Here is a 114,865-nt window from a genome sequence, read left to right as displayed (position 1 = left end):
TATCTGGTCGCGAATCACCAGCTCACGCGCGGCACTGCCGTCAGCGCGGCTGATTTCAGAACGGAAACGGGCCGGCTCGATACGCTGCCGGCTCGCGCGCTGGTTGACGGCACGCATCTCGCAGAGGCGATTGCCCTGCGGGATATAGCGCCCGGTCAGCCGGTTACGGCTTCGATGCTGCGCCAGCCGTGGCGGGTTAAAACCGGCCAGTCGGTGATGGTCACGGCGAGCGGCGACGGCTTTAATGCCAGCAGCGAAGGCCGCGCGCTGAGCAATGCCGGCGTCGCGCAGACGGTGCGGGTACGTATGGGAAATGGTCAGGTGGTAAGCGGTCGCGTCGGCGAGGATGGGAATATTCTGATATCACTCTAAAGCGCTAAAGAACAGAGGTGTTCAGCCGATAGAGGTAACAGCTAAAATATAACCCTATGCCGATTCAGTGGGCGCATTCCACTGTACTTACAGGAGCCAAGCCATGAGCATCGACAAAACCCAACCGTTGAAACCGGTCAGCACGGTACAACCCCGCGACGCCAGCGACAACGCAGGCAGAGTCCGTCAGAACACCGCGCCGGCCGCCTCTGCTGTCAGTGAAAAGAGTGCTGAAGTCAGTCTGAGCTCGCTTCAGGCGCAGCTGAAGGAGCCCGGCAGTCGCGATATTAATACCGCTCGCGTTGAGCAGTTAAAAACCGCCATCCGCAATGGCGATCTGAAAATGGATACCGGCAAAATTGCGGATGCATTAATTGCCGATACCCGGAAATATTTAGAAGGCAACTGATCCCGATGGATAATCTGCTGACGACCCTGGATAAAATGCAGGATGTACTGGCTTCACTAACTCAGATCATTGAGGAGGAGCAGCAGCAGCTCGCAGCCGGGCAGGTTAACGGCAACCTGCTGCAGCGCATTACTGAAGATAAAGCCGCGCTGCTGACAACCTTAAATTATCTGGATGAGATGCGCCATAATACGGAGAAAACGCTCGGTATAGCGGCGCCCTATCGCGGTCAGCAGGATATCGCCCGGCGCTGGGCCACTATCGCGCGCGTCACGCAGCAGCTGCGCGACGCCAATCAGCATAACGGACTGCTATTGCAGCATCAGGTCGCGTTTACCCGCGATGCGCTGCAGGTGCTGAAGCCGCATCAGACCCAGGCATTTTATGGCCCGGACGGACGCGGACTGGGCCAGGCCACGCTGCGCAGCAAAGGCTGACGCCTTAGCCGCGACCAGGGCAGCCGGACTGCCCTGGCAATGCGCATTCAGGCGACGGTGCGGCGGGCAAAATCGCGCGGCCGGAACCCGAGCACGCCGAGCACCACAAAATAGGCTCCCCCGCCGACGGCACAGACCGCCGCCAGGCGCACCAGCCGCCAGCCCATCTCGCCCTGTTCCCATGCCGGCATCACCTGCAGCATGCCCAACAGCGCGGCGGCCATGACCGCGACCGCGATAAACAGGCGTAATAAAAAACTCATCCAGCCTGGCTGTGGCTGAAAAATATCCTGTTTGCGCAGCTGCCAGTAGAGCAGCGCAGCGTTGAGGCAGGCCGCCAGCCCAATCGACAGCGACAGCCCCGCGTGCTTCAGCGGACCGATAAACGCCAGATTCATCAGCTGCGTCATAATCAGCGTCACTATCGCTATCTTCACCGGCGTTTTAATATCCTGCCGCGAGTAGAATCCTGGCGCCAGCACCTTGACCACAATCAGCCCCATCAGGCCAACGGAATAGGCAATCAGCGCGCGCTGCGTCATTGCCGCATCAAACGCGGTAAATTTACCGTACTGAAACAGCGCCACCGTCAGCGGTCCGGCCAGAATGCCCAGCGCCACCGCGCAGGGCAGCGCCAGCAGAAAACAGAGGCGCAATCCCCAGTCCATCAGCCGTGAATACTCGGCCTGGTTGCCGCTGGAGAAGCTCTTCGCCAGCGACGGCAGCAGAATGGTCCCCAGCGCTACGCCCAGCACGCCGGAGGGGAACTCCATCAGGCGGTCAGCGTAGTACATCCAGGAGACGGAACCTGACACCAGAAAGGAGGCGAAAATAGTATTGATGATGAGCGAGATCTGGCTGACTGATACGCCGAGGATCGCCGGTCCCATCTGGCGCATCACGCGCCAGACGCCGGCATCGCGCAGATTAATGCGCGGCAGTACCAGCATACCTATCTTCTTCAGGTGCGGCAGCTGGTAGCCAAGCTGCAGCACGCCGCCCACCACCACCGCCCACGCCAGCGCCATAATCGGCGGATTAAAGTGCGGTGCGGCAAACAGCGCAAAGCCGAGCATGCTGATATTCAGCAGCGTGGGCGCAAACGCCGGAACCGAAAAGCGATTCCAGGTATTGAGGATCGCCCCCGCCAGCGACGCCAGCGAGATCAGCATAATATAGGGGAACGTCACCCGCAGCAGCGCGCTGGTAAGTGCAAATTTATCGGCGGTATCCGCAAAGCCGGGGGCTGTGATCATAATCACCCAGGGCGCGGCGAGCATGCCCAGTACCGTCACCACAGCCAGCGCCAGCGTCAGCAGGCCTGACACATACGCCACAAAAACCTGCGTCGCCTCTTCACCCTGCTTCGCTTTGTACTCCGCCAGAATCGGGACAAACGCCTGTGAGAACGCGCCCTCGGCAAAAATCCGGCGCAGCAGGTTGGGCAGCTTAAACGCTACAAAAAACGCATCCGTCGCCATCCCGGCGCCAAATACGCGCGCCACAATGGCATCGCGGGCAAAGCCCAGCACGCGGGAAAACAGGGTCATCGAACTGACCGCAGCCAGCGATTTTAGCAAATTCATAATGAAGGGTGCGTCCTGAAAAAGTCGGAAAAAGCGCCATGCAGCACGGGCATCCGCGATGCCCGGCGTTAGTCTACTGAGGTCGCGGCAAATGACCAGCATCGAGTGTTACAAGGCGTTATTCCCGCTCCACCTCGCGGATCAGTTTTTCTGTCAGACGCTGCGCCACCAGCGCCTGCTCGCCGCTGGTTTCAGGCATAGTCTGATTTTCCACGCAGCGGATAAAGTGATGCGCCGCGCCGGTAAAACCGCGCTGCGTCAGATGGCTTTGCCACGCAGGCGGCATCTCACGCAGCAGCCCGCGGCTGTTCTCCTGCTGCCAGTCGCGCATCTCCTCAATCTGGTAGTAGTCTCCGTCGCAGACCGCGGTGACCACCTCCCGCTGCGTGCCGGCGCGCCGGTGCATGCTGGTAGAGACCTGCAGCCCGCCGGCGCTGAAATGGTGCTCTGCGTAGAGCAGTGCGCCTTCATCTGTGGTCCGGATATGGCCATCACCCGGCTGCAGTTTGCCCCCCGCCAGCCACAGGGCGGTATCCACCACGTGCAGATAATCATCCAGCAGCGTAAAGCGCAGCCCCTGCGGCCCCACGCTATCCATGCGATGCTTTTCGATCCGCAGCGAGGCGGCGCGCGGCATTTCCTGCTTCAGCTGCTGATAGCGCGGGGCAAAGCGCCGGTTAAACGCTACCATGAGTTTGCGCTGGCGCTTTTCCGCCAGCGCGACCAGCGCTTCAGCCTGCTGCAGCGTCTCTGCCAGCGGCTTATCCACACAGACATCTTTTCCCGCCAGCAGCAGGGCCTGAACCACGTCAAAATGCGAGGCGGTGCTGCTGTGCACGAACACGGCGTCGCAGGCGGCAGCCAGGGCGTCAAGCCGGTCAAAACAGGCGATCCGATAACGAGCGCATACCGCCTCCGCCTTAACCTGATTGGGTGAAAATGCCCCCACCAGCTGCCAGCCTTCTGCCTGCGAGAGCACCGGCAGCCAGGCTTTCTGTGCAATTCCGCCTAAACCGGCAATACCAATTCGCAGCGTCATCTTAATGCTCCTGTGCCAGCAGCTGAGTCAGCTGTATCTGCAGTTCAGCCACCTGCTGCTCCAGCGCGGCAACCCGATAGCTGAGCTCCGCTTCACCAGCGGCGGGAGACGGCGAGCAGGCCGTCTCCTCTGCGGCCAGCAGGTGCCGGTAGCGACATTCGCGGCGGCCCGGCTCACGCGCCATTCTTGCCACCAGCGGTCCCTCCTGCCGGCTCATCAGCCCCTCCAGCGTCTGCTCGGCCTCACTGACATCGCTGAATTCATACAGCCTGCCGCTGCGGGTACGCAGCTCGCCTGGCGTTTGCGCCCCGCGCAGCAGCAGCAGGGTCATCACGGCGACTTCAGCGGCGCTGAGCTGCAGCTGACCAAACGCAGAGTTACAGAAGCGCTGCGCATATTTGCTGACCCGCTGGCTGGCACCGCTGGTAGCGGTGACCAGGTGTTTTTTAACCAGCTCATCCAGCTGCGCCTGCACCTCCTCTTCGCTGAGCGTCATAACCGGTTCACGGTTCGATTTCTGATTACAGGCGGCTACCACGCCGTTCAGCGACAGAGGGTAATATTCAGGCGTAGCGATCTGCTTTTCCAGCAGCGCACCCAGCACGCGTAGCGCCTGGGAAGAGAGCGCGATTTTCATGGATCCGTTTCCTTTTAAAATTGAGTGCGCTTGTCCGGCGTCCACGCATGCCAGGTCAGCGCCGTCAGTACGTGATCCTGCCAGCGGCCATCAATGAGCAGATAGTTTTTTGCATAGCCTTCCTGCTCGAAGCCGAGCCGTGCCAGCAGATCGCCGCTGCGCTGATTGTGCGGCATATAGTTAGCCATAATGCGGTGCATGCGCTGCTGTCGCTGCATATAGCGAATTGCCGATTGCAGCGCTTCAAACATCATGCCCTGCCCCTGCCACTTTTCGCCCAGCGAATAGCCGAGATAGCAGGCGTGAAAGGAGCCACGCAGAACATTGCTGAAATTTGCCACGCCGCGGATCTCACGCTCGTCGGGGTCCATCAGCACAAAGTAGAAAGCGGAGCCCTGCTTATGCAGATCGCCAATCAGGCCGAGCCGCGCCTGCCAGCCGGAGGGATAACAGTGGCTGTCATCGCGCACCGGCTCCCACGGCTTGAGGAACGCGCGGTTTTCCGCGTAATAGTCTGCCAGCCGCCAGGCGTCGCGTTCATGCACCAGACGCACCACCAGACGATCGGTCGTAAGCCGCACGCGCGGGCCTGCAGAGCGATAGCCAAACATCAAATCTCCTGAAATCCTTAGCGAAAGAGAGTGAAACGCCGCTGGCGTTTTCTTCACTATAACCGCCCCGCAGGCTGCGACACAACGTTGCTGAACAGGGGCAGGGTTTGCCCCTTCCACGGTTCTCTTCCATACTTCCGGCAGGATCGGAAAAAGGGTGAATCCCTCACCCGGAAAACCACAGGAGAAACGGGATGAAACTTTACATCTACGATCACTGCCCCTTCTGCGTCAAAGCGCGCATGATTTTTGGCTTAAAGAATCTGCCGGTAGAACTGGTGGTTATGCTCAATGATGACGAGACGACACCGGTAAAATTAATCGGCCAGAAAATGGCGCCGGTATTGCAAAAAGCGGATGGCAGCGCCATGCCGGAGAGCATGGATATTGTGCATTGGGTAGACAAACAGGATGGCGAACCGCTGCTGACCGGCAGAACCAATCCCGCTATCGCCGACTGGCTGCGCCACGTCAACGGCTATATTAATAAGCTTTTAATTCCGCGTATCGCCGATGCTGCTTTTGCTGAATTTGCCACCCCGGAAGCGCGACGCTATTTTCACGATAAAAAAGAGGCGAGCCTCGGTGATTTCGACGAGCTGCGTAAACACGCGCCTGGCCTGATCAAGAAGATCAGTGACGATCTGCGCCAGCTGGATCGCCTGATTGTGAAGCCCAACGCCGTTAACGGCGAGCTGTCAGAGGATGATATCAACCTCTTCCCGCTGCTGCGCTCGCTGACGCTGGTGTCCGGTATCGACTGGCCAAGCCGCGTCACTGATTACCGCGATAACATGGCGAAACAGACGCAGGTTAATCTGCTCTCTTCTATCGCCGCCTGAATGTTAAACCGGGAGGAACCCGTTCGCGGGTTTCTCATCTTATCTGATGACACCTCGCGCCGATTCAGGCAGGCTTAGCGCTGTTTGCCACACCGGAACGAGGATGCAATGAAAAAGAAATTTTATGGGATCGCGGCGCTGTTCGGCATGCTGCTGCTCAGCGGCTGCAATCAGCTGACGCAATACACCATCACGGAACAGGAAGTGAATCAGGCGCTGCAAAAGCGCAACAATTTTGAAAAAGAGATCGGCGTATCCGGCCTTATTAATGCGCATATCGTGCTCAGCGATCTCAGCAGCGAAATCGGACGTGAAGAACCTGACCGCGTCACCCTCTCCGGTAAAGCGAAAATTGATGTCACCTCACTGTTTGGCCCGCAGCAGGCTGAAATGCTGCTGAAAATGAAGGCGCAGCCGGTTTATAACGCGCAGGAAGGCGCCATCTACCTGCACAACCTGTCGATTGTTGATGCGCAGGTGGAGCCAGAAAAAATGGCGTCGATTGTGAAAACGCTGACCCCCTATCTCAATCAGTCCCTGCAGCACTATTTCAATGAACGGCCAGCCTATCTGCTGAGCGCTGACCGCAGTAAAGGCGAAGCGCTGGCGAAAAAACTGGCAAAAGGACTGGAAGTCAAACCGGGTCAGCTGGTGATCCCTTTCACCGACTGACACCGTCCCGTGCGGCCAGCGTTTTTCTGGCCGCACGGGTCATCACTTTCCGGTGATAAAAAGCCGTGCAAACGGTTGCCTGCCCGCTTAAGATATCGCCCCGGCCTGAATGCGCCATTCTGTTTTCACTTAAGCCGGAGCCTGACCATGACTTCTCAACCTCAGCACATCACCATTCGCCGCCCTGATGACTGGCATATCCACCTGCGCGACGGCGTGATGCTTGAAAGCGTACTGCCCTATACCAGCGCCGTGAATGGCCGGGCGATTGTCATGCCAAATCTGGTGCCGCCGGTCACCAGCGTGGCAGCGGCCCGCGAGTATCGCGCGCGCATTCTTGCCGCCCTGCCCGCTGCGCACAGCTTTACACCGTTGATGACCTGCTATCTGACCGATTCACTTGAACCCGATGAGATTGAAGCGGGATTTCGTACGGGCCTATTCACTGCTGCCAAGCTCTATCCGGCGCACGCTACCACTAATTCAAGTCACGGCGTAACGAACACGGCGTCGATTGCTGCGGTGCTGGATCGCATGCAGCAAATTGGTATGCCGATGCTGGTGCACGGTGAAGTCACTGATGCCCACATCGATATTTTTGATCGCGAAGCGCGCTTTATTGAGACCGTACTGCATCCGCTGCGCCAGCAGTTTCCCGGCCTGAAAGTGGTCATGGAGCACATCACCACAAAAGAGGCAGCTGACTATGTGGCTGACGGCAACGCACTGCTGGGTGCAACCATTACGCCGCAGCATTTGATGTTTAACCGTAACCATATGCTGGTGGGCGGGATCCGTCCTCATCTTTATTGCCTGCCTGTTCTGAAGCGCAACACACATCAGCAGGCGCTGCGTCAGCTGGTGGCCAGCGGCCATCCACGCGTTTTTCTTGGTACCGATACTGCGCCCCACCTGCGGCATGCCAAAGAAGCAGGCTGCGGCTGTGCGGGCGTCTTCAACGCCCCGACCTCTCTGCCTGCCTACCTTACCGTGTTTGAAGAGCTTAACGCCCTGCAGCACTTTGAAGCGTTCTGCTCAGAAAACGGCCCGAATTTTTACGGCCTGCCGCTTAACGAAGGAACGCTGACGCTGGTCCGTGAACCCTGGCAGGTGGCTGAAAGCGTCACCGCAGGCGACGATACGCTGGTGCCATTTCTTGCCGGCGAGACGCTGAACTGGCGCATCAAAGAATAAGCGATAACTGCTTGCCTTCGGCATTAAGATACTGTACAAATAACCAGTATATTAAACCGGAGGCGTCTATGCGTATTGATATTACCGTAGCGAAAAATCGCCCGCTGCCCGCAGGTGCACTCGATGCGCTTAGCGCGGAGCTTTCCCGTCGTATTGCGCACGATTTTCCTGAAGGCGAGCACCACGTCAATGTGCGCTATGCCACCGGCAATCAGCTCAGCGTGACCGGCGGCTGTAAAACTTCACGCGATCGTATTACCGATCTCCTGCAGGAAACCTGGGAAAGTGCCGACGACTGGTTTACTCACGATTAACCGCCAATGTGCCGTTTTTGCCGGGTTTCGCCCCGGCTTTTTTTGTTTCATTTCCCCTCGCCAGAAAAACAGCCGCCATCTAGACTCAGGTTTATCGATCCCCTATTCTTGCCTCGCCATGCTTACAGGAGGTGTTTGACAGATGATCACAGATAAACCCGAAGAGGCGATGACCTTTGGTGAACTGCTGGCGCTCATTGCCGAGCAGCAGCGCCGTTTAACCGTCCTGGAAACTGCCTTTACCAGCCTGACGCTTTCACTCGATGCGCCCGCAGTCCAGCTGCTTGCTCATAACCTGACGCAGGAAGCGCAGAACCAGCAGCACGATGCATCGCTGCAACAGCAATTTTTCCGTCTGGCGGAGACGCTCCGGCAGCGCACAGATCCGCTCTCTGCTGAAGCGCAGCCCTGATATTCCACGACTGAGTCCGGCATGTTACGCTGAAGTTTCTGTCGCTTTCGCCGATAAAACAGATGATGTTGTCGGGCCGGTTACGCATGTAGCGGGAAATCAACCCGTCATCCGCCGGCGCTTTTACAGCATTTTCTGGCGCATTTCGCACTTATATAGCCGCATTTCATTACTGTTTGCCTGTCTGACCGCTATTTCATGTTATAATTAGCTCGCTAGTGCATGTAGCAGCCGCATTGAACCTCAAGAAGCACTTCGTTTAACGAGTAATAAGGAGGTTATAATGGACAGTAATAAAGACGTCATTCAGACTCATCCCCTGATTGGATGGGACATCAGCACCGTTGACAGCTATGACGCCATGATGATACGCCTGCACTCGCTCTCCTCGCAGGATCAAAGAGAAGAAGAAGCTGACGTCGGTTTGACCTACTGGTTAACCACTGATGTTGCCAGACAGTTTATCTCTATACTGGAAGCTGGCATTGCTAAAATAGAATCTACTGAGCAAAACCTGCGCGATAGTCGCAAGCACTGATCGTTCCTGTTGCGCGAAAAAGGCACCCATCGGGTGCCTTTTTCATATCGCTCCCGCTTTTGATATGCTGTTGAAAAATTTCGCCGTTTTGCAGGAGTGTTCGTGTCATGGTTTACGATCTGATTATCGTGGGCAGTGGGTCAGTCGGGGCCGCTGCGGGTTTCTACGCTACGCAGGCTGGCTTATCGGTGCTAATGATCGACAGCGCGCATCCCCCGCATCAGCAGGGAACACATCACGGCGAGACCCGCCTGATTCGCCACGCCTATGGTGAAGGAGAGCGTTATGTGCCGCTGGTGCTGCGCGCCCAGTCACTGTGGGATGCGCTGGAACAGCAGAGCGGCGAGCGTATCATGCATCGCAGCGGCATTCTCAACCTGGCACCCGCTCATTCGCCATTCATTAAGAATGTTATTCACAGTGCGAAAACCTGGCAGCTGGATGTCCAGCTACTGCAGGCGGATGAGGTGCGACAACGCTGGCCGCAGTTTACCGTGCCGGATGGCTACATCGGCGTTTTTGAGCCGAAGTCGGGCTATCTGAAATGTGAAGAGGCGGTGCGCAGCTGGATAAAGCTGGCTGAACAGGCTGGCTGTGCACAGCTATTTAATTGCCCGGTCAGCGATATCAGCCGCGACGGCGAGCTGCAGCAGGTCACCACGCTGGATGGGATCTATCGCGCGCGTAAGCTGCTGGTCAGCGCCGGAACCTGGGTCAGTGAACTGATAGCCGATCTGCCGGTTACGCCAGTGCGTAAAGTATTTGCCTGGTATCAGGCCGACGGCCGCTACAGTGAAAACAATCACTTTCCCGGCTTTACCGTAGAGACACCAGACGGCAGTCACTTTTACGGCTTCCCGGCGGATAATAACGCCCTTAAAGTGGGCCGGCACGATGGGGGTCAGGTCATGCAGACACCGCAGGATCGCAAACCTTTTGGTGCTGTGGCCTCAGATGGCAGCGAAGCGTTTCGCTTTTTGCGGCAGTTCCTGCCCGGCGTTGGCGTCTGTTTACACGGCGAGGCGTGCAGTTATGACAATACCCCTGATGAAGATTTTATTATCGATACCCTGCCGGATGAACCCAACCGCTTAATCATTACCGGACTCAGCGGCCACGGCTTTAAATTTGCCAGCGTTCTGGGCGAGCTTGCCAGCGAATTTGCTCAGGATAAACCCTTCAGTTTCGATCTTACGCCCTTTTCTTTACGGCGCTTTTCCTGACACTCAGGCTGGCAGCACCGCGGCTGCCAGCCCTCCCATTTACATTTGTTTACGCCCGACACTCAATAATGACTCATCCAGTGTAGTAATTATATTTGTTAACTGAAAAACACCTGCATTCAGTCAATATTACTGAAGCAGTAGCGCATTGCTATTTTAAAATTTTGAAAACGATCCGCTTTTTTATAGAAAAGTAAGGCTCATTGCTTTTAGTTAACGAATTAAGGATGCTTGCAGCACTTATTTCATGGACAGGAATAAAGGCTATGTGGCGCAACACTGCAGATCGATTCGGCCTGCTCTCAATTATTATCCACTGGAGCATGGCGGTTGCCCTCTATGCGATGTTTGCCCTCGGATTATGGATGACAGGCCTGGGCTATTATGACAGCTGGTATCATACTGCACCGGATATTCATAAAAGCGTCGGAACAATACTGTTTATTCTGCTGCTGCTGCGGCTGCTCTGGCGCTGGCACTCCCCTGTACCCGCCCCGCTCGCCAGCTATTCTGCCACAGTGCGCCGTACCGCCCGGGGTGTGCATGCCCTGCTTTATCTGCTTTTCCTTTTGCTGCTGGTTAGCGGCTATCTGATTTCTACCGCTGACGATAAACCGGTCTCTGTATTTGGCTGGTTTAACCTGCCGGTAGTCGTTGCTGGCGGGCCGCAGCAGGCAGACCTGGCAGGCACGCTGCATTTATGGCTGGCCTGGAGCCTGGTTCTGCTTTCTGCGCTGCATGCGCTGGGAGCAGTTAAACATCATATTATCGATCGGGACGCGACGCTCAGGCGCATGCTCGGTTTACGCTCACGTTCACTCTCTCAAAAGGATGTATCATGATCAGAAAAACGCTTCTGGCCGTTAGTGCCGCCGCGCTGTTTGCCACCAGCCTTCACGCCAGCGCCGCAGAGTATAAAATCGATAAAGAGGGACAGCACGCATTTGTACAGTTTCGTATTCAGCACCTTGGCTATAGCTGGTTATATGGCACATTCAAAGATTTTGACGGCGGATTCACCTTTGACGACGCTAATCCGGCAGCCGATAAAGTGAATGTCACCATCAATACCGGAAGTCTGGATACCAATCATGCTGAGCGCGACAAACATCTGCGCAGCGCAGATTTTCTTAATACCAGCAAATATCCTCAGGCTACGTTCACCTCAACAGAGATTAAAAAAGAGGGAGAGCGTTATAAAGTCACCGGCAATCTGACGCTAAACGGCGTAACAAAACCGATTACGCTGGATGCACGCCTGATGGGTGAAGGTAAAGATCCGTGGGGCGGTTACCGGGCCGGGTTTGAAGCCAGCGGCGAGGTCGTTCTGAAAGAGTTTAATATCAGCAAGGATCTGGGCCCTGCTTCACAGAAGGCTGAGCTGATTATCTCTGTAGAGGGAGTACGTCAGTAAGCGGCAAGCCGCCTGAGATAACGTTCTCAGGCGGCATTCGTCATTATGACTTATCGGGCGCGGGAATGGTCATTGTCATATTCAGCAGACCACGCGATTTGTTAAATACCTTATTACCGTTTTCGCGTCCGGCACGACGTGCGCGCTGCTCTTCAGGCGACAGCTTTGCCTCTTCCATGCAGATTGGGCTACAGCAGTTCTGATATTTTTCAGCGCAGGCGGGACACTGAATAAACAGCAGATGGCAACCGTCGTTAACACAGTTAGTATGGCTGTCGCACGGCGTACCGCACTGATGGCAGCTGGAGAGAATATCATCGGAAATACGCTCGCCCATACGCTCATCAAAGACAAAATTTTTGCCTTTGAAACGCACCGGTAATCCCTGCTCGCGCGCGCGGCGCGTATATTCAATAATGCCGCCTTCAATGTGATAGACATCATCAAAGCCGTTATGCTTCATCCAGGCGCTCGCTTTTTCACAGCGAATACCGCCGGTGCAGTACATCACAATTTTTTTATCTTTCTTATCCTGCAGCATATCCACAGCCATCGGCAGCTGATCGCGGAAGGTATCTGCCGGCACTTCCAGCGCATTATCAAAGTGGCCCACTTCAAACTCATAGTGGTTACGCATATCGACAAATACGGCGTCAGGATCGTCCAGCATCGCATTAACGTCTGCTGCCTTCAGGTAGCTGCCCACATCGCTGGCGTCAAAACTGCCATCGTCGATGCCATCGGCAACAATACGATCGCGCACTTTCAGGCGCAGCACCCAGAATGATTTACCGTCATCATCCAGCGCAATATTCATGCGCAGATTATCCAGCGCCGGATCAAAAGCGTACAGCATCGCTTTCATCGCTTCATATTTCCCGGCCGGCACGCTGATCTGCGCGTTGATCCCTTCCCGGGCCACATAGACACGGCCAAATACGCTAAGCTGTGTCAGCGCAATATAGAGGCGATCGCGGAACGCTTTGGGATCGGCAATCTGGAAATATTTATAAAAAGAGACTGTCGTACGCGGCTCTGTTTCCGCCAGCATGCGATCTTTCAGCTCTTTATTGGAAACGAGGTTATGTAACACTGGCATGGTGAACACCTGTTAGCAATGAGAGAATTTCAGGGCGCACATGATACCTGAATTCACAGCTGTGCCTAGCCCCCGGACCGAATTGGCAGTCATACGCGCATGACGGTTTTCTGCGCTGTCCGTCTGTTAATCCGGCAAACACCAGCCTGACGGGCGTTGTGAACGCGGTGTGATTACAGTTAACGACAAAAAATGGCATAATTGCTTTAAATAACAGAAACCGGACTCTCTGGTACAGAACGCAGGATACTGATTCTTCCATGACCCAACTTCCGCAATTTACCCGTGAACTGCTTCATCCGCGCTACTGGCTCACCTGGCTGGGCATTGGATTTTTATACGTGCTGGTCTTACTTCCCTACCCGCTTCTGTATGCGTTTGGCTGCGGTCTGGGGCGTATTGCTATGCGTTTTATGAAACGCCGCACAGAGGTTGCGCGACGCAATCTGGAGCTCTGCTTTCCTGATATGCCCGTCAGCGACCGCGAGGCAATGGTTAAACATAACTTTGAATCAGTCGGAATGGGGCTGATTGAAACCGGTATGGCCTGGTTCTGGCCCGACTGGCGTATCCGTAAGTGGGTTAAGCCGGAAGGACTGGAGAATGTGACTCAGGCGCTGGCAGAAAAGCGCGGAATTCTGCTGATCGGTATGCATTTTCTGACGCTTGAGCTGGGCGCTCGCGTGTTCGGCATGTACAACCCGGGAATTGGTGTTTATCGCCCGAACGATAACAAACTGCTCGACTGGCTACAGACCTGGGGCCGGATGCGCTCAAATAAAAGTATGCTGGATCGCAAAGATCTCAAAGGCATGATTCGGGCACTGAAGAGTAATGACATCATCTGGTATGCGCCGGATCACGACTACGGCCCGCGCAGCAGCGTGTTTGCTCCTTTCTTTGCCGTTAAGGAAGCAGCCACCACGACCGGAACCCATATGCTGATCCGTCTGGCTAATCCCAGCGTGGTGCCTTTTCTGGCACGTCGTCTGCCGGACGGACGCGGTTACGAGCTGAAACTGATGCCGGATATTCGCCATCAGTTCTCACTGGAGAGTGAGCTTGATACGGCAACGGTGATGAACCGCGTTGTTGAAGAGACGGTGCTGCTCGCGCCTGAGCAATATATGTGGCTGCATCGTCGCTTTAAAACCCGTCCGGAAGGTCAGCCGTCGCGCTACTGATGCGGCGCGGCGTTCAGGCTATCAGTACAGAGACCGATAGCCTGAACCGCACCTGATATGTCCATCAGATCCAGCGTTATCTCTGGTTTTATCTGAAAAACATTAGCTCCGTTAACAATATTTGCCGCCGGATTTGCCTGCCGCAGCGCTTTACAGCAGGCAATCAGCCATCTGACATCGCCTTGCTGAACCAGACTTATCAATTAAAAGAGTGCAATCTGGCACTGATCATCTATAATTCCAGGCCTAATCCTATTTATTTTTTTCAAAATCGTTTGGCTTACTTATCAATGCAGAAAAATTGACTTATTTTACAATGCGTTGTCGATAAAACAGGCTGCTTATTCCATATTGTCATTTAAAAAATTTTTTTAATTACTTTATTGCGCTGGTTCACTCTGCTGATTCCGGTTAATTTCAGTTGCAACAGTTAACCAATTAACTGTTCTCAGAAAAATAAAAAAGATTACACACAGCAAATCTCATGCAGGACAAAATAATATGAACAAAGGTCATTATTATTACGTTACGATCGGTACCGATCAGGAAGGCTATCATCTGCTGCATCGTAAAGAGTGCAAACGGATGCCGCTTAAAGAAGATATGGTGTTTATTGGCACTCTCTACAACCTGAATCAGGCGCTGGCCACCGCGCGTATTAACTTCAAAAAAGTGAAACCGTGTATCAAATGCTGTATTCGCTACTCTGCACCGGTGATGCGCGAAACCGTCCGTCCGGTTCTGCACTTTCCGCAAAAAATGCTCTGATGCGTACGGGCGGGTAGTATTTTCACTACCTGCCCGTGCTGCCTGCGTTCTGCAAATTTTCGTCTATCCTTCTGTAAAATCCCCTTTTTACAGTCAAGGAGTCATCGATGGATCTGTTCAGCACCTTAGAAGAAGCAATCGAAGCCGCACGTGAAGAGTTTATGACCAGCCAGCAGGGCGTATCCGAAGAGGAGGCCAGCGTCAGTCAGTTTGGTCTGCAAAAATATGTCATGCAGGATGGCGACATTATGTGGCAGGCGGAGTTCTTTGCCAGTGAAGATGAACAGGGTGAATGCCTGCCGCTGCTTAGCGGTGAGGCGGCGCAGGCGGTATTTGACGGCGATTTCGACGAAATTGAGATGCGTCAGGAGTGGCAGTCTGAAAATACCCTGCACGAATGGGATGATGGCGAATTTCAGCTGGCACCACAGCGCGATCTTGAAGAGGGTGAAGTGGCCGCTGAAGAGTGGGAAGATGACAACACGGATTCAGATAATCTGGCGTAATCTTACTCATAAGGTCCATGCTGCGCGTCAACCGGCAGCAGCAGCGTGTCCACTATCAGCGACAGCGGCAGATCGAGGATGGTGACGATGCGCCACGGGCCGTCGCGGACATCCCACTGCACGCCGGGATAATAGTGGTTGCCGTGCCCCTGTCCGGGCACGGTACGGCTGATGATGCTGCCGCACCCGCTCAGCATTAATACACTGCCTGCCAGTATGACGGCCAGAACGCTTTTCACATCGCTTATCCTCACTGATTGACCTGCTACTATACCTGCCCTGTTTGGCTTTAGCACCGGCAATAAAAAAGCGGCATCGCTGCCGCTTTTACTATTTGACTGCTGCTCAGGCACGCGGTGGCAGTGCCTGCGGATTAAGCGTCAGCTTCTGATAACTCTCCAGCCACTGATGATACTTATCCGCATTCTCCCACAGGCGGGTATGCACGCGCGCCAGAACCACAGGATCGCTGATCAGCTGCAGGCGCTGTTCACGGTTCAGTTTTTCCGGTGCATCACTCAGCGCCTGATCCACATGCCGGTCGCGGGCGTGATCCAGCAGCGTGCTCTGTTTATGACGCGACGTAGCCAGCGCGGTCGCCAGCGCGTTAAACGCCGGGTTAAACAGCGCATGCATAAAGCCATGCTTCAGCGCCCGCTCTCGGTTGATCTGCAGATAGTGATCCGTATCCACCAGCTCTTTTGGCGGCTCATACTCTTCCGGGATCAGGAACAGTTTCGCCCGTCGGCTTTTCAGACCCACGGTCGCACGGCTCGACATCACCGATACAAACGGCGACAGGATCAGCGAGAAGACAATAGGTGCCAGCCACCACAGGAAGTTGAGATCCAGTACGCCCATGCCCACAGCCCAGACGATGCCAAGCAGCATCTGCGAACCGTGACGACGGAACGCTTCGCTCCACGGAGTGGCATCATCATCACGCTGCGGTGAATTCCACACCACCTCCCAGCCGAGGAAGGCGCTGACCACAAACACGGTGTGGAACAGCATGCGCACCGGCGCCAGCAGCACCGAGAACAGCATCTCCAGCATCAGCGAGATGAACAGACGCAGCGCGCCACCATAAGCTTTAGCCCCTTTACACCAAATCAGCACCACGCTCAGCAGCTTCGGCAGGAACAGCAGCACCAGCGTGGTGGAAAAGAGCGCAATAGCCAGATCGGGACGCCACTGCGGCCAGACCGGGAAGAGCTGACGCGGCTGCAGGAAGTAGGTCGGCTCCATCAGGGTATGGACCACCTGCAACGCCGTGGAAAGCGCAAGGAACATAAACCAGAGCGGCGCAGAGAGGTAGGACATAACGCCGGTCAGGAAGACGGCACGGTGCACCGGATGCATCCCTTTTACCAGGAACAGGCGGAAGTTCATCAGGTTACCGTGGCACCAGCGACGGTCGCGCTTCAGCTCATCCAGCAGGTTAGGCGGCAGCTCTTCATAAGAACCTGGCAGATCGTAAGCGATCCAGACTCCCCAGCCGGCGCGGCGCATCAGCGCGGCTTCAACAAAGTCGTGCGACAGAATTGAACCGGCAAATGAGCCTTCACCCGGCAGCGGCGCCAGCGCACAGTGCTCAATAAAGGGCTGTACGCGAATAATGGCGTTGTGTCCCCAGTAGTGCGACTCGCCCAGCTGCCAGAAGTGCAGCCCTGCGGTAAACAGCGGCCCGTAAACGCGGGTGGCAAACTGCTGGCAGCGCGCATAGAGCGTATCCATACCGGAGGCTTTTGGCGAAGACTGGATAATCCCGGCATTCGGGTTCGCTTCCATCATGCGTACCAGACCGGTCAGACACTCACCGCTCATCACGCTGTCAGCGTCCAGCACCACCATGTAGCTGTAGTTGCTGCCCCAGCGACGACAGAAGTCATCGATGTTACCGCTTTTACGCTTCACGCGGCGGCGGCGGCGGCGATAAAAAATCTTGCCCGCTCCGCCCACGTCGCGTACCAGCTCCATCCACGCTTTTTGCTCGGCAATCGCAATATCCGCATCGTAGCTGTCGCTGAGAATGTAGACATCAAAATGCTCACCATTCCCGGTACGCTTTACCGATTCCCAGGTCGCGCGCAGTCCGGCAAAAACACGCTCTACATCTTCGTTACAGATGGGCATGATCAGCGCGGTGCGATGCTCCGGATTCAGCGGCTCATCACCTGTGGTTGAGTAAGAGATACTGTATTTATCGCGTCCAATCAGCAGCTGCAGGAAACCCATCAGCGCCGTCCAGAAGCCCGCCGATACCCAGCAGAACAGAATGGCGAACAGGAACAGAATGCCGGTCTGCAGAATATAAGGCAGGATCAGCTTTACCGACTCGATCCAGTTCTGCTGAAACAGCCCGACAGGATCGAGCAGCGTCCAGCCCTGATACGGCAGAATGGTTTTCATATACCAGGTCGCTACCACGGTCTGCGCGATGGTCAGAATCAGCAGCGTATAGCGGCGCATTGAACCGACATGACGCCACTTATCCTCCGCGCGCTGCTCCTCCGCCGTTGCATAACGCGGATGCACTTTTTGCCCGCGCAGCGAGTTCCACGCGCGCGCCAGCGGATTGGTACGCCAGGCTTCCGGGAACATCAGCGAGCGTTTAACCGGCGGCATCGCTTTCAACGTTGTACGATCGAGATAATCTTTACTGAACTGCTGGCCATCCGCTACCGCATCCGGCCACGTCATCGCTATGCGTGATGAGACCGATTTCAGCGGTGCATCGTCAGGCCGATCGCTGGCTGCGTTATCCTGCCCCAGCACCGTATGGATAGCGTGGAAGGCGGGCGCATTTTGCAGCGATGTGCTGAGCCGCGCGCGACCTGCCGCATCAAGCGGCAGCGCCTCCACATAAGATTGAGGTAAAAAAGTCGATTTATTCATTGGCAGGTAACTGATAGCTCCAGGTTTCCGTCAATGTCTTGTCACCGCTTACCAGCGCGGCGCGCATTTCGGTTGATTGCTTGCTGTCTTTCACGCGCAGACGCAGCACCAGACGCCAGCCTTTGGTCACCGGATTGTAGCGTACGCTCTGCTCAACCACTTCAGCGTTATCGCCAACGCTGACCTGCGGTGCTACCTGCGTATCCTCCGGCAGCATGCTCATCGCTTTACCGGTGAAGTCGAGGGTAAAGGCGACAGAACCGTCAGGCTGGCGGACCAGATTAGACTGTTTCACATCACCTGCAGAACGCAGGGTATCTTTGACCCAGGCAACATCATCCTGATGCAGCTGATTCTCATCGCGGGTGAAGTGCAGACGATAGTTGAAACCCATCTCTTTGCCCGCGTCAGGCAGTTTTTCCGGCGTCCAGAAAGCGACGATGTTGTCATTGGTCTCATCCGCAGTCGGGATCTCAACCAGCTCAACGCGCCCTTTACCCCAGTCACCCTGCGGCTCAACCCAGGCGCTTGGACGCTTATCATAGCGATCGTCGAGATCCTGATAGTGGCTGAAGTCGCGTCCGCGCTGCAGCAGACCAAAACCTTTCGGGTTTTCAATCGTAAAGGTGCTGACTGCCAGATGGCGTGGATTGTTCAGCGGACGCCAGATCCATTCACCGTTACCGGCGTGGATCGAGAGGCCGTTGGAGTCGTGCAGCTCCTGACGGAAGTTGCTGACCGGCGAAGGCTGATTAGCACCAAACAGGAACATACTGGTCAGCGGTGCCACGCCCAGTTTACCTACGTTATCACGCAGATAGACTTTAGACTGCACATCCACTACCGAGGCTTTGCCTGGTTTCAGCACAAAACGGTAGGCTCCCGCAGCGCGAGGTGAATCAAGCAGCGCGTAAATAACCAGTTGCTTCGCCTGAGGTTTCGGACGTTCGATCCAGAACTCTTTAAAGCGCGGGAACTCTTCACCAGAGGGCAGCGCGGTGTCAATTGCCAGACCGCGCGCGGAAAGACCATAGACCTGGTCTTCCCCGATTACGCGGAAGTAGCTGGCACCAAGGAAGCTGCTGATCTCATCCTGCTTGCCTTTATTATTCAGCGGATAGAGCACTTTGAACCCGGCAAAGCCGAGATTTTTTACCGCATCAGCGTCATGTTTGACGTTGCCAAAATTGAAATAGGCCGGATCGTATTTAATTTCACGAACCGAGGAGGCGGTGACTTCATTGATCTTCACCGGTGTGTCGAAGTACATCCCCTGATGGTAAAACTCGAGCTTAAACGGCGTGCGCAGCTTGCCCCAGTATGCCTTGTCGTGGTTAAACTGGATCTGCTGATAATCCGCAAATTTCATTTCGCGAAATTGAGAGGGTAAATTACTTTTTGGCGCTTCAAAACCTTTGCCTGCCAGTGCTTTAGCCTGTTTTGCCACATCATCAATGTTAAACGCCCAGCTATTATTTGCGTACAGCGCCAGCAGTACTGCTGCGCTGGTCCAGCGCATCTTCACCAGCCCGCTATTATTTTTCACTTTATTTAGCACATCCCCCCCTTTCGTGTGCTCAGATCAAACCCACTCATCTTAATGGATTATTCGGTTTTCCGACAGCTTATGTAAAACATTGTCCCGCGCAGCGCCAAGCCTCCAGGGCACTTTTCGGAATATTAAACCCGGCGGTTTAAGAAACAGAATCAACTGATAGTATAGGCTGTTAACCGGCAACAGAATGTTCTGCTGCACGATCTGGTTTCAGGGTGAAACCAGCCTGTATAGGATGAACCGGAAGCTTATGAGCGCTGTAAAACCTGAACGCGAATATTTTCTCGACTCGATTCGAGCTTACCTGATGCTGCTGGGGGTGCCGTTTCACGTCTCGCTGATCTACTCGACACAGCGCTGGTCCGTAAACAGTCAGGACCCCTCGCTGTGGCTGACCATTTTTAACGACTTCATCCATGCATTTCGCATGCAGGTGTTTTTTGTTATTTCCGGCTATTTTTCTTACATGCTTTATCTGCGCTACCAGCCGGCACGCTGGCTCAAAGTCAGGCTGGAGCGCGTGGGCATTCCGCTGCTCGCCGCTATTCCGCTGATTACGCTGCCGCAGTTCTTTCTGCTGAAATATCTCACTCACAAGCTTGATGGCTGGGATCGCTTTTCAGCATACGACAAATACAATGCTCTGGCGTGGGATCTGATCTCGCACCTCTGGTTTCTGCTGGTCCTGGTGATCCTGACGGCGCTGGGTATGCTGACATTTCGCTGGCTGCGCAACCAGCACAGCACGCGTGACTATCAGCAGACCGGCTGGGGCAGCGTAACGCTGGCACTGCTGGGCTATGCGCTACTGTGGTGCCTGCTGCGTCGCACGCTGCTGCTGCTGACGCCGGGCATCATGATGGATGGACTCTTTACCATTGCGGTCATGCAGACGCTGACGTATCTGCCGTTCTTTATGCTGGGCGCGCTGAGCTGGAAACATCCGCCGCTGAAAGCGCTGTTTGTACGGTTTAATCCGCTGATCTGCTTTGGCACCGTGCCGGTCTTTATCGCCTATTACCTGAATCAGCGCTATGGCAACGGCGACGGCTGGCTCTATGAGACCGATATGCTGCTCTCAACGCTGATGGGCGTGTGCATGCTGAACGTCTGCTATAGCGTCGGGCACCGCCTGCTGAACAGCCACTCTCCGCGTATCGTTTATCTGGTGAACGCCTCGCTGTTTATCTATCTCGTCCATCATCCGCTCACTATCCTGTATGGGATATATGTGACGCCGCACATCAGTAATAACACGCTGGGTTTCTTTGCCGGGCTGATAACGGTATTTGCCGCAGCATTTGCGCTTTATGAGATCCACCTGCGTATTCCGCTGCTGCGCTTTCTGTTTTCCGGCAAGAAGGCTGCGCAGAAAGGGTGAGGCTGCATCGGCGGCGCGTTTCAGCGCGCCGCTACAACAGCCACTCTACCGGCAGCCGCCATACCAGCCGCACCAGCAGGCGCTGCAGCAGCGTTGACTGCGGTTCATGTTTATGTACCACTTCTGCGCCCTGCTCATCCTGTTCTATCCAGTTTACCCGGCCCCACTTATCCAGCCGCAGCGTCCAGGCACGATGCTGCATGCCGCGACTGAAGCGCTCATGCGTCTGGCGCGCCAGAGTTTCACTCTCAATGACCAGCCCCATTTCGGTGTTCAGCACCGCAGAGCGGGGATCAAAATTAAATGAACCTACAAAGACTTTGCGATTATCAACGGTAAACGTTTTTGCATGCAGGCTGGAGCCGGAGTTACCCGTCAGCCCGCGATCGTGCGGAGGATCGCCGGCGTGTGCCTGAGGTTTCAGTTCATATAGCGCAATACCGTGACGCAGCAACTTTTTTCGCCAGCGCGCATATCCGGCATGCACCACGGTGACATCATTGGCAGCCAGTGAGTTGGTCAGCACGGCGATACGCACGCCGCGCCGGCGCAGTGATAATAGCTGCGCCACCCCGGCGCGGGTCGGGACAAAATAGGCTGAGATAATATCGAACTGCTGCTGTGGCGTGCCAATGACCTCCAGCATCCGCTGCGGCAGCAGGCTGCTGCGTCTGGCTTTGCCCAGCCCTTTGCGCGGATCGTCGCTCAGCAGGCGCGCCTCAGCCCAGGTCATCGCCAGCGCGCCCTGCCCCAGCTGGCTGACGAAATCGGAGTGGTTAAGGCGCGCCAGATAACGCTGCACCGCCTCGCTCTGCTGCCACTCCGGCGGCAGGCGCACCGCTTCGCCCTCATCGCTGCGCACGTCCACTACGCTGCGCAACGGCGATACCGCCTGGCTATGCCAGTAGCGCTCGAAATCGGCTGTAACCTCATCGACAACCGGCCCGATGGCCAGCACGTCGAGATCGGTAAACAGGGGCTCATTGCCGGTACCAAAATATTCATCCCCGACGTTGCGCCCCCCCACCAGCGTTGCGGCGCCATCTACCGTCAGACTTTTATTATGCATCCGGCGATTGAGGCGCGCGAAGTCAGTCAGGTAGCCCAGCGCGCGCAGCGTGCGGAATGAAAACGGGTTAAACAGTCTGACCGAAATGTTCGGATGACGTTCCAGTTCCGCCAGCGTGTTATCCAGCCCCGGCGTATTGTTGTCATCCAGCAGTAAGCGCACCCTGATACCGCGGCCGGCAGCGTCCAGCAGCGCGCTGAACAGCAGACGTCCGGACATGTCGTTATGCCAGATGTAGTACTGCACATCGATAGTGTGCCGCGCCATGCTCATCAGCAGGTAGCGTGCAGCAAACGCGTCAAGCCCGTCGTTAAGCGGGTGGATGCCGCTCAGGCCGGGATGCTGTGCGCACTGCTGCGCCACGCTTTGCCGTAATTCATCGCCCGCGGCTAACTGGCCGGGCAGCGCTGCTGCTTCGCTCATACTGGATCCCTGAATACGTAATCACGCTTATTATTGGCATTGTCGCGGTGGCAGGCAACCTGCACGCCTGGCCGGCAGAGCCGGCTGCTAATTTAGTCTAGACTTAGCCCGTGGTTCTGCATCGGCCGATTACCCTGAGGAGTGAAATATGACCGCGTTACTGCCTCATTATCAACCCCGGCTTTTTCGCAGTTTTTTTCAGGGCAGCTTTCCCTGCTCTACCGCCTGTCGCAGCGGTGGCCGCCGGCTGGATATGGTTGTCAGTAGCGGACACGATATGCTGCTGGACAAAGATTACGCCGCGCTGGTGCGGGAAGGTTTGCTCACGGCGCGCGACGGTGCGCGCTGGCATCTGATTGAAGCGACGCCTGACCACTACGACTGGCGCTCCTTTCTGCCGATGATCCATGCGGCCGCACGCCACAATATGCAGATTATCTGGGAGCTGGCGCATTTTGGTTATCCGGCGCACCTTGATATCTGGAAACCGGCGTTCGTTGAGCACTTTGCCCGCTATGCACGCGCTATGGCACAGCTGATGCGCGATGAGGGCGTAGAGCAGCCGTTTTTTACTCCGATTAATCAAATCTCATTCTGGGCCTGGGCCGGGGCGGATGTCTCATGGCTCGATCCCTACGCCAGCGAACGCGGACGCGATCTGAAGCGCCAGCTGGTACGCGCCTCGCTGGCAGCGATGCATGCGATCCGCGATGTCTATCCTGAAGCACGCTTTGTGCTGACCGATCCGCTGGTGCAGATCGCTGCAGACCCGGATAAGCCAGAGAGTGCCGGGCATGCTGCCCGGCAGCATGAGATGCAGTTTGAAGCGTGGGACTGGCTGGCCGGGCGCGCTGAACCGGGGCTCGGTGGACAGGCGGACTTTCTCGATATTCTGGGCCTGAACTACTATCCCGACAACCACTGGTTCTGGTCAGGCGATACTCTGCCATCCGATCATCCGCAGCGTCAGCCCCTGCATCAGCTGCTGCTGGCGTGCTGGCAGCGTTATCAGCGTCCGCTGCTGCTGGCGGAAACGGGAGCTGAAGGCGATGCGCGCGCGCCCTGGCTGCGGTACGTCAGTGCGGAGGCGCGGCTGGCGCTGGCTCAGGGCGTTGCGCTGGAGGGGATTTCACTCTATCCGGTGGTGGAGTATCCCGCCTGGGCGGATGACCGCCGCTCCCCCGGCGCCCTGTTCGGGCTGGGCGATCCTAACGGTAATCGTACTCTGCATGAGGGACTGGCGCTGGAGCTGCGCGGTCAGCAGATCAAATGGCAACGTCAGGAGTGCTGAGTATGGCGGGAAGCTGGCGCACAGCTTTTGACGTCCTGCAGCGTGTCGGCAGGACGGCGCACATCGGTAAGCCAGGTCATGGCAACCAGAAAGATCACGCCAATCAGGCAGGCGCAGAGCAGGCCAATGATAGCGATCAGTTTATCGTCGCGAGCGTCCATTTAGCTCTCCTTGCAGGCGTTAATACTGCGTTGCAGGCGTTAGCTCATCCACAGAGTGAGCATCAGGACAAAGATTATAAGCGTTACCGAAGTGACCGCAAGAACCACGATAGCGAAGTGCGCATCATCAAGCGGTTGACGGTGAGACTCGTCGTTATCGTCAGGTGGGGCCGGCAAACTCATGAAAACTCAATAGCGTAAGCAGAATCAGGGCAAAATTGCGCGCTGAGTGTAATGGAAAGTGATAAATATTTCACGACTATTTCTGTGCGAAACAGATACCGCGCGTGATTTTATCACTTCCCTGCTACCGCCAGGATCCCGCTTCAGGCGGCGTGCCAGCCGCCACCCAGCGCCCGATAAAGATCGATTTGCGCCTGCAACAGATTATTTTTCACCGAGACAATATTAAGCTGCGTGCTGAAGAGCGTACGCTGTGCATCAAGCTCATCAAGATACGAAGCATAGCCATTCTGATAGCGATTGCGGGCAATGCGGTACGCTTCCGCTACAAACTGCTCCTGCTTTTGCAGCTCCGCCAGCTGCTCCTGATTGCGGCGAATCGCATCCAGCGCATCCTCTGTTTCCGAGAAGGCGTTACGCACCGTTTTTTCATAGCTGTAGAGCGCCTGATTGCGCGTCGCCATCTGCAGGTCAACCTGTGCCGTCAGCGCTTCGCGGTTAAGCAGCGGTGCGAGGATACTGCCCCCCAGACTCCAGAGACGAAACGGATTATCCAGTAACGTGTGCAGCTCGCTGCTCTGCAGCGTGCCGCTGGCGGTGAGGTTGAGTGAAGGCAGCAGTCTGGCGCGTGCGGACGCCAGAGAGGCATCTGCCGCCAGTAGCTCACGCTGCGCCTGAACAATGTCGGGACGCCGGTTCAGCAGCTGCGACGGCAGCAGCGCGGGCAGAGTGTGCGGCCGGATGTTGTCAAAGCGATGGCTGCGTGCGATATCACGCGGGTTCATGCCTGCCAGGACGCTTAATGCGTTCTCCTGCTGCGCGATCTGATGCTGCAGCTGCGGAATTTGCGCGCTGGCCGTCTGGTACTCTGACTCCGCCTGCATCCACTCCAGTCGCGACGTATAGCCGGTTTCAAACTGGCGCCGGGCAAGCTGGCGGGAGTTTTCGCGCGTTGCCAGCGTCGCCTGTGTCACGCGCAGCTGTTCATCCAGCGAGGCAAGCGTAACGTAGCCCGATGCTACTGAGCTGGCAACGGTAAGCTCAGCCGCCGCTGCCGCAGCGCGCTGCGCCTCCAGCGTCGCCTCCGCCGCGCGTATGCTGTTACTGCGGCTGCCCCAGAGGTCGACCTCATAATTAGCCTGCAGTAAGCCCTGAAACACGGCGCTTTCATAGGGCTGGCCGGTTGCCGCCGAGAGCGAACGCTGGCGGCTGGCAGCCACACCGGCAGAGAGCGCCGGAAAGTTATCGCCCTGCGCCGCGCGCACCTGCGCCCGGTACTGATCGACCCGCGCCCGGGCAAGAAGAATATCGCTGTTATATTTCAGTGCCTGACTGACCAGACGATTCAGATCGCTGTCGCCAAAGGTGCGCCACCACGCGGCTTCCGGCGGCGCCTGCGGCCCGGTCCGATCGCGCCACTGTTCCGGGATTGGCAGCGAAGCAGGCGCTTTTTCAACGTGGGTCGCACAGCCGCTGAGCAGCAGCAGCGCAAGTGATAAAGGTAACAGCGGCTTCACGGCGTCTCCTTCACCGGCTCTGCGGCAGTATCGATGCTCACCTCCACTGACATACCCGGACGCAGCAGCTGCTGATCTTGAGGATCAAGAGCGATCCGTACCGGAATGCGCTGCGCAATCTTCACAAAGTTTCCGGTGGCGTTGTCGGGGGAGATCGCACTGAACTCTGAGCCAGCCGCAGGGGAGATAAACTCTACCCTGCCGCTGAAGCGCCGGCCATTAAGCGCATCGACGCTAAACGTAACCGGTAAGCCCGGGCGAATATGCGCCAGCTGCGTCTCTTTAAAATTGGCAATCACCCACTTTTTATCCGGCACCACTGAAGTGAGACGCGTACCGGCAGTAACATAGGTGCCTTTACGCACGGAGAGCTGTCCCAGCTGGCCGCTGTCAGGCGCCACAATCCGGGTATTGGCAAGGTCAATATTCGCCAGCTCCAGCGCCGCGCGTGCGTTAGCCACGTCAGCTTCCAGCGAAGCACGGTTCACTACCACCGTTTGCAGATTCTGTTGCGCCACGGCAACCTGCGCTTCGGCCTGCCGCATCTGCGCCTGCGCCTGCGCATCCGCTGCACGCGACGCGTCACGCTCGCGCACTGAAAGCGACCCATCCGATGCCAGATTTTCCACCCGTTTCAGATCGAGCCCGCTTTTCTGCCTCTGTGCCCGGGCGTTCTCCAGCGCGGCTTTATTGCTGAGAATGGTCGCTTCAGCGCTTTTTCGCTGCTGCTGATTATTTTTCAGCGCCGCCACTTTCATCTCAAGCTGCGCCTGAGCCTGATGCACGCGCTGACGATAGATACGATCGTCAATGGTCATCAGCAGCTCGCCGCGCTTCACCGGCTGCAGATCCACAACCTCAACGCCGGTCAGATAGCCACTGACCTGCGGACTGATAAAGGTGACCTGGCCGCGCACATAGGCGTTTTCCGTGGTCTGCACGCTGCTGGTAAACGGCCAGAGCTGCCAGGCATAAAGAATTACCAGCACACCCACAATCACAATTCCCGCGCCAGCGGCGATGGAAAGCGTGCGGCGGCGATGCGCACGTTCGCGCTCAGCCACCTGCAGATCATCCTGTTGACTCATCTCTTCTCCGTTTAATTCGCTGAGGGCGCTGTCTGACGCGGCTCATCCTGATGATTTTTCGCCTGACGCCACGCAAGATAACGCTGACGCGACAGTCGCCATAATACCCATAGCAGCGTGCACATCGCCAGGGCTGCCGTGAGCAGATAAGTATCATTATACGCAAGGACATTCGCCTGCAACGTGGCGACTGTCTGTAGCTGGCTGCTGCTCTGGGCGCTCAGCAGTACGCTATCGGTCAGCTGGCTGCGAAACAGCGCGCGGTACTGATCCAGCCGTTCGGTTACGTTAGGATCGAGCTGCGAGAGTTTGTCGGCCAGCAGACTGGAGTGATACTTCTCCCGCCAGGTCTGAAATGTGCCGAGAATGGCGGAACCGATCAGCCCGCCCAGATTCTGGCTCATACCAAACAGCACCACGAAGCTGACCAGATTTTTCGGCTGCGTCACCACGCTGCCAATCCCCAGCAGCATCGCTGGCGCCAGGAAAAAGGCGCTGCTGAAGCCCAGCAGAAACTGGCTGAAATAGAGGTTATGTGCGCGCGTCAGCGGATTTGACTGCGCGTCCATCAGCGAGGCCACAATCATAATTGCCAGCGAGGTCACTATTGGCCAGTTAAGCTGGCCAGGCTTAATGGTCAGCGCACTGGCGATAATGCCGCAGATGACGCCGGCGATAATGGCCAGCGCCAGGCCATGCAGCTGATCGTTAAGCAGCCCCAGCTGCTGCAAAAAGCCGATCGCCCCGGTGTTCTGCTCAGCCAGCACAATACGGATCATGATCATGGCGATACCCAGCCGGACAATCATGCCGCTACTCAGCCAGCGGGTGTTGATCAGCGGATTGGTCCGGTTATGCTCCAGCACAACGGCGGAAACAATCAGCACCAGCGCCAGCGCCAGGCAAACGCCCAGCCACGGCGTGGTAAACCACCATTCAATGCGTCCCAGTGACAAAACACCGCACAGCAGCGCCATACCCGGTGCCAGCAGCAGAAACGTGACAAAATCGAGTTTTTCAAACGCTTTAATGCGGTCTCCCGGAGGCAGCCTGACCACCAGCACGCAGCCGAGCGCAATCAGCGCCAGCCCGAGCTCGAACAGATAAAGGCCACGCCACTCCTCCAGCTGCAGCAGCTCGGTAGAAAAGAGCCGCGCCAGCGGGATCGCCAGCTGGGAAGCCGTAATACCGATCACCAGCGCTTTCAGGCGGTGTTTTGCCGGCCACGCCTGTACCTGATAGTAGATCCCCAGCGAGCTGAGCGCGGCGGCCACCATTCCGTGCGCGGTGCGCACAATAATGGCTGAACTGAGATCGTTGGCAAACAGATGAAAAAACGCCACGATGACATACAGCACCAGGAACGCTTCGGTAAACAGCCGCAGGCCAAACTGCTGGCGAAACTTTACCAGCAGCAGGTTAATCGAAATGTTTCCCATCACATAAACCGCCGGCAGCCAGGCGATCTCATTGCTGTAAGCGGCAAACGTCCCCTGCAGATTTGTCAGGTTTGCCGTGACCAGCGCGTTGCTGAGCGCGCCGGTCAGCGTAATCAGCAAGCCAATCAGACCAAACGCAACGCGCTTGCCTGGCGAATGCAGCGGCGTCGAGGGGGAGCCTGGCAGCATCGGCTTTTCATGCGGCAGCCACTCCCGCTGCGCGTAGGGATTACGTCTGGCCATGCTCAGGCGCTACCCAGACGATCGAGCAGCTGCTGCAGCACCGTCTCCGTGACAGCCAGCGCAGCGGGATCGATATCAGCCAGCAGCTGACTGCGCAGATCGTCTGCCTGAGCTTTGACCTGGGTAAACGCCTGTTCTCCCTGCGTCGTCAGCACCAGCAGACGCTTACGCCGATCTTCCGGCGTTTGCAGACGAGCCAGCAGCTGCTGCTTTACAAGCCGATCCACCAGCGGCACCACGCTCGCATCCTCCAGACCCAGCTGCTGCGCCAGCGCTTTCTGCGTCAGCGGCTGACTGGCGGCGGCGACGCTGGCAATCGCCATCCAGCTGCTCATACTCAGGTCACTCTCTTTCAGCCGGCGATCGACCGCCAGACGCCATGCGTGAGCCGTCTGATGTAAAAGCCGGGAAAAGGGCTGCGGGTAGTTCGTCAAGATTAGCCACCTAATGGTTAGATACCTAACTAAAAGAAGGCGTAATTATAATTCACGCCGCTATAAAAGGGAAAAGGTTGTATCGATTTGAGTTAAAAACCTGTACACATCAGACCACATTCTGCAGTTATCCTCGCTAACAGACTAATATGGCACAAAATGCTTAGGAAATTAGTTGTACACAAACCCTATATTTGTATAACTTTAGCGCTATGAATCGGCTGACGATTCAGTAACGAATGATGCTTTTGCGTCGCCTCTGCAGGTGTTTTTGGATTTCCACCTGCAGAGGTTATTTTTTTACCCTGCTGCTCTCTCTCTTTCGCTGGCCTGAGCCATCAATGCCCGGTAACATTCGCACGCTACACATCCTGTTCTTCTGCTGCATCGCTGCCGCATACGCTTTATAACTTAAGAGTCCGCACACCTTATGAATTCACAAACCGATCGCAATAGTGCTGACGCGGGCGATTTAACGGTCGCCCGCGTTCTGCGTTCACCCGCCCTGCTTACCCGCGAATGCCTGGCCGGGGTGATCACCGCGCTGGCACTCATTCCTGAAGTTATCTCTTTCTCTGTTATTGCGGGTGTTGATCCCAAAGTCAGTCTGATCGCTTCGGTCGTGCTCTGTCTTACGCTCTCACTGCTGGGCGGCCGTCCGGCAATGGTGACCGCTGCTGCCGGTTCAGTGGCGCTGGTTATCGGCCCGATGGTTCATGCGCACGGCGTGGCCTATATTCTGCCTGCCGTGATTCTGGCTGGCGTTATTCAGATTGTGTTTGGCGTCACCGGCCTTTCGCGCATGATGCGTTATATCCCGCGTTCGGTGATGCTGGGCTTTGTCAACGCGCTGGGCGTACTGATTTTCTTTGCACAAGTGCCGCACGTCTGGGGTCACTCTGCGCTGGTCTGGGGTCTGTTTGCCGCCACGCTGGCCATTGTTCTGCTGCTGCCGCGCGTGCTGAAAAGTGTTCCCTCACCGCTGGTTGCCATTGTCGTGGTTACCGCCGTCGCTCTGCTGCTCGGTTATCGCGTACCCAGCGTAGGCGATGAAGGTCCGATGAGTGCCGGACTGCCCGGCTTTACTGAGCTGCTGGTGCCGCTGAACCTGCAGACGCTACAGATCGTCTGGCCGGCCGCGCTTTCCGTCGCATTTGTCGGCCTGATGGAGTCGCTGCTGACGGCAAAACTGGTGGACGATCTTACCGACACGCCGTCAGGAAAACGGCGCGAATCCTGGGCGCTGGGCATTGGCAATATTCTCGCCGGTTTTTACGGCGGCATTGCCGGCTGCGCCATGATTGGGCAGACAATTGTTAACGTCGAACTGGGCCGCGCACGCACCCGGGTTTCAACCGTAGCGGCTGCGCTGGTACTGCTGCTGCTGGTTACTGGTCTGAGCCATATCATGGCGCAGATCCCGATGGTGGTTCTGGCAGGCATTATGATGGTGGTGGCGGTAAAAACCGTTAACTGGCATAGCCTGCAGCCCGCAACGCTGAAACGGATGCCGTGGTCAGAAACGCTGGTGATGGTGGTAACTGTGGCGATCACCGTCTGGACCAGCAACCTGGCGATTGGCGTGCTGCTCGGCGTGATTCTGGCCATGATGCTGTTTGCCCGGCGTATCGCCCATGTTATCCATGCCGAGCGCACGCTCAGCCCGGAAGGCGATCGGGTTCACTACACCGTGCGCGGTCCGCTATTTTTCGCCAGCAGTAATGACCTGTTCGAGCACTTTGATTATGGCCACGATCCGAGTCAGGTCACTATCGATCTGACGCACGCCCAGATTTGGGACGCCTCCAGCGTCGCCGCGCTGGACGCTATCGAATACCGTTATCAGCGTCACGGTGCCACCGTTACCTTTACCGGCCTGGATAACCGCAGTAGCGATTTTCGCGATCGCCTGAGCGGTAATCTCGGCTAAGCAGCCTGTCGGCAGGGCGCCACTGAGCGCCCTGCCCGCATGCGCCGCGCCGTTTCTGTCCGCCCTTAGGTCTTAAATCTCCCGCTTCGCTTGCAAATCATCCCTCCAGCGGCTTTGCTTAACGGCGCAACGCGCTGAATGGCAGGCGTATAAAAGCAGTTTATTAAGGGGATAGTATGTCGTGGATTATGAAAGCAGGTCTGGTAGCGGTTACGCTTTTTTCACTGGCAGGCTGCATGCAGCACAGTGATGCCGTGGGTGCCGACGGCCGCCCGCACGCGCCAAGTAATCAGCCGGTGCCAGGCGCCAGCGAAGGCGAAGGCCCGGTCGGCCAGCCGCAGGGTTAATGCCCGCTACCCGGCTGTGCCGGGTAGTTATTGCCCGAACGGGATGTTAAAAGGCTCTCTTTGCTGACATTCCGCGTATGAAATCGGGGTTAGCTGTTAGCTTTACTCTTTGCCAACTTTGTCATAAGCAGACCGCGCCAGGGCTATTTTTTGCGGCTCTCTCTCCGTTCTTCTTCCCGCCACCGAAGGCAGATCCGGAAGTTCGGGAGCATGGTCAATATCAGCGAAGCGCTCTTCCATTACCTCCTGCGTTAATCGTCCTAATAACGTCTCTACCTCGCTCTTATCGGGTTGTGATATGCCTAATTTTTTCTCTATCAGGCCCGCTGCCTGCCTGAACAGGCGCTGCTCTTCTTCATCCAGTTTTTTCGTGGCCCGCTCCATAACAGTCAGGCGCTGCTTTAGCACCTCCTCAGTAAGATTATTCTGCAGAGCCAGGGTAAAAGCCGTAATAGCAGCGTCAGCTTCCACTCTTGACTGCTCTGCCGCACTGATCAATGGCCCCAGGTTAGCTATTGCCGGCACACTCATCTTACGCGCTGCAGCCGTTCCGGATTTGGCTGCCAGCGCTTGCAGCATGGCCTGCAGTTCCTTCCCCATCTCTTCTCTTTTACTCTGCCAGGCATCCATGCGGGCATGATAATCCCGGCTGATACGGGCATCGATTTCGCTTCCCTCATGGGCATGTCTGGCCCTGAGATCCTGCCCCCCGGCAACCATATTATCAATGTGGCGCCTGAAGGCGTCCCACGCCTTGCGGTCCGCTTCCTTTCGTTTTTTCTGTTCTTCTTTTGCTTTAAGTGCCAGCTTTTCTCTGTCCTGCTGAATATTTCTGTCGCGCCGGAGAAGATGCCCGGTCAGCCTCTGCTCTGCCTGCATAAAACCTTCATAGGTACTCAGCTGACTCAATTTACCTCTGATGCGCTCAGCTTGAGGCGATGGCGCCGCAGACGAGCCGGGCCTCCATGCGGTGCCGATGTCAGGCTCCCGCTCCAGCTCCGCAGATAATGCGCGCGCAGCTCGCTGAGCCTGCGCATCCTTTCCTGCCGTACTCAAAGTGCGGATCAATCCATCATTCCAGGGGTGCATATTTTGCTGACCACGATTTTCCAGCAGGTATTGCTTCAGCGGTTCGAGCAGTGAGGTTTGGGTAACTTCGCCTGTCGGGTTTTCTTCGCTTTTAAGGGCATCGTCTAGCGTGACAAAGTATTCCGTCGCCAGAGCCTGGCTGAACTCGCTGCTCATTTGCGGATAGCTGGCAGGGGAAATATCTTTATCTAAAATAGTCTCAAGCATCTCTTTACCCGGATGGCGCGCCACATCAGCCAGCGGCAGACCCATGTTAAGCAGGGCATTGAGTTCGCGCTGCCGATCCTGGTTCGGCATTCCGTGCTGATGTTTCAGCGTTGTCAGGGTTCTGATTGAGCGTAATTTCTTTATTTCAGGTGAGGCGATCTCAGAAGAGAGGTTATCCGGCGCTGAGGCGAGCTCAGCATCATGGCCCGGCAGTGCATCGGACCAGGCTTTTTTCAGCTGAGAAGCGGTGACCGCAAAACCAGCCTCTTTTAAATCCTTTAATACCTGTTCTTCACTGCTGCGGGAGGGTAATTCAGTTTCCTTTAGCCAGGCGCTCAGTGCTGAGCGCGTTACCGCACCACTGCTGCTGCTCGCCAGTGAGGCTAAGGGCGTCGGCCTGTCCGGCAAGACGGTTTCAGCGGTTTCAGCGGTTTCAGCGGATTTTTTGAAGGCTGACACATCGGGACAATGGTTACCGATAACCCTGAAGTTGCTTTCGTTAACATACTCAATGCCGTTTTACTGACCAGAATATGGGACGACCGTATATCAGAGGTGTCAACCAACCGGATTGGCGTATCCGGAAAAGTCTTTGCGATGATTTTTTTTAACTTTGAGCGGGTATTTAACTCTTTATCAACCACACCGATTTTATAAACAGAAAATGGTGAAGCGACAATAATCTCAACGGGTTTATTCGGGTTAAGCGCTTTTATTTCTTTCAGTACATCTTTAAGAGCCTTCTTGTCTGTGGCTATTGTTAAGTGCGTTCCTGCTAAAAAATTTTCATGTCTGAAAGTAATGGTAAGGCAGCTGCTGACTCCCGGATAGCAGATACGCTCGCGGGCTACACCGGTTTTATCTTCTCTGAGCACCACGGCTGCCGCAACAGGCTCCGGGGCACGGGTCGGAAGATGCGTAGTAACCGGCTGCGCCGCTTCACCTAAAGCCAGTTTATACGGGGGTAATTCGCCATATCGATAGCCGTGAGGTTTGCCAATATAAAAAAACTCACGCTCTCTGTTGTTGAGCTGATCGAGAGCAGAAAGCAGCGTTAGCTTGTCTATCTTTCCTGCTTTGAGCAATCGCCCGCCATGCTGCAGAATCAGTTGTGGTACGGAAATAAACTCGTTTTTATCCGCCTCACTATCAGCATCTACTTTGAGGAGGAGTTTCCCTTCTGCCATAAATTTTTTAGCTGTTTTCTCATGGCTACTGAAAGATAATACGGCTCCCTGGCTGCTGTGACCGGCGGTATGCTCAAACAGCTTTGCCAGATAATCATCAAAATTTTCCTCCTCATTTTCCTGCGTATTGCGGGTTATCCCCGCGCTCGTCACGGTATGAGGATCCGCATAATGGGCACGATACAGAAATCCATCTTTTATCGTGTAATCAGCGTCTCTTATTTTCTGTTCAGAATCAAAACAGACATCCCGCTTATTAAAAATATTGCTTAACAGCGTTTCCGACTGGTTTTTTTTTAGCGTCGCCGCCAGCGCCTGGTGCTCTATGACATAGGGATCGCTAAAGAATGAGTCCAGAGATACACAGCCCTCTGGTGCAGTGGCATCTGCCGGAGGCTGAGTAACAGGAACAGACTGCCTGGATGCTTTATTGATAGTAAACATAGTCATCTCCATATCTTTACTGGCTTCGCGCCGGGCTCCCTTCCGGCAGCAGCAATCACATTTTAAAGCGCAGACTCCTGGCGTGAAAACCCGCAAAAATAGGATTTATCAATAAGGTGTATGACTGGTTTGCCCGAAATCCGCGATGCGGCACAAAGTATAGATGCGGCTTTTCGAGAACAACTTTCATAAATCGACCATTAACTACGCTATGCAGCGTTGCCAGCACCTGTCCGGTGCTTTATCAATTCACTGCAGGAAAAATATGAATCATGTCACCTGCACAGGTTCTGTTTTGCAGTGAAAGATCAAAACGGCTGTCATCCAGGCATTATGATTTGGGATGGGTTATGCAGGCACGCACGGTGGGGCGTCAGGAATGAAAAACAGCAGACACAAAAAAACCGCCTGAAGGCGGTTACGACATGACTTATAGTGCTTTTTTAATTCGGTGTTTTGTATGGTGCCCGGGGCGGGACTTGAACCCGCACGACCATAAGCCGAGGGATTTTAAATCCCTTGTGTCTACCGATTTCACCACCCGGGCAGGGTGTAAACTGGAGGCGCGTCCCGGAGTCGAACCGAGGTAGACGGATTTGCAATCCGTTGCATGGCCACTCTGCCAACGCGCCTTTATTCTGATGTGCAACCGGTCAGTGACCCATTGCTGAAACTGGAGCGGGAAACGAGACTCGAACTCGCGACCCCGACCTTGGCAAGGTCGTGCTCTACCAACTGAGCTATTCCCGCATAACTGCTGCTTTACCGAACTTACTGTTTTTATTCAGCTTCTTGCAGCTGTGCTGCCGTTCGATGCGATGCATTCTACTTATCTCACGCAGTGAGTCAATAAAATTATTACCCACTGCGTCTGTTTGCTGCTTTTTGAATCGTATCGATCAGCTATCAAGCAGATCGCCGCGTGCTGCGCTCAGATACTGGAACATCGACCAGAATGTCAGCACTGCTGCGATATAGAGTGCGACCACGCCAGCGCCTACTACCGTAGCATCAGGACGCCATAGCAGTGCAACCAGTGAGAGCATCTGCGCCGTGGTTTTGACTTTACCAATCCAGGAGACGGCGACGCTGCTGCGCTTACCAATCTCCGCCATCCATTCACGCAGCGCAGAGATAATAATCTCGCGGGCGATCATGGTGGCAGCAGGCAGGGTTATCCACCACGCGTGAAAATATTCCGCAACCAGCACCAGCGCCATAGCGACCATGACTTTATCAGCCACCGGATCGAGAAATGCACCAAAGCGCGTGGTTTGTTTCCAGCGACGCGCCAGAAAGCCATCAAACCAGTCCGTTATGGCGGCAATAACAAAAATCAGCGCTGTCGCAAAAGGCGCCCAGTAAAACGGCAGGTAGAACGCCAGTACAAAAAAAGGAATCAAAAAAACGCGAAACAGGGTAAGACACGTTGGGATGTTATATTGCATATGCCAGTAACTGTCTGGTGTGTGTAGGGTTTAACGTATGTTCCTACATTGCCCCCCCTGTTTCAATGTTAGTGTTTCAGCGAGTGGTATATTTTTTCAGCCAGGGCAAAGGAGATACCGGGTACGCGGGCAATTTCATCCACGCTGGCGTTCATCAGCGGCTGCAGGCCTCCCATATACTTCAGCAGCTGCTGACGCCGTTTAGGTCCGATGCCTTCAATACTTTCCAGCGCGCTGGTGTTCTTCACTTTGGCGCGTTTTTTACGGTGGCCTGAAATTGCATGATTGTGAGCATCATCACGAATATGCTGAATGACATGCAGGGCTGGCGAATCCGGCGGCAGAGAAACGCCCTCACCTTCCGCTTCAAAAAACAGCGTCTCCAGCCCCGCCTTGCGATCGCTGCCTTTAGCGACACCCAGCAGAATCGGGTGCTGTTTATCCCAGCTGACATCCAGTTCCGCAAATACCTCTTTCGCCTGCGCCAGCTGACCCTTACCGCCATCAATCAAAATGACATCCGGAATTTTATCCTGCTCCAGCGCTTTGCCATAACGGCGGCGCAGTACCTGATTCATCGCCGCGTAATCATCCCCCGGCGTGATCCCCTCGATATTGTAACGCCGGTAATCAGAACGCAGCGGACCATCCTGATTAAACACTACGCAGGAGGCGATAGTCTGCTCACCCATGGTATGACTGATATCAAAACACTCCATGCGCTGAATGCTCTCAAGCTTCAGCCAGGAAGCCAGCGCGGCAAGCCGCTGCTGAACAGTGGAGTGCTGTGACAGCTTAGTGGTCAGCGCCGTTGCCGCGTTGGTGCGCGCCAGCTTGAGATAGCGTGCCCGATCGCCGCGCGGTTTGGTTTGTATATTGACTTTACGGCCGGCCAGCGTGCTGAGTGATTCAGCCAGCAGGTTGCGTTCTGCCAGGTTGAAATCCAGCAGGATCTCTCCAGGCAGAGTGCGCGCCTCGCTTCCCTGCAGATAAAACTGTCCGACAAAGGTCTGCACCACCTCCGTCAGCTCAGTGTCAGCCGGGACTTTGGGGAAATAGCTGCGGCTTCCCAGTACTTTTCCCTGGCGGATAAAGAGCACGTGCAGGCAGGCCATGCCCGCGTCATAGGCTACGCCCATGACATCAAGATCGTCACCCTGATTTGAGACAAACTGTTTTTCAGTAATGCGGCGTACGGCCTGAATCTGATCGCGCAGCCGCCCCGCCTCTTCAAAACGCAATCCCTGGCTTGCCGCCTCCATGTGCGCTACCAGCTGGTTGATGACCTGATCATCTTTACCGGCCAGAAACAGCCGCACATAGTCTGTCTGCCGGGCATACTCCTCTTCGCTGACCAGACCGGCTACGCACGGACCGAGGCAGCGCCCAATCTGATACTGTAAACAGGGGCGCGAGCGATTGCGGTAGACGCTGTTCTCACACTGGCGAATAGGAAAGACTTTCTGCAGCAGGCCCAGCGTCTCACGTACCGCATAGCCATTAGGAAAGGGGCCAAAATATTCACCTTTGGCATGCTTGGCACCGCGATGCATCGCCAGCCGGGGGTGCGTATCGCCGCTGAGAAAAATATAGGGGTACGATTTATCATCGCGCAGCAGCACGTTATAGCGTGGCTGGTAAAGCTTGATGTAGTTATGCTCCAGCAGCAGCGCTTCGGTCTCAGTATGCGTAACCGTAACGTCGATGTTACAGATATTACTGACCAGCACATCCGTTTTACGGCTGCCGGTCTGCGTACGAAAGTAGCTGCTGAGGCGTTTTTTGAGGTCTTTGGCTTTACCGACATAGATCACCGTACCGGCCGCGTCATACATTCGGTAGACGCCAGGCTGGCTGGTTACGGTGCTGAGAAAGGCTTTGGGATTAAAGAGTTCACTCACTACTTATTAATGGCTCCGCGTTGAACAGACCATGACGAATGGCCAGATGCGTTAACTCTACATCACCGCTGATGTTTAGCTTACTGAACATACGATAGCGGTAGCTGTTAACGGTTTTCGGGCTCAGGTTCAACTGTTCGGATATCTCCGTAACTTTTTGTCCCCGGGTAATCATCAGCATAATCTGCAATTCCCGTTCCGACAAACAACTGAAGGGCGATTCCGCTTTCTGCGGCTCGATTTGGCTCAACGCCATTTGCTGAGCAATATCTGAGGCGATATAGCGCTGTCCAGCGTGGACGGCGCGAATGGCGCTGACCACCTCCTGAGGCGCAGCGCCTTTGCTCAGATAGCCTGAGGCACCCGCCTGCATCACCCGGGCTGGCAGCGGATTTTCGGTGTGAATAGTCAGCATAATGATGCGAATATCAGGGTTGTAGCGCACAATTTTGCGCGTCGCTTCCAGTCCGCCGATGCCCGGCATGTTCATGTCCATCAGGACAACATTTACCGCATGCTGACGGCACCATTTTACTGCATCCTCTCCGCACGCCGCTTCGCCGGCAATGACCAGTCCTTTGATATCTTCCAGAATGCGACGAATACCGGCACGTACCAGTTCATGGTCATCAACAAGCAGCAGGCTGATCAACGGGAATACTCCGCAGGTTAGAAAAGTAATAAAAAAAGAGCGTAATCTTAGCGTTTTTTATGCGTATTGAACATCAGACATACAGGAACAACCTGCAACGCAATGATCTAAACCAAATAATTCAATCTTTTCAGAAAAAAATCCATTTCCTGCAAACTAAAAAGTTTTTTTATTTAACATTTCATTGAATAACAGCATGTTGTAATAAATCCGCCTGTTTTCTGTTTTTAAGTCAAAAAAGTGAGGGGCGAGCAAAACGGCCTGCTCTGCCCTGCTTCTGACTGGATCGAATAATGATTTTTCTGGTCTCTGAAAGAGAAAGCAAACCTATGATATACTCTCTGTTTTATGCACGGAAAGACAGAATCTGTGTAAATCGATACCACCAGGGAGTTGAAGATGAGTGATGAAGATTTCGTAACGTCGCGTGATACTCAGGCACTGGCTGACGAAGTTGCCTGCCTCAAAATGATGGTTACTCTGATTCTCAAAGGCATGGGACAGGCAGACGCCGGCAAAGTAATTATCAATATGGAACGCTATGTGCAGAATGCGCTGGCTGATAAGCCTCAGGCTGAAGTATTCAGCAATACCATCCGTCAGATTAAAACCGCCTACCGTCAGTAAGCGGCCAGCCCCGTGCGCCGCACGGGGTTTTAGTTATGCGCCTGCCAGTTAACGGAGACGCCCAGCGAAGGCAGCACCTCTTCCGGACTAAAGCGCCGCGTGCCGCGATATTTTTCTGCCAGTGCAGGCTGTTCAACCGGGATCCGGATAGCGAACAGATTATCTTCTGACTGGATCAATCCCGGCGTCAGCGGTTCATAGACCACATTATGCTGCGCAAACATCTTCTCCAGCATCGGTGTGGCTGAGCTAATCAGATACTCCATGCCGCTCAGCTCTGCCAGTTGCACCGAGTGCCACAGGATATTCAGCGGTAATTCCGCATCCACCTCCAGCCGGGCGGAGTAGCGCGACATCTCCCACACTTTATCCTGCGCAAACGGCAGAATGATACCTTCAGCGACTTCCGGTTCATGCCACGGCAGTAATCGCGCGCAGCCACAAATACCTTTACGTGCATTCCAGGCGATAAGCCAGGTCACGTCTGAACGGTCGTAGCGATCGTACTCCTGCCCCGGTGTGCTCAGCCGCGGAGGAATTGACCAGCCTTCGCCACGCGCAAATACGCTGTAACGATAGGTACCCAGTTCGGCTAGCAGTGAGGAAGGCATATCCTTTAGCTGTGTTTGAATTATTTTCATCATGCGCCTCTGACATCCCCATGTGTGCAATGATTTTTATCGTGCCAGCCTGGCTAAGTTTCCGGCGCAGGGTAGACAACTCAATACGGATAGGGAACTACCAGTATTAGTAGTTGCCTTTTGCTATATCAGACCTGTCGCTGCGGCATAACAAGCAATCTGCGTTTTATTTGAAACGTTAAAACGTTTTTGCATGTTTTTCTGATGAAAATTCACCGTATGTTCTGATATTGCCAAAATAAGCGAAATCTCTGCCGAGGTTTTTCCTTCAGCTGTCCATTTCAAAATTTCCAGCTCCCGCTCGCTAAACCCCTTGGCCAGCACCACCATTGAGCTATCTTTTAAGCGCTCAAGAACCTGTAAGCTCAGGGCCGCCAGAAAGTTTATCTGCACTTCAAGCTCAACGGTGCGGTGCCTGGAGCGTCCGGGCTGGCGTGATGCTATTGATAATATACCAATGGCACGATTTGATGCCATCGCTGAGCAAGAAAAGCCGCTCAGGAGTCCCGCCGCCTGTGCATCTGGCCAAAGATTAGCCGCCTCGCTGAAAATCTCAGCGCACCACTCAATCCCTTTCTCGGGCTTCTGGCAAAGTCGCAGTACCGGATCGACGGCATAGTAGTTATGCCGTTCATAATGCCGGATCCAGGATTCAGGGTAGGTGCTGAACAGGAAAAAACGCGGTCGGGTGAAGGGAACCGGCTGCTGCACTAAAAATGCAAAGAAGTCGAATCCCAGTGTGACGACTTGCTTTTGCAACAGTGCTTTTAATTGCACCACCTCCGTCAACGCCTGAAACGCGCTTTCTGTTTCGGCACGCCAGACAAAATAATTATCGGTAGTCATTATTATCCTGACGTATTTAACGCCTTTTATTAATCTGATGCTTGTCCGATTATATCTGTGAGACGTAATCTGAACGGAATGAATAAAAAGGTTCCTGCTGAAGATTGCGTTAACAGCGGGAAAGTTATCGGGTTGTTACCAGGCAGCAAGCGCAACCGTGGCCTGATTACCAGGTCTCTGGCGGGTAAAGATACGTGAAACCAGCATAGGATTTTTCTGATAAAGTTTCAATCTTACAGCCATTAAAATTAATTATTAGATGGATAAAAGTTTAGCATCGATTTTAAGTAAAATAATGATAAGCAGGGAGATTCACCTTCTATTAAAAGTGCTAAATGATTTAGTCATGGACGGTTTTTAATTCCACTTATAATTGAAGTGACATCTGGCGATCCGCACTCCTGAGCTGCCTGCATCAGCGCCACGCTGATGCCAGCGCCATGCGTGATGACACAACTTCCCGGCGGTGCGGCCTGCCGGTTTAGCATAAGCTGCTGTCAGCCGCTGAAATGGAAACATCGTAAGGCGGCTGACAAATATAATTCTTACAATATGATGATATCCGCTGCAGATTGGTCTGGAGAGTCTGAGACCGGCACCCGCGTTAATCTCCGATGAGTGAATAAATTCTTCAGGCATGTCTCATTATCAAAACAGACGGGCGTTATTTAATGCAGACTTATTTCAATATTAAAAATTAGTTGAGTAATGGTTCTCATTTGTCATTACGCCTGTCGCGTCTTTAACGAACTGGATCTAAAATAGCGTTGCCGCAAATTAACTATTAAGTCTGCCTGGCTTTAAAATTAACGGCCTGCTGTCTCAGCGGCAAAATCCGCCGCCGCGCATGCCCAGATGAAAGTGTGTGGTGTGAGCTGCATTGTAATCCGGCCCCAGTGCGTTTCCAAAGCTGGCACAGCCGTTGCGCCAGAGCGCATGCAAACCCGCCGCGCTGCTGGCGGGCTGCTGCCAGTTTCTGGCGACCCGTAACCAGCGACCATCGGCCAGCTGAAAAGCGGTGACATCCCACGCCTCTGCCGTAGCGTGTTCGCTGCGGCGTCCCTGCTGGCGATGATAGACGTTGCGGCAGGCGTAGCTGCCAACATGCTCAATACGGCGCAGCGGACTGGTGATACCCGCCTGCTGTAGTGCAGCATTACTGCGCGTGACATACATTGTACTTGCCACGGCCATCGGACAGCTGGCAAGAAAACTGCTGCTGAGCGTAACTGGTCCAAACTGGCTGATACGAACCGGCTGTTCAATGGTGCAGTCGCCCCGCACCGGAGGCGTCGTGCGAAAACTTACCCGCCCCTGCGCACTGGCGCGCTCCAGCACCGCCAGACAGGCGGCTGGATCGTGACGCAGTTTCTCCAGCTTGTAACGCGTTATCCAGCCTGGCGCATCCGTGACGTTAAGCGGAATAAACGGATTCCACTGCGCCGGAAGCTGCGATTTCAGCCAGGGCAAACTCCACCACCCCGCCAGAGCAATTATTCCTGTCGCAATGAGTGCGCGCACGATCTCTGCCTTATCACATTGTAAACCTGTGACTAAGTGTAGCTGGCCTGCCTCATCTGCCTGTTCTTCCGGGAAAAAATGCTGCTTATTTACGCAAAGTGACCAAAAGAGCAACCATGTAAATATTTGCTGACAGAGCAAAAAACGCAAAAGGTCACAAAGGTTAAAAAACAATTACCAGACCCGGTGGCCTTTCCTCTATCTTATGCGCTCTTGCCCTGTGCAAAGGCACGTATTTCAACAGCCATCAGAGCTGACACAACATCAAGACAGGAAAGCTATCTTTATGGTTGATCAATCCAAAGCAGCCCTCAGTGAGGCTGAACAGCCGGAAAAACTCCGGCGCAACCTGCATAACCGTCATATTCAGCTTATTGCGATTGGCGGCGCTATCGGAACCGGGCTCTTTATGGGGTCAGGCAAAACCATCAGCCTGGCGGGTCCGTCGATCGTTTTTGTTTATATGATCATCGGCTTCATGCTGTTTTTTGTTATGCGCGCGATGGGGGAGCTGCTGCTCTCTAATCTGGAATATAAATCATTTAGCGATTTCGCGGCCGATCTGCTCGGCCCGTGGGCGGGCTACTTCACCGGCTGGACCTACTGGTTCTGCTGGGTCGTCACCGGCATTGCGGATGTGGTCGCCATCAGCGCCTATTTTCAGCTCTGGTTCCCCGGATTCTCTATCTGGATGAGCGCGCTGCTGTGCGTCTTTGTCTTTCTGGCGCTTAATATCGCCACAGTCAAACTCTTTGGGGAAATGGAGTTCTGGTTTGCGATTATTAAAATTGTTGCCATCGTTGCCCTGATTATTACCGGCATTGTGCTGGTCAGCACGCACTACCCTTCACCCGGCGGCAGCACGGCATCGCTCAGCAATATCTGGCAGCATGGCGGGATGTTCCCGAAAGGACTGAGCGGCTTTTTCGCCGGCTTCCAGATCGCCGTGTTCGCTTTTGTCGGTATTGAGCTGGTAGGTACCGCCGCGGCAGAGACCAAAGATCCGCACAAGGTTCTGCCCCGCGCCATCAATGCCATACCGCTGCGCATTATTATGTTTTACGTGCTGGCACTGCTGGTGATCATGGCCGTTACGCCATGGAATCAGGTAATGCCGGATCGCAGCCCGTTTGTAGAGATGTTTGTGCTGATTGGCCTGCCCGCTGCTGCGAGCATCGTTAACTTTGTGGTACTGACCTCAGCGGCCTCGTCAGCCAACAGCGGCATTTTTTCTACCAGCCGCATGCTGTATGGCCTGGCAGAACAGGGCGTGGCGCATAAGGCGTTTGGTCGTCTCTCTGCACGCGCCGTACCCACCACCGGCCTGTTCTTCTCCTGTCTCTGCCTGCTGGGCGGCGTCGCGCTGATCTACCTGATCCCGGATGTGATGACGGTGTTTACCATGGTGACCACGGTATCCGCTATTCTGTTTATGTTTGTCTGGACCATCATTCTCTGCAGCTACCTGGCCTACCGTAAACAGCATCCGCAGCGTCACGCGTCGTCAACGTTCAAGATGCCGCTGGGCAAGATTATGTGCTGGGTCTGCATGGCATTTTTTGCTTTCGTGCTGGTGCTGCTGACGCTGCAGGAGGATACCCGTCAGGCGCTGATGGTTACGCCGCTGTGGTTTATGCTGCTCACCATGGGCTGGCTGCTGCGGCGCCGTAAAGCCTGATCCCCTTCTGTTTAAGGCCCGCTGCTGCGGGCCTTTTTCATTTATAACCGCTGCCGGAACTGATGCCAGGCACGCTGGAGTGACGGGCGTGCGGCCGCCTCACGCTGCGGCGCCGCTGCCGGCGCTGCCGGTCTGCCAAGATTAAAAGTAAAGGTGTAATCGGGCGCCTCACCCATACGCAAATCGCTGATCAGCGTATTGCCCGCCTGCTGACGCAGCGCGTAAAAACCGTGACTGAACCAGACGACGCGCTCCGCATGCCACTGCCCTTTGAAAGGGGTCAGCAGCGCCATCTGACGATCGTGCCACGCAATCTGTAACGGCCGCCGGGGTGAAAACAGTGACCAGTACGCTTCACCATAGCGATCGGGCGTAATAATGACCGTGCGCCAGACCAGCGTATTGAACGCCGTCGGCGTGACCAGCAGCCGCTGTGATACAACCTGTTGCTGCGCCAGCTGCTGTTCAATCTGCCGCGTGGCGACATCCTGTATCACCATGCTCCAGCCCAGATAAAGCGTGCTGATTAACAGGCCCAGGCGGGTCCAGCGCACGCCGGTGGCATCACGCCGCCATAGCGCTACGCCCAGTGCCACAAGCAGCGGCAGCGTATAGAGCGGATCGACAATAAACATACTGCCGATGGCAAACGGATAGTCAGTGAGCGGCAGCCCAAGCTGGGTACCGTACACGGTAGTGAGATCGAGCAGCGGATGGGTGATCAGCGCCAGCCAGAGCGCCAGGCACCAGCGGCGCCAGTGCGTTTTGCTGCGGGTAACCCCGGCGACCAGCCAGCCGGCCAGCGGCGCGAGCAGCGTCAGGATCAGCAGCGCATGGCTCTCGGTGCGATGCAGCGTCATATTGCGTATTGCGTCGCCGTGATCGACGAACACATCCAGATCCGGCAGCGTGCCGGCGACGGCCCCCGCCAGAGCCGCCTGCCATACCGGTACCCGGCGGTTCATGACGGCAACGGTAACTGCAGCGCCCAGCGCCAGTTGCGACAGCGAATCCATGCTTCTCCTCCATCAATCGTTAGCGCACGCGAATGCCTTCGATAATCATCCGCTCTACGTTCTGCAACGTCTGTGCAAAAAAGCCGGGATCCTGCAGCGTCTGCCCGGTGACCGCCTCAACCTGCGAGGCAAAGTCAGCATAGTGCTGCGTGGTGGCCCAGAGCATAAAAAAGAGATGCTGCGGCTGCACGGCAGCCAGCTGTCCGGCGCTGATCCACTGCTCAACAATCGCCGCCTTGCTCTCTACCAGCGCTTTTAAGTCGCCCGCCAGTTCACCACGCAGCAGCGGTGCCCCCTGAAGCATCTCCAGACAGAACAGCCGGGATGCCTGAGGATGATCGCGGGAGACCTCAAGCTTCAGGCGAATATAGTGGCGAATGGCCGTCAGGGGATCCTGGTCGGCGCGCAGCGCGCGCAGCGGTGCCAGCCAGACATCCAGAATCTCTTTCAGCACGGCGACATACAACACTTCCTTTGAAGGGTAATAGTAGAGCAGATTTGTTTTTGACACGTCGGCTCCCTCAGCCACGCGATCAAGACTGGTGCCATGAATACCGAACTGGGAAAACAGCGCCAGCGCCGCCTGCAGAATAGCGGCGCGTTTTGCTGTCGCCGCCTGCGAACGACGGCGCGGTTTTTTCTCATCGTTTTTCATACTGTTACCTCTCCCTGTCGTGAATTCACATCATAACACAGCTGGCAGATATGGCGGTCTGCACCTTTTTTGCCCGACGGCTGCCTGATCGCTGTGCATTTGTTTTGACCAAATGGTCTGAAAATCGCAGCGCCGTTCCGGCTGGTCGATCGGCGGTTTATATCTCAATGATAAATATCAAAATTATTTATGTGGCACGCGACTTGCAATCAGGAGAGAGAGCGCCGCCCGCAGGATGCGTGCAGGAAGCAGCGCAGCGCGTGAAACCGTCCTATCACTGCAAAGAGGTGACATATGAAAATTGGTGTCTTTGTTCCGATTGGCAATAACGGCTGGCTGATCTCCACGCATGCGCCGCAGTACATGCCTACCTTTGAACTCAATAAAGCGATTGTGCAGCGCGCTGAGCACTATCACTTCGATTTTGCGCTCTCGATGATCAAGCTGCGCGGCTTCGGCGGCAAAACGGAGTTCTGGGATCACAATATGGAGTCCTTTACGCTGATGGCTGGCCTGGCGGCAGTCACCTCGCGGATTGAGATCTACGCCACGGCTGCCACGCTGACGCTGCCACCCGCCATCGTGGCGCGTATGGCTGCGACCATCGACTCAATTTCTGGCGGACGCTTTGGCGTAAACCTCGTCACCGGCTGGCAGAAACCAGAGTATGAACAGATGGGGATCTGGCCGGGGGATGACTATTTTGCCAGTCGTTATCAATACCTGACTGAATATGTCACGGTGCTGCGCGATTTATGGGGAACCGGCCAGAGCGACTTCAAAGGTGATTTTTTCACGATGAACGACTGTCGCGTCAGTCCGCGGCCGCAGAAGCCAATGAAAGTGATCTGCGCCGGACAGAGTGATGCGGGCATGGCGTTTTCAGCTCAGCATGCCGACTATAACTTTTGCTTTGGTAAGGGCGTCAATACGCCAGCCGCTTTTGCACCGACCGCAGCCCGCATGAAGCTTGCTGCTGAGCAGGCGGGCCGCGATGTTGGCTCCTACGTTCTGTTTATGATCATCGCCGCCGAGAGCGACGAAGCGGCCCGCGCAAAATGGGAGCACTACAAAGCCGGCGCCGATGAAGAGGCGCTCGCGTGGCTTACTACTCAGAGCCAGCAGGATACCCGTTCAGGCAGCGATACTAACGTGCGTCAGATGGCTGACCCGACCTCCGCCGTTAACATCAATATGGGCACGTTAGTTGGCTCTTACGCCAGCGTGGCACGCATGCTGGATGAAGTGGCTCAGGTTGATGGTACGCACGGCGTGCTGCTGACCTTTGATGATTTCCTGGAGGGGATTGAAGCGTTCGGCCAGCGCATACAGCCGCTGATGCAGTGCCGTCGCAACGTGATCGCCGCGGCGCAGGAGGTAGCATAATGAAAACCGTCACCTGCGCGCACACCGGCACCACACCGCATATCACTCTGCCCGCGCGTCCGGAGGCGATCGCTCTGCCTCCGGCACAGAGCGCGCTGATTGTCGTCGATATGCAGAATGCCTACGCCACTAAAGGCGGCTATCTCGACCTGGCGGGATTTGATGTCTCTGCCACCGAGCCGGTTATCGCCAGAATTCATCAGGCGGTCACCGCGGCACGCGCCGCCGGCGTACAGATTATCTGGTTCCAGAACGGCTGGGACAGCGATTACACCGAGGCGGGCGATGCGGGCTCCCCCAATTTTCACAAATCCAATGCGCTGAAAACCATGCGCCGCCAGCCTGAGCTGCAGGGCACCCTGCTGGCGAAAGGCACCTGGGATTATGCGCTGGTGGATGCGCTGACGCCCGAACCGGGCGATATCGTGCTGCCAAAACCGCGCTACAGCGGCTTTTTCAATACCCCGCTCGACAGCATGCTGCGCAGCCGCGGGATCCGTCATCTGATTTTTACCGGCATCGCCACCAACGTCTGCGTCGAGTCCACGCTGCGTGACGGCTTCTTTCTGGAATATTTCGGCGTGGTACTGGCTGACGCCACGCATCAGGCCGGACCTGATTTTGCGCAGCAGGCCGCGCTGTTCAATATCGAAACGTTTTTCGGCTGGGTCAGCGATACACAGACGTTCTGCGAAGCCCTGCAGGGCCAGTAACTTTTCGCTATCAGGAGATCAGACTATGCCCAAACGCGTCATTATCCCGGCTGGCAGCAGTACGCCGATCGCCCCGTTCGTACCCGGAACGCTGGCTGACGGCGTGGTGTACGTTTCCGGCACCCTGCCGTTCGATGCGGACAACAACGTGGTTCACGTCGGCGATGCGGCCGCGCAAACCCGCCATGTGCTGGAGACCATCAAAAATGTCATTGAAACCGCTGGCGGCTGCATGGCAGATGTCACGTTCAACTCTATCTTTATCACCGACTGGCAGCACTACGCTGCCGTGAATCAGGTCTATGCCGACTATTTTCCCGGTGATAAGCCCGCGCGCTTCTGTATTCAGTGCGGTCTGGTAAAACCTGACGCGCTAGTTGAGATTGCGTCTGTAGCGCACATCGGACAGGCGGAGGCGTAATGAAGCTGGATATCCACGGGTTGACCACTGCCGATGCGCCCACGCTGGTACTTGTATCAGGTCTCGGTGGCGTTGCCGGATTCTGGCAGCCACAGCTGGCGGCGCTCAGCACCCGCTACCGCGTTGTCACCTGCGATCAGCGCGGCACCGGGCGCAGCGCCGCGCCGCTGCCTGAAGGCTACAGCCTGGCGATGATGGCAGCCGAGCTGGCGGAGGCGCTGGCACAGCATCAGATCGCGCGCTACAGCGTGGCGGGCCATGCGCTCGGGGGGCTGATTGGTTTGCAAATGGCGCTGGATCACCCCGATCGGGTTGAGCGCGTGGCGGTCATCAACGGCTGGCTGACGCTCAGCCCCCATACCGCGCGCTGTTTTAAGGTCAGAGAGGATCTGCTGCTGCAGGCGGGCACTGAAGCCTTTGTACGTGCTCAGCCGCTGTTTCTCTATCCCGCCGAATGGCTGGCGCAGCATCAGGCGCGTGCTGAGGCAGAAGAGAAGCATCACCAGCAGCACTTTCAGGGCGCAGAGAACCTGCTGCGTCGTCTGCACGCGCTGAAAACAGCAGATTTTCGTGCCTGCGCCGCACGCATTACCCAGCCGGTGCTGGCGATCTGCAGCCAGGATGATCTGCTGGTGCCGTGGAGCTGTTCAGCGCAGCTGGCGGCAGCGCTGCCGCAGGGCCAGCTGCTGACCATGCCGTGGGGTGGCCACGCCATGAGCGTGACCGATAGCGATAATTTTAACACGCTGCTGCTGCGCTGGCTGGCTGAGACCGCTCAGCCCGCCTGTCTGGCAGCGGGCTGAGATCAGGAGTCTGAACATGAGCCTACATGCCCTTCCGGATTTACCCGCAGTCGATCGCGACACCTTTCGCAACGCTATGGCGCAGCTGGGCGCAGCCGTTAATGTTATCACCACCGATGGCCCGGCAGGCGTGGCTGGCTTTACCGCCTCTGCCGTCTGCAGCGTGACCGACTCCCCGCCGACGCTGCTGGTCTGCCTGAACCGCTCCGCCTCAGCCTGGCCGGCGTTTCGCGATAACCGTGCACTCTGCGTCAATACCCTTTCGGCAGACCAGCACGCCCTCTCCACGCTGTTCGGGGGCAAAACCGCGATGGCGGATCGCTTTGCCGCTGCGCAGTGGCAGACGCTTGCCAGCGGCGCTCCGCTGCTGGAGGCCGCGCTGATCTCCTTTGACTGCGAGATAACACAGCGGGTCAGCGTCGGCACACACGATATTCTGTTCTGTACTGTGCTGGCTGTGGCCCAGGGCGAGGCGCGTCAGGGGCTCGCCTGGTTCGATCGCGGTTATCACACCTTCTCCCGGCAGGATGCCCGCTGATACCGCATAACGCGGCCTGTTCTACTCACTCTCAGGAGATGATCTATGGCGAGTACCTGGTTTCCACGCTGGCGCGTTAAGTCAGCTATGACCGAAGACGGATTGATCGCCCCGGACGAGACGCTGCCGCTCGGGCAGACGCTGGTGCTTGGGCTGCAGCATGCGGTCGCAATGTTTGGCGCAACGGTACTGATGCCGCTGCTGATGGGGCTGGATGCCAATCTCGCGGTGCTGCTCTCCGGGATCGGTACGCTGCTGTTCTTTTTTATTACCGGCGGACGCGTGCCGAGCTATCTCGGTTCCAGCGCCGCTTTTGTGGGCGTGGTGATTGCGGTCACCGGTTTCACCGGCCAGGGCATTAATACTCATCTCTCCGTGGCGCTGGGCGGCACTATCGCCTGCGGCGCGCTCTATACCCTGATTGGTCTGATTGTGATGAAAGCGGGTACCGGCTGGATTGAGCGCCTGATGCCGCCGGTCGTCACCGGTGCCGTCGTCATGGCGATTGGCCTGAACCTGGCGCCAATTGCGGTACACAGTGTTTCCGCCACCCTGTTTGACAGCTGGATGGCGGTGCTGACGGTGCTCTGTATCGGACTGGTGGCGGTCATGACGCGCGGGCTGGTACAGCGCCTGTTGATCCTGGTGGGGCTGATCGTGGCCTGGGCGTTCTATGCGCTGCTGACCAATGGCTTCGGCCTCGGCAAACCGGTGGATTTCAGCGGCGTGGCGCGCGCCGCCTGGTTTGGCGTACCGCACACCACCGCCCCCGTGTTCGACCTGCAGGCGATAGTGATGATCGCGCCGGTCGCAATTATTCTGGTTGCTGAAAACCTGGGGCATATTAAGGCCGTGGCAGCCATGACCGGGCGCAATCTCGATCCGTGGATGGGCCGGGCGTTTGTCGGCGACGGGCTGGCCACTATGCTCTCTGGCTCTGCCGGCGGCAGCGGCGTGACAACCTATGCCGAAAACATTGGCGTTATGGCGGTTACGCGCGTCTACTCTACGCTGGCGTTCGTCGCCGCGGCCCTGATCGCAATACTGCTGGGTTTTTCACCGAAATTTGGCGCACTCATCCATACCGTGCCAGCACCGGTCATAGGCGGCGCGTCTATCGTGGTGTTTGGCCTGATAGCGGTGGCAGGTGCCCGTATCTGGCTGCAGAATCAGGTCGATCTCGGGCAGAACGGTAACCTGATCATGGTCGCCACCACGCTGGTTCTGGGCGCCGGCGATTTTGCGCTTAAGATCGGCAGCTTCACGCTCGGCGGTATCGGCACCGCGACCTTTGGTGCCATTATCCTGAATGCCATTCTGCAGCACCGTAGCCGCGCGCCGGCCGGTTCAGCTGCACAGCCACACGGTTAAGGCTTCTGCGGTGCCTCAGCGGGCACCGCTTTCTTACGCCGCAGCCGCAGCTCACTGACAATCACGCCACAGACAATCAGCGCGCCGCCCAGCAGCGCGGCCGCAGGCAGTCGCTCCCCCGCAAGACGCCCGACAATCCCCGCCCAGACCGGCTCTCCGGCATAAATTACCGTAGCGCGTACTGGTGACACACTGCGCTGGGCCCAGTTCATCGTCACCTGAATCAGGGCGCTGGCGGCGCCCAGACCTGCAGCGCTCAGCACCAGCGGCAGAGAAAACGACGGCAGCGCTTCACCATTCGGGATCATAAAAAGAAAGGCGCAAGCAGAGGCAACCAGCAGCTGCACCAGCGTTACCCGCCGCACATCCACCTGTCCGGCATAGCGGCTAATCAGAATGATTTCGGCAGCAATCGCCAGCGTGCTCAGCAGGGTCGCGCTCTCCCCGGCGCTGAGGGCGATGCCGCTCTGCTGCGGCCCCGCCACCAGCACCAGGCCGCTGAACGCCAGCGCAATCCCCAGCCACGCCATAATGCCCGGCGGCCGGCGCAGCACCAGCCACTGCAGCAGCGGCACCACCGGAACATAGAGCGCTGTCAGAAAGGCAGACTGGCTGCTGGAGATGGTCTGCATCCCCCAGGTTTGCAGGCCATAGCCGCCCGCAATAGCCAGGCCAATCATGGTGCCTGCCCTGACCTCAAGCCAGGTCAGCGCGCGCAGATAGCGCCAGAAAAAACAGGCCAGCAGCAGTGACGCCGTGGCGAATCGCAGTCCGACAAAGAAAAACGGACCGGAGTAAGCCATGGCGCGGTGCACCACCAGAAACGTGCCGCCCCAGACCATGGTGATAAAAATCAGCACCAGCTCCTGACGGGTAATGCGCAGATAGGGACGTGCAGGTAACGCAGACATAGAACACCTGATAAGTAGCCAGGCGCCATTCTGGCGTAACCCGGCCTGCAGGCGCAACAGCCGGCCGGGATTATCTGCCCAGCATGCAGCAACGCGATTCGCGTTCAGAATTACGACTCATCTGAAAAAAGGCCATTTTAATATTAAAAATCAAAATTTTAATTTTTTAAACGCGCTGAATCTCAGCGGGCAGCAGCGCCATTTCCCGGCAGCCCGCGCATGCTCTTCTATACTCTTTTTACTTATCTTACCGGGAGGTTAGAACCACAATGGCAAAAGTTCTGGTGCTCTATTACTCAATGTATGGACATGTGGAAACCATGGCGCAGGCGGTTGCAGAAGGCGTGCAGCGCGTCAGCGGAGCCGAAGTGACTATTTTGCGCGTGCCGGAAAGTATGGATGCGGCGCGTTTTGCTGAGGTTGGCGGCAAGGTCGATCAGCAGGCAGCTGAGGCAACGCCGGACGATCTGACGCAGTATGATGCCATTATCGTCGGCACTCCGACCCGCTTTGGCAACATGTCAGGCCAGATGCGCAACTTCTGGGACCGTACCGGCGGGCTGTGGGCCTCGGGCGCACTGCACGGAAAACTGGCCAGCGTGTTTACTTCCACCGGTACCGGCGGGGGTCAGGAACTGACGATAACGTCAGTATGGACTACGCTTGCTCATCACGGCATGGTCATTATTCCGATCGGCTACGGCACCAAAGAGATGTTTGATATCTCACAGGTGCGCGGCGGAACGCCTTATGGTGCATCGACGCTGGCAGGCGGCGATGGTTCACGCCAGCCTACGCCTGAAGAGCTGCAAATTGCCCGCTATCAGGGTGAACATGTCGCCACTCTGGCGGTAAAACTCAAAGGATAAATTCAACAGGAGATCATTATGTCTACAGACCAGTCCAGAGCACATCGCGTCGGCGAATGGGCGAAAATTCGTCAGACGTCCCCGGAAATTGCAGAAGCGATCTTTGAAGTTGCCAATTACGATGAAAAACTGGCAGAGCAGATCTGGGAGCAGCAGGGCAATGATGATGTGCTGATGCGCGCTTTTGATAAAACCGATCAGGATGTTCTGACCTGGGACAACGTCCCTGTCGAGCGCAAAAACGTGTGAGAACCGGCGGGCATAGCCCGCCTTTTTTTATGGTAACACCAACAGGGGGACGCGATGACGGCTTACCAGAGCATCAATCCGGCAAATAATCAGCTGCTGAAAAACTGGGAGGCGCATGATGACGCCCGGGTGCAACAGGCGCTTGAAACCGCAGATGCGCTCTACCACTCAGCCTGGAGCAAAGGTGACATCCAGCCACGCCTCCGGGTGCTGAGCCGCCTGGCCGATCTCATGGAGCAGCGCAAAGAGGAGCTGGCCACCATAGCGAGTCGCGAAATGGGCAAGCTGATTGGTCAGAGCCGGGGTGAAGTCAGCGTCTGCATCAGCATTGCACGTTATTACGCTGAGCATGCCGCTGCTTTTCTGCAGCCTCAGCCCTATGCCAGTGAAATCGGGGAAGCCTGGGTGGAGTATCATCCGATTGGCGTTATCGTTGCGGTTGAGCCATGGAACTTCCCGTATTATCAGCTGATGCGTGTTCTGGCACCTAATCTGGCGCTGGGTAATCCGGTACTGGCAAAACATGCCAATATTGTGCCGCACTGCGCGGATATCTTTGAGCAGCTGGTACGTGAAGCGGGTGCACCAGAAGGTGCCTGGAGTAACCTGTTTATCTCCAATGAGCAGGTGGCGGATCTTATCGCTGACGATCGCGTTCAGGGCGTGGCGCTGACCGGCTCTGAACGTGCCGGCAGCGCGGTTGCACAGCAGGCGGGCAAACATCTGAAAAAATCCACCCTTGAACTGGGCGGCAATGACGTCTTTATTGTTCTGGACGATGCTGACCTGGATGAAGCGGTACGCCAGGGCGTGCAGGCACGTCTGAGCAACTGCGGACAGGTCTGCACCGCTGCCAAACGGTTTATTGTGCATGCGCAGATCGCCGGGGCGTTCACGAGCAAATTCAGCGCCGCGCTGCAGTCCGCTGTGCCGGGCGATCCGCTGGATGAGAAAACCACGCTCGGACCGCTCTCTTCCCTTGATGCGCGCGATCGGCTGGCGCGACAGGTTGAAGAGGCGGTAGAGCATGGCGCAGAACTGCGTTTTGGCGGGCGCATTATTGAAGGCGTCGGATGCTATTATCAGCCCACTCTGCTGACCGGCCTGACGCCCGATAATCCCGCTTATTATCAGGAGTTTTTTGGCCCGGTTGCGCAGCTCTATATCGCAGAGAGTGATGAGGCTGCCGTGGCGCTGGCGAACGATTCGCACTATGGCCTTGGCGGCTCCATCTGGACGCGGGATATTGCGCGCGCGCGCCGGCTGGCGTCACAGATTGAGACCGGTATGGTGTTTATCAATTCACAGAGTGATACTGCAGCTGAGCTGCCCTTTGGCGGGGTAAAACGCTCCGGTTACGGACGTGAACTTTCCGATCTCGGTCTGAAAGAGTTTGCCAATCAGAAACTGGTGGTTATTGCCGGCTGACGACCCAAAAAAACCCCGCCAGAGCGGGGTTTTTTATAGCCTGCTGCCGGTTAACCTGCAGTAGCAGGTTACTGAGCTGGCTTCGCTTCAGCGGCGGATTTGCCGGCTGCCGCCTCCGGCTGTGCGTTTTGCGCTGCAGCCGCATCAGCTTTCGCTTTGTCTTCTGCTGCTTTGTCCGCTTTCGCCTTATCAGCAGCTGCTTTATCTGCGGCTGCTTTGTCCGCTTTCGCTTTATCCGCAGCGGCTTTATCTGCGGCTGCTTTGTCCACTTTCGCCTTATCCGCAGCGGCTTTATCTGCAGCTGCTTTGTCCGCTTTCGCCTTATCCGCAGCCGCCTGTTCAGCTTTAGCGTTATCGTCAGCCGGTTTCTCTGCGGCAGCGGCGTCCGGCGCATTGTCTGCAGCCTGCTGCGGCTTCGCTTCCTGCGCGGCCGCAGGCTGCATAGGCGTCCCCTGCAGTGCGCTGTTCAGCGCCGCAGAGAACTGATCCCAGCTGCAATAGCCGTTGGCATCAGTATCACAGCCGGCAAGCTGCAGCGTGACACGTTTTGGTGGGTTTTTGAGGCTCAGCACATCTGCGTTACGCAGCTGATCGGCTGTCTGATAGACATACTCTATTTTCAGCAGATCTTTGTTATTTTTGCCATCGTGCCAGCGTTCAAATACAACCTGTCCGCCGATAGGGGTTTTCTCGTCGTTGCCCGGCAGAGTGTAAGGCTTCACCTGCAGTGCGCTGAGCAGCGAGGCGATATTTGAATCGTGCCCTACCATCAGCGTCACTTTAGGTGCGCTGGCCTTATCTTCATCAACCAGCTGGCTGCGGATGTAATCCACCAGCGGTGCAGCAACTTCACGTGCAACCTCTGGCGAGCTGAAGAGCGCATCCTGATAACCGTTTTTAACTGACGCCAGCTCTTTCCACTGCTCAGGCGTTTTAATCTGCCCCCAGGCAACCTGCTCGGCCGGGAAACCTTCGTAATATTGCAGCGTGAACGCATCAACAAGGGAATTACCGATTTTCAGCGGGCCGCTGACGCCTGGCTCTTTGCCGTTATCTGCGCTGAAAGTGTTATCACCGCTGTCCAGCGTGCACTGCTTTTTACCATTGCAGGCAGGCGACGATTTATAATCAACAATCTTTTCCAGGCGCTGCAGCGCAGGCTTCAGGGCCAGCTTCTCATTCTCTGCCGTCATCGCCGCCAGCGCTTTTTTGTTAAACGCTTCGCTGTCATCGGTAATCACCGGATTAAAGATGGGATCCATCGTTCCCATGGCATCCTGATGCGTTACCGCAACGTCACAGCCAGGAAAGGCACCAGCAGCAAAAAACTGTGCGGTCGCAACGGTGCGCTGCAGGCTATTTGCATAAATGAAAACATCGCTGGTGTCCGGACAATTGCCGCCAGCCAGCAGCCCCTGCTGCGTCAGCCACTGACGGGTGTATTTACCCATGTAGACTTCCAGCACGCCACCTTTGGTGGTGAGTTCACCGCCCGGCACATCCCATTGCGGCCAGCTCTTTTTAGTGGATTGCTCCAGTGCGCTACCGTTTGTCGCCAGCGGCGCACGCAGATTGTGACGGCTCAGCATCAGCACCTGCTGAAGCTGCATATCCCCTTCTGCTGCGGTCGCTGACAGGCTTACCGGAAGCGCCGCAACAACTGACAACGCGCAAAGACTCAGTTTTTTGATCATTGTGCCCATTCCATAATTCATCAGTGAAACACTCTGGCATTCAAACGATTAGCCCGCCAAAGAGCGAATTACTGCACAGTGTAACTCAGCTTGATGGCGAAAATCGCCCGCTGTTTATAAAAACTGTGAATGGACTATAGCAGTAAACGTCAGGGCTGGAGCAGCAGGAAGGTTCGGGAAGGGAAAGCGTAAAATGCAAAAAGCCCGCATCGCTGCGGGCTTCTTTAAATTTGGCGGAGGAAGAGAGATTCGAACTCTCGGATGGTTTCCCATCGGCGGTTTTCAAGACCGCTGCCTTAAGCCACTCGGCCATCCCTCCGGATACAGGTTGTACTTTATCTGCAGAGATAAAGTGGCGGAGGAGGAGAGATTCGAACTCTCGGATGGTTTCCCATCGGCGGTTTTCAAGACCGCTGCCTTAAGCCACTCGGCCACCCCTCCGCAATGAGGCGCACTATAAACATCCCCCAGGATGATGTAAAGCGGTGAATGAATCGTTCGGCTGAAAAACAGCCAGATTTGTTTTTTTCGCCGTCAAAAACAGCATTCTGCTCACTGAAACAGCAATTTATCGCGTAAAGATGGGTAAAACGCCTTTGCTGTTCCGATCCCGCTGCGTATTCTCAGCGCATGTAAGGTGTCCTCTCTCTTTAAGGAGTAAATGATGGACAAAATTATCAGCTCATCACAGCAACAATCTCTGATCGGCACTCACAAAGTCCTGCGTAATACCTATTTTCTGCTCGGCCTGACGCTGGCGTTTTCTGCAGTGACCGCCACGCTGAGCACGGTCTATGCACTCCCCTCACCCGGCTTGATCCTGATGCTGGTAGGTTTTTATGGTTTGATGTTTCTGACCTACCGTCTGGCAAATAGTCCGGCCGGAATAGCAGCAGCGTTCGCTTTCACCGGCTTCCTCGGCTACTGCCTGGGGCCTATCCTCAGCTCGTTTCTGAGCGCGGGCATGGGCGATGTTATTGCCATGGCGCTGGGCGGCACGGCACTGGTCTTCTTCTGCTGTTCAGCCTATGTACTGACTACCCGCCGCGACATGTCATTCCTTGGCGGTATGATGATGGCAGGCTTTGTCGTTCTTCTGGTTGCGGTCGTAGCCAATCTGTTCCTGCAGCTGCCGGCCCTGCATCTGGCTATTAGCGCGCTTTTCATTCTCTTCTCTGCAGGGGCCATTCTGTGGGAGACCAGTAACATTATTCATGGTGGCGAGACCAACTATATCCGCGCGACCGTTGGACTCTACGTCTCTCTCTATAACATCTTTGTCAGCCTGCTGAGCCTGCTGGGTTTCGCTAACCGCGACTAACGCTGCAGCGCACAAAAAGCAAACCCCGCTCCGGCGGGGTTTTTGCTTTTTCAGGCGGCGGGAATTTACAATACGCGCAGATAACAGATGAGGAAAACGCGTGATTGTTAACGGCAGTGAGATTGTAACGGATGCAGAAGGTTATCTGACTAACCACGCAGACTGGTGTGAAGAGGTAGCGCTGGCGATCGCCGGGCAGGAAAACATTGAGATGAGCGAGGCTCACTGGGAGGTCGTCCACTTTGTACGCGACTTCTACCGGGAATTTAACACCTCGCCTGCAGTACGCATGCTGGTAAAGGCGATGGCGAAAAAGTATGGCGAGGAAAAAGGCAACAGCCGCTATCTGTTCCGCCTCTTTCCGGACGGCCCGGCAAAGCAGGCGACAAAAATTGCCGGCCTGCCTAAACCGGCGAAGTGTCTCTGATCAGCCAGTGGTAAAGCTGGCCGGTCGTTCGGCCGGCTCACAGGACCCGGTCACGACGTTGTCCACCCGCGCACTGCGCGGCCCGCCTGCCTGAAGCCAGCTGATTAGCGTTTCGACCTGCTGTTCCGGACCGCAGGCCAGCACTTCGACGCTGCCATCGGACTGATTGCGGGCGTAACCGGTCAGGCCCAGCGCTTTCGCCTGCTGCTGGGTGTGATAACGAAAGCCCACGCCCTGTACCATGCCATATACCCGGATTGTGCAGCTGCGTTCAGCCATAGTACCTTTCCCCTATTCCGCGTTGCAATTTGGTGCCATCCGCCGGAAAATAGCGCCTCATTTTTTCAGGTAAGCATAGCAAACTATGACCGTTCGATTGATTCTCACCAGGGGACGTGAAAAATCCCTGCTCCGCCGTCATCCCTGGGTCTTTTCCGGCGCCGTAGCGCGCATGGAAGGCAAAGCGCAGTCTGGCGAAACTATTGATATCTGCGACAGCTCTGGCAAATGGCTGGCACGTGCCGCTTATTCACCGGAGTCGCAAATTCGCGCACGCGTATGGAGCTGGCAACAGGATGAATCAATCGATATCGCCTTCTTTGTTCGCCGTTTAGAGCAGGCGCAAGAGTGGCGTGACTGGCTGGCGACCCGAGACGGACTCGACAGCTATCGCCTGATCGCCGGCGAATCAGATGGTATGCCCGGCGTAACCATCGATCGCTTTGGTCATTTTCTGGTACTGCAGCTTCTGTCGGCAGGAGCAGAATATCAGCGGCCTGCCATTGTCTCGGCGCTGCAGCAGTGCTATCCGGAGTGCGCTATCTACGATCGCTCCGACGTCGCCGTGCGTAAGAAAGAGGGGCTGCCGCTGGCACAGGGCCCGGTGAGCGGCGAACTGCCGCCTGCCCTGCTGCCTATTACCGAACACGGTATGAAACTGCTGGTAGATATTCAGGGCGGCCACAAGACCGGCTACTATCTTGATCAGCGCGACAGTCGTTATGCCACCCGTCGCTATGCGCAGGACGCGCGCGTGCTTAACTGCTTCTCTTATACCGGCGGATTCGCCGTTTCGGCACTGCTCGGCGGCTGTCGCGAAGTGCTGAGCGTGGATACCTCACAGGATGCGCTGGACGTAGCAAAACAGAACGTTGAGCTAAACGGGCTCGATGTGTCGCGGGCACAGTTCCTGCGGGATGACGTTTTTAAACTGCTGCGCCGCTATCGTGATGCAGGCGAAAAGTTTGATCTGATTATTATGGATCCGCCTAAATTCGTTGAGAACAAAAACCAGCTGATGGGCGCCTGCCGTGGCTATAAAGATATCAATATGCTGGCGATGCAGCTGCTTAATCCAGGCGGTATCCTGCTGACGTTCTCCTGCTCCGGCCTGATGGCTACAGATTTATTTCAGAAGATTGTGGCCGATGCGGCGCTGGATGCCGGACGTGATGTACAATTTATAGAGCAGTTCCGTCAGGCGGCCGATCACCCGGTAATAGCCAGTTATCCGGAAGGTCTCTATCTGAAAGGTTTTGCCTGCCGCGTACTGTGACTTGAAAACCCGATTCCTGCCCCCATATCTGGTGGCAGGTAAAGTTTTGGGAGGTCGCAATGATTGCCAGTAAATTTGGAATTGGACAGCAGGTCCGGCATCGTCTTTCTGGCGTGCTGGGTGTCATCGTCGATGTTGACCCTGAGTATTCGCTGGATGAGCCGGAACTGGATGAAGTTGGTGCAATGGAAACGCTGCGTGCCGCCCCTTGGTATCATGTGGTGATGGAAGATGAAGAGGGCGAACAGGTTCATACCTACGTTGCAGAAGTGCAGCTGGCAGGTGAAACGCTGTTCGAGCATCCAGAGCAGCCCTCTATGGATGAGCTGGCCGCTTCTATCCGGCAGCAGTTGCAGGCACCCAGCCTGCGACATTAATTATATCGGCGACGCAGGTCGCCGTTTTATCATCTGATTCAGGCTGGCGTAATATTCAGCCGCGGGATCTCAATCTTCGGACAGCGATCCATTATCACCGTCAGGCCAGCATCACTTGCCAGCACTGCCGCCTGCTCATTGATAACGCCGAGCTGCAGCCACAGCGTTTTCGCGCCAATGGCAATAGCGTCCTGAGCTACTTCCCATGCCGCCTCAGCATTACGGAATACATCTACCATATCGACTTTACCGGGGATCTCTGCCAGTGAAGCGTAGGCGGTCTGCCCCATCAGCTGCTGCCCGGCCAGTTTAGGGCTCACCGGAATCACCTCATATCCCTGATCCAGTAAATAACGCATCACGCCATAGCTGGGACGAGCAGGTTTGTCGCTGGCTCCCACCAGTGCGATACGACGGGTATTCATCAGCACATCACGTATCGTTTGATCGTTCATTCATTTCCCCCTTCTCTTTATTGCCAGAGTGTAGCTGCCCTTTCCGCGCGCGGCGCAAGCTGCAAAGATGAAATGTTTGCGCCAGGGCACGAATAAATATGTTTAAATGTAAATTTAGTGCCATAATGAAATACTTTGCTACACATCACTGATTACCCGCCATATTTCGGGAGTAGAAATGAAGCTGTCACCGGCTGTTACAGGCATTATTGCGCTGCTTGTCACAGCATCCTGCCCCGCCATTACGCTTAAACTCGATCCGCAGATTGATTTGCTGGTGCTGGACGGGCGGAAAATTGCCGGCTCACTATTAAAAGGCGCAGACAGCCTTGAGCTGGAACAGGGGCAGCATCAGTTTCTGTTTCGCGTTGAGAAACCCTGTCCCGACGCAACCCATTTCCAGTCAGTACCGATGATCGTCACGTTTACCGCGGAAGCACACTCTGTGGCCATCCACCTGCCCTCGCTGAACAGCCGGCGTGAACGCAGCACGTTTAATAAACTCCTGAACTTCAGGCTGATTGATGAGCGGGGCACAGAAATTGCCAGCCTGCGCGATCGTCTGCCGCAGAGCGGCAGCGGTGACATGATGCAGGCGATGATGGCTTACAACCGCGCAGCACAGACGGCATCCGTACTGCGCTTTGCTGCTCCTTCGGCGGCAGCCGTAAGCGAAAACCCCGATTTTGCCTGGCAGGATGCCAGCGATTTGCCCTCAATACAGCGCTGGTTTAAACGCTTTGATGCAGCAACCCGGCAAAAGCTACTGAGCTGGATGAAAACGTTACGCACCAGCTAGCGCCTCGCTTTTCCTGGCGCTGTCAGGCTCAGGCTTTACGCGCTACCGGTACACCCAGCTCACGCAGCTGTTCAACAAAGCGCGACGGACAGGCTTTATTAAACAGCAGCCACACCTGTTCACGTGCCCGCGTCATAGCCACATAAGCGAGGCGCCGCTCTTCCGCATCGGGAAAATCTTCCACGGGTGGCAGCAGCCCCTCCTCCAGCACCGACTCACGCGCCGGAGCCGGAAAGCCATCGGCTCCCTGATGGAGGCCGGTCAGAATAACGTACTCCGCCTGCTGACCTTTACTGGCATGGATTGTCATAAACTCCAGCTGTAATCCAGGCCAGCGCGTTTTTGCCCGGTCCAGCAGCGCCGGACGCAGATGATGATAGCGCGCCAGCAGCAAAATCCTCTCTTCCGATTTCGCAAATCCGCTGAGTTTATCCAGCAGCCCCTCCAGCTGATCGTCCGGCAGCAGCGTTACCGCTTTTTTACTTCCTTTGTTCAGACTGGTAAGCGTTTTTTTNACTCCAGCTGTAATCCAGGCCAGCGCGTTTTTTTTTTGTCCAGCAGCGCCGGACGCAGATGATGATAGCGCGCCAGCAGCAAAATCCTCTCTTCCGATTTCGCAAATCCGCTGAGTTTATCCAGCAGCCCCTCCAGCTGATCGTCCGGCAGCAGCGTTACCGCTTTTTTACTTCCTTTGTTCAGACTGGTAAGCGTTTTTTTCAGCTGGTGCGGATTTTGCTGGATAAAACTATTGGCAATGTCAGCAATTCGGGCATTAAAGCGATAGGTGGTATCCAGCACGCAGCTGTCGCCGTCGCCAAAATAGTGGTGAAAAGCGGTAGTCAGATTGAGCTTAGCGCCGCTGAAGCGGTAGATTGCCTGCCAGTCATCGCCTGCAGCAAACAGGCTGGTATGAGCATTTTGCGCGCGCAACGCCTTTAAAAGTGCGGCACGCTGCGGCGAGACATCCTGAAACTCATCGACCAGAATATGCTTCCAGGGACTGATAAAACGTCTTTTTTCCAGCACCTCTGTCGCCTGCTGGATCAGGCCGGCAAAATCAACGGCACCCTCCGCTTTAAGCGCACTTTTCCAGGCTTTCAGCAGCGGCGCCATCAGTTTTATCCGCTTACTGAAGCTATCGCGCCACGCTTCCGGAACGGCCGCGATCGTTTCCGCCTGATTACCGCTCTGCATCCGCAGCAGGCCCAGCCACTGCTCAAGACGCGGCACCAGCCGCTGCGCAATGGCGCTGTCCTGCCAGAATGCGCCGTCCGGCAACGTCCACGCCAGCTCCTCCTCCAGCCACTGACGCCAGCCGCTGGCCTGCGCCTTTTTAGCCGCACACTGCTCGCGCCAGCTCTCCAGCAGCAGCTGGCGACGGGCAGCGCTGTCACTCTCCAGCTGGCTGATAACCGGCGGCTTGCGCCCACTCTCGCGAATAATATGCAGCGCCAGCGCATGAAAAGTACGCGCCTGCAACGCCTTTACATTGAGTTGCGTGTCCAGGCGTTGATTTATCTCTTCTGCAGCCTCCCGGCCGAATGCCAGCAGCAGTATCTGGTCAGGATGAGCCAGTCGCCGCTGCAGCAGCCAGCCGGCACGGGCCACCAGCACGGCGGTTTTACCACTGCCTGCACCCGCCAGGACCAGCAATGTCTCTTCACCATTGACCACCGCTTCTGCCTGCGCACGATTAAGCGGTGAGTGCTCAACCGTAGCGAAAAAATCCGGATTGGCCTGAATCACCTGTTCGCTCCAGCGGCGATTACGCTGGCGAATTGTGGCTTCGCCCTGCTCCAGCCACTGCCGGCAGCGATGCCAGCGTTCACGACAGTTATCCAGCGCCTCCAGGCGCGCCAGCGGCAGCGGCAGTGCCTTAATTGTCTCGTTAACCCGGGTAAGGATAGCGGCCAGCTCACTTCGCTTCAGCCAGCGATCCTCTGCGGTCAGCTGCGAAATATGCAGCAGCAGCTCATCCAGCACGCCCGCACTGATATGGCTCATTTCAGCGCTCCACTGCTGCCAGGCGTGCTGCAGATAGTGATAAAAACGCTGCGTCTCCTGCCACTCTGTACCATGCAGCCGCACCACCTGATTCTCCGCCAGCAGAAACTCCAGTTCGCCCCATACCAGGCCGCGTTTGCAGCTGATATCCAGCAGCTGATTAAACGGAATAAGGTATTCATGACGATCGCCGCTGACTTCAACACCGGCAGTCAGCAAACGCACCCGGTTGTAAGGATGCTGCGCCAGACGTTTACCCATTGCTGTTGCTTTCAGTTCCATGTCCGCATCATCAGGTGAAATTCAGTTATTGCGCAGTTTACCTGTCAGACACTTGGCGCTCCAGCCTTAAAACAGGCTAAACTTGGCGTCACATATTGCGGATTGCAAAAGGAAAAACGCGTTATGCGCACCGTACTTAATATTCTGAATTTTATCCTTGGCGGCTTTCTCACTACGCTTGGCTGGCTCTTTGCCACGCTGGTCAGCATCGTACTGATTTTTACGCTGCCGCTGACGCGCTCCTGCTGGGAAATCACAAAACTTTCGCTGGTCCCGTTCGGCAATGAAGCGGTTCACGTTGATGTACTGCGTCCTGACAGCAAAAGTGCGTTTCTTAACGCTGGCGGTACATTTTTGAACATCTTCTGGCTTATTTTCTTTGGCTGGTGGCTCTGCGTAATGCATATCTCAACCGGAATTATGCAGTGTCTGAGCATTATCGGTATTCCCACCGGGCTGGCGCACTTTAAGCTGGCTGCGATTTCACTCTGGCCGGTTGGCCGTCGGGTGGTCAGCGTGGAAGAGGCGCAGGCAGCGCGTGAAGCTAACGCGCGCCGTCGCTACTGAGGATTCGGTTTATGTCCGACGCTATGCCCGCCTGGCGCCGCTATCTGTTTAACAGCAGCCTGCGCTATCTGCTGCGTATTTTTCTGGCGCTGTCGGGCTGCGCCGCGTTTCCCTGGTGGCTGCAGCAGGTAGAGTGGACTATTCCGCTTACGCTGGGCGTGGTCGCTGCTGCGCTGGCCGATCTTGACGATCGCTGGACAGGCCGTCTGCGCAATCTGATCATCACCCTGTGCTGCTTCTGTATCGCGTCGGTCTCTGTTGAGCTGCTTTTCCCCAGCCCCTGGGCGTTCGCTGCCGGCCTGGCGCTCTCAAGCTGGGGGTTTATCCTGCTGGGCGCGCTTGGCCAGCGTTATGCGACTATCGCGTTTGGTGCCCTGCTGATTGCGGTATATACCATGCTGGGTATCGGGCTCTTTCCAGAATGGTGGATGCAGCCCGCGCTGCTGCTGGCGGGGGCGCTCTGGTACAACCTGCTGACCTTTATTGGGCACCTGATGTTTCCGGTGCGGCCCGTTCAGGAGCAGCTGGCGGCCAGCTTTTCCCAGCTGGCGCGTTATCTTGAGGCGAAAGCCAACCTGTTTGACCCGGATGGTGGTGAGCAGGATGATGCCGCTCTGATTGCCACCGCAATGGCTAACAGCCAGTTAGTCGCGCAGCTGAATCAGACTAAAAATACCATTCAGAGCCGGCTGCGCGGCGATCGGGGTTCGCGCAGTACCCGCCGCAGCCTGCATTACTATTTTGTGGCGCAGGATATTCATGAGCGCGCCAGCTCTTCGCACATACAGTATCATCAGCTACGAAATAACTGGCGTTACAATGAGATCCTGTTCCGTTTTCAGCGTCTGCTGAATATGCAGGCGCAGGCGTGTCGCCAGCTGGCTGAAACGATCGTACTGCGCCAGCGCTGGCATCACAGCAGCCATTTCGAGCGGGCTTTTGCACGCCTTGAGACGGCCCTTGAGCGACTGCAGCAAAGCGACCCCGATGCCGGACATACTGCCCCGCTCTACTGGTTATCGCGTAATCTGCGTGCCATTGATGCGCAACTTGCTTCGCTTGCTTCAGAACAGCAGCTGTTTGAGATGCCGTTGCAGAGTGAGCACCATCTTTCGCGTGACACGCTGCGTGGCTGGTCCGATATACGTCTGCGTCTGAGCCGTCACCTTACGCCCGCCTCTCCGCTGTTTCGTCACGCCATCCGAATGTCGCTAGTGCTCTGTATAGGTTATGCCTTTATTCAGATTACCGGGCTGCAGCGCGGTTACTGGATACTGCTTACCAGCCTGTTTGTCTGTCAGCCCAACTATAACGCCACGCGTCGCCGGCTGGCGCTGCGTATCGGGGGGACGCTGGCAGGGGTGGCAATCGGGCTGCCGGTGCTGTGGCTGGTGCCCTCGGTAGAGGGGCAGCTGCTGCTGATCGTCCTCAGCGGCGTGCTGTTTTTTGCTTTCCGTCAGATTCAGTATGCGCAGGCCACGCTGTTTATTACCCTGCTAGTACTGCTCTGCTTCAATTTGCTGGGTGAAGGCTTTGACGTGGCCCTGCCGCGTATTGTTGATACGCTTCTGGGATGCGGACTCGCCTGGCTGGCGGTGGCGTTTGTCTGGCCTGACTGGCGTTTTCGCAAGCTCACCACCATAGCCGATCGCGCGCTGAATGCTAACTGCCGCTATCTGGATGCCATCATGGAACAGTATCATCAGGGCAAAGATAACCGGCTGGCTTACCGGGTCGCACGCCGGGATGCGCACAACGCTGACGCCGAACTCGCCTCTGTGGTATCGAATATAAATAGTGAGCGCCGGGCAGAGCAGACGCTGCGGGAGCACGCCTTCAGACTGCTCTGTCTTAATCACTCGTTTCTGAGCTATATCTCAGCGCTGGGCGCACATCGCACCCGCTTAACACCGGGGAAACTGCTCACGCTGCTTGATGACGCCGTCTGTTTTGTTGAGGATGTTTTACAGATTGAGTGCGTGACGAACGAACGGGTAGCCGCGATGCAACATACGCTTCAGCAGCGCATCGGCGAACTGAAAACCAGCTCTGAAGCCCAGGCACCGTTGATTTTGCAGCAGCTCGATTTACTGATCACACTGCTGCCTGAGATCGCCCGCCTGCGCCGCGCTCTGGCGCAGGCCTGAAACAGTAACAGCGGCTCTCGGGTTTACCGGCGTAGCCGCTCCTGATACCAGCTGCTCAGCGCCTCTTTTACGTCAGCCGGAAGCGCCGCCTGATGATGGCCAGAGATCGCCCCTTCAAGTGCCAGCAGCGTTTTCAACCCGACATGCTTGTTGACGCTGCGCAGCTTAAGCCAGCTCTGTCGTGACCCCATTTCCTGCAGCGATTCCACCGAACTGATCCCCGCTTTATGCAGCATCAGCTCCATACGCAAACTGAGATTAGGAAGATCTTTGAGCCGCAGCGAAATATGTTTTACTGCGGCATCAGCCTGTGCCGCCTGCAGGGAGCTGGCTGACAAACGGATCAGCTGCCCCCTGTCCTGCCATAGCTGCTGATCAACTTTGAAGTAGCTCAGGGTGACAGGGATGCCGCGCTTACGGTAAACCAGCGGCTCCAGCGGCCGCTGAACGGTATAAAGCCGCAGCGCCTCACTGGCGCGCAGGTAGAGCGTGTCATTATCGATATAGGCGAACACCACGCGCTCAATGGCCAGAGCATAGCCGCCAAACTGCGTACGCGACTCTATATCTCCCAGAACCGACAGGGCGTCGATCGATTGTTCTACTACCTCATTTTTTCGCTTTATCATGTCCCTTTTCCTCATTCCTTGTGCAGGGTATTTCCTATAAAACAGTGACTATTCATTCAGTTAGAAGATAAAAAAAACGATTTACTGATTCAATGAATAAAACGCCTTTGGTGCCATCTTCTGCCAGTTTTGAGAGACATTTTCAGAAAATGAAGTTGATCTCTGTTAATTTAAACAGTACTGTACATTCATCCAGTTCACTACTGAGCGAGTATATTATGCGCACGCATTTCTCTGGCCCTGTTGATCGTTCCTCCTGGTTAGCGCCTTCCACTGCAGTTCAGCCGTCAATGGGCGGTATAACGGAATTACGCTACAGTGAGCATCCTGGCATGATGCAATTGCTTCTGCTTCCGGTGCTCAAACAGCTGAGCGAACAGTCACGCTGGCAGCTTTGGCTGACGCCGACGCACAAAGTGAGCCGCCGCTGGATCCAGCAGGCTGGTCTGCCGCTTGAGAAAAGTATGCATATTACTGAATCAGATCGGCTCAGTACGGTTGAGAATATGGTGAAAGCGCTGCGTACCGGAAATTACAGCGTAGTGCTGGCGTGGATACCGGAGCTGCATGAAACTGAGCGTCAGATGCTGCAGCAGGCAGCAGAAGAAGGCGAAGCTTTGGGTCTGATTATGCGACCGGAAGAAGCTGATATCATTTCTGCCAGACAACCCGGAAGCACAAAAATTCCCTCGGATTTGTTTCATTAAGTAAAAAGTGAGATTTATCTCAGCTTTTTTTTCCGGCCTGTTGCCGCTAAGCTACTGATAATGTTCCCGCCAGTCAGGACAAGGGCTTAGCTGCAATTCTCTATTTACAGAACGAAAATTTTGCCCCGTCAATTGTTAAAATGTGTGTATTTACACCTGTTTTTTTACCTGCTCACCTCACATCATACTTGTAAGTTTTCAATCTCGTTGTAGACTTTAGCTCGCCAGGGTGCTCAATAACCTCCGTTTTTTCGGTAGAGTCATAAGCGAGCGTTCAGACCCGGCGAAGGATTACAACCAAGAGCAACCTTTTTGCTCATTGCCTATTTGGATGATAACGAGGCGCAAAATGAAAAAGACAGCTATCGCAATTGCAGTGGCACTGGCTGGCTTCGCTACCGTAGCGCAGGCCGCTCCTAAAGATGACACCTGGTACACCGGTGCTAAACTGGGCTGGTCTCAGTATCACGATACTGGTTACTACGGTAACGGTTACGCGAACAACGACGGTCCAACTCACGAATCTCAGCTGGGCGCAGGTGCTTTCCTGGGCTATCAGGCGAACCCATACCTGGGCTTCGAGCTGGGCTATGACTGGCTGGGCCGTATGCCTAACAAAGGCGACAACATCAACGGCGCATTCAAAGCGCAGGGCGTTCAGCTGGCAGCTAAACTGAGCTACCCAATTGCTGATGACCTTGACGTGTACACCCGTCTGGGTGGCATGGTATGGCGTGCAGATTCTACCCAGAACAACACTCTGACCGGCGAACGCCGCAGCGACCACGACACCGGCGTTTCTCCGCTGGCTGCAGTGGGTGTTGAATACGCAGTGACCAAAAACTGGGCAACCCGTCTGGATTACCAGTGGGTTAACAACATTGGTGATGCAGGTACCGTTGGCGCGCGTCCAGACAACGGCATGCTGAGCGTAGGCGTTGCATACCGCTTCGGTCAGGATGAAGCTGCTGCACCAATCGCTGCACCAGCTCCGGCACCAGCTCCGGTTGTTGAAACCAAGCGTTTCACTCTGAAATCTGACGTGCTGTTCACCTTTAACAAATCTACCCTGAAGCCAGAAGGCCAGCAGGCTCTGGATCAGCTGTACAGCCAGCTGAGCTCAATGGATCCTAAAGATGGTTCCGTTGTGGTTCTGGGCTTTACCGACCGCATCGGTTCAGACCAGTACAACCAGAAACTGTCTGAGAAACGTGCTCAGTCTGTTGTCGACTACCTGGTATCTAAAGGTATTCCGGCTAACAAAATCTCTGCACGTGGCATGGGCGAATCCAACCCGGTTACTGGCAACACCTGTGACAGCGTGAAAGGCCGTAATGCCCTGATCGACTGCCTGGGTCCAGACCGTCGCGTTGAGATCGACGTGAAAGGCATCAAAGACGTTGTAACTCAGCCACAGGCTTAAGTTATCGCGTAAAAAAAACCCCGCTCCGGCGGGGTTTTTTGTTTCTGCTGCCTGCTTACTTTTTGTTCTCTTCACTGCCTAAGATGGCCTGCAGATCCTGCTTTAACGTAGACATCTGGCTGGCATATTTCTCTTTCCGTTCGGCGTCTTCAATCAGCTGTACAATTGTTTCAGAGAGCGTGCAGTGGCGGCGCTGCGCCAGACCCGCCAGCCGTTGCCACACCAGATACTCTAAATCGATCGATTTTTTACGCGTATGCTGGTGTTCAGCATTAAAGTGACGCTTGCGGCGGGCACGTATGGTTTGCTTCAGGCGATTTTCCAGACCGGGATGAATATGCTGCGCAATCCACTGGTTCACCTCAACCGGCGTATTTTCCAGCGCAAGCAGCGCGTCAACCGCAGCCTGTGCCGCGCTGAGTTCCAGATAGCGGGTGATCAGCTCCCCCTCCCGATGTTTTTTCACCAGGTATTTCCATTTCCATCCACTTTCCAGATTTTCAAGCTGCTGGTATTTCATCGGAATCCCACCGTGACCACGTAACAATCTAAGAATAACAGCTTTTTTACTCGATGCAGCAACGAAAAACATGTCGCTTCTGTCACACCCACTACCGGAACTCGCCGTGATAAACCCGGTTGTATCCTGTATAATCACGCTTTTCCTAAATCAGACTAATGCGAATATTTTGACCAGCAACCAACTTACGTGGCAAGCCCTGCAGCCAGATAGCACCCCCTGGCAGACCCTTTTTTCAACGGTTTCACTGAAAGATAGCGATAGCCTTGCCGCGGTTCAGCCGCGTTTGCTGAATGCGCTGGCGCATTTACACCATCAGTCTGCGGGTTTTCCGCTGCTGCTGTTACGCAGCCAGGAAAATAGCGACTATCTCGCCTGGATTGCCGAAGCCGCACGGCGTTTTCAGCCTGATGCCGGGCAGCTCTATGGCGGTGACTATCATGTGATGGGCGACACCGTTACGCTGCTGCCGCCTTCAGACATCAACCGTCCTTTTACCAGCAGCGGCGGCGTATTTTATGCTGACTGGATCGAAGCAGAGCAGCTGTTTGGCTGCGTGCGCAAGTATAAAGATCGCGTGATGCCGGAGCCCGGGCTGCTGCATCGCGCCAACGGCGGTACGCTGATCCTGTCTATTAATACGCTGCTGGCACAGCCCCTGCTCTGGCTGCGTCTGCGCCGGTGTATTGAACTGCAGCGGTTTGAGTGGTATTCGCAGGATGAGCGACAGCCCCTGCCGGTGACAATTCCGGCTCTGCCGCTCAGCGTCCGGCTGGTTCTGTGCGGCGATCGCGATGCGCTGGCCAGTTTTCAGGAGCTGGATGCCGAAGTGCACGAAATGGCGCTCTACAGTGAGTTTGAAGAGAACCTGCAGATTGCTGATGAGAGCGATATGCTCAACTGGTGTCAGTGGGTTCTGACGCAGGCAGCACGGGCAGATCTTAATGCTCCGGAGGCTGATTTCTGGCCACCGCTGCTGACGGAAGCGGTACGTTTTTCCGGCGATCAGGATACGCTGCCGCTCTGTCCGCGCTGGCTGAGGCGACAGCTGCATGAGGCCGCCCTGCACGGCGACATCATTAATGGTGAAGCGCTGACGGAGGCACTTGAAGCGCGCCAGTGGCGGGAAAACTACCTGACTGAACGCATGCGCGATGAGATCCTGCTAAATCAGATCATGATTGAAACAGACGGCGAGGTTATCGGACAGATCAATGGCCTGTCGGTTATTGAGTTTCCGGGGCACCCGCGCGCCTGGGGTGAGCCGTCGCGTATTACCTGCGTGGTGCATCCGGGCGATGGCGAACTCAACGACGTGGAGCGTAAAGCTGAGCTGGGCGGTAACATCCATGCCAAAGGCATGATGATTATGCAGGCCTACCTGATTGCTGAGCTGGAGCTCGATCAGCCACTGCCCTTCTCTGCTTCGATGGTGTTTGAACAATCTTACTCTGAGGTAGATGGTGACAGCGCCTCGCTGGCAGAGCTGTGCGCGTTGATCAGCGCGCTGGCCAATCAGCCGCTGAGCCAGCAGATTGCGGTGACCGGCTCTGTTGATCAGTTTGGCAATGTGCAGCCGGTCGGTGGCCTCAATGAAAAAATCGAAGGATTTTTTCATGTCTGCCAGGCGCGTGAGCTGACCGGTAAACAGGGCGTTATTCTGCCTGCCTCTAACGTGCGTCATCTCAGTCTTAGTCAGGAGATCGTTGACGCGGTGAAAGCAGGAGAGTTCCATCTCTGGGCGATTGACCGTATTGATGAAGCCCTGCCGCTGCTGACCGGCGTGGCGTGGCAGAGTGAGAGCGGTGAATCGCTGCTGACTATGATTCAGACCCGCATTACGCAGTTTAACCAGCAGGAATCTGCACCCCGTCCATGGCCATTACGCTGGCTCAACTGGTTTAACCACAAATAGGGGCATTGCCCGGCGTACAACTGTTCGCTAATATTCGGGCTTCACTAAAAGAAGGCATATTGAGAACATGGTAGATAAACGCGAATCCTATAGCAAAGAAGACCTGGTTGCCTCAGGTCGCGGCGAACTGTTCGGCGAAAATGGGCCACCGCTGCCCTCTGACAACATGTTGATGATGGACCGTGTGGTCAAAATGACCGAAGATGGCGGTAACTTCGACAAAGGTTTTGTTGAAGCTGAACTGGATATTCGTCCCGATCTCTGGTTCTTCGATTGCCATTTCAAAGGCGATCCGGTTATGCCTGGCTGTCTGGGCCTGGATGCCATGTGGCAGCTGGTTGGTTTCTATCTCGGCTGGTTAGGCGCGGAAGGCAAAGGCCGTGCGCTGGGCGTGGGCGAAGTGAAGTTTACCGGTCAGGTGCTGCCAACAGCGAAAAAAGTGACCTATAAAATTCACTTCAAGCGCGTAATCAACCGCAAGCTGGTGATGGGTGTTGCAGATGGTGAAGTCTTTGTTGACGGTAATCTGATCTACACCGCTACCGATCTGAAAGTCGGTCTGTTTAAAGATACCTCTGCATTCTGATCCTGCTTAACAAAACCTCCGCCGCGGCGGAGGTTTTCCCTTTGCTGACATCCGGCAGGGCTACGCCACCGCCGACCTGTCCTCCATGGCCTGACGCCAGCCTCCCAGCCAGTGAGACCGCGCATCGATCAGTTGATAGGGGCACAGCTCCTTAGAGCGGCCAGTAATGCCGGCCTGATAACCGCGTGAATGTGCACGTTCTAAACGGTCTCTCTTCTGTCTCTTCATACCGCGTTTCCCTCATTTCAGGTCTGGTGGAATCTGGTGGAAAGAAAGAGTGGCGAATTAATGTTCAGCCACAGTAAAGTTCTAACCCCAATGCGCAGAAAAAGCAATGCGCAAAATTCACGCCAGCGTCACGGGTTTGCCGTTAAAATGACATAAAGAAATGTCAAAGCAGTGTCTATGTTTCTGATTAGGCAAAAAAAAGCCCCCGATCTCCGGCGCAGCGTTGCTACGAAGAATCAGGGACTTAGCAATGATCTAAACCAATTCCTAATTTAGCGAAGCCACACTGTTCGCGATCTGCTGTGCGGTCTGCTGCCAGCCTGCGGCCAGCGTGCGGACCAGTGCATCATAACCATCCTCATTTTGCGGCAACGTCAGACTAAAGCTGCGCTTGATTAACCGATCCTGATGCTGCAGCAGCCATTCGCCGCTCACCACAACCCGACCGTCGTAACGTCCCTGAAAACCACTTACGCTGACGTTAAGCGTATCGTAGCCCTCTCCATGCGGTGACGCGGCGACCACGCGGTCCGGCAGCGCCTGACTCAGATTAGCAATCAGCGTCTGCTGCAGCTGCTGATCGAGCGGGCTGGCCCAGAGATTATTGGTGGCAATAACATATTTGACATCGCTGGTCTGATAAACCAGTCCGTTGCCTGCCAGATAGTCAGGCACGTTCACATGTTCTACCCACAGCATCGGCTGGCTGCTGCCCGCGCTGCTGGCGACGCGTACCGTACTGCTGCCTGCCGGCAGCTGATAGTAGGTGGTGTCGATGGTTGTGCTGCACCCTGCCAGCAGCAACATAGCTCCTGCGATGATGGCTTTTTTCACTGTTTCGCCCTCTTTGGCTGCGGATCCTGGCCTGGCTTCGCTTCAAATACCAGGGCATTGCTTTTCGCGTTCAGCGTTTTCAGCACCGGCTGCAGCTCACGCAACACCTGATCAAGCCGCTGCATATCTCCCACCAGTTTGTTGTACGCTGGCGATCCCGGCTGCAGCCCTTTCATGCTGCGGTTGAGTTCGCGCAGCGTCTGCTGCATATCAGCAGGCAATGTTTTCATTGCCGGACTGCCGGTGAGCTGGTTGAGATTGTTCAGCGTACTCTGCAGCTGACGCAGCGTGCGCTGACTCTCTTTCAGTGTGCCGGTCGCCTCATTAATCATCGGATTAAGCGGCAGCGCGTTGATCTTATCCAGCGCCGCCATCAGCTTCTGCTGGATCTGGCTAAGACCACCGCTGACGGTCGGGATCACCTCCAGGCCTGCCACGCTGTTCGGTCCTTTATAGGCCGGCGCTTTATCGTAGAAATCGAGATCGACAAACAGCGCGCCGGAGAGCAGGTTGCCGGTTTTCAGCGTGCCGCGCAGGCCACGTTTCTTCCCATCCTGCAGATGCTGCTCCAGATTAAAATCACTGCCCAGTCGTGCGGTAAAGCGATCGGGTTCAATGCGGATCAGCACCGGCACGCGATAATCTGTGTTCAGCGCCTGGTCCATACCCGGGATCATATAAGGCACCTGGGCGACGGTTCCAAGGCGAATACCGCGGAACTCAACCGGTGCACCCACCTGCAGGCCGCGAATCGAATCACTGAAGAACATCAGGAAATCAGTGTGTCGGGTATAGAGTGAATCCTGAATGCTGCGCTGATCGTCATAAAGATGATAATCCGCTTTGTTCTGTGCGACCTCACCCAGATCCCAGCCATCCGGTACGTCAAAACTGACACCGCCGCTAAACAGCGTAGTCAGAGAGCCCATCTCCACGCGCATCCCCGAAGCAGACATATCAACGGCAATGCCGCTGTCTTTCCAGAAACGCACATTCGTGGTCACCAGCCGGTCATAAGGCGCAGTGATAAACAGCTGGTAGGTCATCATACGTTTGTCAGTATCAAAGGTGCTGGTTTCCACCGTGCCGACGCGGTAACCGCGGAACAGCACCGGATCGCCCGGATTGAGCTGACCCGCTTTGTTACTGTCGAGCACTATGCGGATCCCTTTCGCATCCGGTGGTGCCAGCGGCGGTGAGTCGAGCAGCTGATAATGTTCCGGCTGTTCGCCTTTCGCACCGGGCTGCAGCTCGATATAGGCGCCTGAAAGCAGTGTGCCAAGACCGGTGATCCCTTCGCGTCCGACCTGCGGTTTAACCACCCAGAACACGCTGTCTTTATAAAGCAGCTTCTCCATGCCGGCGTTCAGACGGGCTGTGATCTCGACATGATGCAAATCGTCGGTCAGCACCGCACTCTCTACGGTGCCCACGTCCACGCTGCGGCTTTTGATGGTGGTTTTACCCGCCACGATGCCTTCGGCGTTTTCGGTGATCAGCGTCACCAGCGGCCCCTGATGGCTGAAGTGATAAAAAAGGATCCACCCGCCGATTAATAGCGTAACGATGGGTACGATCCAGACTGGCGACCAGCGTTTGATCTGATCGACCTTAGCAGTCCCGTGATTGTTGTCCGTCAAGACGCGGCTCCTTACGTTCAGTTTCCTGTTGGCGATCCCAAATCAGACGCGGATCGAATGTAATAGCGGCAAACATGGTTAATATCACCACCAGGGCAAAGAGCAGCGCTCCCGGTGCGGGATAAACGTTCATCAGCTGTCCCATACGCACCAGCGCAGAGAGCACGGCAATAACAAACACATCGATCATCGACCAGCGGCCAACAAACTCCACCACTTCGTAAACCAGATTCATTTTTTCGCCATCCCGCTGACCGCGCCCGCTGGCGTGCCAGCAGAGCCAGCCAATAGCGACCATTTTCAGCGAAGGCACCATAATACTGGCGATAAAAATCACCAGTGCAACGGGCCAGGAACCATCGCTCATCAGCAGGATAACGCCGCCCATGATCGTAGAGGGATACTGTGAACCCAGCGTCTCAGTGACCATGATCGGCATAATATTGGACGGGATATAGAGCATAACGGAGGTCAGCAGCAGCGCCAGCGTCCACTGCAGGCTATGCCTGCGGCGCGGTGCTGCGGCTACCCCGCAGCGATCGCAGCGCGGCTGCGTCGCCGGCAAAATAGCCGTACAGCAGGGGCAGCTGCGCAGTCCCTGCTGCAGACCACTTTTTCCCGCCTGAGGCGTAAACGGCAGCGCGGGCAGCGCGTCGATTTGTTGCCAGACCCAGCGCCGATCCACACACTGGAACGCGCGCAGCTGCAGCAGGCAGAACAGGCACCAGGGCCAGAAGCTGCTGCCTAAACCGATCTCGCCATACGCCATCAGCTTGACGAAGCTCACCAGCACGCCGGCCATAAAGATCTCTGCCATGCCCCAGCTGCGCAGCTGAAAAAGAATACGCGCCAGTCCCCGCCGCAGCGGATGCGGCAGAGCAATCTGGTTTACCAGCAGCAAAATCGTCACCATGCAGAAAGCCGGGATACCCTGCACAAACAGCAGAAACAGGGAAGCCAGGCTGCGGTAATCCTCCCGCACCATGACGCGCGGGATCTCCGGCAGCGTAATGCGGCTGGAGAGGCCGGCGACGTGCATATCGATAAACGGAAACAGGTTGGCCAGCACCAGCATAAACAGCGCCGCCAGCGCATAGCCGGTAGGACGTCTGCGCGGTTCATGCCAGTTCGCCAGCAGCTGCGTGTGGCAGCGCGGGCAGCGGGCACGGCTGCCCGCCGGCACAGCGGGCAGCCTGACGGTTAAATCACACTGTGGACAGAGCATCCACTGCTGCGCCTGTGGCGACGTTGCGCACATGCCCTTTTCCTCTGTGTTATGCGCCGTTTTTCAGCGCTTCCAGCTCTTCCCAGCGGGCAAAGGCGGTTTCCAGCTCCTGCTCCGTCTGCGCCAGCGTATCCAGCACCGGCTGCGTTTTTTCATGCGGCTGACTGAAGAAATCGGGATGGCTCATCTGCGCCTGCAGCTCACCAATCCGCGCTTCCAGCTGCTCCAGCTTTTGCGGCAGCTGTTCCAGTTCACGCGTCAGGTTATAGCTTAGCTTGCCTGCGCTGCGTTTGACGGTTTCATTTTTTTCAGCCGTTTTCACCGGTGCGGAAACCGGCGGGGCAACGCGTGTCTGTTTGTACGCCGCGCGCTGCTGCTGCGCATCATGATAGCCACCCACAAATGCACCCACTTCGCCGTTGCCTTCAAAAATCCAGCATTCGGTAACGGTGTTATCCACAAACTGGCGATCGTGGCTGACCAGCAGTACGGTGCCCTGATATCCGTCGACCAGCTCTTCCAGCAGCTCCAGCGTTTCAACGTCCAGATCGTTGGTCGGTTCATCGAGGATCAGCAGGTTGCTCGGCTTCAGGAACAGCCGCGCCAGCAGCAGGCGATTGCGCTCTCCGCCCGACAGCGCGCGTACCGGCGTCATGGCGCGTTTCGGATGGAACAGAAAGTCCTGCAGATAACCCAGTACGTGACGGGGTTTACCGTTGACCATCACCTCCTGTTTGCCTTCTGCGAGGTTATCCATTACGGTCCGATCCGGATCGAGTTCAGCGCGATGCTGATCGAAATAGGCAATTTCAAGCTTAGTGCCGCAGTGCACCCGTCCGCTGTCCGCTTTCAGCTGCCCCAGCATCAGGCGCAGCAGCGTGGTTTTTCCGCAGCCGTTAGGACCAATCAGCGCAATTTTATCGCCGCGCTGGACCTGGGCTGAAAAGTCTTTAACCAGCGTTTTGCCTTCCACGCCGTAGTTTACGTGCTCCAGCTCAAAGACAATTTTTCCGGAGCGGGCCGCTTCGCCGACCTGCATGTTGGCTTTGCCCATTACGTCACGACGCTCGGAACGTTCGCGACGCAGCGCTTTCAGTGCCCGCACGCGGCCTTCATTGCGGGTACGACGCGCCTTGATCCCCTGACGGATCCACACCTCTTCCTGCGCCAGCTTGCGGTCAAATTCAGCATTCTGCATCTCTTCAACCCGCAGCGCCTCCTCTTTACCCACCAGGAACTGATCGTAATCTCCCGGCCAGGAGACCAGCTTGCCGCGATCGAGATCGACAATGCGCGTTGCCATATTGCGGATAAACGAGCGGTCATGCGAAATAAACACGATGCTGCCGGTAAAGGTTTTCAGGAACGTTTCCAGCCAGTCGATGGTTTCAATATCGAGGTGGTTAGTAGGCTCATCCAGCATCAGCACGCGTGGGTTACTGACCAGCGCCCGGCCCAGGGCCGCTTTACGCAGCCAGCCGCCGGAGAGCGAAGAGAGTTCTGTATCAGCCTGCAGGCCAATCTGCTGCAGAACATCGTTGATACGGCTGTCGAGCTGCCAGAGATTCTGGTGATCGAGAATCGTCTGCAGCCGCCCCATTTCATTGAGGTTTTTCTCGCTTGGATCCTCCATCACTTTGTGCGAAATGGCGTGATAGGCTTTAAGATGCTCCGCCTGTTCCGCCACGCCCTCAGCGACAAAGTCATACACCGAACCGGTAATGTTACGCGGCGGATCCTGCTGCAGGCGCGAAACGATCAGGTCCTGCTCATAGATGATACGCCCATCATCCAGCGGCTGTTCACCGTTGATGATTTTCATTAATGTGGATTTACCGGCACCGTTACGGCCCACCAGACAGACGCGTTCGCCCTCTTCGATGTGCAGTTCGGTATTATCCAGCAGCGGTGCGTCGCTGAATGAGAGGTAGGCACCATGGATACTGATCAACGACATATAAATTATTCCTTACCGGCGTGGCTGACCAGCCAGCAGTTGTGAATTTGACGATTACGGGCAAAGTCCTGTGACAGGGTTTTTTGCGTGATCTCCTGCGCCTGCAGGCCGAGCCGTTGCAGGCCCTCCAGATCCATTTTGAAGCCGCGCTTGTTGTTGGAGAACATAATGGTGCCGCCGCGACGCAGCATGCGCTTCAGGTTTTGCAGCAGCATCAGATGATCGCGCTGCACATCAAAATCCGCCTCCATACGTTTAGAGTTGGAGAAGGTCGGCGGATCGATAAAAATCAGGTCAAACTGCTCGTCGCTTTCACGCAGCCAGCTCAGGCAGTCGGCGTGCAGCAGGCGATGCTGACGGCCGGTCAGACCATTAATGCGCAGGTTGCGCTCCGCCCACTCAAGGTAGGTGCGCGACATATCAACAGTAGTGGTGGATTTTGCCCCGCCCAGCCCGGCGTGCACGCTGGCGCTGCCGGTGTAAGAGAACAGGTTCAGGAAGTCTTTACCTTTACTCATCTGGCCGAGCATCTGCCGCGCGATACGGTGATCGAGGAACAGGCCGGTATCAAGGTAGTCAGTAAGATTAACCAGCAGCCGGGCGTTGAACTCCTGTACTTCAAAGAATTCGCCCTTTTCTCCCAGTTTTTGATACTGATTTTTGCCCTTTTGCCGCTCGCGGGTTTTCAGCACCAGCCTGTTAGCCGGGATCTCCAGCACGCTGAGCGTGGCGCTGATGACATCAAACAGCCGCTGGCGCGCTTTGGCCGCGTCGATGGTTTTGGGTGGCGCGTACTCCTGCACCACCACCCAGTCGGCGTAGCGATCCACGGCGACATTATACTCCGGCAGATCGGCATCATAGAGGCGATAACACTCAATGCCCGACTGACGCGCCCACTTTTCCAGTTTCTTCAAATTCTTGCGCAGGCGGTTTGCAAAATCTTCTGCAATCTGCGCGCTGCCAGCCGCACCGGACGCCGCCAGCTGATAATTTTTCTGCACGCACTCCAGCGGGCCATTTTTCGCTTTAAACTGGCGCTCCGCGCGCAGCTGCAGGCAGCTCAGCAGATCGGGTGAGGCGCTGAACAGCGACAGATTCCAGCCGCCAAACTGCTGCTTCATAATGCGGCCCAGCTGGCTGTGCAGCGCAATCAGCGCCGGCTCGCTCTCCAGGCGCTCACCATAAGGCGGGTTGCTCAGCACCGTTCCGGTCACGCTTTTATCGTCAAGCGGATTGCTCAGCTTCAGCACATCCTGCTGCGCGAAGGTGAAGAGCTCGAAAACGCCGGCGCGACGCGCGTTAGCGCGCGCCCACTCCAGCACGCGGCCATCATTATCATAACCAAAGAAGCGTGCCTGGGTGGCCGCGGTGCCGGCGCGCGCGCGCTGCAGCGCTTCGCTGCGCAGCTCCTGCCACAGCGCTGCGTTATGCTGCTTCCAGCGGCTAAAGCCCCAGTGGCTGCGCAGCAGACCCGGCGCGCGATCGCAGGCAATTAAGGCCGCCTCAATCAGCAGCGTACCGGAACCGCACATCGGATCCAGCAGCGGCGTTTCCGGCTGCCAGCCAGAACGCATAACAATGGCAGCCGCCAGATTCTCTTTCAGCGGCGCCTGACCGGTCTGCTGACGATAGCCGCGCTGATGCAGCGCGGTGCCGCTGAGATCCAGTGCGATGCTGACGCGATCTTTATTCAGCCAGGCGTTAATGCGAATACCAGGCTGCTCGCGATCCACGCTGGGGCGCGGCAGATCCTGACGCGTAAAGCAGTCAACGATCGCATCTTTGATACGCAGCGCGCCAAACTGGCTGTTGCGGATGACGTCGTTGGTGCCGCTGAAATGGATGGCAAAGGTGGTTTCGCTGTCAAACAGCTCAGCCCAGGGGATACTCTGCGCGCCGACATAGAGATCGAGGTCACTCCAGACACCGAATTCTCCCAGCGGCAGCAAAATACGTGAAGCCAGACGGCTCCACAGCAGGCTTTGGTACATTACGCGATCGTCGGCACGGAAGTGGACGCCGCCCTGCACCACCTGCAAATCCTGCGCGCCCAGCGCGTCCAGCTCAGTTTTCAACAGCTCTTCGAGCCCACGCGCCGTACTGGCAAACAGAGAATTCATATCGTCACTTATACTCTTGCTAAAATTGCTGCGCATTATAGCGAATCAGCGTCCTATGTCATAAAGTTAGCTTCTTTTTGTCTGCAAGGAGCGATGATGATTACCTTATCCCGTCTTTATATTCACCCGGTCAAATCGATGCGCGGCCTGCAGCAGTCGCATGCACAGGTACTGCAGAGCGGTCTGGCGTTTGATCGCATCTTTATGATCACCGAGCCAGACGGGACATTCATCACCGCCCGGCAGTTTCCGCAGCTGGTGCGTTTTACGCCGGTTGTGCTGCCGGATGGCCTGCTGATTAACGCGCCGGACGGTCAGCAGGCGCTGATCCGCTACGCCGACTTTGCGGCAGAAGAGAGCGAAACCGTTGTCTGGGGCAACACCTTTACTGCCCGCATCGCGCCGGAAGCGATTAACCGCTGGCTGAGCGACTATTTTCCGCGCCCGGTACAGCTGCGCTGGACAGGTGAGACGCCGACGCGACGCGTAAAGCGTTTTGACGCCGTACCGCTCGGCTTTGCCGACGGCTATCCGTTTCTGCTGATCAATATGGCGTCAATGCAGGATCTGCAGCAGCGCTGCCCGGCTGGCGTACGCGTGGAGCAGTTTCGCCCTAACCTGGTGGTCAGCGGTGCCCCCGCCTGGGATGAAGATAGCTGGAAGCGGCTGCAAATCGGTGACGTTGAGTTTGTCGTGCCGAAACCGTGCAGCCGCTGCATATTTACCACTATCGGAACGGAAAACGGAGAGAAACATCCGGCGGGGGAGCCGCTGACTACGTTGCAGGGCTTTCGCAACGCGCAGGATGGCAGCGGTGATATCGATTTTGGCCTCAATCTGATAGCCCTGAACAGCGGGCTGATCCGCAGCGGCGACAGCGTGACGATTCTGGAACGCCATACCCCACGCGTCTATGGTGCCGGCAAGACTGAAACTCCACTGACAGCAGAGACAGGCGCGCCTGCCAGCGTCACCATTACCTGTCAGGGCCGGCGTTTTGAGGGAGATAATCAGCAGGTATTACTGGAGCAGCTGGAGATGGCCGGGTTTCGTATTCCCTACTCCTGCCGGGCCGGGCTGTGCGGCAGCTGTAAAGTTACGCTGGTTGGCGGCACCGTCAGGCCGTTAAAGCAGAGCGCCGTACGCGCTGACGGCACTATTCTGAGCTGCAGCTGTATTCCGGCCAGTGACATTGAGCTGGGTTGACTGCTCCCCGCCCTAAAGGGCGAGGATTCCCACTTCAACGCAACCTACCTAAGCCGCATTACGCGGCTTTAGGGTTTACAGTCGCTCCGTGGGCTAACGCGGTCAGCCCGGCCGCTTTTATATGTTACCGCGCTTATATCNAGCCGCATTACGCGGCTTTAGGGTTTACAGTCGCTCCGTGGGCTAACGCGGTCAGCCCGGCCGCTTTTATATGTTACCGCGCTTATATCCCCGCCCGATTGGGCGGGGGTTTACGGAGCATAATGCTAAACCGCGCGCGCGTACCAGGTCGCCAGCTGCAGCGGCTGCAGGCGATCGTTCATGATTTTGATCGCGTCGCCAAGCTGCATGCTTTTTCCCGCCATGCTCAGCGCCGGCTGCGCCACCAGACAGAGCGCCGCGTTTTCACTGCTTTCTACCACCAGCAGCTGTGCCTGCTCACCGCTCTCAGCCAGCGTAGCCGTGACCATATCGCCTGCGACCGGCTGCCAGCTATGTTTATGGCTGATGAAGTGCCAGCTTTTTGGCATCAGCGGCTTGAGGAAGCGGCTTGCCACCAGCGCATTCAGGATCAGCTCGGCACGCTGATGAGCGGATAATTCGCTCTCACGACAGCGGTCGTCGAAACTAAAATAGAGTGCGGCGTCATCGACGCAAAATCCGCTGCTGTTAAAAGCGTCGGGCGTCAGCATTTTGCGGGAGAAGCGGGAGCGGAAGAGTGTGCCATCAGCCAAATCAAGCATCATACGGTCATGCTCGGCGTCATAATACCAGCGCCAGTTGTCATCGGGTTTGATTTTCATGATGTGCCTTGTGGGATTCTGCTGCGCTAAATGGCGCCTAAAAAATAAAATATCGCTTTAAGCAAAAAGCTGAAAAATAGAACAACAGGGGAAAATATAAACGAGCCAGAGGGAGAAATAAACCCCCTGGCCGGGGAAAGTGAGATATGTCTTAGAGGTGGGTCACGATATCTTTAATTAAAGCTGGTCCCTGATAAATAAATCCGGAGTATATCTGCACCAGCGTGGCGCCCGCGGCAATTTTTTCCCGTGCGGCGATGAGGGAATCTATTCCACCAGCGCCAATAACAGGTAAGCGCCCCTGCAGCTCCTGCGCCAGCCGGCGGATCACCTCTGTGCTGCGCGCCTGAACCGGGCGTCCGCTCAGGCCGCCCGCTTCATCTGCATATTTAAGTCCGCTAACCAGCGTACGATCCAGCGTGGTATTGGTTGCAATCACACCATCAATCTGGTGGCGCACCAGGCTGTCAGCGACCTGGATTAATTCCTCCTCAGACAGATCCGGCGCAATCTTTACGGCCACCGGGACATATTTAAGGTGTCGCTGCTGTAGTTCCTGCTGTTTTAATTTAATCGCCGCCAGCAAATCGTCCAACGCATCGCCATATTGCAGCGTACGCAGGCCAGGCGTGTTAGGTGAAGAGATATTTATCGCAATATAACCCGCATGGGCGTAGACCTTCTCCATGCAGATCAGGTAATCCTCTTTCCCCTGCTCAACCGGGGTATCTTTATTCTTACCAATATTGATCCCCAGCACGCCTTTAAATCGCGCTTTTTTGACGTTCTCTACCAGATGATCAACTCCGTGGTTATTAAATCCCATGCGGTTAATGATGCCGCCCGCCTCAACCAGACGGAACATACGCGGTTTATCATTTCCCGGCTGCGCGCGCGGCGTTACCGTCCCGACTTCAATAAAACCAAACCCCATCGCGCCAAACGCATCAATGCACTCCGCGTTTTTATCCAGCCCGGCCGCCAGACCCAGCGCGTTGGGAAATGTCAGGCCCATACAGCTTACCGGACGCGCCGGCAGCGACTGCCGAATCAGCCCCTCCAGCGGCGTACCGCTGATAAAACGCAGCTGCTGGAAAGTGAGTTCATGCGCGCGCTCGGGATCGAGTTTAAACAGGGCGGGCCGGACGATGGGATATAACATGCACTCTCCTGAATGGCAGTAAAGGAAGAAACAGCGGGTGCACGGGAAGACGTGCGCCAGAATGGTAAGGTGCTCTGGCGCAAAAGTAAATTAGTGACGAACCTCAGAACAGGATCGCGATCAACGGCGGGATGAATAACGACTCAGGCGATTACGGCACGCCTGCAGACCGTGATAGAGCGGCGGGCAATACCAGAGCAGTTTCAGCCGGGTATTATGCCGTAATACGCGCCGCACCAGGCTGTTTACCCGCGGCTGCCACTCGGCAGGTACTTTAATGCGGTGTTTACGGATCTGTGCCAGGCAGCCATGCATAATGGTCTGATAGTAGTCGTCCAGTAATGCCTCATCCTGCGGCAGCTGATGCTCTCGCAAAAACGCTTCGCTACTGTCGCGGGCGATAAAGTAATTTTTTATCCAGGAGAAGTCGCGGGTGCTTTGCGACAGCGAACTCTGCATAAAGCGCTTGTAGTAGTAGCTCTCGCCGGTGCAGTAGAAGCTGTGTGCCTGCATATAGAGTGCGAACATAAAGGGCGCATCTTCATGATTCTGAATCGGCAGGAAACTCAGCCCCAGCCGCTCAATCAGCTGCCGGGAAATGATGCTGCTCCAGATCACCCGGTGCGCCGACTGATGCTGGATCAGCGTGCGCAGGCTGTCGCTGCCGCCGGAGAAAAGGCCGCTGACGTGACGCTGATGAATCGTCTGATAGTGGCGCTGCGGTTCCGGGACGTCGAAAAACATTTTTGCGCCGAAGCAGAACAGCTCAAGTCCGGTATGCTGCGCCTGCGCGCGCCGGAAATCGGCAAAGAGAGTGGCGGAGATAAAGTCATCGGCATCCATAAAATAGAGGAAATCGCCGGTGGCGACCGCCAGCCCTTTCATCCGCGCTGCGCTGACGCCGCCGCGGTTGCCGCTCAGCAAAGTGACCTGCGGATGCGCCGCAGCGAACGCCGTAAGCCAGCTTACGCTCTCATCCGTTGAGCCGTCGTCAATAATAATGATCTCATCTGCCGGCGACGTCTGCTGCAGCAGCGACTGCATCGTCTCCGGCAGCCACGGGGCGCAGTTCCAGTTCGGAATAATGACCGAGATAGTCGGGACGGGGCGCGACGTCATACTTATCCTCTTTCTTCAGCATTAACAACGGGGGTACGGCGCAGGCGCTTCAGCACCAGGCTATGCAGCAGACAGCAGACACCGAGATTTACGGCACCAATCAATGCCAGCCAGAGCAGATTAATCCAGCGATTCTGATTCCACTCAATAGGCAGCAGCGTGCTCAGGCCGGCAATCAGGCCCGATACTGCCCAGATTAGCGCCACGTCGCGCGTCAGCCAGCTGAAGTGAATACCCGGCGCAAAACGACGGTGTACCAGCCATGCCCAGCCAACCAGATAGAAAATGTTCTGCGCCAGCCACAGCCAGCCGGTTCCCAGCGCGCCGTAGTGAATCGCACACCAGATGTTAAGCGGCACCAGCAGAATGGCAAACAGGGTAAAGCCCTGCATATGGAGTTTAAGGTTGCCATTCACGTACTGCAGGTGATAGAGCAAGCCACAGATCGCCTGAATTCCGCTGCCTAAGGCGTAAAGCGTCAGGACAAAAGCCATCTCATCGACGATCTGCGTTTTTTGCGTCCATGCCCAGAGCAGCGGACCCGAATAGCAGGCGATGGTGATACTGAGCGGTGCCATAAAAATAGCGACCGCCTGCGTGGTGTAACGGTAGAGACGCAGAGATTCCGCATCGCCCTGCTGCCGGGTTTTCATACCGGTCATGCGTGGCACAATCGCCTGCATAATCGGGCTGCTAAGCAGCAGGATACCGGTCGCCGCCGTTGCCACGACGGTAAACGACCCATACTCGCTCAGCGGCAGAGTTTTAGACAGCACCAGACGGTCAATCTGCGAGATAAACGTCCAGATTGCGCTGGAGAACGCGGCGCTCAGCGCAAAGCGAATAAAAGGCCTCAGCACCTCTTTCAGATCGCTGCGCTTCTCTTTGCGCGCGGCGCGCGGGATAAGCTGATACGCCTTCCAGATGCAGCAGCCCGCCTCAGCGATGGAGACCAGCAGCTGCCAGATAAAGAATGTCAGCACGGCGTTGGCGAAGAGCTGGATCACCAGTACCGCACCAAAGGTGCGCAGCGTGGTAATAGTCAGGTTAACGCCATTCAGCCAGACCTGATGTTCAAAGCCGATGATCACGCTGCGATAGGGACTGGTACGCCAGCGAATGGCCGCGGTGATCACCATAATTGCCACGGCGATAACCACATCGCCGGCCGGCAGATGACGCGCATCCAGCCAGTGTGTCGCTATCCAGGGCGTTGCCAGCCAGCCCAGCACCACCAGCACCAGCGTTGAAAACAGGAAAAAGCGCGTCAGGGTGGTAAACAGCGCCGGAAACCAGACAAATTCCGCCTGATTAGCGCGATAGCGCGCCGCTTCACGCATCAGCGTGGTGGAGACGCCCGCATCCAGCAGCTGCAGCCAGGTCAGTAATATAGAAAAGAAGCCAACCAGGCCATACGCCTCCATCCCCAGATTCTGAATATAGAGCGGCACCACTAAAATACCTGACAGCGTCAGGTAGATCTGCCCGACATAGTTGGCAATCGCATTACGTTTGATAGACATAAAAGTAAGGGGGTCTGGGTATTTTTCTCAATGTCTTCAAGCGTGACACAAAAATGTGACAGCGCCCACAGGAGTAATTCTTAAAAACCACCTGGCATTCACGCCGCAGCTTTTTCTTAATTTCATCAATAAAAAACAGCTATCGGGCCATTTTATCCGCTGCCGCTCTTTGAGCCCGACTGGCAGCGCAGGCAGTAGCGTTTCGCAGGCAACAGATCAACAGCGGGATCCGTTTGCCGTTTTAAAGCTTTTGATTGCCGGATAAATCATTTACCCCTTTTCGGGCGCTCTGGCAGGATTAAGACAATCAGTTCTCAATTACACACTATCGATAACTTTTTGTTATAAGGAGCAGGTATGCGGATCCTAACGCTGGCGGGCAGTCCCCGTTTTCCTTCACGTTCGACGGCGCTGCTGACGCTCTGCCAGCGCCAGCTGGAAGCCCGGGGCGCCGAGGTTATTGCGTGGAATATCCATAATTTTCCACCGGAAGATTTGATCCATGCCCGTTTCGACTCGCCTGCCCTGAATGCGTTTAAAGCTGACATCGCCAGCGTGACCGGCGTCATCATTTCTACTCCTGTCTATAAAGCGTCGTTTGCAGGTGCGCTAAAAACTGTCCTGGATCTGCTGCCGGAACGGGCGCTGGAAGAGAAAGTCGTACTGCCGCTGGCAAGTGGCGGCAGCGTGGCACATATGCTGGCGCTCGATTACGGGCTTAAACCGGTACTGAGCGCGCTGAAAGCGCAGGAGGTGTTACAGGGAGTATTTGCGCAGGATCTGCAGATTACGCATTACGACCGCCAGCCGGAATTTGCCAGCGATCTCACTTCCCGTATTGATGATGCGCTGGAGAACTTCTGGCTCGCGCTGCAACGCCGTCATCTGCCATTTGCCCGGGCTGTCTGAGGAGAGACTATCGTGAAACGGCTTATAACAGCTCTGCTGCTTCCGGCGCTGGCTGCCCTGTTTACCCTGACGGCCAGCGCAGCGGACGCACCTTCTCAGATCCGTATCGGCTATCAGAAAGGCTCGGTCAGCATGGTGCTGGCAAAATCGCACCGGCTGCTGGAGCAGCGTTTTCCGGCGATGGCAATTAAGTGGATTGAGTTTCCTGCCGGCCCGCAGATGCTGGAGGCGCTTAACATCGGCAGTATCGATTTAGGCAGCACCGGAGATATTCCTCCGCTCTTTGCGCAGGCCGCCGGCGCCGACCTGCTTTATGTCGGATCGGAACCCGCGAAGCCTAAAGCAGAAGTGATCCTGGTGCCGCAGAACAGCCCCATCCACAGCGTGGCCGATCTGAAAGGCCGCAAAGTTGCCTTTCAGAAAGGCTCCAGCTCGCACAATCTGCTGCTGCGCGCGCTGCAGCAGGCGGGTCTGAGCTTCACTGATATTCAGCCGGTCTATCTGACGCCAGCCGATGCCCGCGCGGCGTTTCAACAGGGTAACGTTGACGCCTGGGCGATCTGGGATCCTTATTACTCAGCCGCTCTGCAGCAGGGCAATGTGCGCGTCCTCACTGACGGCAGCACGCTGAACCTGACCGGCTCTTTCTATCTGGCGACCCGACAGTTTGCTGAAGCCAGTCCCGACACCCTCAGCCAGGTGCTGGCCACCTTCAGTGAGGCGGATGCGCTGACGCAGAGCCAGCGGGCACAGAGTATCGACCTGCTGGCGCAGGCGATGGGCCTGCCAAAACCGGTTCTGGCGAGCTATCTCGATCATCGTCCGCCCACCACGATTACCCCCGTCAGTGCACGCACCGCCGCCGCGCAGCAGCACACTGCCGATCTGTTTTACGCCAGCCATCTGTTGCCGGTAAAACTCACCATCGCTGACCGCATATGGCAACCCCGGGCGGCCCATTAATAAGGAATAACGCAATGAGCATATCTGTTTTCTGGTTTCTTCCCACGCACGGCGATGGTCACTATCTGGGAACCGCCGAAGGCGCCCGTCCGGTGGATCACGGTTATCTGCAGCAGATAGCACAGGCCGCTGACCGGCTGGGCTTTGGCGGCGTGCTGATCCCGACCGGACGCTCCTGCGAAGATGCCTGGCTGGTCGCTGCCTCGCTGATCCCGGTTACGCAGCGCCTGCGCTTTCTGGTGGCACTGCGTCCCGGCGTGATCTCGCCGACCCAGGCAGCGCGTCAGGCGGCAACGCTGGATCGCCTCTCTAACGGTCGTGCGCTGTTTAACCTGGTGACCGGTGGCGATCCGGAAGAGCTGGCGGGCGATGGCGTCTTTCTCGACCATCGCGAGCGCTATGCAGAGTCGGCGGAATTTACCCGCATCTGGCGACGTGTTTCTGAAGGCGAAACGGTGGACTATGAGGGCAAACACGTCAAAGTGCGCGGTGCGCGCCTGATGTTCCGTTCGGTACAGCAGCCGCGTCCGCCACTCTGGTTCGGCGGCTCTTCTGATGCCGCGCAGGATCTGGCTGCTGAACAGGTTGACGTCTATCTCACCTGGGGAGAGCCGCCCGCACTGGTCAAAGAGAAGATTGAGCAGGTGCGCGCCAAAGCCGCAGCGCAGGGGCGCACGGTGCGCTTCGGTATTCGTCTGCACGTGATTGTGCGCGAGACGAACGAAGAGGCGTGGCAGGCAGCGGATCGGCTTATTTCACATCTGGATGACGCCACGATTGCCAAAGCACAGGCGGCGTTCGCGCGCACGGATTCGGTCGGACAGCAGCGGATGGCTGCCCTGCACGGCGGCCAGCGCGATAAGCTGGAGATCAGTCCGAACCTCTGGGCTGGGGTTGGCCTGGTACGCGGCGGAGCCGGCACTGCGCTGGTCGGCGATGGGCCAACTGTCGCAGAACGCATGCGCGAATATCAGGCGCTGGGCATTGAAACCTTTATCCTTTCTGGCTATCCGCATCTGGAAGAAGCGTACCGCGTCGGCGAGCTGCTGTTTCCCCATCTTGACCTGGCCGTGCCGGAAGTGCCAAAACCGCGCGTCGTGCAGGCGCATGGCGAAGCCGTGGCCAATGATTTTACGCCGCAGAAAGTTGCGCAAAGCTAAGGAGTCACCATGTCTGAGCAGATAAAAACGCTGCGCAATGCGCTGCTGCCCTGGCTGCTGCCGGTGGGAATAGTGGCGATATGGCAGCTCTCTTCGTCGCAGGGCTGGCTCTCCACGCGTATTTTACCGGCGCCGGAGAAAATTGTGACCGCCTTCTGGCAGCTGACCGCCAGCGGTGAACTGTGGCAGCACCTGGCTATCAGCAGCTGGCGCGCGCTAATCGGTTTTGCCATCGGCGGCACGATCGGGCTGGCGCTCGGACTCATCACCGGTACATCGCGCACCGGTGAGCGTCTGCTGGATACCTCGCTACAAATGCTGCGCAACGTGCCGCATCTGGCGCTGATCCCGCTGGTGATCCTCTGGTTTGGCATTGATGAATCGGCCAAAATTTTTTTGGTCGCACTCGGGACGCTGTTTCCGATCTACCTCAATACCTATCACGGGATCCGTAATATCGATCGCGGGCTGATAGAGATGGCGCGCAGCTATGGCCTCTCCGGCTGGTCGCTGTTTGCGCAGGTTATCCTGCCTGGCGCCCTGCCCGGCATCATGGTCGGGGTGCGCTTTGCGCTGGGTCTGATGTGGCTGACGCTGATTGTGGCTGAAACCATCTCGGCCAACTCCGGTATCGGCTATCTGGCGATGAACGCGCGCGAATTTTTGCAAACTGACGTGGTCGTGGTGGCCATTATTCTTTATGCCCTGCTGGGCAAACTGGCAGACGTGGCGGCGCAGCTGCTGGAGCGTATCTGGCTGCGCTGGCATCCGGCCTGGCAACTGAAGGAGAGCAACGCATGAGCAATGCCGTACAGAATCCGGCGCGCCTGATCAGCGGCACGCCGGTCGCCATCAGTAACCTCTCTAAGCACTATGGCAATCGTACTATTCTTGACCAGGTCAGCCTGCATATTCCGGCCGGGCAGTTTGTTGCCGTGGTCGGGCGCAGCGGCTGCGGTAAAAGCACTCTGCTGCGGCTGCTGGCCGGACTGGAAGTCGCCAGCCAGGGTGAGCTGCTGGCGGGTAACGCGCCGCTGGCCGCAGCGCGCGACGATACGCGACTGATGTTCCAGGATGCGCGTCTGCTGCCGTGGAAAAAAGTGATCGATAACGTCGGACTCGGCTTACGCGGTCGCGAATGGCGCAGCGCCGCGCTGGAGGCACTGAGGGCCGTAGGCCTTGCCGATCGCGCAAATGAGTGGCCTGCTGCCCTCTCGGGTGGACAGAAGCAGCGCGTGGCGCTGGCGCGGGCGCTGATCCACCGTCCTGGCTTACTGCTGCTGGATGAGCCGCTGGGTGCGCTGGATGCCTTAACCCGCATTGAGATGCAGGGGCTGATTGAATCACTCTGGCAGCAGCACAATTTTACGGTGCTGCTGGTGACGCATGATGTCAGCGAGGCGGTGGCGCTGGCCGATCGGGTGTTACTGATTGAAGAGGGTAAAATCGGGCTCGATCTGCTGGTCGATTTGCCGCGTCCGCGCCGCAAAGGCTCGGCGCGGCTGGCAGAGCTGGAAGCGAGCGTACTTGATCGGGTGATGACGCGCAGCGCCGCTGAGCAGCCGCTGCGCTTTGCCCGGCAGCGTTAACTGCCCTGCCCGCTGGCGGGTCTGTCCGCCAGCGGGCTGTGCATCAGTGATGCAGCAGGTCATCCACCACCTGCGCTTTACTCAGCTGGTAAGGAAAGAACGTGGGCCAGTTTTCCAGTTCATCAAACAGCGCAGCCTGCGAGACATTACCCGTAAAAATGTGAAAGTGGGATGACTTACGCGGGCTGATAATGTGATCGCTGAACTGCACAAAGTGCGGCGCTTTACTGGCTTTATCGGTACATTCAAACAGATAGCGCACCCCTCTTTTACCGGAAACGTAGTTGAGCACCTTGTAACCTTTATAGGCATATTTACAGCTGCTGACCGCGCCTTTTTCGGTAAATTCCATCACGTCATTTTCAATGCCGATGTCAGTGATATCACTGGCATAGCCGGTGAGATAGTACTGTTTAATGTCGCTGAACGAGCGCGTTTTATCCGCTGCCGCTTTTTTGTGAAACACCGGATCCAGTGAGCCATCTTTGGCATAGGGATAAATGGACTGCCATACCCCATCCCAGTCGGAAAGCGGCCGATCTTTGACATCGCCATCGGCAAAGATGCCGCTGGCGGCACGCACCTCTTTTTCACTCAGTGGAGCACCGTGCGAATGACCGCCGTGTGCAAACGCTGCTGAACTGCAGGCCAGCCCCAGAAATAGTGTCCAGTACGCTACTTTCATCTTGAAATACTCACGTCTTGTTTTATTGATGTTATAACGTAACATATAAATCAGCGTGACGCACCCTCCTGAATTATGACCAAAGCGGTGATTTAAGAGAAGGTTTGTCGCGCCATACTGTAGTGCCCGCATGGCTGTAAAAGAACAGCCGCAACCGGTGACGGTTGCGGCTGCGGCTGCGGAGGTTTATGCGTTCAGCGCTTTGGTGATTTTCTCATAGAGATCGCCGGAAAGATTGTCCAGCCCCTTTAGCTGCTGCAGTGCCTGACGCATTAACGCCTGACGTCCTGCATCATAGCGCTTCAGGCGGATCAGGGGTTCAATCATGCGCGCGGCCACCTGCGGGTTACGCGTGTTGAGATCGGTCAGCATCTCAACCAGGAACTGATAACCGCTGCCATCCTGCGCGTGAAACGCCGCCGGGTTCCCCGCCGCGAATGCGCCAATCAGCGCCCGGATGCGGTTGGGATTACCCATGGTGAAGGAGCGATGGTTCAGCAGCGCGCGCACGTTGCGTAACACTTCTGGCGCCGGGCTGGTCGCCTGCAGCATAAACCATTTATCCATGACCAGACCGTCCTGATGCCAGCGCTCATCCCAGGCGGCCAGCAGCGCGTCGCGGCACGGCAGCTGCGCCATCACCGCTGCCGAGAGCGCCGCCAGCGCATCAGTCATATTCGTGGCGTGCGCATACTGCGCCTGAACCAGACGATTGGCCTGCATCGTATCCCCCAGAGCCAGATAGCTCAGGCAGACATTCTTCAGCGCGCGCCGGCCAATTTCCGCATGATCAACGCGATATTCACTGCTCTGGCTGGCCAGATAGAGCGCATAGCACTCGTCGTTCAGCTCGTTTGCCAGCGTGCGCATCAGCGCATGGCGTACGGCGGCAATCGCCTGTGGATCGATGATGTCGAACAGCTCTGCTATCTCATTTTCTGATGGCAGAGTCAGGATCAGCGCCATCAGCGCCGGATCGCCCTGCTCATCCAGCAGCACCGCCCGGAAAGCGTCAGCGACGTGCAGAGGCAGCGACAGCGGCTGGCCCTGCTGGTAGCGCGCGACGTTAAGGCGAATATAGGTTGCGAGCAGACTCTGCGCCGCATCCCAGCGGGAAAACGCATTGCTCGCGTGACGCATCAGGAAGGTGAGCTGTGCGTCGCTCCACTTATAATCGAGTTTTACCGGTGCAGAGAATTCACGCAGCAGTGACGGCACCGGCTGAAAATAGACGTTATCAAAGACAAACGTCTGGAACGCCTGCGTCACGTTCAGCACGTGATGTACCGGCTGGCCGTTATGCTGCAGCGGGATCACTTTGCCTTCGTTATCGTAGAGTTCGATATCCAGCGGAATGTGCAGCGGCAGCTTCTCCTGACCATCTGCGGTTGGCGGCGTATGCTGAGTCACGTGCAGGGTATACTGCTCCAGCTCCGGATTGTAGTCATCGCGCACGCTCACGACCGGCGTACCTGACTGGCTGTACCAGCGACGGAACTGGGTTAAATCAACGCCAGAGGCGTCTTCCATCGCCTGGACAAAATCGTCGCAGGTTGCCGCACTGCCGTCGTGACGTTCGAAGTAGCACTGCATGCCCAGCTGGAACTTCTCTTCACCCAGCAGCGTGTGCATCATGCGGATCACTTCCGATCCCTTCTCATACACCGTCAGGGTATAGAAGTTATTCATCTCTATAACCTGATCCGGCCGGATCGGGTGCGCCATCGGGCTGGCATCTTCGGCAAACTGCGCACCGCGCATCACCCGCACGTTATCAATACGGTTCACCGCACGGGAGCCGAGATCGGAGCTGAACTCCTGATCGCGGAACACCGTCAGCCCCTCTTTCAGGCTGAGCTGGAACCAGTCGCGACAGGTGACGCGGTTACCGGTCCAGTTATGAAAATACTCATGGCCGATCACCGCCTCAATGCCGAGATAATCTTTATCCGTCGCGGTTTCCGCTTTTGCCAGCACATATTTGGAGTTAAAGACGTTAAGGCCTTTGTTCTCCATCGCGCCCATATTGAAGAAATCCACGGCGACAATCATAAAGATATCGAGGTCATATTCGAGACCAAAACGCTCTTCATCCCATTTCATACTGGCTTTCAGCGAGGTCATTGCCCAGTCGGCACGATCGAGATTGCCGCGGTCAACAAAGATTTCCAGCGCGACGTCGCGTCCTGAACGGGTGGTAAAACTGTCGCGCAGCACATCAAAATCACCCGCCACCAGCGCAAACAGATAGCAGGGTTTCGGGAACGGATCCTGCCACGTCACCCAGTGACGCCCGTCATCCAGCTCGCCGCTCTTTAGCTTGTTACCGTTGGAGAGCAGATACGGATAGCGCACCGGGTCGGCCCGGAGCGTGGTGGTAAAGCGCGCCAGAACGTCGGGACGATCCAGATACCAGGTAATGTGCCGGAAACCCTCCGCCTCACACTGGGTGCAGAGCGCCTCTCCCGACTGATACAGCCCTTCCAGCGCGCTGTTTTTAGCCGGATGGATCAGATTTACAATGCGCAGCGTGAAGTTGTCAGGCAGCTGGCTGAGGATCAGCGCCCTCGCCTCTTCGCGATAGTGCGGCCAGGGCGCACCATCTACCGTCAGCTCAACCAGCGTTAACGCTTCACCATCAAGATGCAGATCGGCGTCTGCTGCGCCGAGACGTTTCACCTGGCTGATGGCCGTTACGCGTGTTTCTGTTGCATCCAGATCAAACGTCAGGTCGATATCCGTAATGGTGTAATCAGGCGCCCGGTAGTCGTGGCGATATTTAATGTGCGGCTGTTGCGTCATATATCCTTCTCGCATCGTTGTTATGTTGAGGCCATCCTGTTGCGGTGGCGCAAATATCTCAAAGTCTAAGCGGCCTGACGGCGAGTTGCCATGCGCAATGCGCGCGGGCGCAGAAAAGGCTACAATTCAGTAACAATGGCACAATTGACCCTCGACCCGCCACCTGCAAATGTGGTGTGATCGCAGAGATTACTGTTTTATACTCCTGCGTCTTTAGGATTTTGTTAAACACCGGGCTCTGCTCCGCGGAAGAGGATGCTGAAACGCACCATGACTGGACACGCTTCCCCGATTTTGACCACGCTGCTTGATACCGATGCGTACAAGCTTCATATGCAGCAGGCCGTATATCATCGTTACTACGATGTCCCGGTTACCGCAGAATTTCGCTGTCGCAGCGATGAACAGCTTGGCCGATATGCCAGCGAGATTCGCGCGCAAATTGATACTCTGCAAAATCTGACCCTGAGCGATGATGAGTTTGCCTGGCTCAGTAACCTGCCTTTTTTTCAGCACGACTATCTGACCTGGCTACGCGCCTTTCGCTTTAATCCGGCGCAGGTTGAGGTACGGGACGAGCGGGGCCAGCTGCGCATCCAGATCCGCGGCCCGTGGCGTGAGGTCATTCTGTGGGAAGTACCGCTGCTGGCGCTGATCAGTGAAGTGGTACATCGCCACCGCACGCCGCAGATCGCCGCAGAGCAGGCGGTCGCGCATCTGCAGCAAAAGCTTTCAGCCTTCCAGATGCAGGTTGCCGATCTTGATATGTCGCGCTTTCAGCTGATGGATTTCGGCACGCGCCGCCGCTACTCACAGGAGGTGCAGGAAGCGATTGTCAGTACGCTGAAAGCAGAGTTTCCGTGGCTGGTGGGCACCAGTAATTACGATCTGGCGCGTCGTCTGCAGCTGACGCCGGTCGGTACCCAGGCCCATGAGTGGTTTCAGGCGCATCAGCAGATCAGCCCGGTGCTGGCCAACAGCCAGCGTGCGGCGCTGCAGTCGTGGCTGGATGAGTATGATAATCAGCTGGGCATTGCGCTCACGGACTGCATCACCATGGACGCCTTTTTGCGCGATTTTGGTCCCGGCTTTGCCCATCGCTATCAGGGACTGCGCCACGACTCCGGCGATCCGGTTGAGTGGGGCGAGAAAGCCGTTGCGCACTATGAGCGGCTCGGTATCGATCCGCGCAGCAAAACGCTGGTGTTCTCAGACAATCTCAACCTGGATAAAGCGCTGGCGCTCTATCGTCACTTTGGTCAGCGTGCCAACGTGGTGTTTGGTATCGGCACGCGCCTGACCTGCGACATTCCGGGCGTAACGCCGCTTAACATCGTGATCAAACTGGTCAGCTGCAATGGCAAACCGGTCGCTAAACTCTCTGACAGCCCGGGTAAAACCATTTGTCAGGATAAAGCCTTCGTGCGCGCGCTGCGCAAAGCATTTGACCTGCCGCTGGTCAAACGCGCCAGCTGACCTGCCCCGGGCAGGGTTCACTCCCCTGCCCGTCGCCATTAAAATCACTCACTTCCCGCAATTTTGCTTGTTTCCTGATGGCTCACAAGTAACATAGCAACACCCCTGAACGTGGGAGAATTGGCTGTTTCTGCCAGCACCATACGTCACCTGTGACGATAGCCGGGTGCGGCGGGACACCTGTTATTTCATCTATATATAGAGAGATTTTTATGAGCGTAGTGCCTGTAGCGGATGTACTGCACGGCCGGGTCGCGGTTGACAGTGAAGTCACCGTACGCGGCTGGGTGCGTACCCGAAGAGATTCCAAAGCCGGTCTTTCCTTTATCGCCGTTTATGACGGCTCCTGCTTTAATCCCGTTCAGGCTGTCGTCAATAATTCTCTGAATAATTATCAGGATGAAGTGCTGCGTCTGACCACAGGCTGCTCGGTCATTGTTACCGGCACCGTGGTGGAATCACCGGGCCAGGGTCAGGCATTTGAGCTGCAGGCCACCCGTGTTGAAGTGACCGGCTGGGTTGACGATCCTGACACTTACCCGATGGCTGCCAAACGTCACAGCATCGAGTATCTGCGCGAAGTGGCTCACCTGCGCCCGCGTACTAACCTGGTTGGCGCCGTCGCGCGCGTGCGTCATACCCTGGCGCAGGCGCTGCATCGCTTTTTCCATGAAAACGGTTATTTCTGGGTTTCCACACCGCTGATCACCGCATCTGATACGGAAGGTGCAGGCGAAATGTTCCGCGTATCGACGCTGGATATGGAAAACCTGCCGCGCGATCCGCAGGGCAAAGTGGATTATGACAAAGATTTCTTCGGTAAAGAGGCGTTCCTGACCGTATCGGGTCAGCTGAATGCTGAAACGTATGCCTGTGCGTTGTCAAAAGTCTACACCTTTGGCCCGACGTTCCGCGCGGAAAACTCCAACACCAGCCGCCACCTGGCGGAATTCTGGATGCTGGAGCCGGAAGTGGCCTTTGCCACGCTGGATGACGCCGCAGCGCTGGCTGAAGCGATGCTGAAATATGTCTTCAAAGCTGTACTAAATGAACGTGCCGATGACATGGCGTTCTTTGCCGAGCGCGTGGATAAAGATGCCGTTGCGCGTCTTGAGCGTTTTGTTACCACCGATTTTGCGCAGGTAGACTATACCGACGCAGTTGACATATTGCTGAAGAGCGGCCAGAGCTTTGAAAACCCGGTTGCATGGGGTGTGGATCTCTCTTCTGAACATGAGCGCTATCTGGCCGAGAAACACTTCAAGGCGCCGGTGGTGGTGAAGAACTACCCGAAAGATATTAAAGCGTTCTACATGCGTATGAATGATGACGGTAAAACCGTAGCGGCAATGGACGTGCTGGCGCCGGGTATTGGCGAAATTATTGGTGGATCGCAGCGTGAAGAGCGGCTGGATGTGCTGGATGCCCGTCTGGCAGAGATGGGGCTGAACAAAGAGGATTACTGGTGGTATCGCGACCTGCGTCGTTACGGCACCGTACCGCACGCCGGCTTTGGTTTAGGGTTTGAACGTTTGATCGCCTATGTCACTGGCGTACAAAATGTAAGGGACGTTATCCCCTTCCCGCGTACTCCGCGCAACGCGAATTTCTGATTTGCGCAATTAAATATAAGAAATTCATATATATACCGAGGTCGGCACTGCCGGCCTTTTTTTATTTTTGTAAATCTTGAGATATCTCACAAAGTTCCGTAATTATTACAAATTGTCACACAATTTTTCTTTTTGATACTCAATTAGGAGATTTGAATCATTTTCGGGCTAGAAATAGCAACTGCGGAGTGAAAAGATGCGTGCAGACATATGAGACACCAAACTTCTTTCAGGGTTCCTGTAAAGTTTTCCTGACGGCAGTGGCAGGTGTCCAGATAACTCCAATGAGGGTAATAAATAATGATGAAGCGCAACATTCTTGCAGTGGTTATCCCTGCTCTGTTAGCTGCCGGTGCAGCAAATGCAGCAGAAATCTATAACAAAGATGGCAACAAACTGGACCTCTACGGAAAAGTTGACGCACGCCACACATTCTCTGACGACGCTGGCAACGACGGCGACGCCTCTTATGTGCGCTTTGGTTTCAAGGGTGAAACGCAGATTACCGACCAGCTGACCGGTTACGGCCAGTGGGAATACAACATCCAGGCAAACGTTGCTGAATCTCAGGGTACTGAAGGTTCCAAAACCCGTCTGGGCTTTGCCGGTCTGAAATTTGGCGACTACGGCTCATTCGACTACGGTCGTAACTACGGCGTAGGCTACGATCCACTGGCGTGGACCGACGTTCTGCCAGTATTCGGCGGCGACTCTGGCCGTTCTGACAACTTTATGCTGGGTCGTTCTAACGGTCTGGCGACCTACCGCAACAGCAACTTCTTTGGTCTGGTTGATGGCCTGGCGTTCGCGGCTCAGTATCAGGGCAAAAACGAAGAGTCCACAAACGGTCGTGGAGCAGATCGCGCAAACGGCGACGGCTGGGGTACTTCTTTAACCTATACCTCTGAGATCGGCGTAGGTGTTTCTGCGGCATACTCCTCTTCTGACCGTACCAACGGCCAGCAGGGCGCTTTCTATGGCAACGGCAGCGAGAAAGCTGACGCCTGGTCAACCGCGCTGAAATATGATGCGAACAACGTATACCTGGCTGCGATGTACGGTGAGAGCCGTAACTCAACCTGGATTACAACTAACGCTGATACTCCTGCAGAACTCAACGGTGCAGTAAACAAAGAGCAGAAGTTTGAAGTTGTAGCTCAGTACCAGTTCGACTTCGGTCTGCGCCCATCCCTGGCTTACGTCCAGTCTAAAGGCAAGGACATCGAGACCTGGGGCGATCAGGACCTGTATAAGTACGTTTCAGTGGGTACTTACTACTACTTCAACAAAAACATGTCTACCTATGTTGACTACCAGATCAACCTGATGGATGAAAATGACTTTACCCGCGCTGCTGGCATCACTACCGATGATACCGTTGGCGTAGGCCTGGTTTACCAGTTCTGATTCTGCGAATCAGCACGGTTTAACCACATAAAACGGAGCCTGATGGCTCCGTTTTTCTTTTCAGTGATCCACCTCGCAATTAGCAGCGCTTATATCCGCCAGCGGCACAATTCTTTTTGAGATGGGCGGTTGGCAAGCCCCGCGTCTGACGTTAACCTGATAGCTCATTTCGCTAAAGTTCACCCAAACGGAACTGACTCATGTTTGAATCTATCTCTGCCGCACCTGCCGACCCTATTCTGGGGCTGGCCGATCTGTTTCGCGCTGATGACCGTCCGCATAAAATTAATCTGGGCATTGGCGTATACAAAGATGAAACCGGAAAAACGCCGGTGCTGACCAGCGTGAAAAAAGCTGAGCAGTATCTGCTGGAAAATGAGACGACTAAAAACTACCTGAGCATTGACGGCCTGCCCGATTTTGCCCGCTGCACTCAGGTGCTGCTGTTTGGCAACGACAGCCCGCTTATTGCCGCAGGCCGCGCCTGCACGGCGCAGACGCCAGGTGGCACCGGCGCCCTGCGCGTGGCGGCGGATTTTCTCGCCACGCAGACCAGCGTTAAACGCGTCTGGGTGAGCAATCCAAGCTGGCCAAACCATAAAAACGTGTTTAACGCTGCCGGCCTTGAGGTGTGTGAATATCAGTACTACGACGCCGCAAACCACACGCTCGATTTCGACGGCATGCTGGCGGCGCTGCAGCAGGCGCAGGCGGGCGACGTGGTGCTGTTCCACGGCTGCTGCCATAATCCGACCGGCATCGATCCGACGCGCGAGCAGTGGCAACAGCTCGCAGCGCTGTCGCAGGAAAAGGGCTGGCTGCCGCTGTTTGACTTCGCCTATCAGGGTTTTGCACGCGGTCTGGATGAAGATGCTGAAGGCCTGCGCATTTTTGCCGCAGCCCATCAGGAGCTGCTGGTTGCCAGCTCCTACTCTAAGAACTTTGGCCTCTATAACGAGCGCGTCGGCGCCCTGACGCTGGTAGCGGCCAGCAGCGACGCGGCTAAAACCGCGTTCAGCCAGGTGAAATACAGCATCCGTGCCAACTACTCCAATCCGCCGTCGCACGGCGCTGCCGTTGTCGCCACTATCCTCAGCAATGAGGCGCTGCGGACTATCTGGGTACAGGAGCTGACCGATATGCGTCAGCGTATTCAGCGCATGCGTCAGCTGTTTGTGAATACGCTGGCAGAAAAAGGCGCGCGTCAGGATTTCAGCTTCATCATTAAACAGAACGGCATGTTCTCATTCAGCGGCCTGACTAAAGATCAGGTTGTGCGTCTGCGTGACGAATTTGGCGTATATGCGGTGAACTCAGGTCGCGTTAACGTGGCAGGCATGACGCCGGATAATATGTCGGCGCTGTGTGAAGCGATAGTCGCCGTACTTTAAGCGAAATGCGTGAACAGGCGGCGGGTGAAGCTCTCACCCGCCGCTTTTTTTTATGGCTACTGCAGGAAAGGATTGGTCAGCCGTTCACGTCCCAGCGTGGATACCGGCCCGTGCCCGGGTACAAATGCAATGTCGTCGCCCAGCGGCAGCAGTTTGGTTTTGATGGCACTGATCAGATCGCTGTGGCTGCCCTGCGGGAAGTCGGTGCGCCCGACGCCGCCGCTGAAGATCACGTCTCCTGAGATAAGCAGCTTTCCGGCGCGGTCAAAAAAGACAATGTGCCCCGGGGTATGACCCGGACAGTGCAGCACCTCCAGCGCCACGTTGCCCAGCTCCACCACATCACCCTCTTCCAGCCAGCGATCCGGCGTCAGCGGTGCACACTCCGGCAGGCCAAACATCCGGCTCTGCGTGGGCAGATTATCGAGCCAGACCTTATCCAGCTGATGCGGGCCGGTTACCGGTATCTGAAAATGGGCCGCCAGCTCAGCCGCCGCGCCGGCATGGTCGAGGTGGCCGTGCGTCAGCAAAATCTGCGACGGCTTCAGGCCGCGCTCCGCCAGCGCCGCTTTGATGGTCTCCGCATCGCCGCCGGGATCGACCAGGGCGGCAATCGCCGTCTCTTCATCCCAGATAGCTGAGCAGTTTTGCGAAAAGGCGGTAACCGGAATAATGTGATAATTCATAACGCTCCATGACCGGCACACGCAGCGCTGCCGGCGTCAGGACCAGTGCCTTGCAGGCCCGGTATCTATGTGTACGAAGTTGCTGCGTGGATAATATCCTACACCACCCGCGCGCATAGATAACGCCGCTTTACGCACATTGCTCAGGGCAATGCCCTCAATATGGAAATCCATCGCCTGGCCTTTGGTATGGTAGCTATGCTTCGCCACGCCAGGGCCCGATTCGCGCAGCATATTGTTGGTCGACAGCGTGCGATAGCCTGAGATGAGCTGCACCGGTTTGCGGGTATCCAGCAGCGCCTGCAGGCGGTAGAGCTGATCGAACAGATGGGGATCGATACTTTTCACTTTATTCGCGCGATAGTCGCGGAAAAAGTGGTTAAGACGCGCCAGCTCGTCGCGGTCGTAGCTTTTACCGTTGAAAAACTCGGTTTTAAGGGTTTCACCGGTATGCATGTTGCTGAGCGTCAGAATACGCGGACGAGAGGTCGACACAGAGGCCAGCGCTGAGCCGGGGAGCAGGGAGAGGCCTGCTGCTGCGCCGCCAAGCAGCAGTAAGCGGCGGCGCTGAGAATCGATATTAGCCATGAAACGAGGTTACCTGAATAAAACACATTGAATGTGTAAAAAGTACACAAGGCCGCACAGTAACGGCAGCATGGATATCAGTCAACCCGGAATCTGTCTCAGAATGTGCAAAACCCGACCAGAAGCAAATTTCTGGCCGGGTTTAAGAGGCGTTTCGCTTATCAACAATCTGGCGAAAATCAGCACGCTACAGCAGGAGCTGCCCTGCCCGCGCCAGCACTTGGCTACCGGAACGCGCCGTATTATCATAATTGTAAATATCTGTACGATATTGCGCCTGTCCGTCATCGCTGACCCAGGCGGTCAGATAGTACAGGTTGACCGGAATACGATGCCGAATCGGCACATAGCGCGTGTCACCCTGCTTCAGCGTGCTGGAAATACGGCTATCATTCCAGCCAGCGTCCTGCAGCAGCAGGTTAGCCAGATCGGAGGCTTTATTTACGCGTACGCAGCCGGAGCTGAGCGCACGAATATCGCGCTGAAACAGGCCGTGGTTTGGCGTATCGTGCAGATAGATGGCGTCTGAACTGGGCATATTAAACTTATAGCGTCCCAGTGAATTGGTAGCGCCCGGTGCCTGACGGATGCGATACGGGAAGCTGGCAGCTGAAACCATCTGCCAGTTGATCATCGTCGGGTCGATCACTTCAGCGTCAGCGCTCCAGCCCGACAGCAGCGTATAGCCGTGCCGGTAGAGATAACCGGGATCCTGCTTCACCTTTGGCACAATATCCTGACGCACCAGCGTGGTCGGCACGTTCCACGGCGGATTGAGCACCACGTTGTTGAGCGCGCTGCGCATCAGCGGCGTTTTGCGATCGGGCCGTCCAACAATAACCCGCGATGAGAGCACCGTACTGCCGTTGTTATAGTAGGTCAGCGAATAGTTGGGAATATTCACCATTATTCCGTTATGCATATCATCCGGCAGCAGCCGCAGACGCTGAATGTTCAGCGCCAGCAGCGAGGCGCGCATCTGCGGTGAGACATTGAGCCACTCGCGGGTGCGCGGGCCAATTGCGCCGTCATCTGCCAGTCCCTGCCAGTGCTGAAAGCGCTTCACGCCCTCAACCAGCGCAGTGTCATAGATATTGCTGGCTGCAGAAGGTGACCCGGCCAGGATATTTCCTGCCGGCTGCGGCGTCGGAGCCGGGAGATCGGTGACGCTGGTGGCGGAGGGGCTCACTGCTACCGGCTGGCTTTCAGCGATCGGCACGGCACCTGCCGGCACCGCATCTTCATCCGGTGCTGGCGTAGTAGTGTGGTCAGATGCGGTCAGCATACCGGTGCGCTGAAGGATTTCCCGCAGCGCCGGCACATCATCGCTAACCTGCCCCGGACGCAGCGTCGCTTTGTCACGCAGCTGCGGCCAGGGACGATTATCTGTAAGCAGCGTTTTCAGCGCCGCATGCATCGGCTGATACTGCGGATGCTGCGGCTGCAGAGAGATCACAAACGCGCGGCTGCCGCCAGCGTTGACCGCATTCTGCCACTGATTGATCGCTGACAGCGACGGCATGGTAAGCCGGTAGGGCACGTTACTGTAAAGCCAGGTTTCACCCTGCGCCGGTACGCCCGCCACAAACTGCAGATAACCCAGCATGGCATCGCTCAGCACCACGTCACGCGCAAAGCCTTTAATGTCCGGATCGGTCAGCCGCTCAACCCAGCGGCTGAACTGCGGCTGCACGCCTGAAAGCGCGACCTCAGCCAGCTGCTGCTGAAACGCCTGTACCGCATCGCGGTCCTGCCAGAGTGGCGCCATTCCGCGCGCTGCATAGAGACCCGCCAGGCCCGGCAGGTAAAAAGGGCGATCGCTGGCGCTGAACGCCTGCAGGATCTGCTGCTGGCTGGCCGCCACTGACGTGGTGCCGTGCCCGCCGGCTGTCATGCTGGCGGTTTGTGCAGCCTGCCCTGCGGCCAGCGGCAAGCCTGCCAGCACAACGCTAAACACCAGCGCCATGCGATTAAATCTGAACGTTTTACTCAGCAACATCCCTGCCCCCTTGTTACCTGAGACGCAGCCTGCCCTGTGCGCTGCGTACAACCTGACTTTCATGATGAGTATATAAAGAAAAAACGGCATTCGCCTCTCAGGGCCAATGCCGTTTACAGATTAACGCTGGTTGCGCGGTTTAACCAGACAGGCGCTTAGCTATTTTGCGTTTCCAGCCCCAGCTCGCTTTGCGCCGTTTTTACCGGTGCCGGATCGGCGGAAAAACCACGCAGGCCCACTACGTGCACATGCTCCGTATTGTTAAATACTTTACGAACCAGTTTATAGGTGGTGCCTTTTTCCGGACTGATATTTTCCGGCGCGGCGATCACCAGCTGCATCTCCAGACGCTCACAGAGTTCAAACAGCGTCGCGATTGAGCGGGCATCCAGACGCGCCGCTTCATCGAGGAACAGCAGACGGCACGGCGAGATATCTTTGCCGCGCAGACGACGCGACTCCTCTTCCCAGCTCTGCACAACCATCACCAGAATTGACATCCCGGTACCGATCGCCTCGCCGGTTGAGAGCGCCCCGCTTTCCGCGCGCAGCCAGCCGTCGGAACCGCGGTTTACTTCAACTTCCATCTCCAGATAGTTGCGGTAATCCAGCAGCTCCTCACCGATGGTCTGCGGCGTACGCTGGCCCATATCAATCTGCGGATTGAGACGCTGATAGAGTTTGGCCAGCGCTTCCGAGAATGTCAGCCGGTTACTGGTAAAGAGATCCTGATGCTGCTCGTGCTCTTCGGAGAGCGTATCCAGCAGCGTAGCGTGCGTCTCACGCACGTTGACGTTAAGCCGCACGCTCTTCACCTGACCAAAACTCACCGTCTGCAGCCCCTGGTTCAGCTGCCGGATGCGGTTCTGTTCGCGCTGAATAGTCTTGCGAATAATATTGGCCGCACTGCGTGAGCTGATCGCCAGCGTCTGCTCACGCGCCGTCAGCTCTTCGGTCAGACGGTTCAGCTCAATCTCCATCTGCTCAATCGCCTCGACCGGATCGTCAGTGCGGATAATATCCTGACGGATACGTTCGCGCAGATGCTGATAAACGGCGATAAAGAACTGAATTTTACGCTCCGGACGTCTGGGATCTTCCGACATGCGCAGAACGTCACGCAGATGTTCATTATCCGCGACCGCAAGACGCAGCGCGCCAAGGGCTTTATCGGACATTGAGCGCAGCTCGTCACCGCTCATATAGGCCAGCTCGCGCCGGTGCAGACGTCGCTCCACGCCGTTGTCTTTCACCAGACGCAGTACCGAGCACCAGCCCGCTTTGGCACTGACCACCTGCTCACGCAGGACGCGATAATCGCGCTCCAGCTTACGCAGCTTTTTCTGCAGGCTGTCCATTTCTGCTTCACAGAACGTCAGCTGTTTCTCCAGCTGGTTACGCCGCGCCCGGTTATGGCTGAGCGCGGTATAGAGTTCATCGCGCCGGATACGCGCCCGCTCTTCCGCGCTGGCATCGGCGTGAACGCCGATATCCTGCATCTCCTGCTGCAGCTCTTTCAGCATGTCGCGTTTGGCATCGTGCGAACTGCGCAGCGAGGCCAGCACCTGCGAGTACTGCGTCAGCTGCGCCTGATGTTCACGCAGGCGTTCGCGGGCGCGGCTGCGCTCGCCTTCAGCCTGTTCCAGGCGCTGCCGCAGCTTATCAGAGAGATCGCTGTTGCCGGTCAGCATCCCGGCTGAATCGGCATAGCTGAAGTGGGCGCGGCGCTGCACCACTTCCGTCAGCGCAAACGCCTGCTGGCGCGCGCTGAGCTGCTGCGCCTGCGCCTGCTGGTAGTCACGCTGCAGCTGATCGTGCTGCTGCGGATCGTTCTGCAGCACCGCCACCAGCGACTCCAGCTTGCTGAGTTTGCTGCCGTGCTGGTGCAGGAAGCGCGCCGCCTCCTGCGCCTCTTCCACCCGCTCACGGATCTCTTCGCAGCGATCCGGCAGGGTGTCATCCAGCAGCAGGTTGACGCGCGGCAGCAGGCGGTTAAGCTGGGCGACGCCGTCGCGCGCCTGTTCAAACTGCGCACGCTGCTGCTGGTTATTACTCTCATGCTGCGCCAGTCCGCGCTCCAGCTCACTGCGCCGGCCGTTAAGCTGACGGATTTGCGCTTCCGGATCCTCATCAAACGCCACCGCCAGATGGCTGCCGATAAAGCGGCTGAAAGACTGATGCAGACGCTGCGTTTTCTGTACGTCAAATGAGAGCGTCGCGTAGCGTTCTGCCAGCCTGTCGCGTTCAATGCCCAGCAGCTCAAGCTGGTTTTCACGTGCGGCGCGGCCAAACAGCGGCACCTTAGGAAAACGCGAATAGCGCCACTGACGCTCGGCGACTTTGACCACGACAGCTTTATCCAGCTCATCTACGCTGAAGACGCTGTCATCAAAGGATTGCGGATCGCCCTCGATCAGATAGAGATCTTCCGGGCACTCTTCCAGCCCTTCGAGCTGTTCGCGTATCAGCGACAGATCCGGCACCACGATGGCGTGGCGGGAAGGCCCGTAGAGCGCGGAAAAATAGGGGGCATCGTCCAGCGTAACATCGTCATAAATTTCGGAGAGCAGCACGCCGCCAAAGCGTTCTGCCAGCTGCGTGAGGCGTGCATCTTCCGCGCCGCCTGGCTGGCTGAGGCGTTCAATCTGCTGCTCAACGTCGCGTTTACGCGCCGCAATTTCATCGCGCTCTACGGTGGTTTCACGCTCGCGCTCCAGCAGCTGCTGCATAAAGGCGGTCACCTGCTGACTGCTGCTCAGCTGCTCACCGGTCTGTTCGCTAAGCTGCGTCAGGATCTCCTGAGCGGCCAGCCAGTGCGGTGCGCGTGCCGTCAGCGTTGCGATACGTTCGCGCAGCTGCTCCAGCTCCTGACGCATCTGCATGCGCTGTTCACCGGCATCGGCAACGGTGGCGCTGAGCTGCTCAATCTGCGCTTCCAGCTCGCGCTGCAGCCCTTCCAGCGCGTCTGCTTCATAGTGCTGGCCCTGACGTTTGCAGAACTCTGCCAGCAGGCGTTCAGCCTCATGCTGCTCGCGCAGGCGACCTTCTGATTCGTTAAGACGCAGCCGCAGTGACGCCAGCTGATCGGCATAGTGACGCTGATTTGCGGCGTCGCGCAGCAGCTGGCGGCCCACCTGCCAGGCGTCCTGACGGCTGACCTCACCGGCAATGCTGGTCACCAGCGCCAGCGCCTGCTCAAACTGGCTGTGTGCGGCTTCCGCCATACTCAGTTTCTGCTCCAGCCGCAGCAGCTGGCCGGTCGCCTCTTCGTTGCGTGCCTGGAACGTCTCCAGCCAGTCAGCGGCGTTATCAATCGTCAGGTCCGGCAGCTGGCAGCGCGTACGGGCTTTCTCCAGCGCCTGCAGCGCCTGCTGATACTGAATAGAGCGCGTCTGCTGCACATCCAGCGCCTGCTGGAAATCGGCCAGCTGACTTTTCAGCTCATCCACTTCAATTTCAGCGGCTTCGGCGCGCGCCTCATTCTCTTCCTGGATCTCACGCGCTTCAGCTACGACCTCATTCTGCTCTTCCAGCCGGTAGCTCAGCTCTTCGAGATCGGCGTCATAACGCGCGATTTTCTCCTGCTGGCGCATTGCGGTCTGCACCAGATTAAGATGATCGCTGGCCGCCTGATAATCGATTTCCAGATCGCTTTCAGCGGCGCTGTGCTCAGCCAGCTCACGCGCCATTTCCACGTGACGATACTGCTCCGACACCAGCTGGTTGCGGCTGCTGAACAGCTCATTGCGCAGCTGCAGCGCCCCATCCAGATGTACGCGCCGTTCGTTTGCATGACGCATATAGTCAGCTGAGACGTAGCTGGTCGCCTCAGAGATCAGATGTTTGAACAGATCGCGATCGGACTGCGTCACGCGAATCGCTTCCAGCGTCATGCGGTTCTCACGCAGTGCTGCTTCCATATCCTGAAACGCTTTACGCACGCCGCCGTTTTCCGGCAGCAGATAGTCACGCAGCGAACGGGTGATGGCGCTGGAGATACCGCCGTAGAGGGACGCCTCAATCAGCCGGTAGAATTTACTGCGATCGCTGGCTGAACGCAGGCGACGCGGCACCACGCCGAGTTCAAACAGCATGGCGTGATAATCAGTAATGGAGCTGTACTGGCGGAACTGCACGCCTTCCTGCGCTTCAACGCGATCTTTAACCTCTGTCAGCGGCAGCACACGCGCCTGACGGCTGTTAAGGATCTCGGTCAGCATGTCCGTGGGCAGCGCATCCGCGGGCAGGCCATGAATACTGAAGGGTTTGATATCCACTTTTTTATCGCGCCCGGCCACCTGCTGCAGACGCACCCCGACCACAACGCGCTGATGGCGTGAGTTGACGACATCGAGCACTGAATAGCAGACGCCAGCGCGCAGTTTACCGTGCAGACCTTTGTCGCGGGAACCTGACGTGGCGCCTGCTTCCGTTGTGTTACGGAAGTGCAGCAGGGTTAAATCGGGGATCATCGCCGTAACAAACGCGGCCATGGTGGTGGATTTACCGGCACCGTTACCGCCTGAAAGCGTGGTCACCAGTTCATCGAGATCAAAGGTGCGGGCAAAAAAGCCATTCCAGTTGATCAGTGTCAGCGAACGAAACTTACCGCGTTCAATCATACCTGCTTCTCCTCCGCGTTATCAGTCGCATCACCGCTCTCTGAATGTTCACTCTCCTGCTCCGCCTCATCGGCTGTTGCAGAAACGGCAGCCTCTTCGGGTGTCATCGCTTCACCCACGCGGATCAGGCGCAGCTGCGCCTCACGCGCATCGTCACCGCTGCGTACGTCAGCACCAAAGCGAAAGACTGATTCCATAATGCGAAATTTGCTGCTGTCGTTACCCATAAACCACACCATTCCCAGGCGGCGCAGACGGCTCAGTGAGGCGCGCATCTTCTCCTGCAGGCGGGTGCGATCGAGATCGGAACCGGTTGAGCGCTGATTAACCAGCTTAAGCAGCTTGTGTTCATCCGCCAGCGACAGCAGCTCATCATAGAGCTCCTGCTGGGTAAAAATACCCTCGTTTGCCAGACGCTCCGGGCTCAGATAGAGGTAACAGAGAATTTTGCCTACCATCATATCCAGCTCAGAGAGCACCGAGCGTGGGATCAGCGTGGTTGAGCGCGGCCGCAGGTAGAAAAAGCCTTCTGGCGCGCGGATCAGCTCCACGTTATAGCGAGCATAAAACTCTTCAAGATAGGTTTGGTAGTCCATCAGAAAAGCGTGATTATCCAGCTCTTCGATACCGATATGCCGGCCTGCGCGCAGCTGACTGTCGAGCGCCGGAAAAAGGGGATTGGCCAGCGCCAGTGCCAGTTTAACCGGCATCACTTGTTCAATATTTGTCGATGACATGCGCCTGCACCTTGGCTCCGTAATCATTAATGGTCTGCCATTCTGCTGGCAAACCGGCTAAATCTGCTTCAGCAACGCCCAGCCGCACCGCCTGATCGATCACGATACGCGCCAGATCGAAATGGCGCGCGCGCGGATATTGCGCAAGATATTCGCGCATGACGGTGGCAAGATGCAGCGGTTTTTGCTCGCGACGATATACAGCCAGCGCCTCTTCAATCATGGCGGCCAGCTGCTCGCGGATCTCGTTAAACTCTTCATACTCCATTTCCGGCGGAAGCTCGCCCATGACCTCATCGTTACGCAGCGTCATCTCTTCATCGCGCATATCGAGCAGGCGGTCAGCGCTGGCGTAAGTCAGCATCCACGGCTGATCAAAATAGTTCTGTACCGACTGACGCAGTCGCTGTGCAAAGACCCGATTTTTATCCATATCAATCGCGGTACGGATAAACTTATGTACGTGACGGTCATAGCCGATCCACAGGTCAATCGCCTGCTGACCCCAGCTGATAATGCGATCGAGTTTGTTCTGCAGGTCATAAACCAGTTTGTCGACAAAACCGAGATCGGGACTGCTCAGCGTGGCATCCTGGATGCGCAGCAGGTTAGCCTGCAGCTTATCGCCCGCCGCTTCCAGCGTATCCTGCAGTTCACGCAGCGTGCCGGAGGTCTCAGAGAGCAGCAGTTCACAGCTGGAGATCGCGGCGCGCCAGTCTTTATTGAGCAGCGCGGCGATATCATTTTTTACCGTCTGCTGCTGCTCATCCATCAGGCGCTGCGTCATATCGATGCTGTCAAAAATCTCGGCAACCGAATATTTCAGCGGAGCAAATACGTTGCGGTGCCAGTGAAACTCATCGCCATCTTCTTCAGCGGCGTCAGCAGCGCGCTTCAGCTCCTGACCCACAATTGAGAGCTGCATTGAGAGACGCAGCGTAGAGAATTCGCGCTGGCGGATATAGTAGTCGGTGATGCCAATTCCCAGCGGCGTCAGGCGATAGATAGCGTGCCCTTCAGACACCTCGCTGGTAAACCGGTTAAGCAGTCGCTGCCGTACCAGGTCGTTAATCGCATTGTTCGCACGCACCTGGACGGTTTCATGCGTCTGTTCAAACGCTTTGCTGACGTGACGAAAGGCGTCAGTCAGCTCACCTTCACTCATTTCACCGTCCATGCGCTCACCGTTAAGGGTGGCGATGGCCAGCAAAAAGGCCAGACGTTCTACCGGCAGCGCAAGCGAGAAATCGTTTTTGCGTGCCCAGGCCACCAGTTCTGGCACCGTCTGGGAAAAATCGCTCATAGTTGATCCTTTTACCTGGGTTTGCGCGCCGTCACATGGATATAACGCCCTAAGCTTAAAAAGGGCTCCTGACGACAGTAGCGCCGCTCCATTTCAATAATCTCTTCCACGCTCTTACCTGCACCGGGCTGCGGTTTCATGTAATCACTGAACACGCGAACACCGGTGCGCTGCTCAATCACAAAACCGCACTGCGTCAGCCATTGATAGACGTCCTGCGGCTCGCGCGGAAAATCGGGCGACAGGGTACGCTTTTTGCGTTTGGTCATATTGGCGCGCAGGTAGCCGAAATTACCCAGCGTAAGCGTGCGAAACGTCAGCCCGTGCGCGTTGTAAAACATCAGCGACAGCACACCGCCTGGTTTCAGCGTCTGCCACAGCGCCTGCAGCACGGCCAGCGGATCGGCCACCCACTCCAGCACCGCGTGAAACAATACCAGATCGACTGGCGTATCCAAATGCTCGCCTACCTGCTGAGCGCTGACTTGCCGGAACCGCATATTGTGGCTGACGCCGGTTTCCCGTGCGTGGTCCGCCGCCAGTTTCAGCATTTCAGCGGAGAGATCGCAGAGCGTGACCTGATGCCCGCGGGCAGCGAGTCCGCTGGAGATTTGACCCACGCCGCCGCCAGCATCCAGCACAGCGAGCGGTCCGGCAGGCAGTGACGGCAGCAGCGCCTCCAGCTCATCCCACAGAATGGCCTGACGCACCAGCCCTTTGCGGGTGCCGTAAATGTTTTGCGAGAATTTATCCGCCAGATCGTCGAAATTACGATCCTGCATGGTGTGCGCTCCGGTTTGCGGCAGTTAACTTGTGCTATTTTGTCACAGGCTCACCAGGAATGAACCTTTCACGCTGCAGTAACTGTCTGGCTGCTGTTTTTTCAGACAAAAGGAGTAAAAAAGGATGTTATTTGCCTTAAAAAAAGTCACTGGCGGTTTGCTTCTGCCTTTGCCGCTGCTGTTACTGCTGATGGCAGCCGGACTTTTGCTGCTCTGGCTGACGCGCTGGCAAAAAAGCGCCAAAGTTTTACTCTCCGTCAGCTGGCTGCTGCTGCTGTTGCTGAGTCTGCAGCCGGTGGCCGATCGCCTGCTGCTGCCGCTGGAAAACCGCTACCCGACGTGGAACGGTACGACGCCGGTGGCCTGGATTGTGGTGCTGGGCGGCGGTTATACCTGGAACCCGGACTGGGCGCCCGGCTCTAACCTGATTGGTAACAGCCTGCCGCGCGTGACGGAGGGCGTAAGGCAGTGGCGACGCAACCCGCAGGCCAAAATGATTTTTACCGGTGCGGCGGCAGGCCAGAATCCGCGCAGCAACGCCGCGGTTGCCGCCGACGTCGCGATGAGCCTTGGCGTACCGCATAGCGCCATCATTACGCTTGATTCGCCGAAAGATACCGCTGAAGAGGCGCAGGCGGTAAAACAGATGACGGGCAGCAGCGCATTTCTGCTGGTCACCTCCGCCAATCATCTGCCGCGTGCGATGGCTTTTTTTCACCACGCCGGACTGGCACCGATCCCCGCGCCCGCCAATCAGATGGCGATCGTCTCGCCGCTTAACGGCTGGGAGCGTGCGCTGCCCTCGCCACTCTGGCTGAGCCACAGTGAACGGGCTATTTATGAGACGCTGGGACAGATCTGGCAGCATTTGCGCGGTCAGTCGGGCAGCCGTGACGACGCTGCGCCCTGATGCCAGAAAGCTAAAGTGTCAGACAGAGCCAGCGGCGTTGCGCCTGCTGGCCTGACAGAGAGAGTTAACGCTGCATCGCCGCGCGTACGCGCGCCAGATCTTCTGGTGTATCCACGCCCACGCTCGGGATAGTTGTGGCAACGGCCACATGAATTTTTTCGCCATACCAGAGCACGCGCAGCTGCTCCAGTAGCTCAATCTGCTCCAGCGCACAGGGCTGCCAGGCGACGTAGCGGCGAATAAAGCCGGCGCGGTAGGCATAAATACCGATATGCCTCAGCAGCGTATCTCCCGCCTGCTCACGCGACTGCGCATAGCGCTCGCGATCCCAGGGAATGGTGGCCCGTGAGAAATAGAGCGCGTAGCCCTGCCGGTCGGTTACCACTTTAACCGCATTCGGATTAAACGCCTCATCGGCATCAGCGATTGGCACCGCCAGCGTGGCCATGCCAGCCTCTGCCGCGGCGAGATTCTCCGCCACCTGACGCACAATGCCGGCCGGGATCATCGGCTCATCGCCCTGCACATTGACAATGATAGTGTCATCGTCAAAGTTGCAGGCTTCAATGACTTCAGCCAGCCGTTCGGTGCCGGACTGATGATCGGCGCGCGTCATACAGACTTCACCGCCGGCCGCAGTCACTGCCGCAGCGACTTCGGGGTGATCGGTTGCAACGATTACGCGATCGGCTCCCGACTCCCGCGCACGCTCCATGACGTGCACGACCATGGGCTTACCGTGGATATCGACCAGCGGTTTACCCGGCAGACGCGTCGAAGCGTAGCGCGCCGGAATGATAGCAACAAAACTCATGGATGGATCTCTTCAGCCGTCAGCGTTCGCGCCTCGGTTTCCAGCAGCACCGGAATGCCATCCCGGACCGGGAATGCCAGTCCGTCAGGCTTGCAGATAAGCTCCTGCTGCGCCTTGTTGAAGTAGAGTTTTCCGTTACAAACCGGACAGGCCACAATCTCAAGTAAACGGTGATCCATACTTTTCTCCTTTCAGGATCGGGGTCAGTTAGTCAGCATACCATAGCGGTTGCCAGACTCTATTACGCGCCGCGGGCCAGCCGGGTGATATCGTCGAGCAGCGGTGCCACTGCCGCACCAGAAAGCTGCGCCTCTACCGGCAGATACCACCAGTTGTCGCGCGCAAACTTGCGGCACTTCACCGCATCTTTCTCCGTCATCAGCAGACATTGTCCGCTCAGCGTCAGGCCGGCAAGCTCCGGCTCGCTGTAAGCGTGATGATCGGCAAACGCGATTTCTGCTACCGTTTTAATGCCCTGCTGCTGCAGCGTGGCGAAAAAGCGCGGCGGATGACCAATGCCGGCCATCGCCACGATATCTGGCAGCGCACTGAGCGCAGCGGTTTCGCCCGATAGCAGGTTAACCGCCCGACCCGGCTGCAGCGTCATGGCAATTTCCGGACTGATGGCATTGCCACCATTAACGATCACCGCATCCACCTGCTGCAGCCGGTGCGCACGCTCCCGCATAGGCCCGGCGGGTAACCACCAGCCGTTGCCAAAGCGGCGCACGCCATCCACCACCACAATTTCGCGATCGCGCTGCAGCGCGTAGTGCTGCAGGCCATCATCCGTGATGATGATGTCCAGCGAATGCGCCGCCAGCAGCGCTTCGATAGCCTGACGGCGCCGGGGCGCCACGGCAACCGGTACGCCGGTGCGTTGCGCAATCAGCACAGGTTCATCCCCTGCCTCGGCCGTTGAGGTTTCCCCGGTCACCAGTAGCGGATAGTGTGCCGCTTTCCCCCCGTAGCCGCGTGACACTACGCCCGGACGCAGCCCGCGCGCCTGCAGCGCTTCTGTCAGCCAGATCACCACCGGCGTCTTACCGTTACCGCCTGCCGTCAGGTTACCGACCACCACCACCGGACAGGGTGCCCGCCAGCTCTGCTGCCAGCCACGCTGATAGCTCAGGCGAATCAGCCAGGTAATGGCACCATAAAGCAGGCTGAGCGGCCATAGCAGCAGCCACAGCGGTGAGCGCCCGCTCCAGATGCGCTCAATCATTGACCGAACTGTAACTTATGCAGCTGTGCATAAGCCCCTTTCTCCGCCAGCAGCAGCTCATGCGTACCGCGTTCAACAATACGACCATCCTCGACCACCACGATCTCATCTGCTTTTTCAATGGTAGAGAGGCGGTGTGCGATCACCAGCGAGGTCCGGTTTTTCTGCAGCTCATCCAGCGCCGACTGAATGGCGCGCTCTGACTCCGTATCCAGCGCAGATGTCGCCTCATCCAGAATCAGAATCGGGCAGTCGCGCAGCAGCGCGCGCGCAATCGCAATACGCTGGCGCTGGCCACCAGAGAGCAGTACGCCGTTTTCACCGATGATCGTATCCAGGCCTTTATCCATTTTGTTAATGAAATCCATAGCGTGCGCCATGGTAGCGGCCTGTTCAATCTGTGCCCGGCTATAGTCACCGTTACGCGCATAAGCAATGTTATTGGCGATGGTGTCGTTAAACAGATGCACATTCTGTGATACCAGCGCTACCTGATTACGTAATGAGCGCAGGGTGTATTCACGCAGATCGTGTCCATCCAGCCGAATTTCGCCGGAATCGATATCATAAAAACGCGTCAGCAGGCTGGCCATGGTCGATTTACCCGAGCCGGAGCGGCCGACAAGCGCAACCGTTTTACCCGCCGGCAGCGTCAGGTTAATATCGCGCAGCGCCGGGATCTCACGCCCCGGATAGGTAAAGGTCACGTTGCGAAACTCAACGTCGCCCTTAGCACGCTCAATCGTGCGCGTGCCGTTATCCACTTCCTGCTCGCTGTCGAGGATAGAGAACAGCGTCTGGCAGGCTGCCATACCGCGCTGGAACTGGGCGTTAACGTTGGTCAGCGATTTCAGCGGGCGCATCAGGGCAATCATGGAAGAGAAGACCACGGTAATGGTACCGGCGGTCAGCGTTTCCATCACGCTGGGGAAGCTGGCGGCATAGAGTACAAACGCCAGCGCCAGTGAGGCGATAAGCTGGATCACCGGATCGGAGATGGATGAGGCAGAAACCAGTTTCATCCCCTGCTGACGCATTTTATTGCTGACCTGAGAGAAACGTTCCGCTTCCACTTCCTGACCGCCAAAAATCAGCACTTCTTTGTGCCCTTTCAGCATCTGTTCTGCGCTGGTGGTGACCTGTCCCATGGTGTTCTGCATGTTTCGGCTGATGTTGCGAAAGCGCTTTGAAACGGTACGGATTGCGAACGAGACCAGCGGTGCCAGCAGGATCAAAATCAGTGAGAGCTGCCAGCTGTAGTAGAACATCATGATAAACAGGCCGATAATCGAGGCGCCCTCGCGCACTACGGTTACCAGGGCACTGGATGAGGAGGAGGCCACCTGTTCTGAGTCATAGGTAATACGTGACAGTAGCGTGCCGGTAGACTGCTGATCAAAGAACGCCACCGGCATTCCCATCATGTGTCCGAACAGACGGCGACGCATGTTCATCACCACATTACCTGAAACCCAGGAGATGCAGTAGCTGGAGATATAGCTGGTGACGCCACGTATCAGCATCAGGCCCATGACAGCCAGCGGCATCCACAGCAGAACAGATTTATCCGCTTTACCGAAACCATCATCCAGTAAAGGTTTCAACAGGGAGAGCATTAGGGTGTCGCCTGCCGCATTGAGCACCAGTGCCACGGCGGAGACGATAAGGCCAGCCTTGTGCGGCGCAATCATTGGCCAGAGCCGGCGGAATGTCTGCCAGGTTGAGAGATCTTTGTCTTGATGCATTATTTATTCACGCTGTTTGAAATAGCCGCTCATTCTACCTGGAATCATCTTTTACGCCAAACCACTGATGATACCAGCGCGGCTTTATTTGCTCGCGCAGCCCCTGCATCTGCCAGCGGCCCTGGCTGATGCGAATGCGAACCTGCCCCGAGCGTGCGGTATCTGCCCAGCGATAGCCCTGCTCGCGGTAACGCTTTACCACTGCGCGGGCGGGCATACGCCAGGCGTTATAGCGCGCCACAGAAGCCACCGCCGCTTCGCCTGCTATATGCCGGAGAAACAGGGGCGTAGAGGAGGTCCGGCTGCCGTGGTGCGGCACCTGAAGCAGTGTAGCCTGCAACTGACCCTTTTCCAGCGCGGCCAGCTTGCGTTCCCCCGCCTGTTCCAGATCGCCTGTCAGCAGCAAACTGACCT

106 protein-coding genes, 5 tRNA genes and 2 pseudogenes (2 of these 113 only partly in view) are annotated in these 114,865 nt (G+C 56.4%); 52 read left to right on the top strand and 61 right to left on the bottom strand.

Annotated elements, in window-relative coordinates; all coding sequences use genetic code 11:
- The 3 genes from flgA to flgN all read left to right on the top strand — a co-directional run.
- Positions 1-372, top strand: partial view of a flagellar basal body P-ring formation chaperone FlgA gene (flgA, locus tag F3I15_RS07620; RefSeq protein ID WP_150017324.1) — the 3' portion only. 288 nt of this gene lie to the left of the window's left edge; the window shows 372 of its 660 coding nt (coding positions 289-660); its start codon lies beyond the left edge, outside the window; its stop codon occupies positions 370-372.
- 103 nt (positions 373-475) lie between these two features.
- Complete coding sequence (gene flgM, locus F3I15_RS07615; protein ID WP_150017323.1) at positions 476-781, top strand: flagellar biosynthesis anti-sigma factor FlgM; 306 nt, start codon at positions 476-478, stop codon at positions 779-781.
- A 5-nt stretch (positions 782-786) separates the two neighbouring features.
- Positions 787-1,218, top strand: coding sequence for a flagellar export chaperone FlgN (flgN, locus tag F3I15_RS07610; RefSeq protein ID WP_108569241.1), 432 nt, complete (start codon positions 787-789; stop codon positions 1,216-1,218).
- 47 nt (positions 1,219-1,265) lie between these two features.
- Here the strand turns inward: flgN and murJ are convergent, their stop codons facing one another.
- The 4 genes from murJ to rimJ form a co-directional block, all read right to left on the bottom strand.
- Positions 1,266-2,804, bottom strand: a complete 1,539-nt coding sequence (gene murJ, locus F3I15_RS07605) for a murein biosynthesis integral membrane protein MurJ (RefSeq protein WP_150017322.1) — start codon at positions 2,802-2,804, stop codon at positions 1,266-1,268.
- Positions 2,805-2,922: 118 nt separating this feature from the next.
- A complete protein-coding gene (locus F3I15_RS07600; RefSeq protein ID WP_150017321.1) occupies positions 2,923-3,843 on the bottom strand; it encodes a Gfo/Idh/MocA family protein in 921 nt (306 codons plus the stop codon).
- A gap of 1 nt (position 3,844) precedes the next feature.
- On the bottom strand, positions 3,845-4,480 hold the full coding sequence (locus tag F3I15_RS07595; RefSeq protein ID WP_150017320.1) for a YceH family protein: 636 nt from the start codon (positions 4,478-4,480) through the stop codon (positions 3,845-3,847).
- A gap of 14 nt (positions 4,481-4,494) precedes the next feature.
- On the bottom strand, positions 4,495-5,091 hold the full coding sequence (gene rimJ, locus F3I15_RS07590) for a ribosomal protein S5-alanine N-acetyltransferase (RefSeq protein ID WP_150017319.1): 597 nt from the start codon (positions 5,089-5,091) through the stop codon (positions 4,495-4,497).
- A gap of 194 nt (positions 5,092-5,285) precedes the next feature.
- Between rimJ and grxB the strand changes: the two genes are divergently transcribed.
- From grxB to F3I15_RS07545, 9 genes are all read left to right on the top strand, one after another.
- On the top strand, positions 5,286-5,933 hold the full coding sequence (grxB, locus tag F3I15_RS07585; protein ID WP_150017318.1) for a glutaredoxin 2: 648 nt from the start codon (positions 5,286-5,288) through the stop codon (positions 5,931-5,933).
- A 108-nt stretch (positions 5,934-6,041) separates the two neighbouring features.
- Positions 6,042-6,605 carry a lipoprotein gene (locus tag F3I15_RS07580; protein WP_108569235.1) on the top strand — a complete coding sequence of 188 codons (564 nt, stop codon included), beginning with the start codon at positions 6,042-6,044 and terminating at the stop codon, positions 6,603-6,605.
- Positions 6,606-6,752: 147 nt separating this feature from the next.
- The gene (pyrC, locus tag F3I15_RS07575; RefSeq protein ID WP_150017317.1) at positions 6,753-7,799 is read left to right on the top strand and encodes a dihydroorotase; all 1,047 of its coding nucleotides are present in this window, start codon (positions 6,753-6,755) and stop codon (positions 7,797-7,799) included.
- Between the two features lie 68 nt (positions 7,800-7,867).
- Complete coding sequence (dinI, locus tag F3I15_RS07570) at positions 7,868-8,113, top strand: DNA damage-inducible protein I (protein ID WP_039383767.1); 246 nt, start codon at positions 7,868-7,870, stop codon at positions 8,111-8,113.
- 142 nt (positions 8,114-8,255) lie between these two features.
- Entirely contained in the window at positions 8,256-8,525 is a 270-nt protein-coding gene (locus F3I15_RS07565; protein WP_039383765.1) for a hypothetical protein, read from the top strand.
- A gap of 283 nt (positions 8,526-8,808) precedes the next feature.
- Entirely contained in the window at positions 8,809-9,063 is a 255-nt protein-coding gene (gene bssS / locus F3I15_RS07560; protein WP_150017316.1) for a biofilm formation regulator BssS, read from the top strand.
- Positions 9,064-9,170: 107 nt separating this feature from the next.
- Positions 9,171-10,286: an N-methyl-L-tryptophan oxidase gene (solA, locus tag F3I15_RS07555; RefSeq protein ID WP_150017315.1), complete on the top strand. Its 1,116-nt coding sequence runs from the start codon at positions 9,171-9,173 to the stop codon at positions 10,284-10,286.
- A 266-nt stretch (positions 10,287-10,552) separates the two neighbouring features.
- A complete protein-coding gene (locus tag F3I15_RS07550) occupies positions 10,553-11,128 on the top strand; it encodes a cytochrome b (RefSeq protein WP_150017314.1) in 576 nt (191 codons plus the stop codon).
- Positions 11,125-11,700, top strand: coding sequence for a YceI family protein (locus tag F3I15_RS07545; protein WP_150017313.1), 576 nt, complete (start codon positions 11,125-11,127; stop codon positions 11,698-11,700). The genes F3I15_RS07550 and F3I15_RS07545 overlap by 4 nt, the downstream gene beginning before the upstream one ends.
- A 43-nt stretch (positions 11,701-11,743) precedes the next feature.
- Here the strand turns inward: F3I15_RS07545 and F3I15_RS07540 are convergent, their stop codons facing one another.
- Positions 11,744-12,799: a rhodanese-related sulfurtransferase gene (locus F3I15_RS07540; protein ID WP_150017312.1), complete on the bottom strand. Its 1,056-nt coding sequence runs from the start codon at positions 12,797-12,799 to the stop codon at positions 11,744-11,746.
- 260 nt (positions 12,800-13,059) lie between these two features.
- On the opposite strand from F3I15_RS07540, the gene F3I15_RS07535 reads away from it, so the two are divergent.
- The 3 genes from F3I15_RS07535 (at position 13,060) to F3I15_RS07525 (ending at position 15,257) form a co-directional block, all read left to right on the top strand.
- The gene (locus F3I15_RS07535; protein ID WP_150017311.1) at positions 13,060-13,983 is read left to right on the top strand and encodes a Kdo(2)-lipid IV(A) acyltransferase; all 924 of its coding nucleotides are present in this window, start codon (positions 13,060-13,062) and stop codon (positions 13,981-13,983) included.
- A 501-nt stretch (positions 13,984-14,484) separates the two neighbouring features.
- Positions 14,485-14,751 carry a hypothetical protein gene (locus tag F3I15_RS07530; protein ID WP_065649626.1) on the top strand — a complete coding sequence of 89 codons (267 nt, stop codon included), beginning with the start codon at positions 14,485-14,487 and terminating at the stop codon, positions 14,749-14,751.
- Between the two features lie 107 nt (positions 14,752-14,858).
- Positions 14,859-15,257: a MysB family protein gene (locus F3I15_RS07525; protein WP_150017310.1), complete on the top strand. Its 399-nt coding sequence runs from the start codon at positions 14,859-14,861 to the stop codon at positions 15,255-15,257.
- A gap of 2 nt (positions 15,258-15,259) precedes the next feature.
- Here the strand turns inward: F3I15_RS07525 and F3I15_RS07520 are convergent, their stop codons facing one another.
- The 3 genes from F3I15_RS07520 to F3I15_RS07510 form a co-directional block, all read right to left on the bottom strand.
- On the bottom strand, positions 15,260-15,496 hold the full coding sequence (locus tag F3I15_RS07520) for a YceK/YidQ family lipoprotein (protein WP_039383751.1): 237 nt from the start codon (positions 15,494-15,496) through the stop codon (positions 15,260-15,262).
- A gap of 106 nt (positions 15,497-15,602) precedes the next feature.
- Entirely contained in the window at positions 15,603-18,155 is a 2,553-nt protein-coding gene (gene mdoH, locus F3I15_RS07515; RefSeq protein ID WP_150017309.1) for a glucans biosynthesis glucosyltransferase MdoH, read from the bottom strand.
- Positions 18,148-19,683 (bottom strand): glucan biosynthesis protein G, encoded by a 1,536-nt coding sequence (locus F3I15_RS07510; RefSeq protein WP_190314971.1) that lies wholly within the window; start codon positions 19,681-19,683, stop codon positions 18,148-18,150. Before F3I15_RS07510 ends, mdoH begins: the two co-directional genes overlap by 8 nt.
- A gap of 277 nt (positions 19,684-19,960) precedes the next feature.
- On the opposite strand from F3I15_RS07510, the gene mdoC reads away from it, so the two are divergent.
- Complete coding sequence (gene mdoC, locus F3I15_RS07505) at positions 19,961-21,091, top strand: glucans biosynthesis protein MdoC (RefSeq protein ID WP_150017307.1); 1,131 nt, start codon at positions 19,961-19,963, stop codon at positions 21,089-21,091.
- Between the two features lie 31 nt (positions 21,092-21,122).
- On the opposite strand, the gene F3I15_RS07500 is transcribed toward mdoC, so the two are convergent.
- A complete protein-coding gene (locus tag F3I15_RS07500; RefSeq protein WP_150017306.1) occupies positions 21,123-22,583 on the bottom strand; it encodes a phosphatidylserine/phosphatidylglycerophosphate/cardiolipin synthase family protein in 1,461 nt (486 codons plus the stop codon).
- Positions 22,584-22,731: 148 nt separating this feature from the next.
- Between F3I15_RS07500 and F3I15_RS07495 the strand changes: the two genes are divergently transcribed.
- Positions 22,732-23,874, top strand: a complete 1,143-nt coding sequence (locus tag F3I15_RS07495; protein WP_150017305.1) for a beta-glucosidase — start codon at positions 22,732-22,734, stop codon at positions 23,872-23,874.
- On the opposite strand, the gene F3I15_RS18200 is transcribed toward F3I15_RS07495, so the two are convergent.
- From F3I15_RS18200 to F3I15_RS07475, 5 genes are all read right to left on the bottom strand, one after another.
- A complete protein-coding gene (locus tag F3I15_RS18200; protein WP_190314961.1) occupies positions 23,862-24,035 on the bottom strand; it encodes a hypothetical protein in 174 nt (57 codons plus the stop codon). The two genes, F3I15_RS07495 and F3I15_RS18200, sit on opposite strands and share 13 nt — an antisense overlap.
- Positions 24,036-24,361: 326 nt before the next feature.
- Positions 24,362-25,735 carry an efflux transporter outer membrane subunit gene (locus F3I15_RS07490; RefSeq protein ID WP_150017304.1) on the bottom strand — a complete coding sequence of 458 codons (1,374 nt, stop codon included), beginning with the start codon at positions 25,733-25,735 and terminating at the stop codon, positions 24,362-24,364.
- A complete protein-coding gene (locus F3I15_RS07485; protein WP_150017303.1) occupies positions 25,732-26,823 on the bottom strand; it encodes an HlyD family secretion protein in 1,092 nt (363 codons plus the stop codon). Before F3I15_RS07485 ends, F3I15_RS07490 begins: the two co-directional genes overlap by 4 nt.
- Positions 26,824-26,834: 11 nt before the next feature.
- On the bottom strand, positions 26,835-28,505 hold the full coding sequence (locus tag F3I15_RS07480) for an MFS transporter (RefSeq protein WP_150017302.1): 1,671 nt from the start codon (positions 28,503-28,505) through the stop codon (positions 26,835-26,837).
- 2 nt (positions 28,506-28,507) lie between these two features.
- Positions 28,508-28,939 carry a MarR family winged helix-turn-helix transcriptional regulator gene (locus F3I15_RS07475; RefSeq protein WP_150017301.1) on the bottom strand — a complete coding sequence of 144 codons (432 nt, stop codon included), beginning with the start codon at positions 28,937-28,939 and terminating at the stop codon, positions 28,508-28,510.
- 430 nt (positions 28,940-29,369) lie between these two features.
- Here F3I15_RS07475 and F3I15_RS07470 point away from each other — a divergent pair, with 430 nt between their 5' ends.
- The gene (locus F3I15_RS07470) at positions 29,370-30,869 is read left to right on the top strand and encodes a SulP family inorganic anion transporter (protein ID WP_150017300.1); all 1,500 of its coding nucleotides are present in this window, start codon (positions 29,370-29,372) and stop codon (positions 30,867-30,869) included.
- A 176-nt stretch (positions 30,870-31,045) separates the two neighbouring features.
- Positions 31,046-31,216: a hypothetical protein gene (locus F3I15_RS18195; RefSeq protein WP_039383726.1), complete on the top strand. Its 171-nt coding sequence runs from the start codon at positions 31,046-31,048 to the stop codon at positions 31,214-31,216.
- A 102-nt stretch (positions 31,217-31,318) separates the two neighbouring features.
- On the opposite strand, the gene F3I15_RS07465 is transcribed toward F3I15_RS18195, so the two are convergent.
- From F3I15_RS07465 to uvrY, 8 genes are all read right to left on the bottom strand, one after another.
- Positions 31,319-32,971 carry a hypothetical protein gene (locus F3I15_RS07465; RefSeq protein ID WP_150017299.1) on the bottom strand — a complete coding sequence of 551 codons (1,653 nt, stop codon included), beginning with the start codon at positions 32,969-32,971 and terminating at the stop codon, positions 31,319-31,321.
- Positions 32,896-34,143, bottom strand: coding sequence for a hypothetical protein (locus tag F3I15_RS07460; protein ID WP_150017298.1), 1,248 nt, complete (start codon positions 34,141-34,143; stop codon positions 32,896-32,898). Before F3I15_RS07460 ends, F3I15_RS07465 begins: the two co-directional genes overlap by 76 nt.
- Before the next feature lie 461 nt (positions 34,144-34,604).
- A tRNA-Leu gene (locus tag F3I15_RS07455) sits at positions 34,605-34,690 on the bottom strand.
- Between the two features lie 11 nt (positions 34,691-34,701).
- Positions 34,702-34,775, bottom strand: a tRNA-Cys gene (locus F3I15_RS07450).
- Positions 34,776-34,817: 42 nt separating this feature from the next.
- Positions 34,818-34,893 (bottom strand) — tRNA-Gly (locus tag F3I15_RS07445).
- Positions 34,894-35,042: 149 nt separating this feature from the next.
- Entirely contained in the window at positions 35,043-35,591 is a 549-nt protein-coding gene (pgsA, locus tag F3I15_RS07440) for a CDP-diacylglycerol--glycerol-3-phosphate 3-phosphatidyltransferase (RefSeq protein WP_150017297.1), read from the bottom strand.
- A 68-nt stretch (positions 35,592-35,659) separates the two neighbouring features.
- Entirely contained in the window at positions 35,660-37,492 is a 1,833-nt protein-coding gene (gene uvrC / locus F3I15_RS07435) for an excinuclease ABC subunit UvrC (protein ID WP_150017296.1), read from the bottom strand.
- Positions 37,485-38,144 carry a UvrY/SirA/GacA family response regulator transcription factor gene (uvrY, locus tag F3I15_RS07430; RefSeq protein ID WP_150017295.1) on the bottom strand — a complete coding sequence of 220 codons (660 nt, stop codon included), beginning with the start codon at positions 38,142-38,144 and terminating at the stop codon, positions 37,485-37,487. The genes uvrC and uvrY overlap by 8 nt, the downstream gene beginning before the upstream one ends.
- A gap of 399 nt (positions 38,145-38,543) precedes the next feature.
- Between uvrY and F3I15_RS07425 the strand changes: the two genes are divergently transcribed.
- On the top strand, positions 38,544-38,771 hold the full coding sequence (locus tag F3I15_RS07425; protein ID WP_145888126.1) for a DUF2594 family protein: 228 nt from the start codon (positions 38,544-38,546) through the stop codon (positions 38,769-38,771).
- Between the two features lie 29 nt (positions 38,772-38,800).
- On the opposite strand, the gene F3I15_RS07420 is transcribed toward F3I15_RS07425, so the two are convergent.
- The 3 genes from F3I15_RS07420 to F3I15_RS07410 form a co-directional block, all read right to left on the bottom strand.
- The gene (locus F3I15_RS07420; protein WP_071668718.1) at positions 38,801-39,412 is read right to left on the bottom strand and encodes an acyl-homoserine-lactone synthase; all 612 of its coding nucleotides are present in this window, start codon (positions 39,410-39,412) and stop codon (positions 38,801-38,803) included.
- A 123-nt stretch (positions 39,413-39,535) separates the two neighbouring features.
- The gene (gene sdiA, locus F3I15_RS07415) at positions 39,536-40,258 is read right to left on the bottom strand and encodes a transcriptional regulator SdiA (protein WP_150017294.1); all 723 of its coding nucleotides are present in this window, start codon (positions 40,256-40,258) and stop codon (positions 39,536-39,538) included.
- An 822-nt stretch (positions 40,259-41,080) separates the two neighbouring features.
- Entirely contained in the window at positions 41,081-41,779 is a 699-nt protein-coding gene (locus tag F3I15_RS07410) for an extensin family protein (RefSeq protein ID WP_150017293.1), read from the bottom strand.
- 286 nt (positions 41,780-42,065) lie between these two features.
- On the opposite strand from F3I15_RS07410, the gene cycA reads away from it, so the two are divergent.
- Positions 42,066-43,457, top strand: coding sequence for a D-serine/D-alanine/glycine transporter (cycA, locus tag F3I15_RS07405; RefSeq protein ID WP_039383706.1), 1,392 nt, complete (start codon positions 42,066-42,068; stop codon positions 43,455-43,457).
- Between the two features lie 41 nt (positions 43,458-43,498).
- On the opposite strand, the gene F3I15_RS07400 is transcribed toward cycA, so the two are convergent.
- Positions 43,499-44,473 (bottom strand): metal-dependent hydrolase, encoded by a 975-nt coding sequence (locus F3I15_RS07400; RefSeq protein ID WP_150017292.1) that lies wholly within the window; start codon positions 44,471-44,473, stop codon positions 43,499-43,501.
- Positions 44,474-44,492: 19 nt separating this feature from the next.
- Complete coding sequence (gene rutR / locus F3I15_RS07395; protein WP_150017291.1) at positions 44,493-45,128, bottom strand: HTH-type transcriptional regulator RutR; 636 nt, start codon at positions 45,126-45,128, stop codon at positions 44,493-44,495.
- Positions 45,129-45,422: 294 nt separating this feature from the next.
- Between rutR and rutA the strand changes: the two genes are divergently transcribed.
- Genes rutA through rutG form a run of 6 tightly spaced genes read left to right on the top strand, consistent with a single transcriptional unit; the run spans position 45,423 to position 50,360 of the window.
- Positions 45,423-46,514, top strand: a complete 1,092-nt coding sequence (gene rutA / locus F3I15_RS07390) for a pyrimidine utilization protein A (protein WP_150017290.1) — start codon at positions 45,423-45,425, stop codon at positions 46,512-46,514.
- Positions 46,514-47,227 carry a pyrimidine utilization protein B gene (gene rutB, locus F3I15_RS07385; RefSeq protein ID WP_039383697.1) on the top strand — a complete coding sequence of 238 codons (714 nt, stop codon included), beginning with the start codon at positions 46,514-46,516 and terminating at the stop codon, positions 47,225-47,227. The genes rutA and rutB overlap by 1 nt, the downstream gene beginning before the upstream one ends.
- Before the next feature lie 25 nt (positions 47,228-47,252).
- Positions 47,253-47,648 (top strand): pyrimidine utilization protein C, encoded by a 396-nt coding sequence (gene rutC, locus F3I15_RS07380; protein ID WP_039383696.1) that lies wholly within the window; start codon positions 47,253-47,255, stop codon positions 47,646-47,648.
- Positions 47,648-48,451 carry a pyrimidine utilization protein D gene (gene rutD, locus F3I15_RS07375; RefSeq protein WP_150017289.1) on the top strand — a complete coding sequence of 268 codons (804 nt, stop codon included), beginning with the start codon at positions 47,648-47,650 and terminating at the stop codon, positions 48,449-48,451. The genes rutC and rutD overlap by 1 nt, the downstream gene beginning before the upstream one ends.
- A gap of 16 nt (positions 48,452-48,467) precedes the next feature.
- Positions 48,468-48,989 carry an NADH-dependent FMN reductase RutF gene (gene rutF / locus F3I15_RS07370; protein WP_039383691.1) on the top strand — a complete coding sequence of 174 codons (522 nt, stop codon included), beginning with the start codon at positions 48,468-48,470 and terminating at the stop codon, positions 48,987-48,989.
- Positions 48,990-49,034: 45 nt separating this feature from the next.
- The gene (gene rutG / locus F3I15_RS07365) at positions 49,035-50,360 is read left to right on the top strand and encodes a pyrimidine utilization transport protein G (protein ID WP_150017288.1); all 1,326 of its coding nucleotides are present in this window, start codon (positions 49,035-49,037) and stop codon (positions 50,358-50,360) included.
- Here rutG and F3I15_RS07360 read toward each other — a convergent pair.
- The gene (locus F3I15_RS07360; protein ID WP_150017287.1) at positions 50,357-51,271 is read right to left on the bottom strand and encodes a DMT family transporter; all 915 of its coding nucleotides are present in this window, start codon (positions 51,269-51,271) and stop codon (positions 50,357-50,359) included. The two genes, rutG and F3I15_RS07360, sit on opposite strands and share 4 nt — an antisense overlap.
- Positions 51,272-51,540: 269 nt before the next feature.
- Between F3I15_RS07360 and wrbA the strand changes: the two genes are divergently transcribed.
- From wrbA to F3I15_RS07345, 3 genes are read left to right on the top strand one after another with little or no spacing between them, the layout of a single operon-like run.
- Positions 51,541-52,140, top strand: a complete 600-nt coding sequence (gene wrbA, locus F3I15_RS07355; RefSeq protein ID WP_065649652.1) for an NAD(P)H:quinone oxidoreductase — start codon at positions 51,541-51,543, stop codon at positions 52,138-52,140.
- 18 nt (positions 52,141-52,158) lie between these two features.
- Complete coding sequence (locus F3I15_RS07350) at positions 52,159-52,389, top strand: YccJ family protein (protein WP_039383674.1); 231 nt, start codon at positions 52,159-52,161, stop codon at positions 52,387-52,389.
- Positions 52,390-52,443: 54 nt separating this feature from the next.
- Entirely contained in the window at positions 52,444-53,817 is a 1,374-nt protein-coding gene (locus tag F3I15_RS07345) for an NAD-dependent succinate-semialdehyde dehydrogenase (RefSeq protein WP_150017286.1), read from the top strand.
- A gap of 68 nt (positions 53,818-53,885) precedes the next feature.
- Here the strand turns inward: F3I15_RS07345 and agp are convergent, their stop codons facing one another.
- The 3 genes from agp to F3I15_RS07330 form a co-directional block, all read right to left on the bottom strand.
- Positions 53,886-55,511, bottom strand: coding sequence for a bifunctional glucose-1-phosphatase/inositol phosphatase (gene agp / locus F3I15_RS07340; protein WP_150017285.1), 1,626 nt, complete (start codon positions 55,509-55,511; stop codon positions 53,886-53,888).
- A 231-nt stretch (positions 55,512-55,742) separates the two neighbouring features.
- Positions 55,743-55,830, bottom strand: a tRNA-Ser gene (locus F3I15_RS07335).
- A gap of 34 nt (positions 55,831-55,864) precedes the next feature.
- Positions 55,865-55,952, bottom strand: a tRNA-Ser gene (locus tag F3I15_RS07330).
- A 223-nt stretch (positions 55,953-56,175) separates the two neighbouring features.
- Between F3I15_RS07330 and yccA the strand changes: the two genes are divergently transcribed.
- Both yccA and F3I15_RS07320 read left to right on the top strand, forming a co-directional pair.
- Positions 56,176-56,832: an FtsH protease modulator YccA gene (gene yccA / locus F3I15_RS07325; RefSeq protein WP_039383670.1), complete on the top strand. Its 657-nt coding sequence runs from the start codon at positions 56,176-56,178 to the stop codon at positions 56,830-56,832.
- A 100-nt stretch (positions 56,833-56,932) separates the two neighbouring features.
- Positions 56,933-57,259 (top strand): TusE/DsrC/DsvC family sulfur relay protein, encoded by a 327-nt coding sequence (locus F3I15_RS07320; protein WP_150017284.1) that lies wholly within the window; start codon positions 56,933-56,935, stop codon positions 57,257-57,259.
- Here the strand turns inward: F3I15_RS07320 and yccX are convergent, their stop codons facing one another.
- Positions 57,260-57,538 (bottom strand): acylphosphatase, encoded by a 279-nt coding sequence (gene yccX / locus F3I15_RS07315; protein ID WP_150017283.1) that lies wholly within the window; start codon positions 57,536-57,538, stop codon positions 57,260-57,262.
- An 85-nt stretch (positions 57,539-57,623) separates the two neighbouring features.
- On the opposite strand from yccX, the gene rlmI reads away from it, so the two are divergent.
- Complete coding sequence (gene rlmI, locus F3I15_RS07310) at positions 57,624-58,814, top strand: 23S rRNA (cytosine(1962)-C(5))-methyltransferase RlmI (protein ID WP_150017282.1); 1,191 nt, start codon at positions 57,624-57,626, stop codon at positions 58,812-58,814.
- A 59-nt stretch (positions 58,815-58,873) separates the two neighbouring features.
- Positions 58,874-59,191: a heat shock protein HspQ gene (hspQ, locus tag F3I15_RS07305; protein WP_150017281.1), complete on the top strand. Its 318-nt coding sequence runs from the start codon at positions 58,874-58,876 to the stop codon at positions 59,189-59,191.
- Between the two features lie 38 nt (positions 59,192-59,229).
- Here the strand turns inward: hspQ and F3I15_RS07300 are convergent, their stop codons facing one another.
- Positions 59,230-59,646 carry a CoA-binding protein gene (locus F3I15_RS07300; RefSeq protein WP_039383662.1) on the bottom strand — a complete coding sequence of 139 codons (417 nt, stop codon included), beginning with the start codon at positions 59,644-59,646 and terminating at the stop codon, positions 59,230-59,232.
- A 178-nt stretch (positions 59,647-59,824) separates the two neighbouring features.
- On the opposite strand from F3I15_RS07300, the gene F3I15_RS07295 reads away from it, so the two are divergent.
- Positions 59,825-60,445, top strand: coding sequence for a DUF2057 family protein (locus F3I15_RS07295; RefSeq protein ID WP_150017280.1), 621 nt, complete (start codon positions 59,825-59,827; stop codon positions 60,443-60,445).
- A 28-nt stretch (positions 60,446-60,473) separates the two neighbouring features.
- On the opposite strand, the pseudogene F3I15_RS18190 reads toward F3I15_RS07295, so the two are convergent.
- Positions 60,474-60,959 (bottom strand): annotated as a pseudogene (locus tag F3I15_RS18190) (3'-5' exonuclease); the annotation flags it as partial.
- Between the two features lie 42 nt (positions 60,960-61,001).
- Positions 61,002-62,731 (bottom strand): annotated as a pseudogene (gene helD, locus F3I15_RS07285) (DNA helicase IV); the annotation flags it as partial.
- Between the two features lie 123 nt (positions 62,732-62,854).
- Here helD and F3I15_RS07280 point away from each other — a divergent pair.
- Together F3I15_RS07280 and yccS are read left to right on the top strand one after the other, a co-directional pair.
- Positions 62,855-63,298 carry a YccF domain-containing protein gene (locus F3I15_RS07280; protein ID WP_150017277.1) on the top strand — a complete coding sequence of 148 codons (444 nt, stop codon included), beginning with the start codon at positions 62,855-62,857 and terminating at the stop codon, positions 63,296-63,298.
- Between the two features lie 11 nt (positions 63,299-63,309).
- Positions 63,310-65,445 carry a YccS family putative transporter gene (yccS, locus tag F3I15_RS07275; RefSeq protein ID WP_150017276.1) on the top strand — a complete coding sequence of 712 codons (2,136 nt, stop codon included), beginning with the start codon at positions 63,310-63,312 and terminating at the stop codon, positions 65,443-65,445.
- A gap of 23 nt (positions 65,446-65,468) precedes the next feature.
- On the opposite strand, the gene F3I15_RS07270 is transcribed toward yccS, so the two are convergent.
- Positions 65,469-66,071, bottom strand: a complete 603-nt coding sequence (locus tag F3I15_RS07270; protein WP_150017471.1) for a TfoX/Sxy family DNA transformation protein — start codon at positions 66,069-66,071, stop codon at positions 65,469-65,471.
- A gap of 221 nt (positions 66,072-66,292) precedes the next feature.
- On the opposite strand from F3I15_RS07270, the gene sulA reads away from it, so the two are divergent.
- A complete protein-coding gene (gene sulA / locus F3I15_RS07265; RefSeq protein WP_150017469.1) occupies positions 66,293-66,781 on the top strand; it encodes an SOS-induced cell division inhibitor SulA in 489 nt (162 codons plus the stop codon).
- A gap of 349 nt (positions 66,782-67,130) precedes the next feature.
- Positions 67,131-68,204, top strand: coding sequence for a porin OmpA (gene ompA / locus F3I15_RS07260; RefSeq protein ID WP_039383647.1), 1,074 nt, complete (start codon positions 67,131-67,133; stop codon positions 68,202-68,204).
- A 55-nt stretch (positions 68,205-68,259) separates the two neighbouring features.
- Here ompA and matP read toward each other — a convergent pair whose 3' ends face one another.
- The gene (matP, locus tag F3I15_RS07255; RefSeq protein ID WP_139074201.1) at positions 68,260-68,724 is read right to left on the bottom strand and encodes a macrodomain Ter protein MatP; all 465 of its coding nucleotides are present in this window, start codon (positions 68,722-68,724) and stop codon (positions 68,260-68,262) included.
- 70 nt (positions 68,725-68,794) lie between these two features.
- Here matP and F3I15_RS07250 point away from each other — a divergent pair, with 70 nt between their 5' ends.
- Together F3I15_RS07250 and fabA are read left to right on the top strand one after the other, a co-directional pair.
- A complete protein-coding gene (locus tag F3I15_RS07250) occupies positions 68,795-70,639 on the top strand; it encodes a Lon protease family protein (RefSeq protein ID WP_150017275.1) in 1,845 nt (614 codons plus the stop codon).
- A 67-nt stretch (positions 70,640-70,706) separates the two neighbouring features.
- Complete coding sequence (fabA, locus tag F3I15_RS07245; protein WP_039383641.1) at positions 70,707-71,225, top strand: bifunctional 3-hydroxydecanoyl-ACP dehydratase/trans-2-decenoyl-ACP isomerase; 519 nt, start codon at positions 70,707-70,709, stop codon at positions 71,223-71,225.
- Positions 71,226-71,285: 60 nt separating this feature from the next.
- On the opposite strand, the gene rmf is transcribed toward fabA, so the two are convergent.
- The 6 genes from rmf to rlmKL all read right to left on the bottom strand — a co-directional run bounded on the left by rmf (position 71,286) and on the right by rlmKL (position 79,232).
- Positions 71,286-71,453, bottom strand: a complete 168-nt coding sequence (gene rmf / locus F3I15_RS07240; RefSeq protein ID WP_071668711.1) for a ribosome modulation factor — start codon at positions 71,451-71,453, stop codon at positions 71,286-71,288.
- 267 nt (positions 71,454-71,720) lie between these two features.
- On the bottom strand, positions 71,721-72,287 hold the full coding sequence (gene pqiC, locus F3I15_RS07235) for a membrane integrity-associated transporter subunit PqiC (protein ID WP_150017274.1): 567 nt from the start codon (positions 72,285-72,287) through the stop codon (positions 71,721-71,723).
- Positions 72,284-73,927, bottom strand: a complete 1,644-nt coding sequence (gene pqiB, locus F3I15_RS07230; protein ID WP_150017273.1) for an intermembrane transport protein PqiB — start codon at positions 73,925-73,927, stop codon at positions 72,284-72,286. The genes pqiC and pqiB overlap by 4 nt, the downstream gene beginning before the upstream one ends.
- Positions 73,899-75,185, bottom strand: a complete 1,287-nt coding sequence (gene pqiA, locus F3I15_RS07225) for a membrane integrity-associated transporter subunit PqiA (protein WP_150017272.1) — start codon at positions 75,183-75,185, stop codon at positions 73,899-73,901. The genes pqiB and pqiA overlap by 29 nt, the downstream gene beginning before the upstream one ends.
- A 16-nt stretch (positions 75,186-75,201) precedes the next feature.
- Positions 75,202-77,109 (bottom strand): ABC transporter ATP-binding protein, encoded by a 1,908-nt coding sequence (locus tag F3I15_RS07220; protein ID WP_150017271.1) that lies wholly within the window; start codon positions 77,107-77,109, stop codon positions 75,202-75,204.
- Positions 77,110-77,114: 5 nt separating this feature from the next.
- Positions 77,115-79,232, bottom strand: a complete 2,118-nt coding sequence (gene rlmKL / locus F3I15_RS07215) for a bifunctional 23S rRNA (guanine(2069)-N(7))-methyltransferase RlmK/23S rRNA (guanine(2445)-N(2))-methyltransferase RlmL (protein WP_150017270.1) — start codon at positions 79,230-79,232, stop codon at positions 77,115-77,117.
- 96 nt (positions 79,233-79,328) lie between these two features.
- Between rlmKL and F3I15_RS07210 the strand changes: the two genes are divergently transcribed.
- The gene (locus tag F3I15_RS07210) at positions 79,329-80,438 is read left to right on the top strand and encodes a YcbX family protein (protein WP_150017467.1); all 1,110 of its coding nucleotides are present in this window, start codon (positions 79,329-79,331) and stop codon (positions 80,436-80,438) included.
- A 266-nt stretch (positions 80,439-80,704) separates the two neighbouring features.
- On the opposite strand, the gene F3I15_RS07205 is transcribed toward F3I15_RS07210, so the two are convergent.
- The 4 genes from F3I15_RS07205 to F3I15_RS07190 all read right to left on the bottom strand — a co-directional run bounded on the left by F3I15_RS07205 (position 80,705) and on the right by F3I15_RS07190 (position 85,045).
- Positions 80,705-81,241, bottom strand: a complete 537-nt coding sequence (locus tag F3I15_RS07205) for a cell division protein ZapC (RefSeq protein ID WP_039383627.1) — start codon at positions 81,239-81,241, stop codon at positions 80,705-80,707.
- Positions 81,242-81,392: 151 nt separating this feature from the next.
- On the bottom strand, positions 81,393-82,403 hold the full coding sequence (gene pyrD, locus F3I15_RS07200; protein WP_150017269.1) for a quinone-dependent dihydroorotate dehydrogenase: 1,011 nt from the start codon (positions 82,401-82,403) through the stop codon (positions 81,393-81,395).
- Between the two features lie 120 nt (positions 82,404-82,523).
- Positions 82,524-83,522: a glycosyltransferase gene (locus F3I15_RS07195; RefSeq protein WP_150017268.1), complete on the bottom strand. Its 999-nt coding sequence runs from the start codon at positions 83,520-83,522 to the stop codon at positions 82,524-82,526.
- A gap of 2 nt (positions 83,523-83,524) precedes the next feature.
- Entirely contained in the window at positions 83,525-85,045 is a 1,521-nt protein-coding gene (locus tag F3I15_RS07190; RefSeq protein WP_150017267.1) for a lipopolysaccharide biosynthesis protein, read from the bottom strand.
- A gap of 357 nt (positions 85,046-85,402) precedes the next feature.
- On the opposite strand from F3I15_RS07190, the gene ssuE reads away from it, so the two are divergent.
- Genes ssuE through ssuB form a run of 5 tightly spaced genes read left to right on the top strand, consistent with a single transcriptional unit; the run spans position 85,403 to position 89,666 of the window.
- Positions 85,403-85,954 carry an NADPH-dependent FMN reductase gene (ssuE, locus tag F3I15_RS07185; RefSeq protein ID WP_150017266.1) on the top strand — a complete coding sequence of 184 codons (552 nt, stop codon included), beginning with the start codon at positions 85,403-85,405 and terminating at the stop codon, positions 85,952-85,954.
- A gap of 12 nt (positions 85,955-85,966) precedes the next feature.
- Entirely contained in the window at positions 85,967-86,917 is a 951-nt protein-coding gene (locus F3I15_RS07180) for a sulfonate ABC transporter substrate-binding protein (protein WP_150017265.1), read from the top strand.
- Positions 86,918-86,931: 14 nt separating this feature from the next.
- On the top strand, positions 86,932-88,077 hold the full coding sequence (gene ssuD / locus F3I15_RS07175) for an FMNH2-dependent alkanesulfonate monooxygenase (RefSeq protein ID WP_071668708.1): 1,146 nt from the start codon (positions 86,932-86,934) through the stop codon (positions 88,075-88,077).
- A gap of 9 nt (positions 88,078-88,086) precedes the next feature.
- A complete protein-coding gene (ssuC, locus tag F3I15_RS07170) occupies positions 88,087-88,878 on the top strand; it encodes an aliphatic sulfonate ABC transporter permease SsuC (RefSeq protein WP_150017264.1) in 792 nt (263 codons plus the stop codon).
- Positions 88,875-89,666 carry an aliphatic sulfonates ABC transporter ATP-binding protein gene (gene ssuB, locus F3I15_RS07165; protein ID WP_150017263.1) on the top strand — a complete coding sequence of 264 codons (792 nt, stop codon included), beginning with the start codon at positions 88,875-88,877 and terminating at the stop codon, positions 89,664-89,666. Before ssuC ends, ssuB begins: the two co-directional genes overlap by 4 nt.
- Before the next feature lie 43 nt (positions 89,667-89,709).
- Here ssuB and zinT read toward each other — a convergent pair whose 3' ends face one another.
- Together zinT and pepN are read right to left on the bottom strand one after the other, a co-directional pair.
- Entirely contained in the window at positions 89,710-90,351 is a 642-nt protein-coding gene (gene zinT / locus F3I15_RS07160) for a metal-binding protein ZinT (RefSeq protein ID WP_150017262.1), read from the bottom strand.
- Between the two features lie 186 nt (positions 90,352-90,537).
- Positions 90,538-93,153 (bottom strand): aminopeptidase N, encoded by a 2,616-nt coding sequence (pepN, locus tag F3I15_RS07155; protein ID WP_150017261.1) that lies wholly within the window; start codon positions 93,151-93,153, stop codon positions 90,538-90,540.
- Positions 93,154-93,423: 270 nt separating this feature from the next.
- On the opposite strand from pepN, the gene pncB reads away from it, so the two are divergent.
- From pncB to F3I15_RS07135, 4 genes are all read left to right on the top strand, one after another.
- Positions 93,424-94,629: a nicotinate phosphoribosyltransferase gene (gene pncB, locus F3I15_RS07150; protein ID WP_190314967.1), complete on the top strand. Its 1,206-nt coding sequence runs from the start codon at positions 93,424-93,426 to the stop codon at positions 94,627-94,629.
- A gap of 212 nt (positions 94,630-94,841) precedes the next feature.
- Positions 94,842-96,242, top strand: a complete 1,401-nt coding sequence (gene asnS, locus F3I15_RS07145) for an asparagine--tRNA ligase (RefSeq protein WP_104084732.1) — start codon at positions 94,842-94,844, stop codon at positions 96,240-96,242.
- A 300-nt stretch (positions 96,243-96,542) separates the two neighbouring features.
- Positions 96,543-97,649: a porin OmpC gene (gene ompC / locus F3I15_RS07140; RefSeq protein WP_304621817.1), complete on the top strand. Its 1,107-nt coding sequence runs from the start codon at positions 96,543-96,545 to the stop codon at positions 97,647-97,649.
- A 200-nt stretch (positions 97,650-97,849) separates the two neighbouring features.
- Positions 97,850-99,040: an amino acid aminotransferase gene (locus tag F3I15_RS07135; RefSeq protein WP_150017259.1), complete on the top strand. Its 1,191-nt coding sequence runs from the start codon at positions 97,850-97,852 to the stop codon at positions 99,038-99,040.
- 56 nt (positions 99,041-99,096) lie between these two features.
- Here the strand turns inward: F3I15_RS07135 and F3I15_RS07130 are convergent, their stop codons facing one another.
- From F3I15_RS07130 to cmoM, 7 genes are all read right to left on the bottom strand, one after another.
- A complete protein-coding gene (locus F3I15_RS07130; RefSeq protein WP_150017258.1) occupies positions 99,097-99,726 on the bottom strand; it encodes an MBL fold metallo-hydrolase in 630 nt (209 codons plus the stop codon).
- Between the two features lie 36 nt (positions 99,727-99,762).
- Positions 99,763-100,314, bottom strand: coding sequence for a YcbK family protein (locus F3I15_RS07125; protein WP_039383591.1), 552 nt, complete (start codon positions 100,312-100,314; stop codon positions 99,763-99,765).
- A gap of 187 nt (positions 100,315-100,501) precedes the next feature.
- Complete coding sequence (gene ldtD / locus F3I15_RS07120; protein WP_370513340.1) at positions 100,502-102,280, bottom strand: L,D-transpeptidase; 1,779 nt, start codon at positions 102,278-102,280, stop codon at positions 100,502-100,504.
- A gap of 188 nt (positions 102,281-102,468) precedes the next feature.
- Positions 102,469-106,935 (bottom strand): chromosome partition protein MukB, encoded by a 4,467-nt coding sequence (gene mukB / locus F3I15_RS07115; RefSeq protein ID WP_150017256.1) that lies wholly within the window; start codon positions 106,933-106,935, stop codon positions 102,469-102,471.
- Complete coding sequence (gene mukE / locus F3I15_RS07110; protein WP_150017255.1) at positions 106,932-107,672, bottom strand: chromosome partition protein MukE; 741 nt, start codon at positions 107,670-107,672, stop codon at positions 106,932-106,934. The genes mukB and mukE overlap by 4 nt, the downstream gene beginning before the upstream one ends.
- The gene (mukF, locus tag F3I15_RS07105) at positions 107,653-108,975 is read right to left on the bottom strand and encodes a chromosome partition protein MukF (RefSeq protein WP_039383581.1); all 1,323 of its coding nucleotides are present in this window, start codon (positions 108,973-108,975) and stop codon (positions 107,653-107,655) included. The genes mukE and mukF overlap by 20 nt, the downstream gene beginning before the upstream one ends.
- An 11-nt stretch (positions 108,976-108,986) precedes the next feature.
- Entirely contained in the window at positions 108,987-109,757 is a 771-nt protein-coding gene (gene cmoM, locus F3I15_RS07100) for a tRNA uridine 5-oxyacetic acid(34) methyltransferase CmoM (RefSeq protein ID WP_150017254.1), read from the bottom strand.
- A 124-nt stretch (positions 109,758-109,881) separates the two neighbouring features.
- Between cmoM and elyC the strand changes: the two genes are divergently transcribed.
- The gene (gene elyC / locus F3I15_RS07095) at positions 109,882-110,667 is read left to right on the top strand and encodes an envelope biogenesis factor ElyC (protein ID WP_150017253.1); all 786 of its coding nucleotides are present in this window, start codon (positions 109,882-109,884) and stop codon (positions 110,665-110,667) included.
- A gap of 64 nt (positions 110,668-110,731) precedes the next feature.
- On the opposite strand, the gene kdsB is transcribed toward elyC, so the two are convergent.
- From kdsB to F3I15_RS07070, 5 genes are all read right to left on the bottom strand, one after another.
- A complete protein-coding gene (gene kdsB / locus F3I15_RS07090; RefSeq protein ID WP_094111479.1) occupies positions 110,732-111,481 on the bottom strand; it encodes a 3-deoxy-manno-octulosonate cytidylyltransferase in 750 nt (249 codons plus the stop codon).
- Positions 111,478-111,660 (bottom strand): Trm112 family protein, encoded by a 183-nt coding sequence (locus F3I15_RS07085; RefSeq protein ID WP_039383570.1) that lies wholly within the window; start codon positions 111,658-111,660, stop codon positions 111,478-111,480. Before F3I15_RS07085 ends, kdsB begins: the two co-directional genes overlap by 4 nt.
- Positions 111,661-111,722: 62 nt before the next feature.
- Positions 111,723-112,706 carry a tetraacyldisaccharide 4'-kinase gene (gene lpxK, locus F3I15_RS07080; RefSeq protein WP_150017252.1) on the bottom strand — a complete coding sequence of 328 codons (984 nt, stop codon included), beginning with the start codon at positions 112,704-112,706 and terminating at the stop codon, positions 111,723-111,725.
- Positions 112,703-114,451 carry a lipid A ABC transporter ATP-binding protein/permease MsbA gene (gene msbA, locus F3I15_RS07075; protein WP_150017251.1) on the bottom strand — a complete coding sequence of 583 codons (1,749 nt, stop codon included), beginning with the start codon at positions 114,449-114,451 and terminating at the stop codon, positions 112,703-112,705. The genes lpxK and msbA overlap by 4 nt, the downstream gene beginning before the upstream one ends.
- A 34-nt stretch (positions 114,452-114,485) precedes the next feature.
- Positions 114,486-114,865 carry the final stretch of a DNA internalization-related competence protein ComEC/Rec2 gene (locus tag F3I15_RS07070; RefSeq protein ID WP_150017250.1) on the bottom strand. Its footprint extends 1,879 nt past the window's final position, so the window shows 380 of its 2,259 coding nt (coding positions 1,880-2,259); its start codon lies off the right edge, out of view; it ends in the stop codon at positions 114,486-114,488.

The sequence above is a fragment of the Pantoea sp. M_9 genome, from assembly GCF_008631385.1.
In the GTDB taxonomy this organism is placed as follows: Bacteria; Pseudomonadota; Gammaproteobacteria; order Enterobacterales; family Enterobacteriaceae; genus Pantoea; species Pantoea eucrina.
Note: the sequence above shows the minus strand (reverse complement) of the source record. Positions and strands in the feature narration are given on the sequence as shown.

Coding starts and splice junctions, on each gene's coding strand:
- flgM (WP_150017323.1), top strand. CDS start 476: ATGAGCATCGACAAAACCCAACCGTTGAAACCGGTCAGCACGGTACAA.
- flgN (WP_108569241.1), top strand. CDS start 787: ATGGATAATCTGCTGACGACCCTGGATAAAATGCAGGATGTACTGGCT.
- murJ (WP_150017322.1), bottom strand. CDS start 2,804: ATGAATTTGCTAAAATCGCTGGCTGCGGTCAGTTCGATGACCCTGTTT.
- F3I15_RS07600 (WP_150017321.1), bottom strand. CDS start 3,843: ATGACGCTGCGAATTGGTATTGCCGGTTTAGGCGGAATTGCACAGAAA.
- F3I15_RS07595 (WP_150017320.1), bottom strand. CDS start 4,480: ATGAAAATCGCGCTCTCTTCCCAGGCGCTACGCGTGCTGGGTGCGCTG.
- rimJ (WP_150017319.1), bottom strand. CDS start 5,091: ATGTTTGGCTATCGCTCTGCAGGCCCGCGCGTGCGGCTTACGACCGAT.
- grxB (WP_150017318.1), top strand. CDS start 5,286: ATGAAACTTTACATCTACGATCACTGCCCCTTCTGCGTCAAAGCGCGC.
- F3I15_RS07580 (WP_108569235.1), top strand. CDS start 6,042: ATGAAAAAGAAATTTTATGGGATCGCGGCGCTGTTCGGCATGCTGCTG.
- pyrC (WP_150017317.1), top strand. CDS start 6,753: ATGACTTCTCAACCTCAGCACATCACCATTCGCCGCCCTGATGACTGG.
- dinI (WP_039383767.1), top strand. CDS start 7,868: ATGCGTATTGATATTACCGTAGCGAAAAATCGCCCGCTGCCCGCAGGT.
- F3I15_RS07565 (WP_039383765.1), top strand. CDS start 8,256: ATGATCACAGATAAACCCGAAGAGGCGATGACCTTTGGTGAACTGCTG.
- bssS (WP_150017316.1), top strand. CDS start 8,809: ATGGACAGTAATAAAGACGTCATTCAGACTCATCCCCTGATTGGATGG.
- solA (WP_150017315.1), top strand. CDS start 9,171: ATGGTTTACGATCTGATTATCGTGGGCAGTGGGTCAGTCGGGGCCGCT.
- F3I15_RS07550 (WP_150017314.1), top strand. CDS start 10,553: ATGTGGCGCAACACTGCAGATCGATTCGGCCTGCTCTCAATTATTATC.
- F3I15_RS07545 (WP_150017313.1), top strand. CDS start 11,125: ATGATCAGAAAAACGCTTCTGGCCGTTAGTGCCGCCGCGCTGTTTGCC.
- F3I15_RS07540 (WP_150017312.1), bottom strand. CDS start 12,799: ATGCCAGTGTTACATAACCTCGTTTCCAATAAAGAGCTGAAAGATCGC.
- F3I15_RS07535 (WP_150017311.1), top strand. CDS start 13,060: ATGACCCAACTTCCGCAATTTACCCGTGAACTGCTTCATCCGCGCTAC.
- F3I15_RS07530 (WP_065649626.1), top strand. CDS start 14,485: ATGAACAAAGGTCATTATTATTACGTTACGATCGGTACCGATCAGGAA.
- F3I15_RS07525 (WP_150017310.1), top strand. CDS start 14,859: ATGGATCTGTTCAGCACCTTAGAAGAAGCAATCGAAGCCGCACGTGAA.
- mdoH (WP_150017309.1), bottom strand. CDS start 18,155: ATGAATAAATCGACTTTTTTACCTCAATCTTATGTGGAGGCGCTGCCG.
- mdoC (WP_150017307.1), top strand. CDS start 19,961: ATGAGCGCTGTAAAACCTGAACGCGAATATTTTCTCGACTCGATTCGA.
- F3I15_RS07500 (WP_150017306.1), bottom strand. CDS start 22,583: ATGAGCGAAGCAGCAGCGCTGCCCGGCCAGTTAGCCGCGGGCGATGAA.
- F3I15_RS07495 (WP_150017305.1), top strand. CDS start 22,732: ATGACCGCGTTACTGCCTCATTATCAACCCCGGCTTTTTCGCAGTTTT.
- F3I15_RS18200 (WP_190314961.1), bottom strand. CDS start 24,035: ATGGACGCTCGCGACGATAAACTGATCGCTATCATTGGCCTGCTCTGC.
- F3I15_RS07485 (WP_150017303.1), bottom strand. CDS start 26,823: ATGAGTCAACAGGATGATCTGCAGGTGGCTGAGCGCGAACGTGCGCAT.
- F3I15_RS07480 (WP_150017302.1), bottom strand. CDS start 28,505: ATGGCCAGACGTAATCCCTACGCGCAGCGGGAGTGGCTGCCGCATGAA.
- F3I15_RS07470 (WP_150017300.1), top strand. CDS start 29,370: ATGAATTCACAAACCGATCGCAATAGTGCTGACGCGGGCGATTTAACG.
- F3I15_RS18195 (WP_039383726.1), top strand. CDS start 31,046: ATGTCGTGGATTATGAAAGCAGGTCTGGTAGCGGTTACGCTTTTTTCA.
- F3I15_RS07460 (WP_150017298.1), bottom strand. CDS start 34,143: ATGTTTACTATCAATAAAGCATCCAGGCAGTCTGTTCCTGTTACTCAG.
- pgsA (WP_150017297.1), bottom strand. CDS start 35,591: ATGCAATATAACATCCCAACGTGTCTTACCCTGTTTCGCGTTTTTTTG.
- F3I15_RS07425 (WP_145888126.1), top strand. CDS start 38,544: ATGAGTGATGAAGATTTCGTAACGTCGCGTGATACTCAGGCACTGGCT.
- F3I15_RS07420 (WP_071668718.1), bottom strand. CDS start 39,412: ATGAAAATAATTCAAACACAGCTAAAGGATATGCCTTCCTCACTGCTA.
- sdiA (WP_150017294.1), bottom strand. CDS start 40,258: ATGACTACCGATAATTATTTTGTCTGGCGTGCCGAAACAGAAAGCGCG.
- cycA (WP_039383706.1), top strand. CDS start 42,066: ATGGTTGATCAATCCAAAGCAGCCCTCAGTGAGGCTGAACAGCCGGAA.
- F3I15_RS07400 (WP_150017292.1), bottom strand. CDS start 44,473: ATGGATTCGCTGTCGCAACTGGCGCTGGGCGCTGCAGTTACCGTTGCC.
- rutR (WP_150017291.1), bottom strand. CDS start 45,128: ATGAAAAACGATGAGAAAAAACCGCGCCGTCGTTCGCAGGCGGCGACA.
- rutA (WP_150017290.1), top strand. CDS start 45,423: ATGAAAATTGGTGTCTTTGTTCCGATTGGCAATAACGGCTGGCTGATC.
- rutB (WP_039383697.1), top strand. CDS start 46,514: ATGAAAACCGTCACCTGCGCGCACACCGGCACCACACCGCATATCACT.
- rutC (WP_039383696.1), top strand. CDS start 47,253: ATGCCCAAACGCGTCATTATCCCGGCTGGCAGCAGTACGCCGATCGCC.
- rutD (WP_150017289.1), top strand. CDS start 47,648: ATGAAGCTGGATATCCACGGGTTGACCACTGCCGATGCGCCCACGCTG.
- rutF (WP_039383691.1), top strand. CDS start 48,468: ATGAGCCTACATGCCCTTCCGGATTTACCCGCAGTCGATCGCGACACC.
- rutG (WP_150017288.1), top strand. CDS start 49,035: ATGGCGAGTACCTGGTTTCCACGCTGGCGCGTTAAGTCAGCTATGACC.
- F3I15_RS07360 (WP_150017287.1), bottom strand. CDS start 51,271: ATGTCTGCGTTACCTGCACGTCCCTATCTGCGCATTACCCGTCAGGAG.
- wrbA (WP_065649652.1), top strand. CDS start 51,541: ATGGCAAAAGTTCTGGTGCTCTATTACTCAATGTATGGACATGTGGAA.
- F3I15_RS07350 (WP_039383674.1), top strand. CDS start 52,159: ATGTCTACAGACCAGTCCAGAGCACATCGCGTCGGCGAATGGGCGAAA.
- F3I15_RS07345 (WP_150017286.1), top strand. CDS start 52,444: ATGACGGCTTACCAGAGCATCAATCCGGCAAATAATCAGCTGCTGAAA.
- agp (WP_150017285.1), bottom strand. CDS start 55,511: ATGATCAAAAAACTGAGTCTTTGCGCGTTGTCAGTTGTTGCGGCGCTT.
- yccA (WP_039383670.1), top strand. CDS start 56,176: ATGGACAAAATTATCAGCTCATCACAGCAACAATCTCTGATCGGCACT.
- yccX (WP_150017283.1), bottom strand. CDS start 57,538: ATGGCTGAACGCAGCTGCACAATCCGGGTATATGGCATGGTACAGGGC.
- rlmI (WP_150017282.1), top strand. CDS start 57,624: ATGACCGTTCGATTGATTCTCACCAGGGGACGTGAAAAATCCCTGCTC.
- hspQ (WP_150017281.1), top strand. CDS start 58,874: ATGATTGCCAGTAAATTTGGAATTGGACAGCAGGTCCGGCATCGTCTT.
- F3I15_RS07300 (WP_039383662.1), bottom strand. CDS start 59,646: ATGAACGATCAAACGATACGTGATGTGCTGATGAATACCCGTCGTATC.
- F3I15_RS07295 (WP_150017280.1), top strand. CDS start 59,825: ATGAAGCTGTCACCGGCTGTTACAGGCATTATTGCGCTGCTTGTCACA.
- F3I15_RS07280 (WP_150017277.1), top strand. CDS start 62,855: ATGCGCACCGTACTTAATATTCTGAATTTTATCCTTGGCGGCTTTCTC.
- yccS (WP_150017276.1), top strand. CDS start 63,310: ATGTCCGACGCTATGCCCGCCTGGCGCCGCTATCTGTTTAACAGCAGC.
- sulA (WP_150017469.1), top strand. CDS start 66,293: ATGCGCACGCATTTCTCTGGCCCTGTTGATCGTTCCTCCTGGTTAGCG.
- ompA (WP_039383647.1), top strand. CDS start 67,131: ATGAAAAAGACAGCTATCGCAATTGCAGTGGCACTGGCTGGCTTCGCT.
- matP (WP_139074201.1), bottom strand. CDS start 68,724: ATGAAATACCAGCAGCTTGAAAATCTGGAAAGTGGATGGAAATGGAAA.
- F3I15_RS07250 (WP_150017275.1), top strand. CDS start 68,795: ATGTCGCTTCTGTCACACCCACTACCGGAACTCGCCGTGATAAACCCG.
- fabA (WP_039383641.1), top strand. CDS start 70,707: ATGGTAGATAAACGCGAATCCTATAGCAAAGAAGACCTGGTTGCCTCA.
- rmf (WP_071668711.1), bottom strand. CDS start 71,453: ATGAAGAGACAGAAGAGAGACCGTTTAGAACGTGCACATTCACGCGGT.
- pqiA (WP_150017272.1), bottom strand. CDS start 75,185: ATGTGCGCAACGTCGCCACAGGCGCAGCAGTGGATGCTCTGTCCACAG.
- F3I15_RS07220 (WP_150017271.1), bottom strand. CDS start 77,109: ATGTCGTTGATCAGTATCCATGGTGCCTACCTCTCATTCAGCGACGCA.
- rlmKL (WP_150017270.1), bottom strand. CDS start 79,232: ATGAATTCTCTGTTTGCCAGTACGGCGCGTGGGCTCGAAGAGCTGTTG.
- F3I15_RS07210 (WP_150017467.1), top strand. CDS start 79,329: ATGATTACCTTATCCCGTCTTTATATTCACCCGGTCAAATCGATGCGC.
- F3I15_RS07205 (WP_039383627.1), bottom strand. CDS start 81,241: ATGAAAATCAAACCCGATGACAACTGGCGCTGGTATTATGACGCCGAG.
- pyrD (WP_150017269.1), bottom strand. CDS start 82,403: ATGTTATATCCCATCGTCCGGCCCGCCCTGTTTAAACTCGATCCCGAG.
- F3I15_RS07195 (WP_150017268.1), bottom strand. CDS start 83,522: ATGACGTCGCGCCCCGTCCCGACTATCTCGGTCATTATTCCGAACTGG.
- F3I15_RS07190 (WP_150017267.1), bottom strand. CDS start 85,045: ATGTCTATCAAACGTAATGCGATTGCCAACTATGTCGGGCAGATCTAC.
- ssuE (WP_150017266.1), top strand. CDS start 85,403: ATGCGGATCCTAACGCTGGCGGGCAGTCCCCGTTTTCCTTCACGTTCG.
- ssuD (WP_071668708.1), top strand. CDS start 86,932: ATGAGCATATCTGTTTTCTGGTTTCTTCCCACGCACGGCGATGGTCAC.
- ssuC (WP_150017264.1), top strand. CDS start 88,087: ATGTCTGAGCAGATAAAAACGCTGCGCAATGCGCTGCTGCCCTGGCTG.
- ssuB (WP_150017263.1), top strand. CDS start 88,875: ATGAGCAATGCCGTACAGAATCCGGCGCGCCTGATCAGCGGCACGCCG.
- zinT (WP_150017262.1), bottom strand. CDS start 90,351: ATGAAAGTAGCGTACTGGACACTATTTCTGGGGCTGGCCTGCAGTTCA.
- pepN (WP_150017261.1), bottom strand. CDS start 93,153: ATGACGCAACAGCCGCACATTAAATATCGCCACGACTACCGGGCGCCT.
- pncB (WP_190314967.1), top strand. CDS start 93,424: ATGACTGGACACGCTTCCCCGATTTTGACCACGCTGCTTGATACCGAT.
- asnS (WP_104084732.1), top strand. CDS start 94,842: ATGAGCGTAGTGCCTGTAGCGGATGTACTGCACGGCCGGGTCGCGGTT.
- ompC (WP_304621817.1), top strand. CDS start 96,543: ATGATGAAGCGCAACATTCTTGCAGTGGTTATCCCTGCTCTGTTAGCT.
- F3I15_RS07135 (WP_150017259.1), top strand. CDS start 97,850: ATGTTTGAATCTATCTCTGCCGCACCTGCCGACCCTATTCTGGGGCTG.
- F3I15_RS07130 (WP_150017258.1), bottom strand. CDS start 99,726: ATGAATTATCACATTATTCCGGTTACCGCCTTTTCGCAAAACTGCTCA.
- F3I15_RS07125 (WP_039383591.1), bottom strand. CDS start 100,314: ATGGCTAATATCGATTCTCAGCGCCGCCGCTTACTGCTGCTTGGCGGC.
- ldtD (WP_370513340.1), bottom strand. CDS start 102,280: ATGGCGCTGGTGTTTAGCGTTGTGCTGGCAGGCTTGCCGCTGGCCGCA.
- mukB (WP_150017256.1), bottom strand. CDS start 106,935: ATGATTGAACGCGGTAAGTTTCGTTCGCTGACACTGATCAACTGGAAT.
- mukE (WP_150017255.1), bottom strand. CDS start 107,672: ATGTCATCGACAAATATTGAACAAGTGATGCCGGTTAAACTGGCACTG.
- mukF (WP_039383581.1), bottom strand. CDS start 108,975: ATGAGCGATTTTTCCCAGACGGTGCCAGAACTGGTGGCCTGGGCACGC.
- cmoM (WP_150017254.1), bottom strand. CDS start 109,757: ATGCAGGATCGTAATTTCGACGATCTGGCGGATAAATTCTCGCAAAAC.
- elyC (WP_150017253.1), top strand. CDS start 109,882: ATGTTATTTGCCTTAAAAAAAGTCACTGGCGGTTTGCTTCTGCCTTTG.
- kdsB (WP_094111479.1), bottom strand. CDS start 111,481: ATGAGTTTTGTTGCTATCATTCCGGCGCGCTACGCTTCGACGCGTCTG.
- F3I15_RS07085 (WP_039383570.1), bottom strand. CDS start 111,660: ATGGATCACCGTTTACTTGAGATTGTGGCCTGTCCGGTTTGTAACGGA.
- lpxK (WP_150017252.1), bottom strand. CDS start 112,706: ATGATTGAGCGCATCTGGAGCGGGCGCTCACCGCTGTGGCTGCTGCTA.
- msbA (WP_150017251.1), bottom strand. CDS start 114,451: ATGCATCAAGACAAAGATCTCTCAACCTGGCAGACATTCCGCCGGCTC.